At 59.9% G+C, this 83,873-nt stretch carries 80 protein-coding genes, 2 tRNA genes, 2 rRNA genes, 2 pseudogenes and 1 riboswitch (2 of these 87 cut by a window edge); of the genes and pseudogenes, 37 read left to right on the top strand and 49 right to left on the bottom strand.

Annotation, left to right across the window (positions count from 1 at the left end; genetic code table 11):
- The 5 genes from BLV61_RS11790 to BLV61_RS11770 all read left to right on the top strand — a co-directional run.
- Positions 1 to 2,389 (top strand): 23S ribosomal RNA (locus tag BLV61_RS11790) (it extends 503 nt beyond the left edge of the window).
- 155 nt (positions 2,390 to 2,544) lie between these two features.
- Positions 2,545 to 2,660, top strand: a 5S ribosomal RNA gene (rrf, locus tag BLV61_RS11785).
- Positions 2,661 to 2,808: 148 nt separating this feature from the next.
- Positions 2,809 to 3,468 carry a paraquat-inducible protein A gene (locus tag BLV61_RS11780; RefSeq protein ID WP_047533263.1) on the top strand — a complete coding sequence of 220 codons (660 nt, stop codon included), beginning with the start codon at positions 2,809 to 2,811 and terminating at the stop codon, positions 3,466 to 3,468.
- A complete protein-coding gene (locus BLV61_RS11775; RefSeq protein WP_047533260.1) occupies positions 3,455 to 4,078 on the top strand; it encodes a paraquat-inducible protein A in 624 nt (207 codons plus the stop codon). The genes BLV61_RS11780 and BLV61_RS11775 overlap by 14 nt, the downstream gene beginning before the upstream one ends.
- Entirely contained in the window at positions 4,071 to 6,374 is a 2,304-nt protein-coding gene (locus BLV61_RS11770; RefSeq protein WP_090465109.1) for a PqiB family protein, read from the top strand. Before BLV61_RS11775 ends, BLV61_RS11770 begins: the two co-directional genes overlap by 8 nt.
- 85 nt (positions 6,375 to 6,459) lie before the next feature.
- Here the strand turns inward: BLV61_RS11770 and mksF are convergent, their stop codons facing one another.
- The 3 genes from mksF to mksB are packed head-to-tail and all read right to left on the bottom strand — an operon-like array spanning position 6,460 to position 11,283.
- Positions 6,460 to 9,300 (bottom strand): Mks condensin complex protein MksF, encoded by a 2,841-nt coding sequence (gene mksF, locus BLV61_RS11765; RefSeq protein ID WP_090465106.1) that lies wholly within the window; start codon positions 9,298 to 9,300, stop codon positions 6,460 to 6,462.
- Positions 9,297 to 9,998: an Mks condensin complex protein MksE gene (mksE, locus tag BLV61_RS11760; RefSeq protein ID WP_047533252.1), complete on the bottom strand. Its 702-nt coding sequence runs from the start codon at positions 9,996 to 9,998 to the stop codon at positions 9,297 to 9,299. The genes mksF and mksE overlap by 4 nt, the downstream gene beginning before the upstream one ends.
- The gene (mksB, locus tag BLV61_RS11755; RefSeq protein ID WP_047533249.1) at positions 9,988 to 11,283 is read right to left on the bottom strand and encodes an Mks condensin complex protein MksB; all 1,296 of its coding nucleotides are present in this window, start codon (positions 11,281 to 11,283) and stop codon (positions 9,988 to 9,990) included. Before mksB ends, mksE begins: the two co-directional genes overlap by 11 nt.
- A 206-nt stretch (positions 11,284 to 11,489) precedes the next feature.
- On the opposite strand from mksB, the gene BLV61_RS11750 reads away from it, so the two are divergent.
- Both BLV61_RS11750 and rimI read left to right on the top strand, forming a co-directional pair.
- On the top strand, positions 11,490 to 12,236 hold the full coding sequence (locus BLV61_RS11750; RefSeq protein ID WP_090465101.1) for an energy transducer TonB: 747 nt from the start codon (positions 11,490 to 11,492) through the stop codon (positions 12,234 to 12,236).
- Complete coding sequence (rimI, locus tag BLV61_RS11745; protein WP_090465098.1) at positions 12,229 to 12,681, top strand: ribosomal protein S18-alanine N-acetyltransferase; 453 nt, start codon at positions 12,229 to 12,231, stop codon at positions 12,679 to 12,681. The genes BLV61_RS11750 and rimI overlap by 8 nt, the downstream gene beginning before the upstream one ends.
- Positions 12,682 to 12,749: 68 nt before the next feature.
- Here the strand turns inward: rimI and BLV61_RS11740 are convergent, their stop codons facing one another.
- Positions 12,750 to 13,154, bottom strand: a complete 405-nt coding sequence (locus BLV61_RS11740) for a hypothetical protein (protein WP_047533239.1) — start codon at positions 13,152 to 13,154, stop codon at positions 12,750 to 12,752.
- A gap of 169 nt (positions 13,155 to 13,323) precedes the next feature.
- Between BLV61_RS11740 and can the strand changes: the two genes are divergently transcribed.
- On the top strand, positions 13,324 to 13,968 hold the full coding sequence (gene can, locus BLV61_RS11735; RefSeq protein WP_047533236.1) for a carbonate dehydratase: 645 nt from the start codon (positions 13,324 to 13,326) through the stop codon (positions 13,966 to 13,968).
- A gap of 5 nt (positions 13,969 to 13,973) precedes the next feature.
- Here the strand turns inward: can and BLV61_RS11730 are convergent, their stop codons facing one another.
- The 3 genes from BLV61_RS11730 to BLV61_RS11720 all read right to left on the bottom strand — a co-directional run bounded on the left by BLV61_RS11730 (position 13,974) and on the right by BLV61_RS11720 (position 17,346).
- Positions 13,974 to 14,498 carry an SET domain-containing protein-lysine N-methyltransferase gene (locus tag BLV61_RS11730; protein ID WP_090465094.1) on the bottom strand — a complete coding sequence of 175 codons (525 nt, stop codon included), beginning with the start codon at positions 14,496 to 14,498 and terminating at the stop codon, positions 13,974 to 13,976.
- Between the two features lie 150 nt (positions 14,499 to 14,648).
- The gene (locus tag BLV61_RS11725; protein WP_090465087.1) at positions 14,649 to 15,821 is read right to left on the bottom strand and encodes a hypothetical protein; all 1,173 of its coding nucleotides are present in this window, start codon (positions 15,819 to 15,821) and stop codon (positions 14,649 to 14,651) included.
- Positions 15,822 to 15,927: 106 nt separating this feature from the next.
- Positions 15,928 to 17,346, bottom strand: coding sequence for a short-chain fatty acid transporter (locus tag BLV61_RS11720; protein WP_047533227.1), 1,419 nt, complete (start codon positions 17,344 to 17,346; stop codon positions 15,928 to 15,930).
- Between the two features lie 200 nt (positions 17,347 to 17,546).
- On the opposite strand from BLV61_RS11720, the gene BLV61_RS11715 reads away from it, so the two are divergent.
- The 5 genes and pseudogenes from BLV61_RS11715 (at position 17,547) to ddlA (ending at position 22,180) form a co-directional block, all read left to right on the top strand.
- On the top strand, positions 17,547 to 18,860 hold the full coding sequence (locus tag BLV61_RS11715; protein ID WP_047533225.1) for an MFS transporter: 1,314 nt from the start codon (positions 17,547 to 17,549) through the stop codon (positions 18,858 to 18,860).
- Positions 18,861 to 18,989: 129 nt separating this feature from the next.
- Positions 18,990 to 19,718: pseudogene (locus BLV61_RS32055) on the top strand (PAS domain-containing protein); the annotation flags it as partial.
- On the top strand, positions 19,698 to 20,306 hold the full coding sequence (locus BLV61_RS32050) for a methyl-accepting chemotaxis protein (protein WP_404943289.1): 609 nt from the start codon (positions 19,698 to 19,700) through the stop codon (positions 20,304 to 20,306). The pseudogene BLV61_RS32055 and the gene BLV61_RS32050, both read left to right, overlap by 21 nt.
- Positions 20,307 to 20,438: 132 nt before the next feature.
- Positions 20,439 to 21,038, top strand: coding sequence for a flavin reductase family protein (locus BLV61_RS11705; protein WP_047533219.1), 600 nt, complete (start codon positions 20,439 to 20,441; stop codon positions 21,036 to 21,038).
- A gap of 47 nt (positions 21,039 to 21,085) precedes the next feature.
- Positions 21,086 to 22,180, top strand: coding sequence for a D-alanine--D-alanine ligase (gene ddlA, locus BLV61_RS11700; RefSeq protein ID WP_090465084.1), 1,095 nt, complete (start codon positions 21,086 to 21,088; stop codon positions 22,178 to 22,180).
- Positions 22,181 to 22,298: 118 nt separating this feature from the next.
- Here ddlA and ggt read toward each other — a convergent pair whose 3' ends face one another.
- Positions 22,299 to 24,131, bottom strand: a complete 1,833-nt coding sequence (gene ggt / locus BLV61_RS11695) for a gamma-glutamyltransferase (RefSeq protein WP_090465080.1) — start codon at positions 24,129 to 24,131, stop codon at positions 22,299 to 22,301.
- Positions 24,132 to 24,296: 165 nt separating this feature from the next.
- On the opposite strand from ggt, the gene BLV61_RS11690 reads away from it, so the two are divergent.
- Entirely contained in the window at positions 24,297 to 25,406 is a 1,110-nt protein-coding gene (locus BLV61_RS11690) for a DUF2817 domain-containing protein (protein WP_090465076.1), read from the top strand.
- A gap of 174 nt (positions 25,407 to 25,580) precedes the next feature.
- Here the strand turns inward: BLV61_RS11690 and BLV61_RS11685 are convergent.
- Together BLV61_RS11685 and BLV61_RS11680 are read right to left on the bottom strand one after the other, a co-directional pair.
- Positions 25,581 to 25,657, bottom strand: a tRNA-Met gene (locus BLV61_RS11685).
- 116 nt (positions 25,658 to 25,773) lie between these two features.
- Positions 25,774 to 27,831 (bottom strand): methyl-accepting chemotaxis protein, encoded by a 2,058-nt coding sequence (locus BLV61_RS11680; RefSeq protein ID WP_090465073.1) that lies wholly within the window; start codon positions 27,829 to 27,831, stop codon positions 25,774 to 25,776.
- A gap of 332 nt (positions 27,832 to 28,163) precedes the next feature.
- Between BLV61_RS11680 and BLV61_RS11675 the strand changes: the two genes are divergently transcribed.
- Positions 28,164 to 29,381: an MFS transporter gene (locus BLV61_RS11675; protein ID WP_090465070.1), complete on the top strand. Its 1,218-nt coding sequence runs from the start codon at positions 28,164 to 28,166 to the stop codon at positions 29,379 to 29,381.
- Between the two features lie 193 nt (positions 29,382 to 29,574).
- Here the strand turns inward: BLV61_RS11675 and BLV61_RS11670 are convergent, their stop codons facing one another.
- The 8 genes from BLV61_RS11670 to BLV61_RS11635 form a co-directional block, all read right to left on the bottom strand.
- Positions 29,575 to 30,846 carry an OprD family porin gene (locus BLV61_RS11670; protein ID WP_047533200.1) on the bottom strand — a complete coding sequence of 424 codons (1,272 nt, stop codon included), beginning with the start codon at positions 30,844 to 30,846 and terminating at the stop codon, positions 29,575 to 29,577.
- A 74-nt stretch (positions 30,847 to 30,920) separates the two neighbouring features.
- Entirely contained in the window at positions 30,921 to 32,126 is a 1,206-nt protein-coding gene (gene mhpT, locus BLV61_RS11665) for a 3-(3-hydroxy-phenyl)propionate transporter MhpT (RefSeq protein ID WP_090465066.1), read from the bottom strand.
- Between the two features lie 85 nt (positions 32,127 to 32,211).
- Positions 32,212 to 33,222, bottom strand: a complete 1,011-nt coding sequence (gene dmpG, locus BLV61_RS11660) for a 4-hydroxy-2-oxovalerate aldolase (RefSeq protein WP_090461737.1) — start codon at positions 33,220 to 33,222, stop codon at positions 32,212 to 32,214.
- 10 nt (positions 33,223 to 33,232) lie between these two features.
- On the bottom strand, positions 33,233 to 34,168 hold the full coding sequence (locus BLV61_RS11655; protein ID WP_167361793.1) for an acetaldehyde dehydrogenase (acetylating): 936 nt from the start codon (positions 34,166 to 34,168) through the stop codon (positions 33,233 to 33,235).
- 32 nt (positions 34,169 to 34,200) lie between these two features.
- Positions 34,201 to 35,007: a 2-keto-4-pentenoate hydratase gene (mhpD, locus tag BLV61_RS11650; protein WP_090465063.1), complete on the bottom strand. Its 807-nt coding sequence runs from the start codon at positions 35,005 to 35,007 to the stop codon at positions 34,201 to 34,203.
- A gap of 14 nt (positions 35,008 to 35,021) precedes the next feature.
- Positions 35,022 to 35,885, bottom strand: coding sequence for an alpha/beta fold hydrolase (locus BLV61_RS11645; protein ID WP_047533193.1), 864 nt, complete (start codon positions 35,883 to 35,885; stop codon positions 35,022 to 35,024).
- 20 nt (positions 35,886 to 35,905) lie between these two features.
- A complete protein-coding gene (gene mhpB / locus BLV61_RS11640; protein ID WP_047533191.1) occupies positions 35,906 to 36,856 on the bottom strand; it encodes a 3-carboxyethylcatechol 2,3-dioxygenase in 951 nt (316 codons plus the stop codon).
- 1 nt (position 36,857) lies between these two features.
- Positions 36,858 to 38,516: a bifunctional 3-(3-hydroxy-phenyl)propionate/3-hydroxycinnamic acid hydroxylase gene (locus BLV61_RS11635; protein ID WP_047533189.1), complete on the bottom strand. Its 1,659-nt coding sequence runs from the start codon at positions 38,514 to 38,516 to the stop codon at positions 36,858 to 36,860.
- 132 nt (positions 38,517 to 38,648) lie between these two features.
- Here BLV61_RS11635 and BLV61_RS11630 point away from each other — a divergent pair, with 132 nt between their 5' ends.
- Positions 38,649 to 39,425 (top strand): DNA-binding transcriptional regulator, encoded by a 777-nt coding sequence (locus BLV61_RS11630; RefSeq protein ID WP_090465058.1) that lies wholly within the window; start codon positions 38,649 to 38,651, stop codon positions 39,423 to 39,425.
- 130 nt (positions 39,426 to 39,555) lie between these two features.
- On the opposite strand, the gene ychF is transcribed toward BLV61_RS11630, so the two are convergent.
- The 8 genes from ychF to BLV61_RS11590 all read right to left on the bottom strand — a co-directional run bounded on the left by ychF (position 39,556) and on the right by BLV61_RS11590 (position 46,474).
- The gene (ychF, locus tag BLV61_RS11625) at positions 39,556 to 40,656 is read right to left on the bottom strand and encodes a redox-regulated ATPase YchF (protein ID WP_047533184.1); all 1,101 of its coding nucleotides are present in this window, start codon (positions 40,654 to 40,656) and stop codon (positions 39,556 to 39,558) included.
- 22 nt (positions 40,657 to 40,678) lie between these two features.
- Positions 40,679 to 41,263: an aminoacyl-tRNA hydrolase gene (pth, locus tag BLV61_RS11620; protein WP_047533182.1), complete on the bottom strand. Its 585-nt coding sequence runs from the start codon at positions 41,261 to 41,263 to the stop codon at positions 40,679 to 40,681.
- Positions 41,264 to 41,431: 168 nt separating this feature from the next.
- Complete coding sequence (locus BLV61_RS11615) at positions 41,432 to 42,034, bottom strand: 50S ribosomal protein L25/general stress protein Ctc (protein ID WP_047533180.1); 603 nt, start codon at positions 42,032 to 42,034, stop codon at positions 41,432 to 41,434.
- Positions 42,035 to 42,175: 141 nt separating this feature from the next.
- Complete coding sequence (locus BLV61_RS11610) at positions 42,176 to 43,117, bottom strand: ribose-phosphate pyrophosphokinase (protein ID WP_003171603.1); 942 nt, start codon at positions 43,115 to 43,117, stop codon at positions 42,176 to 42,178.
- Between the two features lie 46 nt (positions 43,118 to 43,163).
- Positions 43,164 to 43,238, bottom strand: a tRNA-Gln gene (locus tag BLV61_RS11605).
- Positions 43,239 to 43,274: 36 nt separating this feature from the next.
- A complete protein-coding gene (gene ispE / locus BLV61_RS11600; RefSeq protein ID WP_090465056.1) occupies positions 43,275 to 44,126 on the bottom strand; it encodes a 4-(cytidine 5'-diphospho)-2-C-methyl-D-erythritol kinase in 852 nt (283 codons plus the stop codon).
- 1 nt (position 44,127) lies between these two features.
- Positions 44,128 to 44,745 (bottom strand): lipoprotein insertase outer membrane protein LolB, encoded by a 618-nt coding sequence (lolB, locus tag BLV61_RS11595; protein WP_090465051.1) that lies wholly within the window; start codon positions 44,743 to 44,745, stop codon positions 44,128 to 44,130.
- Between the two features lie 4 nt (positions 44,746 to 44,749).
- The gene (locus BLV61_RS11590; protein ID WP_047533174.1) at positions 44,750 to 46,474 is read right to left on the bottom strand and encodes a tetratricopeptide repeat protein; all 1,725 of its coding nucleotides are present in this window, start codon (positions 46,472 to 46,474) and stop codon (positions 44,750 to 44,752) included.
- 214 nt (positions 46,475 to 46,688) lie between these two features.
- Here BLV61_RS11590 and hemA point away from each other — a divergent pair, with 214 nt between their 5' ends.
- The 6 genes from hemA to BLV61_RS11560 all read left to right on the top strand — a co-directional run bounded on the left by hemA (position 46,689) and on the right by BLV61_RS11560 (position 52,060).
- The gene (gene hemA, locus BLV61_RS11585; protein ID WP_090465049.1) at positions 46,689 to 47,978 is read left to right on the top strand and encodes a glutamyl-tRNA reductase; all 1,290 of its coding nucleotides are present in this window, start codon (positions 46,689 to 46,691) and stop codon (positions 47,976 to 47,978) included.
- Positions 47,975 to 49,057, top strand: coding sequence for a peptide chain release factor 1 (gene prfA, locus BLV61_RS11580; RefSeq protein ID WP_047533169.1), 1,083 nt, complete (start codon positions 47,975 to 47,977; stop codon positions 49,055 to 49,057). Before hemA ends, prfA begins: the two co-directional genes overlap by 4 nt.
- Positions 49,058 to 49,888, top strand: coding sequence for a peptide chain release factor N(5)-glutamine methyltransferase (gene prmC / locus BLV61_RS11575; RefSeq protein WP_047533166.1), 831 nt, complete (start codon positions 49,058 to 49,060; stop codon positions 49,886 to 49,888).
- A complete protein-coding gene (locus BLV61_RS11570; RefSeq protein WP_090465045.1) occupies positions 49,882 to 50,637 on the top strand; it encodes a molybdopterin-synthase adenylyltransferase MoeB in 756 nt (251 codons plus the stop codon). The genes prmC and BLV61_RS11570 overlap by 7 nt, the downstream gene beginning before the upstream one ends.
- Positions 50,630 to 51,421, top strand: coding sequence for a glutamate racemase (murI, locus tag BLV61_RS11565; RefSeq protein ID WP_090465041.1), 792 nt, complete (start codon positions 50,630 to 50,632; stop codon positions 51,419 to 51,421). Before BLV61_RS11570 ends, murI begins: the two co-directional genes overlap by 8 nt.
- Positions 51,422 to 51,541: 120 nt before the next feature.
- On the top strand, positions 51,542 to 52,060 hold the full coding sequence (locus BLV61_RS11560) for an acyloxyacyl hydrolase (RefSeq protein WP_090465038.1): 519 nt from the start codon (positions 51,542 to 51,544) through the stop codon (positions 52,058 to 52,060).
- A 67-nt stretch (positions 52,061 to 52,127) separates the two neighbouring features.
- Here BLV61_RS11560 and BLV61_RS11555 read toward each other — a convergent pair whose 3' ends face one another.
- The 11 genes from BLV61_RS11555 to BLV61_RS11505 form a co-directional block, all read right to left on the bottom strand.
- Positions 52,128 to 52,433, bottom strand: a complete 306-nt coding sequence (locus BLV61_RS11555) for a YkgJ family cysteine cluster protein (protein WP_007981864.1) — start codon at positions 52,431 to 52,433, stop codon at positions 52,128 to 52,130.
- Positions 52,434 to 52,494: 61 nt separating this feature from the next.
- Positions 52,495 to 53,766 carry an SAM-dependent methyltransferase gene (locus BLV61_RS11550; protein ID WP_047533155.1) on the bottom strand — a complete coding sequence of 424 codons (1,272 nt, stop codon included), beginning with the start codon at positions 53,764 to 53,766 and terminating at the stop codon, positions 52,495 to 52,497.
- Positions 53,753 to 54,568 (bottom strand): DUF1365 domain-containing protein, encoded by an 816-nt coding sequence (locus tag BLV61_RS11545; protein ID WP_090465035.1) that lies wholly within the window; start codon positions 54,566 to 54,568, stop codon positions 53,753 to 53,755. Before BLV61_RS11545 ends, BLV61_RS11550 begins: the two co-directional genes overlap by 14 nt.
- On the bottom strand, positions 54,565 to 55,812 hold the full coding sequence (locus tag BLV61_RS11540) for an NAD(P)/FAD-dependent oxidoreductase (RefSeq protein ID WP_090465032.1): 1,248 nt from the start codon (positions 55,810 to 55,812) through the stop codon (positions 54,565 to 54,567). Before BLV61_RS11540 ends, BLV61_RS11545 begins: the two co-directional genes overlap by 4 nt.
- Positions 55,809 to 56,591, bottom strand: a complete 783-nt coding sequence (locus BLV61_RS11535) for an SDR family NAD(P)-dependent oxidoreductase (protein ID WP_090465029.1) — start codon at positions 56,589 to 56,591, stop codon at positions 55,809 to 55,811. Before BLV61_RS11535 ends, BLV61_RS11540 begins: the two co-directional genes overlap by 4 nt.
- Entirely contained in the window at positions 56,588 to 57,010 is a 423-nt protein-coding gene (locus BLV61_RS11530) for a nuclear transport factor 2 family protein (protein ID WP_090465026.1), read from the bottom strand. Before BLV61_RS11530 ends, BLV61_RS11535 begins: the two co-directional genes overlap by 4 nt.
- Entirely contained in the window at positions 57,003 to 58,448 is a 1,446-nt protein-coding gene (gene phrB, locus BLV61_RS11525; RefSeq protein WP_090465024.1) for a deoxyribodipyrimidine photo-lyase, read from the bottom strand. Before phrB ends, BLV61_RS11530 begins: the two co-directional genes overlap by 8 nt.
- Positions 58,449 to 58,461: 13 nt before the next feature.
- On the bottom strand, positions 58,462 to 59,403 hold the full coding sequence (locus BLV61_RS11520; protein ID WP_047533136.1) for a MerR family transcriptional regulator: 942 nt from the start codon (positions 59,401 to 59,403) through the stop codon (positions 58,462 to 58,464).
- Positions 59,403 to 60,362 (bottom strand): YbgA family protein, encoded by a 960-nt coding sequence (locus BLV61_RS11515; protein ID WP_047533131.1) that lies wholly within the window; start codon positions 60,360 to 60,362, stop codon positions 59,403 to 59,405. The genes BLV61_RS11520 and BLV61_RS11515 overlap by 1 nt, the downstream gene beginning before the upstream one ends.
- A 115-nt stretch (positions 60,363 to 60,477) precedes the next feature.
- Positions 60,478 to 60,693, bottom strand: a complete 216-nt coding sequence (locus BLV61_RS11510) for a TIGR02450 family Trp-rich protein (protein WP_047533127.1) — start codon at positions 60,691 to 60,693, stop codon at positions 60,478 to 60,480.
- A complete protein-coding gene (locus BLV61_RS11505) occupies positions 60,690 to 61,676 on the bottom strand; it encodes an NAD(P)/FAD-dependent oxidoreductase (protein WP_047533123.1) in 987 nt (328 codons plus the stop codon). The genes BLV61_RS11510 and BLV61_RS11505 overlap by 4 nt, the downstream gene beginning before the upstream one ends.
- Positions 61,677 to 61,874: 198 nt before the next feature.
- Between BLV61_RS11505 and BLV61_RS11500 the strand changes: the two genes are divergently transcribed.
- Together BLV61_RS11500 and hemH are read left to right on the top strand one after the other, a co-directional pair.
- The gene (locus tag BLV61_RS11500; RefSeq protein ID WP_047533118.1) at positions 61,875 to 62,777 is read left to right on the top strand and encodes a TIGR01777 family oxidoreductase; all 903 of its coding nucleotides are present in this window, start codon (positions 61,875 to 61,877) and stop codon (positions 62,775 to 62,777) included.
- Between the two features lie 13 nt (positions 62,778 to 62,790).
- Positions 62,791 to 63,816 carry a ferrochelatase gene (hemH, locus tag BLV61_RS11495; protein WP_090465021.1) on the top strand — a complete coding sequence of 342 codons (1,026 nt, stop codon included), beginning with the start codon at positions 62,791 to 62,793 and terminating at the stop codon, positions 63,814 to 63,816.
- Positions 63,817 to 63,868: 52 nt separating this feature from the next.
- Here the strand turns inward: hemH and BLV61_RS11490 are convergent, their stop codons facing one another.
- Both BLV61_RS11490 and upp read right to left on the bottom strand, forming a co-directional pair.
- Positions 63,869 to 65,143: a uracil-xanthine permease family protein gene (locus BLV61_RS11490; RefSeq protein ID WP_047533114.1), complete on the bottom strand. Its 1,275-nt coding sequence runs from the start codon at positions 65,141 to 65,143 to the stop codon at positions 63,869 to 63,871.
- 2 nt (positions 65,144 to 65,145) lie between these two features.
- Positions 65,146 to 65,784, bottom strand: coding sequence for a uracil phosphoribosyltransferase (upp, locus tag BLV61_RS11485; protein ID WP_047533111.1), 639 nt, complete (start codon positions 65,782 to 65,784; stop codon positions 65,146 to 65,148).
- A gap of 164 nt (positions 65,785 to 65,948) precedes the next feature.
- On the opposite strand from upp, the gene BLV61_RS11480 reads away from it, so the two are divergent.
- The 4 genes from BLV61_RS11480 to BLV61_RS11465 all read left to right on the top strand — a co-directional run bounded on the left by BLV61_RS11480 (position 65,949) and on the right by BLV61_RS11465 (position 67,918).
- Complete coding sequence (locus BLV61_RS11480; RefSeq protein ID WP_090465018.1) at positions 65,949 to 66,506, top strand: hypoxanthine-guanine phosphoribosyltransferase; 558 nt, start codon at positions 65,949 to 65,951, stop codon at positions 66,504 to 66,506.
- A gap of 4 nt (positions 66,507 to 66,510) precedes the next feature.
- On the top strand, positions 66,511 to 66,984 hold the full coding sequence (locus BLV61_RS11475; protein WP_090465015.1) for a WbuC family cupin fold metalloprotein: 474 nt from the start codon (positions 66,511 to 66,513) through the stop codon (positions 66,982 to 66,984).
- Positions 66,985 to 67,081: 97 nt separating this feature from the next.
- On the top strand, positions 67,082 to 67,567 hold the full coding sequence (locus BLV61_RS11470; RefSeq protein ID WP_090465012.1) for a hypothetical protein: 486 nt from the start codon (positions 67,082 to 67,084) through the stop codon (positions 67,565 to 67,567).
- 63 nt (positions 67,568 to 67,630) lie between these two features.
- Complete coding sequence (locus tag BLV61_RS11465) at positions 67,631 to 67,918, top strand: PA4642 family protein (protein ID WP_090465008.1); 288 nt, start codon at positions 67,631 to 67,633, stop codon at positions 67,916 to 67,918.
- 103 nt (positions 67,919 to 68,021) lie between these two features.
- Here the strand turns inward: BLV61_RS11465 and mqo are convergent, their stop codons facing one another.
- Positions 68,022 to 69,530, bottom strand: coding sequence for a malate dehydrogenase (quinone) (gene mqo / locus BLV61_RS11460; protein ID WP_047533102.1), 1,509 nt, complete (start codon positions 69,528 to 69,530; stop codon positions 68,022 to 68,024).
- 740 nt (positions 69,531 to 70,270) lie between these two features.
- On the bottom strand, positions 70,271 to 70,504 hold the full coding sequence (locus BLV61_RS11455) for a hypothetical protein (protein WP_047533099.1): 234 nt from the start codon (positions 70,502 to 70,504) through the stop codon (positions 70,271 to 70,273).
- Between the two features lie 204 nt (positions 70,505 to 70,708).
- Here BLV61_RS11455 and BLV61_RS11450 point away from each other — a divergent pair, with 204 nt between their 5' ends.
- The gene (locus BLV61_RS11450; RefSeq protein ID WP_047533097.1) at positions 70,709 to 71,293 is read left to right on the top strand and encodes a YajG family lipoprotein; all 585 of its coding nucleotides are present in this window, start codon (positions 70,709 to 70,711) and stop codon (positions 71,291 to 71,293) included.
- Positions 71,294 to 71,416: 123 nt separating this feature from the next.
- Here BLV61_RS11450 and BLV61_RS11445 read toward each other — a convergent pair whose 3' ends face one another.
- Positions 71,417 to 71,623 (bottom strand): hypothetical protein, encoded by a 207-nt coding sequence (locus BLV61_RS11445; RefSeq protein ID WP_047533094.1) that lies wholly within the window; start codon positions 71,621 to 71,623, stop codon positions 71,417 to 71,419.
- Between the two features lie 191 nt (positions 71,624 to 71,814).
- Between BLV61_RS11445 and BLV61_RS11440 the strand changes: the two genes are divergently transcribed.
- Positions 71,815 to 72,099, top strand: coding sequence for a hypothetical protein (locus BLV61_RS11440; protein WP_090465004.1), 285 nt, complete (start codon positions 71,815 to 71,817; stop codon positions 72,097 to 72,099).
- Between the two features lie 80 nt (positions 72,100 to 72,179).
- Here the strand turns inward: BLV61_RS11440 and BLV61_RS11435 are convergent, their stop codons facing one another.
- The gene (locus BLV61_RS11435) at positions 72,180 to 73,343 is read right to left on the bottom strand and encodes a 1-acyl-sn-glycerol-3-phosphate acyltransferase (protein WP_208604207.1); all 1,164 of its coding nucleotides are present in this window, start codon (positions 73,341 to 73,343) and stop codon (positions 72,180 to 72,182) included.
- Between the two features lie 141 nt (positions 73,344 to 73,484).
- On the opposite strand from BLV61_RS11435, the gene BLV61_RS11430 reads away from it, so the two are divergent.
- Genes BLV61_RS11430 through BLV61_RS11420 form a run of 3 tightly spaced genes read left to right on the top strand, consistent with a single transcriptional unit; the run spans position 73,485 to position 74,596 of the window.
- Positions 73,485 to 73,667, top strand: coding sequence for a CPXCG motif-containing cysteine-rich protein (locus tag BLV61_RS11430; protein WP_047533087.1), 183 nt, complete (start codon positions 73,485 to 73,487; stop codon positions 73,665 to 73,667).
- 9 nt (positions 73,668 to 73,676) lie between these two features.
- Positions 73,677 to 73,937, top strand: coding sequence for a putative signal transducing protein (locus BLV61_RS11425; RefSeq protein WP_090464998.1), 261 nt, complete (start codon positions 73,677 to 73,679; stop codon positions 73,935 to 73,937).
- A 35-nt stretch (positions 73,938 to 73,972) separates the two neighbouring features.
- Positions 73,973 to 74,596, top strand: coding sequence for an SOS response-associated peptidase (locus BLV61_RS11420; RefSeq protein WP_047533082.1), 624 nt, complete (start codon positions 73,973 to 73,975; stop codon positions 74,594 to 74,596).
- Between the two features lie 112 nt (positions 74,597 to 74,708).
- On the opposite strand, the gene BLV61_RS32045 is transcribed toward BLV61_RS11420, so the two are convergent.
- Both BLV61_RS32045 and BLV61_RS32040 read right to left on the bottom strand, forming a co-directional pair.
- Positions 74,709 to 75,452, bottom strand: a complete 744-nt coding sequence (locus BLV61_RS32045; protein WP_425272119.1) for a methyl-accepting chemotaxis protein — start codon at positions 75,450 to 75,452, stop codon at positions 74,709 to 74,711.
- Between the two features lie 111 nt (positions 75,453 to 75,563).
- Positions 75,564 to 75,761: pseudogene (locus tag BLV61_RS32040) on the bottom strand (HAMP domain-containing protein); the annotation flags it as partial.
- 1,360 nt (positions 75,762 to 77,121) lie between these two features.
- On the opposite strand from BLV61_RS32040, the gene BLV61_RS11410 reads away from it, so the two are divergent.
- Complete coding sequence (locus BLV61_RS11410; RefSeq protein WP_090464993.1) at positions 77,122 to 77,940, top strand: M48 family metallopeptidase; 819 nt, start codon at positions 77,122 to 77,124, stop codon at positions 77,938 to 77,940.
- 88 nt (positions 77,941 to 78,028) lie between these two features.
- Here the strand turns inward: BLV61_RS11410 and BLV61_RS11405 are convergent, their stop codons facing one another.
- The 3 genes from BLV61_RS11405 to BLV61_RS11395 all read right to left on the bottom strand — a co-directional run bounded on the left by BLV61_RS11405 (position 78,029) and on the right by BLV61_RS11395 (position 80,866).
- Positions 78,029 to 78,613 (bottom strand): TMEM165/GDT1 family protein, encoded by a 585-nt coding sequence (locus BLV61_RS11405; RefSeq protein ID WP_047533074.1) that lies wholly within the window; start codon positions 78,611 to 78,613, stop codon positions 78,029 to 78,031.
- A gap of 99 nt (positions 78,614 to 78,712) precedes the next feature.
- Positions 78,713 to 78,828, bottom strand: a riboswitch (yybP-ykoY riboswitch).
- A gap of 40 nt (positions 78,829 to 78,868) precedes the next feature.
- Positions 78,869 to 79,867 (bottom strand): class I SAM-dependent methyltransferase, encoded by a 999-nt coding sequence (locus tag BLV61_RS11400; protein WP_090464990.1) that lies wholly within the window; start codon positions 79,865 to 79,867, stop codon positions 78,869 to 78,871.
- A 33-nt stretch (positions 79,868 to 79,900) separates the two neighbouring features.
- Positions 79,901 to 80,866 carry a 2-hydroxyacid dehydrogenase gene (locus BLV61_RS11395; RefSeq protein ID WP_090464988.1) on the bottom strand — a complete coding sequence of 322 codons (966 nt, stop codon included), beginning with the start codon at positions 80,864 to 80,866 and terminating at the stop codon, positions 79,901 to 79,903.
- A gap of 90 nt (positions 80,867 to 80,956) precedes the next feature.
- On the opposite strand from BLV61_RS11395, the gene BLV61_RS11390 reads away from it, so the two are divergent.
- The gene (locus BLV61_RS11390; protein ID WP_090464985.1) at positions 80,957 to 81,586 is read left to right on the top strand and encodes a LysE family translocator; all 630 of its coding nucleotides are present in this window, start codon (positions 80,957 to 80,959) and stop codon (positions 81,584 to 81,586) included.
- Between the two features lie 2 nt (positions 81,587 to 81,588).
- On the opposite strand, the gene BLV61_RS11385 is transcribed toward BLV61_RS11390, so the two are convergent.
- Positions 81,589 to 82,359 carry an AraC family transcriptional regulator gene (locus BLV61_RS11385; RefSeq protein ID WP_047539060.1) on the bottom strand — a complete coding sequence of 257 codons (771 nt, stop codon included), beginning with the start codon at positions 82,357 to 82,359 and terminating at the stop codon, positions 81,589 to 81,591.
- 85 nt (positions 82,360 to 82,444) lie between these two features.
- Between BLV61_RS11385 and BLV61_RS11380 the strand changes: the two genes are divergently transcribed.
- On the top strand, positions 82,445 to 83,629 hold the full coding sequence (locus tag BLV61_RS11380; RefSeq protein WP_090464983.1) for an MFS transporter: 1,185 nt from the start codon (positions 82,445 to 82,447) through the stop codon (positions 83,627 to 83,629).
- A gap of 144 nt (positions 83,630 to 83,773) precedes the next feature.
- Positions 83,774 to 83,873 carry the 5' portion of a fatty acid--CoA ligase gene (locus BLV61_RS11375; protein WP_090464980.1) on the top strand. 1,583 nt of this gene lie beyond the right edge of the window, so 100 of the gene's 1,683 nt are visible here — the first part of the coding sequence; the start codon lies at positions 83,774 to 83,776; its stop codon lies beyond the right edge, outside the window.

The following is an 83,873-nucleotide window of genomic DNA, read 5'->3' as shown; positions in this document are numbered from 1 at the left end:
AAACCGTATGCGTACAAGCAGTGGGAGCAGACTTTGTTCTGTGACTGCGTACCTTTTGTATAATGGGTCAGCGACTTATTTTCAGTGGCGAGCTTAACCGAATAGGGGAGGCGTAGCGAAAGCGAGTCTTAATAGGGCGTCTAGTCGCTGGGAATAGACCCGAAACCGGGCGATCTATCCATGGGCAGGTTGAAGGTTAGGTAACACTGACTGGAGGACCGAACCGACTACCGTTGAAAAGTTAGCGGATGACCTGTGGATCGGAGTGAAAGGCTAATCAAGCTCGGAGATAGCTGGTTCTCCTCGAAAGCTATTTAGGTAGCGCCTCATGTATCACTGTAGGGGGTAGAGCACTGTTTCGGCTAGGGGGTCATCCCGACTTACCAAACCGATGCAAACTCCGAATACCTACAAGTGCCGAGCATGGGAGACACACGGCGGGTGCTAACGTCCGTCGTGAAAAGGGAAACAACCCAGACCGTCAGCTAAGGTCCCAAAGTTATGGTTAAGTGGGAAACGATGTGGGAAGGCTTAGACAGCTAGGAGGTTGGCTTAGAAGCAGCCACCCTTTAAAGAAAGCGTAATAGCTCACTAGTCGAGTCGGCCTGCGCGGAAGATGTAACGGGGCTCAAACCATACACCGAAGCTACGGGTATCACTTAGGTGATGCGGTAGAGGAGCGTTCTGTAAGCCTGTGAAGGTGAGTTGAGAAGCTTGCTGGAGGTATCAGAAGTGCGAATGCTGACATGAGTAACGACAATGGGTGTGAAAAACACCCACGCCGAAAGACCAAGGTTTCCTGCGCAACGTTAATCGACGCAGGGTTAGTCGGTCCCTAAGGCGAGGCTGAAAAGCGTAGTCGATGGAAAACAGGTTAATATTCCTGTACTTCTGGTTATTGCGATGGAGGGACGGAGAAGGCTAGGCCAGCTTGGCGTTGGTTGTCCAAGTTTAAGGTGGTAGGCTGGAATCTTAGGTAAATCCGGGATTCTAAGGCCGAGAGCTGATGACGAGTGTTCTTTTAGAACACGAAGTGGTTGATGCCATGCTTCCAAGAAAAGCTTCTAAGCTTCAGGTAACCAGGAACCGTACCCCAAACCGACACAGGTGGTTGGGTAGAGAATACCAAGGCGCTTGAGAGAACTCGGGTGAAGGAACTAGGCAAAATGGCACCGTAACTTCGGGAGAAGGTGCGCCGGTGAGGGTGAAGCACTTGCTGCGTAAGCCCACGCCGGTCGAAGATACCAGGCCGCTGCGACTGTTTATTAAAAACACAGCACTCTGCAAACACGAAAGTGGACGTATAGGGTGTGACGCCTGCCCGGTGCCGGAAGGTTAATTGATGGGGTTAGCTAACGCGAAGCTCTTGATCGAAGCCCCGGTAAACGGCGGCCGTAACTATAACGGTCCTAAGGTAGCGAAATTCCTTGTCGGGTAAGTTCCGACCTGCACGAATGGCGTAACGATGGCGGCGCTGTCTCCACCCGAGACTCAGTGAAATTGAAATCGCTGTGAAGATGCAGTGTATCCGCGGCTAGACGGAAAGACCCCGTGAACCTTTACTATAGCTTTGCACTGGACTTTGAATTTGCTTGTGTAGGATAGGTGGGAGGCTTTGAAGCGTGGACGCCAGTTCGCGTGGAGCCATCCTTGAAATACCACCCTGGCAACTTTGAGGTTCTAACTCAGGTCCGTTATCCGGATCGAGGACAGTGTATGGTGGGTAGTTTGACTGGGGCGGTCTCCTCCTAAAGAGTAACGGAGGAGTACGAAGGTGCGCTCAGACCGGTCGGAAATCGGTCGTAGAGTATAAAGGCAAAAGCGCGCTTGACTGCGAGACAGACACGTCGAGCAGGTACGAAAGTAGGTCTTAGTGATCCGGTGGTTCTGTATGGAAGGGCCATCGCTCAACGGATAAAAGGTACTCCGGGGATAACAGGCTGATACCGCCCAAGAGTTCATATCGACGGCGGTGTTTGGCACCTCGATGTCGGCTCATCACATCCTGGGGCTGAAGCCGGTCCCAAGGGTATGGCTGTTCGCCATTTAAAGTGGTACGCGAGCTGGGTTTAGAACGTCGTGAGACAGTTCGGTCCCTATCTGCCGTGGACGTTTGAGATTTGAGAGGGGCTGCTCCTAGTACGAGAGGACCGGAGTGGACGAACCTCTGGTGTTCCGGTTGTCACGCCAGTGGCATTGCCGGGTAGCTATGTTCGGAATAGATAACCGCTGAAAGCATCTAAGCGGGAAACTAGCCTCAAGATGAGATCTCACTGGGACCTTGAGTCCCCTGAAGGGCCGTCGAAGACTACGACGTTGATAGGTTGGGTGTGTAAGCGCTGTGAGGCGTTGAGCTAACCAATACTAATTGCCCGTGAGGCTTGACCATATAACACCCAAGCAATTTGCTGACCTGAAAAGGCACCAGATTGCGGTGTGTGAAGACGCAATGAACCGAAAGTTCGCAACGATTCACAAAAGCCGCACAAACTATCGCATACCCAATTTGCTGAAGCGTCGAAAGACGGTTCGGTACCCGAATTTCTTGACGACCATAGAGCATTGGAACCACCTGATCCCATCCCGAACTCAGCAGTGAAACGATGCATCGCCGATGGTAGTGTGGGGTTTCCCCATGTGAGAGTAGGTCATCGTCAAGATTAAATTCCGAAACCCCTATCTGCGTATGCAGGTAGGGGTTTTGTTTTTGGCGCAAGAAAAGCACGATTAATCACCGCAGAAATTTGAACAGTTATTTTTGATTCAGGGCACTAGAATAGGTCCAACTTTTTCGGAGCCAGAGCCCTTATGCCAGATCCGGTTGACGCCTCCGGGCTGTCAGATTTACCACTGGGCGATTTGGTGGCGTGTCATGAATGCGACTTGCTGATGCGCAAGCCCAAGCTTGCCCATGGCGAGAAAGCCCTGTGCCCGCGATGCGGGTACGAGCTATACGCCTATCGACACAACGTGGTGCACCGCAGCCTGGCTTTGGTCATCGCGGCGCTTTTGTTATACGTCCCCGCGAACTTTTTACCCATCATGCAGCTCAATCTACTCGGGCAGTCATCGCAAGATACTGTCTGGAGCGGTGTTTTGGGCTTGTTCAATTCGGGTATGCAAGGCGTTGCCGTGATTGTGTTCCTGTGCAGCATGGGTATACCGCTGCTCAAGCTGCTGTGCCAGCTGACGGTATTACTGAGCATTCATTTTGATGTCGGCCGCAGTTACGGTTTGCTGCTTTACCGTATTTATCACCATTTGAGAGATTGGGGGATGCTCGAGGTTTACCTCATGGGTGTACTCGTCGCCATCGTAAAACTGGCAGATATGGCAGCAATGACGATAGGTATCGGGCTGGCCTGCTTCGTTGCTTTGCTGTTGGTTCAAGTCTGGCTGGAGGTTGTAATGTCGCCTCACCAGATCTGGCAGGCTTTATCAGGAGAGGATGCCCATGCGGGCGATTGATGCAGGCATTCTGATTTGCGCCGAATGCCATGAGTTGAACAAGCAGGAAGCTGATGCCGATGAGCAGGTGTGTACTCGCTGTGGTGCCATAGTGCATGCCCGCCGTCCGAATAGCCTGATGCGCACTTGGGCGTTGCTGATTACTGCTGCCATTCTCTATATACCCGCCAATGTGCTGCCGATCATGACCGTGAGTTCGCTGGGCAAGGGTGACCCCAGCACTATCATGTCCGGCGTGATCCAATTGGTTCAGCACGGCATGATCCCTATTGCCGCCGTGGTTTTTATCGCCAGTATCCTGGTACCCACGTTCAAACTGGTGGGCATTGCACTGCTGCTGTATTCCGTACAGCGTCGTCAGCCACTTTCAGCCCGCCAACGTATATGGATGTACCGCTTCATCGAGTTCATCGGCCGCTGGTCGATGCTCGATATTTTTGTGATCGCCATTCTGGTGGCGGTCGTGAACTTCGGGCGACTGGCCAGCGTCGAAGCCGATCTTGGTGCCATAGCCTTTGCCAGTGTGGTCATCCTGACCATGCTGGCTGCAGTAACTTTCGATCCCCGACTGATTTGGGATAACACGGAGTCGGACGACGACCATGACTGATTTGCCAACAGCGAAAACCCGACCGGCCTCGAACTGGTCAGCCATTTGGGTACTCCCCCTGATCGCCCTGATCATCGGTAGCTGGCTTGGCTGGCGTGCTTATTCCGAGACTGGCATCGAGGTCCAGGTGCGCTTTGAAAGCGGCGAAGGCATTCAGGCCAACAAGACTGAAGTCGTCTACAAAGGCATGCCGGTCGGCAAGGTGAAAACGCTCAAACTCGATGATGAAGGAGCCTCCAAGGGCGTAATTGCCACCGTCGAAATGAATAAGGACGTGGAGCAATACCTGCGGACCAGCACGCGATTCTGGTTAGTCAAGCCGAGCGTAACCCTGGCCGGGATCACTGGCCTGGAGACCCTGGTTTCGGGCAATTACGTCGCGATCAGTCCCGGGGAAGGTGAGCCCGCGCGCAAATTCAAGGCCCTGGCCCAAGAGCCGCCGCTATCCGACGCCCAGCCCGGGCTGCACCTGACGATCAAGGCAGATCGCCTGGGCTCGTTGAACCGCGGTAGCCCGGTGTTCTACAAACAAATAAAGGTCGGCCAGATCAAAAGTTACGTGCTGTCCGAAGATCAGAGCACTGTTGAGCTCAAGGTCTTCATTGAGCCGACCTACGCCAAATTGGTGCGTAAACACACGCGTTTCTGGAACGCCAGCGGCATCAGCATCGATGCCAATCTGTCGGGCGTGAAGGTGCGCAGCGAGTCTCTCGCCAGCATTGTCGCGGGTGGCATTGCGTTCGCCACTCCGGAAAATCGCAGGGACAGCCCGCCCACGGATCCGAGTCTGCCATTCCGTCTCTATGAGGACTTCGATGCCGCTGCGGCCGGTATCAAGGTCAAGGTCAAACTCAGTGACTTCGAAGGTCTGCAGGCCGGTCGTACGCCGGTCATGTACAAGGGCATTCAGGTTGGCACACTCAAGGCGCTCAAGGTTGACGCTGATTTGGCGGCTGCGAGCGCCGAACTGACGCTGGATCCTTTGGCTGAAGACTACCTCGTCGATGGCACTCAGTTCTGGGTGGTCAAACCGTCGATCTCGCTCGCCGGCATCACGGGGCTTGAGGCGCTGGTCAAAGGCAACTACATCGCCGTGCGTCCCGGGGATAAAGGCGCAGCGCCGCAACGCGAGTTCGTCGCGAGGCCCAAGGCGCCGCCGCTGGATTTGCGTTCGCCGGGTCTGCACCTGGTGTTGTTCACCGAGAACCTTGGTTCGCTGGAAGTCGGCAGCCCTGTTCTGTACAAGCAGGTCAAGGTCGGCTCGGTACAGAGCTATCAGTTTTCACGCAAGAAAAACCAACTGGTGATCGGTGTCCACATCGAGAAGGAATACGAAAACCTGGTCAACGCGTCGACCCGATTCTGGAATGCCAGCGGCATTACCCTGACGGGTGGGCTGACCGGAGGTATTCAAGTCAAAAGTGAGTCGTTGCAAAGCTTGATGGCGGGCGGCATTGCCTTTGAAACGCCGCAGGCCAAGGCGCCTTTGCAAAAGCGGATTCCTCGTTTCCGGTTGTTTGCCAGTCATGATGAGGCTACGCAAAAAGGCGAGGTGATCACGATCAGGGTCGATCGCGCCGATGGCTTGCGCGCCGGTACACCGATTCGTTTCAAAGGGCTGGATGTCGGCAAGATTGAAGGCGTCGACCTCACGGATGACCTGCAATCGGTGCTTATCACCGCGCGACTCACTGAAGTGCCTGAGCGCATCGCCCGCGTCGGTAGCCAATTCTGGGTGGTCAAGCCCGAGCTGGGCTTGATCAAGACCTCTAACCTGGAGACCTTGGTCACCGGGCAATACATCGAGGTCCAGCCAGCATCAAAGAACCTTGGTCCGCAGAAAAACTTCACAGCCCTGGCCAGCCCCCCCGAGAGCGCCAAGGTCGAAGCCGGGTTAAGCCTGGTATTGAGCGCTGCGCGGCGTGGTTCACTGAAAGCCGGTGTGCCGGTGACGTACCGTGAAATCACGGTCGGCAAAGTGACCGGGTATGAACTGGGTCAGACCGCAGACCGCGTGTTGATCCACATTCTGATCGAGCCGAAATACGCGCCATTGGTTCGCAGCGGCACTCGCTTCTGGAACACCAGTGGTTTTGGTCTTGATGTCGGGCTGTTCAAGGGGGCGACTCTTCGTACCGAATCGCTGGAGACCATGATTCAGGGGGGGGTTGCATTTGCCACTCCGGATGGCGAACGCATGGGTACTCCGGCGCGGGCGGAGCAGACGTTCCCGCTGTTCGACAAGTTCGAAGAGGAATGGCTGACCTGGGCGCCGAAGATCTCTCTCGGTAAGTAGTCTGGATCTGCCTTAACCCTGTACCCAAATGAAAAGGCCGCGATCCTGAGGATCGCGGCCTTTTTTGTTGTCATCAATTCAAGCGTCAGACCGCGTCCAGCTCCGGCTCGTCCGCTTCAGCATTGATGCTCGCCTTTACCTGATCATGACGACGGATGTACTTCCAGTCCGCCTCGTCGATGTAGATGCCAGCGGGGCCGCTGCCGCCTTCCAGGTCGATAGCGACACTGGCGCAGACCTGTGGCTTCACACTTGCCAGGATCGGTACGAAGCCCAGTTGCAGGCTGGTTTCCAGCAACGCTGCCTGGTTCTTCTCGTCGATGTCCGCCGCCTCGTCGAGGTAGTACGGCAAGCGCACACGGCCGGCCAGGTCGCGGTCCATCAAGTGCAGCAACAAGTACATGTTGGTCAGCGCCTTGATGGTCATCGTGGTGCCGTTGGACGCGGCGCCGTCGATGTCGGTGTGGATCACCGGTTGACCGTTGACCTTGGTGATCTCGAACGCCAGTTCGAACAAGTCCTTGAGGCCGAGCTGGTTGTGGTTCGCCGCCACCAGGCGTGCCAGGTATTCCTTGGCCTCTTCGTTCTTGTTGTCCTGTTCCGCGCTCTGGCTCAGATCGAACACCGACAGGGTTTCGCCTTCTTCGTACTGACCGGCGCTGTGGATGATCTGGTCGATGTGCTTGAGCGCTTCCTTGTTCGGCGCGAGCACGATGCGGAAGCTCTGCAGGTTCGACACCTGACGTTTGTTGATCTCGCGGTTGAACAACGCCAACTGGTGCTCGAGGCTGTCGTAGTCGCTGCGGATGTTGCGCAGGGTGCGGGCGATGTCGGTAACAGCGGCGCGACGTGCCTTGCCCAGGGTCAGGGCTTCGTCGGTGCGGTGCGCGTAAGCGTTGATCAACAATTGCAGGCGCCGCTCCATATCGTCTTCGCTGTCGAACTTGGCCACGCCCTTGAGACGCACCTGCGCGTACAGCGCTTCGATCTGGCCGTCGGCGCGAAGCAGACCTTGCCAACTGTCCTGATAATCGTTGAGCAGCGGCAACAGGTTATCCATGGAATCGTCGACCGGGTCCATGAACGGCGTGCCGAAAGGCAGGTCCGCCGGCAGCAACTGACGGCGGCGCAGGGCGTCATCGAGCGTGCGTTGCTTGGCTTCCATGTCGGCGATCTGCCGGCCGACCAGTTGCAGCTTGGCCGACAGTTGCTGCACGCGTTCGGTAAAGGCATCGCTGGAGCGCTTCAATTCGTCCTGCGCGGCTTCCATTTGAGCCAGCTGCTCAAGCTTGTCGCCTTCTTCGGCGCTCAGGGTTTGCGCGCGACGGAAGTCTTCCAGGGCCTTCTGCGCATCCAGCACTTGCTGGTACAGCGCTTCGGTCTGGGTCTTGCTCGCGGCGCGGTCAGCGGCCACGGCTTGCTGGGTTTTCAGTTGCTTGAGTTCTTTGTCCAGGCGCTCTTTCTGGTCGCGCAGTGCCGCACGGTCAGCCAGGGCCTGCAACGCCGGTGGTTCGATGTGGGAGATGTCGATGGACAGCCCCGGCACTTCGAAACGCTCGCCTTTGAAGCCGTCGAGGATCAGTTCTACGGATTTGACCCAGTCGCCGTTGTCGTCGAGCGCAATGCCGTGCTCGCCCAGCGGCAGGCTGAACAAGGCACTATTGAACAGACGCATCAAGCGTTCGACGTCCTGTTGTGAGAACTCTTCGCGCAAGCGGGCGTAGCTGTTGTTGTCGGCGTGATCGAGTTGCTGCTTGACCGACTTCAGGCGTTTTTCCAGATCCCGCAAACGCTCTTCCAGATCCTCGGCGCTGAATTGTCGCGACTGCGCCAGCGCACCGGCCAGTTCATCGTGGGCGTCCTTGGCCGCGAGCAATTGCTGCTCCAGCACCTTGACGTCATCGACCAGGGCAAAGCGATGCTTGAGCACCGACAGCTCGCCGAGCCAGCGCTGGATGCCGGTAATTTCCCGCTCCAGACGCATCAGTTCCTGAGTGCCGCCGCGTTGATCGTTTTGCAGTTCGTCCTGCTCGCGACGGTAGTGTTCGGCCTGGATCGTCAGCTCTTCCTTGCGTGCGCCAGCGTAGTCTGACCAAGTGCCGAGCAAAGAGTCGAGCAAAGGCGAAATCCGGTGCAGTTTGCCACGCAGGATGTCGCGCTGTTTCACGCCGTTGGCCAAGGCTTCGACCAATGGGCCGGCGGCGACCAGCGAGTTGTAGTCCTGCTCCATGCGTCGTACATCGCGGAAGGCTTCTTCGCACGCCGCAATGTAATCCACGCTACCGGAACGCAGGCTGTGTTCGAAGGCATCCAGGAACAATTGCTTGAGCTTGGCCGCTGTGATTTCACGCATGTGTAGCAAGTTGATGAACAGGGCGCGGAAGGTCTTCAGGCTCTGCTCGCTGGTGGAGCGCAGCGGGATCAGCGTCAGGTCCAGCGGGATCGAGGTGTGGCCACCGACCAGCAAGCGACGCAATTCATCCGGCTTGAGCTCGTAGGCTTTCAGGCCCTCGCGTTCAAGGTTGGTGAACAGTTCCTTCTGACGCAGGCAGGTATCGTTTTTCTGATAATGGGCCAGGTCCAGTTTGCCGGCATAGGCAAAGAACTGGTGACCGAAACCGCCGCCCGGACCACGACCGACCACGCCGATCACGTGCGGACCGTGGGGCAGGTTCACTTCGACCAGGATGTAACTGGTGTCCGAGGCAAAATAGAAGCGCCGGGATTGTTCCAGGCTGTACTTGCCGAAACTCATGTCCGACATGCGCGCCAGGATCGGGAACTGCAAGGCGTTGATCGAGGCGGATTTGCCCAGGTTGTTCGCGCCGTAGACCGACAGCGGTTCTTCCAGCGGGAACAGCCCGAGGCTGTAGCCGGCGGTGTTCAGTAGGGCAAAGCGGCGGATGCCGTAGCGTTCCTTGCTCATGCGTCGAGCTCCTGTTCTTCGGCGATGGCACGGGCCAGTGCGTCTTCTTCGCTTTCACCATCGAATTCGCTCAAATCGAGCGGGTCGTCGGTCTGCAGTAGCTTTTCATCGCTGTCTTCGTCGATCAGCACCGGTGCCGGCAGTGGCAGCACGCTGTGCAGGCTGGCCGCCAGATCACGGTCCTGTTGAACCGACAGGCACACATCGAGGAAGCGGTGCATCGGCGGCAGGAAGCGGTAGACGCCGTTTTCTTCACTGGCGAAGCCGAGCTGGGTCATGCGGCGCATGATTTTTTCTTCCAGTTCGTCCTGGGTCTGCACTTCAGCCTGGATGAACAGGTCGCGATACTTCTCGAGCAACGACGGCAGTTCATCACGGCCGAGGCTGCCGCCGTCGAGCACGGCGATCGGGTCGCGGCCCTGGTCGGCCAGGTGCTCGACGAGGATGAAGGTGAACAGTGCCAGGCGCTGGGCCGTCTTGTTCACCGCCGCCGCAGCGAGGTCCGGCACGAAGTAGTAGAAACCACGGGTGTCGCAGATCAGTTCAAAGCCCAGCGCCTTGAACAGCGTGCGGTACTGGTCCTGAAAATTCGACAACTGCGCGTACAGCTCTGGATCGCGACGGCTGACGTGGTAGCCCTTGAACAGCTCGCGAAAGATCGGCGCCAGCTGAGACAGTTCGGATAGATCAAGTTGCATGGGGAGTACTGGCATGGAGGGTGCTCGCAGAATTCTCGGAGGCATCAGGACCGGCCGAGAGCAGGGCGAAGGAGCGCAGGCTGACCTGGTGCTCGTGTGTGAAGTAATCGCGGCGTTCCAGACGTTCGCGCTTGAAGCGTTTTTCCCGCGACAGGCGCGAGAACCAATACAGCAGCTCGTCGGTGGCGCCGTCCGGTTCCTGCTCCAGCAGCCAGGTCATCAGGTCCGGCATCGGCAGGGCGTCTTCGCACCGGTCGAGCATCTCCCGGACCGTGCGTGGCGCACGCGGGGCATCGCCGCCCTTGTGCGTCTTGTGTGCCTTGGGGAAACGCGCCGGTTTCGGCTCGAAACGGGCCAGGGCGTAAACATAGGCCTCGACCTGACTGGCACTGCCGAGGAATGTGCTTTGCGGCCGGGTGAACATCGGCATCGCGGCTTGTGGCACGGCGTCGATACCCTTGCGGCGAATCATCGACAGGGCCAGCGCCGCTCCACGGGTCACGGCGTTGTGACGGCGGGCTTCTTCACGCAGCGGCAGCAGCAGTTCGCGGGCGTGACGCAGGGTCAGTTGCGCACTGGTCTGCATTTCGAGGATTCGCGCGTGGGTGCGCAGCAGCATGTCGTCATCAACCAGATGGCCGAGGCGTTGCTGCTCGGTGAGCATGCGCAGCAGCACGTTTTCGACCTTGCGCACACCCTGTTCGAAGGCGCCGTCGGCGTTGACCAACTGAATCATCGGCTCGACGTATTCGTCCCAGGTCGCCAGGACTTCAGCGTAACGCTGGCGCAGCGGGATCTGCCGGTCGCTGGTCTTGGCCCGCTCGGCAACGGCCACCAGGGCCTGTTCGTCGTTGGCGAGCTTTTTCAATACATCGCGTACGCGCATGTCCAGCAGACGCAGTTGGCGCGCCAGATCATTGCCGTCGCGGATGTCGAAGGCGTCCTGGATGTAGCCGGCCAGGCGTTCGAGATGACGCAAATAGGCTTCGATCTCCAGACACAGGCCCAGACGGTGTTCACGGCGCAGGTAAGCGAGGAAGTCGTGGATCTGCGCGTTGAGCTCGAACCGGTTCGGGCTTTTCGCCACGGGAACCAGAATGTCGAGGCGAATCCACACGTCCAGCAGACTGGTGATGTCCTGCGGCGTACTGTCGAGTTGCTGGGCGGCCAGCTGTGAACGCAGTTCGTTGAGGCTCAGTGTGCCTTGGTCGAAGTGCTCGCACAGTGGCTCCAGAAGTGCCCAGTGTTCAGCGAGGGCGCGTAAGACGCGCTTGGGTTCGATCATCGGAATGGCCGGCTGGTTGGCGATTAAAAGCCGAGATTGTACTGCATCGGGACCGATGCTATTCACTCTCGGGACGGACTGTCGCTTTTCTAACGATCAACTGCGGGCGATCTTGAGCGAAGGGCGGTAGAATCACCGCACTTTAGTTATCCACAAGTGGCCGACCTTTGCTTATCGAGTCTCGCCGCCGCGCCTATTTGAACGCCATGCAGGTGGTCAATTGGCTGCCGCGCACCGAATTGCCCTTTGCTGCGCCGTCGCGGCCCCAACTGCTGGAGCTGCCCGAGCCGTTGCCCGTCGCCCCGGCAGTGCCGGCACCTGCGGCCCAGGCGCCTGTGGAACCGCAGGTCAAACCGGCCGAGCGGGTGAAAATCGAAGTACCACGGCCATCGTTGGCAAGCACGCGCACCGGGGCCAAACCGGTGGAAGAAGTCGTAGACGCGCCGGTCGTCACCAGGGTCGCCCCCGTACCGCCACCTCGTTTTGCCCTGCAGTTGCTGCGGGCAGGGCGTTGCCTGCTGCTGGTGGAGTTACCCACAGGCGAGGCGTTCCAGGCCCGCGATCCCGCTTATCTGTTGCTCAAGGACATGTTGCGCGCTGCCGGCCTGCCGGACAGTCCGCAGATCATCGGCGAGCCGGTGCGCTGGCCGCTGCTGGCCCGAGGCACCATGGATCAGGGCCCGGAAGCGGCCCGTGACTTCGTGCAGGGCTTTATCTCGGCCCGGCTGGAAGACGCGCCGTGCGTCTGTCTATGGCTGATCGGCCTGCCTGCCGTGCGTTTTGCCGGGGAGGCCAATGCCGAATCCTTCAATCGCGAACTCCAGGTCGAAGGCTTGGGCTCGGTCTGGGCCTTGCCTGGCCTGGAATTATTAATGGAAGAGCCACAGCGTAAGGCTGATGTCTGGCAAGCCATGCGTCGGCTGATGGCGCGCTGGAAAGAATCGAATGAGTGACGCTGTATCGTTCCGCCCGATGACCGAGGCGGACCTGGAAGCTGTACTGAAAATCGAATACGCGGCCTACAGCCATCCCTGGACCCGCGGGATTTTTCTCGATGGCCTGGGCAAGTACCAGATCTGGGTGATGTTCGAAGGGCAGCAGCAGGTGGGCCACGGTGTGGTGCAGATCATTCTCGATGAGGCGCACCTGCTGAACATCACCGTCAAACCCGAAAACCAGGGCCGTGGCCTGGGTTTGACGCTGCTGGAGCATTTGATGTCGATTGCCTACAAGGCCAATGCCCGGGAATGTTTCCTGGAGGTGCGCGACAGCAACACGGCGGCGTTCAAGTTGTATGAGCGGTATGGCTTCAACGAGATCGGACGTCGGCGGGATTACTACCCGGCGGTAGGCGGACGTGAAGATGCGGTGGTCATGGCCTGTACGCTGGTAGATTGAACATCTTTGTTACAACTTAAATGCCGATTGCTGGGCAGGAGCCGCCGCAGGCTCCTGTCCAGGATCGATCAACGCTTGTGGTCCAGCGGATCGCGCCGGGCCATTTCCTCTTCATCCAGCCCATTGCCCCCACCGATGTCGTCCTCATCGACAATGCTCAAGTCCCAATCAGCCTGATCCCCTTTACCCGCTTCATGGGCATCCCGGGCGCCGTCTTCGCGGATCAGGGTTTCCGGACTCAAGTCATCATCCGTGGGCTCGTGGTCAGCGGTCGATGCACCGGTCATGCCGGCTTCGCGCACGCGCCGACGGGACATCAGTTGCGCTCGCTCGCTGTCCGGCAACTCGTCGCCGATCCTGGCATCGGGTTCTTCGTCGTCGAAATCCAGCTCATGCATCGATCCCATGCGATCTTCGTTATCATCAATAGGTTCTGGTTGCACCGCATCATACGGACGTCGTGGATCAGTCATGGCAATTCCTCATACTGTGGGCCTTACTTAGGGTGGACCCACTGGGTTACCGAGAATTCCACCGGCATGGAGCGCCATTTACGAGCTTGCGGTGGCATGTGCATAAAGCGCGTGACCTCGACGGGCGGTTGTCTGTCAAAGCAGCGCATCATTCTCGAGGCTTCATTGCATGAACGAACTACAAGATCTGATCGACAACAACGAGCGCTGGGCTGACGCGATCACCAAAGAAGATCCTGACTTCTTCGCCAAGCTGGCTCGCCAACAGACTCCCGAGTACCTGTGGATCGGCTGTTCCGATGCCCGGGTGCCGGCCAACGAGATCGTCGGCATGCTGCCGGGCGATTTGTTCGTACACCGCAACGTGGCCAATGTGGTGTTGCACACCGACCTCAACTGCCTGTCGGTGATTCAATACGCGGTTGACGTACTCAAGGTCAAACACATTCTGGTCACCGGCCACTATGGTTGCGGTGGTGTTCGAGCCTCGATGCAGGATCGCCAGTTCGGCCTGATCGACGGCTGGCTGCGTTCAATTCGCGATCTTTACTACGAGAAGCGCGAAGAGCTCGCCAAACTGGCCACCGAAGAGGAGCAGGTCGACCGTCTCTGCGAACTCAACGTGATTCAGCAAGTGGCCAACGTCGCCCATACCAGCATCGTGCAAAACGCCTGGCACCGTGGACAGAGCCTGTCGATCCACGGTTGCATCTACGGCATCAAGGACGGTCGCTGGAAAAGCCTGAACACTACGATCAGTGGCTTCGAGCAATTGCCGCCGCAGTACCGCCTGCGTCCGGTCGAAGCGCAGTAACGCATTCAGTCGAACAGATGCCGACGCCAGCGCTGTAAAAAGGCCTGGCCGTCGGCGTTTGGCGATTCATTGTAGCCGGTGATCCAGCCGCGACATTTGTACGAACCGCATTGACAGGCGAACTGACGCAACAGTTTGTCTTCGGTGGCGGCGTAGTCGATCGTCAGCCAGTCACCTTTCTGTATGTCCTTCAGCGCCCACAGCCATAGCTCGCTCATGTCGAGAAAGACATTTGGGTCGCAAGCGTGTTGCAGCAATCCACAGAAGCGTGGGTCGAAGACATGCACGCCGGGAGCGAGTTGCCGGGTATATCGGCAACGATAGGGCAGTAGTTGTCCCGATATCCGGCAAATTCGGCTGATACGGGGAAACTCGCGCAAGGCAGCTATGGCAATCGCTGTGCCTTGGTCGTTGGCGATGATCTCGAAGTCTGCCCGGGAGGGGAATCCCAGGCGAGTCGGCAGCTGCGCATAGGGATAGACACCGGCGGGCGGCGCGGCGAGAGAATTGCGAGGGGCATTGGCTTTCATAACGATCCTTGTTGGCTGGATGCTGCGACTTCCTTCATCTGACGATCCTGTCAGCGCTGCAACATGGTTTCGCCTAAGCCTCTCGCAGATGAGTCGGCGGGTCTACTGTCATAACTGACAGCGAGACCGGCCGTTCATCGGTTCTTTGATCTAAAACGCTGGAGCGGGAAGTGCGGTTTCCGGTGCAGGTGCCTTGAGTTGTTTGAGCTGGGCCTGGATCGTTGCCGACGCGCATTTGCCTGCGGCTTGTTGAGGCGTCAGATTGCGGATCGAGGTGTAGAACAGCTCGCAGGTTTTATCTTTCTGGGCCACTTGCCAGGTTTGCGTGCAACTTCTGAGCTCAATATCAGCATTGCTGTCAGTCTCGCGGCCCATGGCGGCCTGCCAGCACGCGGCGCTCAGGTCCTGTCCCATGACTTTCAGTCCCGCTGCATCGGCTTTGGCCTTGGCATCGGTGCCGGTGTAGTTTGCCGGGTCGGCGGCGTACCAAATGTAGCTCGGGTGGTTGGCACCCAGAACGGGTACTTTCAGCCCTTCGTTCGGGCTGATATTCACCAGGCCCAGTACGTTCACCGTCGGTCCGTACTGCTGTTTGATCCAGTCACGCACCGGTGAACCAAACGCAACCATCGGCACGGCCTCGCCGCTGGCATTTCGGCTGAGGTTCTTGACCATGGTGGTCTGGTAGTCCTTGAAATAATCGTAGACACCTTCCAGGTCCTTGCCGGCGTTGGACGGCGCGGCAATCGGAGCGATGTCGATGATCGTCTGGTAGCTCGGCGTCTGCTCGGCCGGGACGCCATTGATCGTCAGTAATGAGGCCCAGCGATCCGTCGTGGCTGACTTGAGGTAATCCTGGGCCTGGGTCAATGAATAGTCGGGCGGGAAATGCAGCAGTTGGACGCTTCTGCGGTGTTCCAGGGCCATGCCCAGCGGCAGGAAAAAATACCAGTTATAGGCCCACTTGCCGTCGGCATTCAGTTTGCTGGCGCCGGTGTAAGCCAGATCGCCGGCGTCGAGTAGCGCCGTCAAGGGTTTTTGATAGTCGGCGGGTACGCCGCTGATGACAGTGAAGAGCTGACCATTATCGGTTTTGACCAGAACCTTCGCGGTGCCGTAGCCATCGCGCTGCACGCTTTGGGTCAGGTAATGCTCGACCGTTTGCTCGAGTGTCCAGTTGCGAAAGCAAATCACGTTGCAGTTGTTGGGATAAGCAAAAAGACGCGTGAGGCGTTCGGTACTGCCCAGGTTCAGGGTCACATCGGCGTGGGCGGCGGCGCTCAGGGTGAGTGCCGCGAGAGACAGTCCTGCGAGTTTGATCATGCTCAGATCCTTTTTAGCCTATGGGTCCGTTGGCGGGTACAGCATGCGGCTCATGACACCTCTCAAATGTGGGAGCTGCACCGCCTCCCACAAAAGTTCCAGCGGTCTACGGCATTACCGGCGGCGTATACGCCAGCGTCGTTCCCAGCGCCCAGAGCAACAGCAACACCAACGGCGTGTGCACCAGCAGTTGCACGAACGAAAATCCGATCAGGTCCCGCGCCTTCAGCCCGAGCACGCCCAGCAGCGGCAGCATGTAGAACGGGTTGATCAGGTTGGGCAGGGCTTCGGCGGCGTTGTAGATCTGCACGGCCCAACCCAGGTGGTAGTTCAGATCCGTGGCGACTTGCATCACATACGGCGCCTCGATGATCCACTTGCCGCCACCGGACGGAATGAAGAAGCCGAGGATCGCCGAGTACACGCCCATCAGCAGCGCATAGGTATCGTGGGACGCGATGCTGACGAAGAAGGTCGAGATGTGATGGGCCAGGGTCTGGGCATCAGCGCCTTTGACCGTGGTCATCAACGCGGCGATCGAGCCGTACAGGGGGAACTGGATCAGCACGCCGGTGGTGGTCGGTACCGCACGGGCCACGGCGTCGAGGAAGCTGCGCGGGCGCCAGTGCAGCAGCGCACCGAGCATGATGAACAGGAAGTTGTAAGTGTTAAGGCCGGAGATCGCACTGATCGCCGGTTTGGTCGAAAACTCATGGAACAGCCATCCGGCGGCCAGCAGCACCAAAAGTATGATGAGCAGCGGGCTGTGCTCCAGCCATTCGCCGGGACGGGTGCGTGGTTGCAGGGGCGGTAGATTGAAACTCGGGTCGACCCCGCAGGCTTTGGCGTCACGTGCCGAGTTAGGGCCGGGGGCGGTCGCGTAGGCGATGATGATCGAGACGACGACCAGCGCCAGCAACATCACACCCGACTGCCAGAGAAAGATGGTCTGGGTGAAGGGAATGACCCCGGTGATCGACAGAATCGACGGCGGCAGACTGGCCGGGTTGGCCTGCAATTGCGCCGCGGACGATGACAAGCCCAAGGCCCACACCGCGCCAAGGCCCAGGTACGCTGCGGCACCGGCGGCGCGATAGTCCATCTTCAGGTCGGTACGGCGGGCGAGGGCGCGCACCAGCAAGCCGCCGAACACCAGCGACAGGCCCCAGTTCAGCAGCGATGCAACCATGGAGATCAGCGCCACCCAGGCCACGGCGGATCGGCCGTTTTTCGGGATTTTCGCCAGACGGTCGATCAGCTTGACTGCCGGTGGCGAGCTGGCGACCACATACCCGCCGATCACCACGAAAGCCATTTGCATGGTGAACGGGATCAGGCTCCAGAAACCGTCGCCGAATGCCATGGCCGCGTCGGTGGGTTTGGCGCCCATGGCCATGGTGGCGAGGGCGACGATAATCACGGCCAGCGCGGCAAACACCCAGGAATCGGGGAACCAGCGTTCGGCAAAACTTGAGCAGCGCAGGGCAAAGCGGGCGGAGCGGCTATCTTCGATATCAGCGGCCACGGGAGTACCTCGAATTATTATGTTTATTGTGGTCTTCGGGGCGGTAGCGGCCCGTTCGGACAGACATCGACATTAATTCACCCGAAAGTTTTGTGCGGGGCTGTTTTGCGACTATGCGACTTTAGTCTAGCGGGTTGTCCGCTGGCGCGTTTGCGTAGACCATGGGCGCCTTGGTTTTTGCCTGCACCAGAGTTCTTTTCATGACTGCCAACACCGATTCACCCCCGACGCCCTTCAATCGCTCGGACTACAAAACCTTGGGGCTTGCCGCCCTCGGCGGCGCGCTGGAAATCTACGATTTCATCATCTTCGTATTTTTCGCGCTGACCCTGAGCCAGTTGTTCTTCCCGCCGGAAATGCCTGAATGGCTGCGCTTGCTGCAAAGCTTCGGCATCTTCGTCACCGGCTATCTGGCACGTCCTCTGGGCGGGATCCTGATGGCACATTTCGCCGACCGTTTGGGCCGCAAAAGAGTCTTCAGCCTGAGCATCCTGATGATGGCGTTGCCCTGTCTGCTGATCGGAATCATGCCGACCTACGCGCAAATCGGCTATTTCGCCCCGCTGTTGCTGTTGCTCCTGAGAGTGTTTCAAGGGGCGGCCGTGGGCGGTGAAGTGCCGAGCGCCTGGGTGTTCGTCGCCGAGCATGCGCCTGCGGGCCATCGGGGCTATGCCCTGGGTTTTTTGCAGGCAGGACTGACCTTCGGTTATCTGCTCGGTGCCTTGACGGCCACCTTCCTGGCGCAGGCCTTCACCCCGGGCGAAATCCTCGATTACGCCTGGCGTTACCCGTTTCTGCTGGGCGGCGTGTTTGGTGTGATTGGCGTCTGGCTGCGCCGCTGGCTCAGTGAAACGCCGGTGTTCATGGCCATGCAGGGGCGGCGCGAGCAAACCGTGGAGCTGCCGCTGCGCAGTGTCCTGCGTGAACATCGCCTGGCCATGCTGCCGGCAATGATCCTCACCTGTGTGTTGACGTCGGCGGTGGTGGTGTTCGTGGTCATCACGCCAACCATGATGCAGAAAACCTTCGGCATGACCGCCAGTCACACCTTCGCCCTGAGCGCATTGGGCATTGTTTTTTTGAACATTGGCTGCGTGCTCGCCGGGTTACTGGTCGATCGCATCGGCGCCTGGCGCACGGTGATGTTGTATAGCCTGCTGCTGCCGTTGGGTATCGGCGTGCTTTACACCTGTCTGATCAGCGGCGGCGACTGGGTCGGTCTGGCCTACGCGGTGGCGGGGCTCGGTTGCGGAGTGGTCGGTGCGGTGCCCTCGGTGATGGTCAGCCTGTTCCCGGCGCGGATTCGTGTGTCGGGCATCTCGTTCACCTACAACATTGCCTACGCGGCCTGGGCCAGTATCACACCGCTGCTGTTGATCGGTCTGATGCCGTGGAGTCCGTGGATCTGTGTGATTTTCTGCGCTGTGATGGGGGCGGTGGGCGTAAGCAGCGCGGCATACTTCGGTACGCGGATGCCGAAAATCGCAAGTTGTTCGACCGTTGGCGCTGCGTGAATCAACAACACGATGGGGGTGCCTGAACTATTTTTGTAGGACAAAGCTGAAACACTCTTCAGAAAAGATCCGCAAGGCCGATGGTTAGGCTGTAAATCGCTTTCTACCCCAGTCCATCGGTGCATCCCCATGTTCAATAAACGCTTGAAGCAGGAGCTATCGGCTCTTCGCGAAGAACTCTCCAGCCTTCAGCAAGTGAAGGAAAGCCTGGAAAGCGAGATGCTTGTGTTGACCCTCGATACAGATGGGCGGGTCCAATCGGTCAATCAGAATTTCCTCAGCGAAATGCACTACAAGAGCGACGAGCTGATTGGCCGGCGCATCGAAGAAATCGTTCCCGAGCATGTGAGAAACGACGAATTCCAGTTGCGTTTCAAGGCTGCGATGAGCCGTGGCGAGCACTTTGCCGGCGCGGTGCGCCTGTTGCGGGGCACCGGCCAGGAAGCATGGTTGCGTTCGATCCTGCAGCCAGTGCGCTCGGCCAATGGCCAGATCAAGCATTTTTCGATTTTCTCCAGCGACCTGACCCGCACCATCGAGACCTCCCGTGAACACGAAAACCTGATCGGCGCGCTGATGCGTTCGACGGCGGTGATCGAGTTCGATCTCAATGGCAATGTGTTGACCGCCAACGACCGCTTTCTCAGCGGCATGGGTTACAGCCTGGCGCAGATCAAGGGCAAGCATCACCGCATGTTTTGCCTGCCGGAAGAGGCCAACAGTGCCGAGTATCAGGACTTCTGGCGTCGACTGAACGCGGGTGAGTATGTGGTTGATCGCTTCAAGCGCGTCGATAGCCATGGTCGTACGGTATGGCTGGAGGCCTCTTACAATCCGGTGGTCGATGCCAATAACAAACTTTACAAAGTGGTGAAGTTCGCCACGGTGGTCACCGATCAGGTCAATCAGGAGCAAGCCGTCGCCGAAGCAGCGAACATCGCCTACAGCACCTCGCAGCAAACCGATCAGAGCGCCCAGCGGGGCAGTACCGTGGTCAATCAGGCGGTGGAAGTGATGCGTGATCTGGCCAAGCACATGCAAACCGCAGGTGATGGCATTGAGGCGCTCAATGAGCAGTCGCTGGTGATCGGCACCATCGTCAAAACCATCAGCGGCATCGCCGAACAAACCAACCTGCTGGCGCTCAACGCGGCCATCGAAGCGGCACGTGCCGGTGAGCAGGGCCGAGGGTTTGCCGTGGTGGCGGATGAGGTCCGGCAACTGGCTTCGCGGACCAGCCAGGCCACCGACGAAATTGTTGTGGTGGTGCGGCAGAACCAGGATATGGCGCGCAACGCCGTGGCCCTGGTCACCGACGGCAAGCTGCAGGCCGAGCACGGGCTGACGCTGGCGGCGGAAGCTGGCACGGTGATTGTCGAGATCCAGGACGGTGCGCAGAAAGTGGTGAATGCCGTGGGGCAGTTTGCCAATCAGTTGGCGACCTGATCCGTTAAAAGATCGCTGCCTTGGGTTCACATCCGGTGTCGACGCGGAGCAGGCTCTGATCCTTACACCTGATCAAGCCAGCTCTCGCCAGATGTCGTTACAATCGGCTCTTTCCCCCAGGAGCAGACATCCATGAGCGTTTCTCACCGTCGTCCGGTCCCGTTGTCCAAAGCCTACCGTCTGCTCAATCATGGGCCCACCGTTCTGGTTAGCGCGGCCCATGACGGTCAGCGCAATATCATGGCGGCGGCCTGGGCCATGCCGCTGGATTTCGAACCGCCGAAAATCGCTGTGGTGCTGGACAAGTCCACCTGGACCCGACAGCTGCTGGAAGCCTCCGGGACCTTCGTACTGAACGTTCCCTGCGCAGCCCAGGCCGATATCGTCCAGACCGTTGGCTCGACGTCTGGCCTGGAGCTGACGCGGGAGCAAGGGCGCGACAAATTCCAGATCTATGACTTGCCGACGTTCGACGCCGAACTGATCGACGCGCCGATGCTCGAAGGCTGCGTTGCCTGGCTCGAATGCCGGCTGCTGCCGGAGCCCGACAATCATCAGCAGTACGATCTGTTTCTGGCGCAGGTGATTGCCGCTCAGGCCGACGAGCGCGTGTTCAGTGACGGACGTTGGCACTTTGAGGGCCAGGACGCGTTGCGCACCCTGCACCACGTCGCCGGTGGGCACTTTCTGACCATCGGCAACCCGGTGGATGGCAAAACCTTACAGCCCTGAGTTGGCTGCTACCCTAGCCATAAAGAGATTCACGAAGAGGTCAGGCAATGAGCAAGTTGCGGGTAGGGATTGTTTTCGGGGGCCGGTCGGCAGAGCACGAAGTGTCGTTGCAGTCGGCGAAAAACATCGTCGATGCGCTGGATCGTTCGCGCTTCGAACCGGTGTTGATCGGTATCGATAAACAAGGCCACTGGCACCTCAATGACCCGTCGAATTTCCTGCTGAATCAGGAAAACCCGGCGCTGATCGCCCTCAATCAGTCCAATCGCGAATTGGCCGTCGTGCCGGGCAAGGTCAGCCAGCAATTGGTCGAAACCTCCAGTCAGGAATTGTTGGGCCATGTCGATGTGATCTTCCCGATTGTCCACGGGACCCTCGGTGAAGACGGCTGCCTGCAGGGGCTATTGCGCATGGCGGACCTGCCGTTTGTCGGCTCCGATGTGCTCGGTTCGGCGGTGTGCATGGACAAGGACATCAGCAAACGTCTGCTGCGCGATGCCGGGCTGGCGGTCACGCCCTTCGTGACCCTGACCCGAGCTACCGTGGTGCGCAACGGATTCGCCGAGGTGGCGGACAAGCTCGGTTTGCCGTTGTTCGTCAAGCCGGCAAACCAGGGCTCTTCCGTGGGAGTGAGCAAAGTCAACGACGAAGCCGAATACACCGCGGCCGTCGAGCTGGCATTGGGTTTCGATGCAAAAGTGCTGGTCGAGTCTGCCGTCAGTGGCCGCGAGATCGAATGCGCGGTGCTCGGTAACGAAGACGCCATCGCCAGCGGTTGTGGCGAAATCGTGGTGCACAGCGGGTTTTATTCCTACGACAGCAAGTACATCGATGACAAGGCCGCTGAAGTGGTGGTGCCGGCCAGCATCAGTCACGAGGCCAGCGAACGTATTCGTGCCATGGCCGTCGAAGCGTTCCACGTCCTGGGCTGTTCCGGGCTGGCGCGGGTCGATGTGTTTCTGACCGACAGCGGTGAAGTGCTGATCAACGAAATCAATTCGCTGCCCGGATTCACCCGCATCAGCATGTACCCGAAACTGTGGCAGGCCGCTGGCATGACCTACAGTGAACTGGTCACGCGGTTGATCGAACTGGCGCTGGAGAAACACCGGAGTCGGCAGGCGCTGAAAATCAGTCGATAAGCCGGCGTGACGGCGGTGATCAAGGCTTCGCCTGTCATTCCGGGTGTGGCCAGCCTGATCTCAAGTTGCAAACAAGGGCCCAGCTCTCGGTAGGCCCTTTCTCATCTGTGCGCAAGGCTCAATCCCCCAGCGCTTCTCCCTCACGCCGTGGGTCGGCTCCACCGGTCAGCGATACTTTGCCCTGTGCATCCCTGGCCCGAACAATCGCCTGGGTGCCGCTGGTCATGTCGATTTCATTCACCTCGTGCCCTTTGGCTTTCAACGCCTGAATCAACGCCGGGCTGAACTGCCCGCGTTCCAGCTCGGTGGGGCCATTGCGGCTGCCGAAGTTGGGCAGGTTGATGGCTTGCTGCGCATCGAGGTTCCAGTCGAGCAGGCCGATGGTGGACTTGGCGACGTATTCGATGATTTGCGAACCACCGGGTGAGCCGATGGTGGCGAGGAATTCACCGCTCTGGCGGTCGAAGATCAAGGTCGGGGCCATGGACGAACGTGGGCGCTTGCCGGGTTCGACACGGTTGGCGACTTTTTGTCCGTTCTCTTCGGGGATGAACGAGAAGTCTGTCATCTCATTGTTGAGCAGGAATCCTTGAACCATCAGGTGCGAACCAAAGGCAGACTCGATGGTGGTGGTCATGGACACAGCGCCGCCTTCGTCGTCGACGGCGACCACCTGAGAGGTGGAGATGCGCAACGGCGACCGGTCCGGCGCGTAGGCAACCTGAATGCCTGGAGGCGTGCCCGGTTCAGCCGTGCCCATGCTGCGCTCACCGATCAGGGCGGCGCGGCTGGCCAGATAACCCGGGTCTACCAGGCCCTTGACCGGAACCGGCACGAAGTCCGTATCCGCCACGTACTGCGCGCGATCGGCATAGGTCAGGCGCTCGGCTTCGGAAATCAGGTGCACGGCTTGCGGGTCGGGTTCAATCCCCGCCGGCGCGTTGGTTTTTAGCGGTTTCAACGGCGCCAGGGCGTAGTGTTTGTCGCGTGCCTCCAAGGCTTGCAGCGTACCGAGGATCTGCGCCACGGCGATGCCGCCCGACGACGGTGGCGGCATGCCGCAGACCTGCCAGCGCTGATAGTCGGTGCACAGTGGCGCACGCTCCTTGGCGGTATAGTCCTTGAGGTCGTTCAGTGACAGGCTGCCGGGGTTGGCGTGGCCCTGAACCTTTCTCACGATCTCCTGCGCGACGACACCCCGGTACAGCGCATCCGGCCCTTCGTTGGCGATGCGTTGCAGTACGGCGGCCAATGCCGGGTTTTTCAGGCGGGTGCCAATGGCTTTCGGGCTGCCATCGGCATTCAGGAAGTAGGCCACCATGTCGGGCGAACTGCGCAGCGACGAATCCGACGCGATCAACTGGTGCAGGCGTGGCGAAATGGCGAAACCTTGCTCCGCCAGTTTGATCGCCGGTTCGAACAGCTGCGCCCAAGGCAGGCGGCCATGTTTTTTGTGGGCCAGTTCAAGAGCGCGCAACACGCCTGGCGTCCCCACGGAGCGACCGCCAATCTGCGCCCGGGTGAAAGGCATGGGAGTACCATCGGCTTGTAGGAAAAGCCTTTCCGTGGCGCCGGCCGGTGCCGTTTCTCGTCCGTCATAAGTGCGCACGTTTTTGCCGTCCCACAGCATGATCAAAGCGCCACCGCCAATGCCGGAAGATTGCGGCTCGACCAGCGTCAATACCGCTTGCATCGCAATCGCTGCATCGATGGCCGAACCGCCAAGACGCAGCATCTCCCGCCCGGCCTCGGCCGCCAGCGGGTTGGCGGCCGCTGCCATGTGCCTGGAGGCGTGCCGGGCTTGCAGGTCGGTGCGATAACCGGACGCGCTTTCCGGCGCGACGGGCAGCGTCGAGACTGATGGCGCGTTGCAGGCGGTCAGGGCTAAAGCCGCAGTGATCAGCGACAACGCTGACAGGCGCATGCGCCTCAAGTGGAAGGCTGAGAACACGCGGGGCACTCCGTCCGTGGGATAAAGGGTTGGTGGACTTTATCGGCCACCACCCGGTAACGCAAACGTGTCCCACGGCCAGGACGCTTTTATCCTTCATCATTGGATGGATTTTCTGTAGGGTCGATGCCACCACGCAGGCCAGAAGATCAACAAGAGGCAGACATGCAGACCGAGTTCCCGTCCCAGCCAAGCTACCGCTCCCAGCGTGAACAATTCCTCGCGGCGGCCACCACGGCCGGGGCGACGCTGACCGAGTATCCACACCCGCTCACAGGCCCCTTCGGCGAGGCCTTGAGCACCGATGTGGCGGTCCTCGGCGATCCCGGCGCCAAGCGTCTGCTGATCGCGCTCAGCGGCACCCATGGGGTCGAGGGCTTCTATGGCTCGGGGTGTCAGATCAAGTGGCTGCAGGAGCTCGGCAAGCGTTCGCTGCCGGCCGATGTCGCCGTGGTGATGATCCATCTGATCAACCCCTGGGGGACGGCGTGGCTGCGTCGGGTCAACGAAGACAACATCGACCTGAACCGCAATCACCTGAACTTCGAACGACCGCTGCCGGATAACCAGGCGTATGAGGGGTTGCACGAAATCTACGCCTGCACCCAGTTGCAAGGTCCCGAGCGTGAGCGCACGGACGCCTTGCTGGATGCGCAGATTCGCGAACACGGCTGGCCGGCGGTCATGTCGATTGTCGAAGGCGGGCAGCATGCGCATCCCGATGGGTTGTTCTATGGCGGGCTCGCGCCGAGCTGGTCGAATCGCACGTTGCACCAGATCATCCAGAAGCATGTCGCCCATGCCGATGTCGCCATGTGTTTCGACTTGCACACCGGTGCCGGCGAATACGGTCATCCGATGCTGCTGACGATTACCGAAGCAGCCTATCCGGCGCTGGCCGATGCGCAGGCGCTTTATGGTCCGTGGCTCTACACCCTGCACACCGGTGCCGACACCCTGAGTGAAACCGGTGTGGCGGCCACCGCGACTGGCTACACCTCGCAGGCATTGATCAATGCCCTGCCGCAGGTGCGGTCGATGCCATTCGTCATTGAGTGCGGAACGTATCCGGGGCCGCAGGTGCATCGTCATCTGCGGGACGATCACTGGCTTCATCTGCACGGCAATCCCGCCGACGCGGTGGGGCGGCAGATCAAATTGAATCTGCTGGAACAGTTCTATCCGGCCGACAACGACTGGCAGGCGATGGTGTGGCTGCGCACCTGGCAGATATGGGAGCGGGCGTTGTCGGCGTTGGCGACGGTTCGAGTCTGAGGCCGCTGTTTTATGTAGGAGCGAGCCTGCTCGCGATGAATCCAAAGACGCTGCGGGGTATCAGGCTCGCCGCGTCATCGTTGACGACCATCGCAAGCAAGCTCGCTCCTACGGCAGGCATAAAAAGCAGGCATAAAAAAACGGCTTACCTTGCGGTAAGCCGTTTTTAGTACTTGGTGGCTACACAGGGACTTGAACCCCGGACCCCAGCATTATGAATGCTATGCTCTAACCAACTGAGCTATGTAGCCAAGTGGCGCGCATTATTCACCGGTAACGGGGATGCGTCAAGCATAAATCTAAAATATTTCTCTACGCTTTCAACCGCTTATCCTCCTGACCCGAAAAAACGGGTCAGGGGAGGGCATCATTTGAGCTGAAATCTGCCGGTATTGGCGCTCAAAGCCTTGCTGCCCTGGCTCAAGGTGTCTGCCGCAAGGTTCACGGCCCGAGCGCCTTCGAGCAAGCGGACCGCCGCCTGATCGACTTGCTGGATGTTGCCGCTGACTTCATCGGCGGTGCTCGCTTGCTCATCGACCGCCGTGGCGATCTGCGCCAGGGTGTCGGTGACCCCCTGAACGGCGCTGGCAATTTCCCCCAATCGTTCGCCGAGGCGGGTGACGGCTTGCGCATCGGTCTGAGCCTGCCCGCAGGCCGCTTCCATCAGGCTGACGGCTTCGTTCACGGTGCTACGCAGGCTGTCGACGGTGCCGGCGATTTGCGCAGTCGAAGACTGGGTGCGTTGCGACAGGCTGCGCACTTCATCGGCCACCACGGCAAAACCGCGACCCTGTTCGCCGGCGCGAGCCGCTTCGATGGCGGCATTGAGCGCCAGCAGGTTGGTCTGTTCGGCGACGCCGCGAATGGTATCGACCACCAGTTGAATCTGTTGCCCCTGCTCACTGACCCGCCCCAGCGCCGCCGCCGTGTCATTCAGGCGTTGATTGAGTTGTTGGATGCTGGCCGTCGTGCGTTGGCTGTCACGGCTGCTGTCGGCGGCGATACGCTGAGTTTGCTGGGCGCTGCCGGACGCTCGTTCGCAGCTGTCGGAAACCCCTTGGGAGGTCGCGGCCAGTTGTGTCGCCGCCGCCGCAATCTGGCTGATTTGCAGTTGCTGGGTTTCGACCTCGCCCAAGGCGTCGGCGGAGTGATGGTTGAGGGTTTGCACGGCGTTGCTCAGTTGCAGGGTTTCGTGATCGACCCCCAGCAGGCTGGCGCGCAATTGCACCACTGCAACGTTGAGGGCGGTGCTGATGGCTGCCAGTTCGTCGCGGCCGTGCACTGGCACCTGCAAGCTCAGGTTGCCATCGCGCAAGGCCTCGGCCAGCAAGGTGATACCGCTGGCGCTGCGGCGGATCGACGCCTGCAAACAGATGAACAGGTACAGCGCTGCCAGCAGCAGGCAGCCCAGTATGCTCGCCGCCACAATGAACTGGCGTATGGCCGAACCCTGGTAGTCATCCAGGCGATGATCCAGTGAAACCAACGATTGCTGGCGCAGTGCGGCGAGGTCGGAAAGCAGCGCATCGAGGCTGCGTTCGAACTCTTCGGGCTTGAGGGTGATGCTGCCACCGAACACACCGTCGTCCAGGACTTTCAGGCCGGCGTCGAGATGCTTGAGGCTGTCATGGTATTGCCCGGCCCAGGCTTGCAGGGCGCTGGGCAGCCGCGCTTCAAGTAAACCTGCCGTCTTGACCAGTTGTTCCCGGGCATCGCCAATGCGGCTGCGCAAGTCGCGCAGTTGCAGGCGACTTTGCAGCGTGAATTGCCCGGACACCACCGAGGCCTGACCGACACTGGCCAGGCGGCCGACGCGTTCGATCAGGTCGGGCGCGTGCTGGGTGGAGATCTGCGTCAGCAGGTAGGTTTCCAGCCAGGGGGCCAGCGTCAGGCGATTATCCATGGCGATCTGTTCGCGCAAGGCTTGCAGGGCGCTCAGGGCGTTGGTGAAGCGATCATAGCCATCCGGCCACCATCCGACGCTGCTCAGGCTCTTCGAGTCCAGGCCGTTGAGGGCATTTTGCAGCGCTTGAAAACGGGTCAGGGTTTCGCCTTCCGCGCCCTCCTTTTGCAGGGCGCTGTTCAGTGCTGAGGTGGCTTGGGCGACAGCAGGCTGGACCGCGTCGAATGCGGCCATGGCGCTGAGGGTTGCCGGCGTTGGCTGGCGATTGGTTTCGGTGGCGCGCCAGCGAGCGGCACGGTCACGCTGGGCCTCCAGCAGGTTATCGAGCGCATCGAGGGCGAGTAACTGGCGAACCCCGGCCCGTTCGCCGGAGATCAGGTTCAGTTTGTCTCGGTAGTCCAGACCAATCATCCATAGACTGCCGGCCAGCGGCAGGATAAACAGCAGAAACAACAGCTGAAATTTGCGTGCGAAGCCAAAGCGCCCCAGCAGCCTGATCCCCGGTGATAAAAAAGCCTGCATGCCCCATGACTCCTTCGGACACCACGCGCCATCGGCGTGTATCGAGGTCTTTGCGACCGCGACCTGTGTCCCCGTAAACGGCCTCGAAAGTTCACCTTTGCCAGCTGTGTAAGCCAACTCTGTGGTGAAACTTCCCATTCTCGGTCCCCTTTGTAAGGGGCCGCGTTGAAGCGCAAGAGCGAGGCAAGATTCAGACCATGGCGTTGGGCTATCACCGTCTTTCCGATGAATATAAAAGTCGTTAGCAGGCTAAGGGGATGGCGCTGTCGCACCGAAAAATGGCACATTGACGCACCTGCCTGTGCGCACTTACTTGTTGTCCGGAAATTCTCATGGCTATCAGCAATGTTCAGTCCGCCGCTGCATCGGCGCCTGCTCCTTCACAAAGCAGTCCTCTGGTCATGCGAATCATCGGCGCAGTCGCGCTGGCGCACCTGATCAATGATCTGATCCAGTCGGTATTGCCGTCGATTTATCCAATGCTCAAGGCCAATTACGGCCTGACGTTCACCCAGGTCGGCTTGATCACCCTGACGTTTCAACTGACCGCTTCGCTATTGCAGCCTTGGGTCGGTTATCACACCGATCGCCATCCCAAGCCATGGCTATTGCCCGCCGGCACTGTCTGCACCCTGGTCGGGATTCTGATGATGTCGGTGGTCGGCAGCTTTCCGTTGATTCTGCTGGCGGCGGGGCTGATCGGTATCGGCTCCTCGACCTTTCACCCGGAGGCTTCGCGCGTGGCGCGACTGGCCTCGGGCGGGCGGTTCGGGCTGGCGCAATCGACCTTTCAGGTCGGCGGCAACGCAGGCTCGGCCTTCGGTCCCTTGCTGGCGGCAGCGATCATCATTCCCTATGGCCAGGGGCACGTGGCCTGGTTCGGTCTGTTCGCCGTGTTTGCGCTGTTCGTGCTCTACCGGATCAGCCGCTGGTACGCCAATCACTTGAGTCTGTTCAAGCTCAAACAGGGTCAGGCCGCGACGCATGGCTTGTCCAGGGGCAGGGTAATCAGTGCGTTGGTGGTGCTGGGTCTGCTGGTGTTCTCCAAGTATTTCTACATGGCCAGTTTCACCAGTTACTTCACCTTTTACCTGATCGAAAAGTTCGATCTGTCGGTGGCCAGTTCGCAACTGCACCTGTTCCTGTTTCTCGGTGCGGTCGCGGCGGGGACCTTCTTCGGTGGACCGATCGGCGACAAGATCGGGCGCAAGGCGGTGATCTGGGTTTCGATCCTGGGTGTCGCGCCGTTCACCCTGGTTTTGCCGCACGTCGATCTGTTCTGGACCAGCATTCTCAGCGTGGTCATCGGTTTCATTCTGGCTTCGGCGTTCTCGGCCATCGTGGTGTACGCCCAGGAACTGGTCCCGGGTAATGTGGGGATGATTGCCGGGGTGTTCTTCGGTCTGATGTTCGGGTTTGGTGGTATTGGTGCGGCATTACTGGGCCATCTGGCGGATATTCGCGGTATCGAATACGTGTATTGGCTGTGTTCGTTCCTGCCGCTATTGGGTGGCCTGGCGATTTTTTTGCCGCGAACCAAAAAGGCCTGATACAACCTGATCCGCCGGGCAAACAGGTCGGTATTTCATGTCCAGTCGTGAAGCAGGTTTACACCTGTTTCATCCTGACGCCCGATGCGGTGCATCGGGCGTCGTGCATTTCAAGGGCTGTTGCTTTGCGCTCGACAGGCCGCTCTCGCCAGGGTGGCAACGTTCAACACACGTCTATTCGCTGGACGGGAGCTCACCATAGCTTCCATGTGTAATCGACGTTTACCCGTAGCTCATTGTCATCCCTGTGACTGGCCCGCGCGGCGAAATCATTGCGGTACCACGCGTTGCGCACGCGCAGAGCCAGGCCTTTGAGGGGTGTGCCCTGCAGCACGTAGTTGACCTCGATATCCTTCTCACTCTCTTTCAGATTGGAGCCTCCCAGCTTGGGCAGCTCGATATTGTCGCCACTCACATAGCGCAGCATGCCGTTGAGCCCGGGCAGGCCAATGGCTATGAAGTTGTAGTCATAGCGCACCTGCCAGCTGCGTTCCTTGGGGTTAAGAAACTCGGAGCTCAGCGTGCCTTCGGTGATGACTAACGGCTCGGTGCCGAACAGGTAGGGCATTGCGGTCTTGCCGGTCAGTTGCATGTAGCCGGCACCGAATTTGTGGGCACCCAAGGCATAGGTCAGCATCAGTGCCGCATTGCGGTTGTCCACGGGGCCCGCCTTGGCCGCGCCGTCCTCGCCAGTGACGAACAGGCGGAAGTCGCTTTTCAGGCTGCCGGGACCGATCGGACGATTGTCGACGAAGCCGAAGAAGTCCTTGCGGTAAAGGTCAGCCAGTTCGGCGTGGTAGTACTTCAGCGTCAGTTGCGGCGACCAGGCATAGTCGCCGCCGAGGAAGGTAAAACGGTCGGATTCGGCAGCGCCATTGAAGCGGCCGTTAGGCGAGGCTACCGACATTTTCTGGTAGTTGGTGGAATCGCGCAGGTTGATGCGATCGAGCCAGCCGGCATGCAGGGTCAGGTTGTCGATTTCCTGGGACTTGAGGTACGTGCCGCGGAAGGTCTGCGGCAGCAAGCGGGTAGGGCTGGCAAAGGCGATAGGCAGAAACGTGCTGATGGTACCCAGTTGCAACTCGCTCTTCGACGCCCGGGCCTTGGCAGTCAGGCCCAGCTCCGAATATTCGCTGGCCGGCTCGCGGGTGGTGGGGTCGTACGGCAGCAGGCCGGTCCCGGTACGGTCAGGCGACGAGTCCAGGCGCACCCCCAGCAATCCCTGGGCGTCCAGGCCGAAGCCGACAGGCCCTTCGGTATAACCCGACCGCATATTGAGAATGAAGCCCTGCGCCCACTCGCGAGCAGCCGCCTGAGGCGTGGCGTTGATGTAATTGCGATCGAAGTAATAGTTGCGCATCACCAGATCGGCATGGCTGTCGTCGACAAAACCGGCGGCGCAAGCCTGGCCAATGGACAAAACGCAGGTGCAGGCGCTGAAGGCCCGAAGAAAATTCCTGAGCATGGCAGTGTTCACTTTTATTGTTGTAGGGATAACGCCCCGCGCCTTCGAGGCGCGGGGGGAAGAGAGCGGATGAGTCAGTCAGCGGGGGAGCGGTTGCGGCGTACTGACAGGTAAAACACCGCCAGCGCCGCCATGACGATGCCCGGTGCCGAGGCCATCATCACGCCGGTAGTGCCAGTGCCCAGTGCCAGCATTTTGCCGGCCACCAGCGGGCCGCTCATCGCGCCCAGCCGGCCGATGGCGACGGCGCTGCCGACACCCGTGGCGCGAATTGACGGACGATAGAAATGCGGTGCCAAGGCATACAGCACACATTGCCCGCCCGTGGCGAAGAAACCGGCGACGAAGCCGGCCACCAGCATGCTTTGCAATTGACTGACCATGCCCAGGGCGGTCAGGGACGCGAGAATGCCGAGGTAAATCAACGCCGACAATGCCCAGGCCGGCAGACGATCCATGACCCAGCCCAGCAACAACGTGCCTGCCGCCGCGCCAAATTGCAGCGCCAGCATCACCCAGCTTGCTTGAACCCCACTGAAGCCCTGGCCGATCAATAGGCTCGGCAGCCAGTTGATCAGGATGTAAACCACCATGAGCGTAAAGAAATAGCTGACCCAGATCATCACGGTCGGCAATGCCGCGCCGTTGCGGAACAGGCCGCTGACCACGCCGACCGGAGCGGCGTCGCGGACGTTGCGAAACGCCGCTGATTCCGGCAGATAAAGTCCCAGCAGTGGCACGATCAGCAACGGCACGACGCCGCCGACGTAGAACACCACTTGCCAGCCACCGGCCAGTTGGGCAATGCCAATGCTTGCAGCCAGCGCTGCGCCCAGGGGCACGCCGCAATACATCAGGCTCACGGCCGTGCCACGCAGGCGCGGGCCAGCCACTTCACTGCTCAGCGCGATCAGGTTAGGCAATGCGGCGCCCAGGCCGACGCCCGTGAGGCAGCGGGCAACCAGCAGGCTGTTGAAGTCCCAGGCCATGGTCGTGACCAGCGAGAACAGTCCGAACAGGGCGACCGACGCCATCAGCACACGTTTACGGCCAATGCGATCGGCCAGCAAACCGCCGAGAAATGCACCGGGCAGCAGGCCGAAAATGCCCGCGCTGAAGACCCAGCCCATGTGTAATTTATCCAGTTGGAAAGCCGCCGCCATACCTTGGGCGGCGATCCCCGAGGCCTGCAGGTCCAGGCCTTCCATCAGGGCAACGAGGAAACACAGACCGATGGTCCGTGCCATGTATAACGGTGTCAGGGCGTTAAGCGATGTCATGGGAAATACCCGTTTTATTGTTGTAATGGGCAAAGCAAGCCCTTCCGGCCGCTGCGTGGGCGGCCAGTCGGGGTTGAAGCAGGGTTCAGCGCTTGAGCAGATCCAGCGCCACGTCGACGATCATGTCCTCCTGGCCTCCGACCATCCGGCGCTTGCCCAGCTCGACGAGGATGTCGAGGGTCTTGAGGCCGTACTTCGCCGCAGCGATTTCGGCGTGGCGCAGGAAGCTCGAATAGACCCCGGCATAACCCAGGGCCAGGGTTTCGCGGTCGACCCGCACCGGCCGATCCTGCAACGGGCGCACGATGTCGTCCGCCGCGTCCATCAGCGTGTACAGGTCGGTGCCGTGGTTCCAGCCCAGGCGCTCGGCGGCGGCGATGAACACTTCCAGCGGCGCATTGCCGGCACCAGCGCCCATGCCGGCAAGACTGGCGTCGATGCGGTCGCAACCTTCCTCGACGGCCGTGATCGAGTTGGCCACGCCGAGCGACAGGTTGTGGTGGGCGTGCATGCCGGTTTCGGTTTCCGGTTTGAGCACGGCTTTAAAGGCACGGAAGCGATCACGGATGTCCTGCATGTTCATCGCGCCACCGGAGTCGGCCATGTACACGCAGGTCGCGCCGTAGCTTTCCATCAACTTCGCCTGGGCGGCGAGCTGTTCGGCCGGGATCATGTGGCTCATCATCAGGAAACCGACGGTGTCCATGCCCAGCTCGCGGGCGTATTCGATGTGCTGTTTCGACACGTCGGCTTCGGTGCAATGGGTGGCGATGCGCACCACCCGGGCGCCGGCGTTGTAGGCCGCCTTCAGGTCATGCACCGTGCCGATGCCGGGCAGCAGCAACGTCGTGATTTTCGCGTGACGGATCACATCGGCCGCCGCTTCGATCCATTCCAGATCGGTGTGCGCGGCGAAGCCATAGTTGAAGCTCGACCCTTGCAGGCCATCGCCGTGGGCGACTTCGATCGAGTCGACTTTCGCCTTGTCCAGGGCGCGCGCAATGTCCTGCACGTTTTGCAGGGAATACTGATGACGCACCGCATGGCTGCCGTCGCGCAGGGTCACGTCGGAGATGTAGATTTTCTTACCGTTCATGTCGCTCTCCTCAGGCCTGTTGCATCGACTGCGCCATGCGCTCGGCGGTGGCCAAGGCAGCGGAGGTCATGATGTCGAGATTACCGGCGTAGGCCGGCAGGTAATGGGCGGCGCCTTCGACTTCGAGGAACACCGAGGTCTTCAGGCCGGAGAATGTTCCGAGGCCGGGGATGTTCAACGGTGCGTCGTCGGGAATCACGTCGAACTGCACTTTTTGCTTGAGGCGATAACCCGGCACGTAGGCCTGCACGGCGGCCGCCATTTCGACGATGGACGCTTCGACCAGTGCCTGATCCGCCGCTTCGGACAACACGAACACCGTGTCGCGCATGATCAGCGGCGGCTCGGCCGGGTTCATCACGATGATCGCCTTGCCCTTGGCCGCGCCGCCGATGACTTCGATGGCCTTGGAGGTGGTTTCGGTGAATTCGTCGATGTTGGCGCGGGTACCGGGACCGGCGGATTTGCTGGCGATCGAGGCGACGATTTCGGCGTAATGCACCTTGGCCACCCGCGACACCGCCGCGACCATCGGGATGGTCGCCTGGCCGCCGCAGGTGACCATGTTGACGTTGAGCTGATCCAGATTCTGCTCCAGATTGACCACCGGCACGCAGTACGGGCCGATGGCGGCGGGCGTCAGGTCAATCAGGCGAATGCCGGGATTGATCGAGCGCAGGAACGCATCGTTCTTCACGTGGGCGCCGGCCGAGGTCGCATCGAAGACGAAGTCGATGTCCTTGAACACGTCCATGCGGGTCAGGCCTTCGACGCCTTCGTGGGTGGTGGCCACGCCCATGCGCTGGGCGCGGGCCAAACCGTCGGAGGCCGGGTCGATGCCGACCATCACCGCCATTTCCAGGTGCTTGGCGTTACGCAGGATCTTGATCATCAGGTCGGTGCCGATGTTGCCGGAGCCGATGATGGCGACTTTGAGTTTGTTCATTATTGTTGCCTCATGTGCACGCAAGTCGCCGATCACTCGGCGCGACTGTCTACCGAGAAATTCACACCGACCCGGCCGATGCCTTCGATCTCGGCCTCGAAGCGATCACCGGCGGCTACTGCGACCATCGGCCCCAGCGCACCGGTGAGAATGATGTCGCCCGCCCGTAGCGGATCGCCCAGGCGAGCCATGGTGCAGGCCAGCCAGACGGCCGCATTGAGCGGATGGCCCAGGCATTCGGCACCGCTGCCGCTGGACACGTCTTCACCATTGCGGGTCATGCGCATGCTGGCCTGGCGCAGGTCGAGCCCATCGATACGTCGAGCCGGCCCACCCAGGACGAAGCAGCCGCTGGAGGCGTTGTCAGCCACGGTATCGACGAAGCGGATGTTCCAGCCCTGGACCCGACTGCCGACGATTTCCAGCGCCGGGACGACCCAGCCTGTGGCCGCCATCACGTCGGCAAAGGTGGTGTCGGCGCGGGGCAGATCGCGTTCGAGGATCAGGGCGATTTCAGCCTCGATCTTTGGTTGCAGCACGCGGCCCACTGGCACGGTTTCATTGTCGCCGTAGCACATGTCAGCGAAGAGCGTACCGAAGTCTGGCTGGCCCACGCCCAGCTGGGCCTGGACCTTGGGATTGGTCAGGCCGATCTTGCGGCCAACCACGCGGCGCCCGTTGGCCACGCCGTGGTCGACGTTGAGGCGCTGGATGGCATACGCGGCTTCGGCGTTGTCTTCACCGATCTGCTCGCGCAGCGGCCCGATGGCTTCGCCATGGGCTTCGGCCTGGCGCAGATCAGCGGCGAGTTGTTGCAGTGTGTCTTGAGTCAGATTCATTTCAGCCTCGATGATCAGTGGGTCAGGAAGTCCAGGACCATACGGTTGAACTTCTCGGCGTGTTCCCACTGCGCCCAGTGGCCGCAACGGTTGAATACATGCAACTGCGCCTTGGGCAGGCCGGCCAGCAGGCGCAAGCCAGTGTCCATGGGCACGAAGCGGTCCTCGCGGCCCCAGACAAGCAGAGTGTCGGCGCTGATTTCGTGCAGGCGGTGGCTGAAATCCGGAAATTGCTTGGGGTTGATCGTGCTGCTCTTGACGAAGTTTTCCAGGTGATCGCGGCGCGACAGAATGTTGTCCAGGCGGGTCTGGAACAGTTCGTCGGTCAGGCCGCTGGCATCGAAAACGAAGACGTTCATCATCTTCTTCAAGTTCTCGATGGTCGGATCGCGGTACAGCGCGCCGATCAGTTTGATGCCTTCGGTGGGCTGGGGAACGAAGGCGCTCGGGCCGCCGGTGCCGCCGCCCATCAGGATCAGTTTGCCGATCCGCTCAGGGTATTCCAGGGCGAAGGCCACGGTGCTGTGGGCGCCCATCGAGTTGCCGATGATGTGCACGCGGTCCAGGTCCAGCACATCGAGCAGGCCCTTGAGCGCTTGTGCATTGAGGTTCGAGCGCGAGCCTTCACTGATGATCGTGTCGCTTTTGCTCCAGCCCGGGCAGTCCATCAGGATCACGCGGAAACCGGCATTCACCAGCGGCTCGATATTGCGATTGAAGTTGGCCCAGCCGCTGGCGCCCGGCCCGGAGCCGTGCAACATGACCACGGTTTCGGCACCTTCGCCAAGGTCGTTGTAGTGCAGTTGCAGGTCCAGGTCGCCTTCCTTGATACGGGCAAAGCGGCTGGTGGAAGCTTCACTGAATGCAGTGGCTGTCATGGCAGTGTTCCTTGAATTCATTAGTGATTGTTCAGCGGCTGTGCGCCAAGGGCACCGAAGCCTGCAATCCACTCGGGAATCGGGCGGTAGTAGCGGCCTTCGGTCTGATAGGGGCCGAAAGCACTGAGGGCGCAGAAGGCGGCGACCCAGGTTTTCACTTCGTGGGTAGACTTGCCGGCCAGCGCCGACAATTCGTCATTGCTCAGGCTGTCGAGGTCGCTCATGCGGCCCTGTTCGAGGGTGTCGAGAAACTGCTGATCCCACGTCGGGTTCAGGGGGTGCAGGCTGTGCGGGTCTTCGACGAAGTCTCGGGCGGCTTGAATGACCCGGTTCTGGCGTGCCTGTCGTTCATCGGCGGGTAGCTGACGCCCGCTGCCCATCAGACGGTCAGCCATACGCGCATCGACCTTGGCCAGTTCCGGTACCGGTGGCTGATGGGACAGGCCGCCGGAGGCCAGAAACAGCACGCGCTTATTCAACGACTTCGCCCATTGGCCAATCGCCTCACCCAGCATTCGGGCGCGATTGAAGCCAGGCAGGGGCACGGCCACGGAGTTGATGAACACAGGAATCACCGGACAGCCCTGCAAGCCGCCGAGCAACAGTTCCAGCGGCTGCGCGAAGGCATGGTCGACCTGCATGCGATAAGACACCGCGGCGTCGACACCGGCATCCAGCACAGCCTTGGCGCAAGATTCAGCCAGCGCTTTAGGCACGTCCAGGGGGCCGGCGGCGGTGTCGAAATCACCGATGGCGTCGGCCGCCATGCCGATGCAAAAGGCCGGCATCACGTCGTAGAAAAAGCCGTTGTAATGGTCCGGCCCGAACAACACCACCAGCTGCGGGTCGAAGCGGGCGATGCGTTCGCGAGCATCGCTGATCACGGCATCGACTTCGGCCAACACGTGCGGTTCAGGATCGACGTAGCCCACCAATGGCGTGTGAGACAAACAATGCAGATAGGCACTCATCTCAAGCGACCTTGCTGACAACAGCGTTCGCAGCGGTTTGTGGCAGGACTTTGAGCGCCCGGGCCAATTCATCGCAGGCCTGGCCAACGGTTTGGGGGATGGCCACTCCGGCGACGAAGCGGTCGGGACGCACCAGGGCGATGGACGAATTGCCGCGAGCGAACCATTCTCTCAACCGGCCGCTGCTGTCACCCACGCGGATCACGTCGTCGCCGGCATCGCTCGGTGCTCTGAGCTGGACGTCCGGCAACACTTGAATAAAGCGCGTGCCCAGGTTTTTCCATTGCGTAATTTGCGCTGCCGTCAGGCCCCAGGTCGGATCGCAGCCCCAGGCGATAATCGCAAAGTTTTCGCCGATCACTTCATCCAGCAACACCGTGGTGCCGGCGTCAGTCAGCACCTGCGGTTGAATGAACATCTTGCCTGTTGGCGAGCCCTTTTCACTCGGCACGATCAAGGCGCCCCGGGTGTATTGCGGCATTGGTTTGAAGCGCATTTCCAGGAAGTAGCGTTTGACCGGCGGCACGTAATTGAGCAGCCAGGACACACCATCGCGCAGGGTGCCTTGCCAGCGTTTCGGCGGCGCCAGCACATGACCGGCGAGCACCGAAAGGTCGATCATCGCCTTGGCATGGTCGCGGCGTTCCTGTTCGTAGCTGTCGAGCAGGCTGTCGGCGGCCAGGCCCTTGATCACCAGCGACAGTTTCCACGCCAGGTTGGACGCGTCGCGCATGCCGCTGTTGTAACCCTGGCCTTGCCATACCGGCATGATGTGCGCGGCATCGCCGGCCAGCAGCACCCGGCCCTGACGGAACCGACCGGCCAGACGAGCGTTATGGGTATAGACGCGGCTGCGGATCAGTTCGATGTTGTCCGGGTTCGGCAGCACCTTGCCCAGCAGCTTGCGCATGTTTTCCGGTTTGCTCAGCTCGGCTTCGGTTTCACCGGGCATGACCATGAACTCGAAACGACGCACGCCATGGGGCAGGGCGGCGGAAACGTAAGGGCGCACCGGGTCGCAGCACAGATAAACGTGGGGTGTGCTCAACGGGTCATTGGCAATGTCGACGACGATCCATTGATTCGGCGCGGTCTTGCCTTCGAAGCTGATGTCCAGGCTGCGCCGCACCAGGCTGTTGCCGCCGTCGCAACCGATCAGGTAGCGGGCATTCAGGCGTTCGTTGCGGCCGTTCTGATCCGTGAGGTTGAGCACCACCGCGCTGTCGCTTTGCTCAAAACTGCTGAGCTCACGGCTGAACAGTACCTTGACGTTGTTGAAACGCTGCAGGCCTTCGAACAGCACCCGGTCGGCCAAGGGTTGAATGAACGCGTTGCGCCGAGACCAGCCGAACTCGTCGGTTTTAGGTTGAATATCGGCAAAGCAGCGACCCTTGGGCGTCAGGAAACGCATGGCGTGCCAGGGCGTGGTATGCGGCAGCACCTTGTCGGCCAGACTGACGGACTGGAAAGAACGCAGGCTTTCATCGTCCAGGCCGATGGCACGGGGGTAGTCGATCAGGCTGTCGAGCTTTTCCACCAATGTGACGTTCACGCCACATTGCCCCAGGTAATTGGCAATCATCAGGCCGACAGGGCCGGCGCCGACGATGGCAACGTCGGTGCTCAGCTCCACCGTGGAAGGAGTGGGTGCAAGACTCATGGGTATCTCCGTACAGCGCTTTTGGATTTCTTGTTGGGCGCAGTATGGAAATCAGGTAGCTGGTGGACAACGAAAACCCTTGCTAGTGTGCACCAGGTGCACAGCCTTGATTGATAGAAAAATGGAGCCTCCATGAGCGAAACAGAATACAAGGCCGTTCGTGGGCTAATGCGCGGTTTGGCCCTGATCAATGGCTTGAATCGTTTCGATGGCGGGGCTACTACGGCGCAGTTGGCCGAGCAAAGCGGGCTACATCGCACCACGGTTCGTCGATTGCTGGAGACCTTGCAAACCGAGGGTTACGTGCGACGCAGTGATTCAGATGACAGCTATCGCCTGACGTTGAAAGTCCGCGAGCTGAGCGAGGGATTTCGCGACGAGCAATGGATCTCTTCGATTGCCGCACCGCTGCTTGGCGAGCTGCTGCAACAAGTTGTCTGGCCAACCGACCTGTGCACGCTGGACGGCGACGCCATGGTGATTCGCGAGACCACTCATCGATTCAGTCGCCTGTCATTTCACCGCTCCATGGTCGGTCGGCGCTTACCGTTGCTCATGACGGCCACTGGGCGTGCGTACTTTGCGTTCTGCCCCCCGGCTGAGCGCGAAGAGCTGATTGAGTTGATGATCAGCCGCGAAGATGAGCAGTCGGCGCTGGCGGCGGATCGTGGCTTTGTCGACCGGTTGGTGGAGCACACTCTCGGCAAGGGCTATGGCGAAAACAATTCCCACTGGGGCCAGGAACGCAAAATTGCTGCCATCGCGATTCCGGTTGAGCACGAGGAGCGGGTGATGGGTTGCCTGAATCTGGTTTATATCGCCAAGGCGATGTCGGTTGAGGAAGCCGCCCGCCGGTATCTGCCGGCGATGCAAGGCGTGGTGCAAAAAATCAGGGCTCAATTGGCGTAGTGTGGGTGGCACTCTGCGTGCTCTGCGGTGCTGCTCGATTCAGCCCTTACAAGACGCAAAAATCCCCGTATCAGCGAGTGATTACGGGGATTTTTCGTCTATCGAGTTCCGTGGATATCCACGGCACCCATTACACGTTGAAGCGGAAGTGCATCACGTCGCCGTCCTTGACGATGTAGTCCTTGCCTTCCAGGCGCCATTTACCAGCTTCCTTGGCACCGGCCTCACCCTTGTACTGGATGAAGTCGTTGTAGGCGATGACTTCGGCACGGATGAAGCCTTTTTCGAAGTCGGTGTGGATCACGCCAGCCGCTTGCGGAGCGGTGGCACCGACGCGGACGGTCCAGGCGCGGACTTCTTCGACACCGGCGGTGAAGTAGGTCTGCAGGTGCAGCATCTCGTAGCCAGCGCGGATCACGCGGTTCAGGCCTGGCTCTTCGAGGCCCAGGGCTTCGAGGAACATGTCTTTCTCTTCACCGTCTTCAAGTTCGGCGATTTCTGCTTCGATCTTGTTGCAGACCGGTACAACCATGGCGCCTTCTTCTTCGGCAATGGCTTTCACCACGTCCAGGTGCGGGTTGTTTTCGAAACCGTCTTCAGCAACGTTGGCGATGTACATGACCGGTTTGGTGGTCAGCAGGTGGAAACCCTTGATGACCGCCTTTTCGTCGGTGCTCATGTTCTTCATCAGGCTGCGCGCAGGCTTGCCCAGGGTGAAGTGAGCGATCAATTGCTCCAGCAGGCCTTTCTGGACCACAGCGTCCTTGTCACCACCCTTGGCGTTGCGCGCGACTTTCTGCAGTTGCTTCTCGCAGCTGTCGAGGTCGGCGAAGATCAGTTCCAGGTCGATGATCTCGATGTCGCGTTTCGGGTCGACGCTGTTGGAGACGTGAATCACGTTCTCGTCTTCGAAGCAGCGGACCACGTGGGCGATGGCATCGGTTTCGCGGATGTTGGCCAGGAATTTGTTGCCCAGGCCTTCACCTTTCGACGCACCAGCCACCAGGCCGGCGATGTCGACGAATTCCATGGTGGTCGGCAGGATGCGCTTCGGATTGACGATCGCGGCCAGGGCTTCCAGGCGCGGGTCAGGCATCGGCACGATACCGCTGTTGGGCTCGATGGTGCAGAAGGGGAAGTTCTCGGCCGCGATACCGGATTTGGTCAGGGCGTTGAACAGGGTGGACTTGCCGACGTTAGGCAGGCCGACGATGCCGCAATTGAATCCCATGGTGTTTCCCCTCGGATAAGAGTCAGGCCTTCTGGCTGTGCAGGTTTTTCATCGCGCGGTTCCATTCACCGGCGAGGATATCCGGCAGCACGCCGAGGGCAAAGTCGATGCTGGCATCGAGTTTTTCCTGTTCGGCGCGTGGCGCACGACCCAGGACGAAATTTGAAACCATACTGGCAACGCCCGGGTGGCCAATGCCAAGCCGCAAGCGGTGAAAGGTATTCTGATTGCCCAGTTGCGCGATGATGTCGCGCAACCCGTTGTGACCGCCATGGCCGCCGCCCTGTTTGAGCTTGGCGACGCCCGGAGGCAGGTCGAGTTCGTCGTGCGCCACCAGGATCTCTTCGGGCTTGATGCGGAAGAATCCGGCGAGTGCCGCTACGGCCTGGCCGCTACGGTTCATGTAGGTGGTGGGAATCAGCAGACGAACATCCTGACCCTGGTGCGTATAGCGCCCGGTCAGGCCGAAATATTTGCGATCGGCCACAAGGTTTACGCCTTGTGCGTTCGCGATGCGCTCAACAAAAAGGGCCCCTGCGTTATGCCGGGTCTGTTCGTATTCTGCGCCTGGATTTCCCAAGCCAACGATCAGTTTAATGGCAGTCACGATAGGGGCCCTTCCTAGGAGTGGTGGATAACATCGCCGCAAGTGGAGAGCGCGGCGAAAGTGGACGAAAGTTGCTCATTTACCATTATGTAAACTCCGCGTTCTCGCCCGCTTTCTCGCTACGTTCCAGTCCGCGATGTTTCCGTCACTCCGGCGAACAGAGTGAAATTACTCTGCTGCGCCTTCTTCGGTAGCTTCTGGAGCAACACGTGGAGCGTGAACGTTGGCAACAGCCAGGTCGTTACCGTGAGCCAGAGCAACGAACTCAACGCCTTTAGGAGCGCTGATGTCGGACAGGTGAATGATCGAGCCGACTTCGGCGTTAGCCAGGTCAACTTCGATGAATTCAGGCAGGTCTTTTGGCAGGCAGGACACTTCGATTTCAGCAACAACGTGCGAAATCTCGCCGCCTTTCTTCACCGGGGCAGCTTCGTTGATGAAGTGCACTGGAACGACAGCAGTCAGCTTCTGGCCGGCCACTACGCGTACGAAGTCAGCGTGCATCACGTGGCCTTTGGCCGGGTGACGCTGCAGAGCCTTGATGATTACGTTTTGCTTGGTGCCACCAACGTTCAGCTCGATGATGTGGCTGTAAGCCGCTTCGTTTTCGAGCAGTTTGGCAACTTCTTTAGCCAGCATGCTGATGGATTCAGGGGCTTTTTCGCCACCGTAAACTACAGCTGGAACCAGGCTTGCGAGACGACGCAGGCGGCGGCTCGCACCTTTCCCCAGGTCGGAACGCACTTCAGCATTCAGAGTAAAATCGTTCATGTTGTATCTCCAAAATAACCACATTCGCCCCAGCGTTTGCGACCAGCGCTAAAGGCGATATGGGCAAAAAAGCCCCGCCCCGACAGGAATGCCGGGGCGGGGCGCTTTTCGTCAACGAGATGTTCGAGAAGGGCAGGGCCCTTAGCGGAACATCGCGCTGATCGATTCTTCATTGCTGATGCGGCGTACCGCCTCGGCAACTACCGGTGCGATATCCAGTTGACGGATACGCGCACAGGCTTGTGCTGCAGCGGACAGCGGAATGGTGTTGGTCACCACCAGCTCGTCCAGCACGGAATTTTCAATGTTTTCGATCGCCCGACCCGACAGCACAGGGTGCGTGCAGTAGGCGAAAACCTTGGCAGCGCCATGCTCTTTCAGGGCCTTGGCCGCGTGGCACAGGGTGCCGGCGGTATCGACCATGTCATCGACCAGAATACAGGTACGCCCTTCGACATCACCGATGATATGCATCACTTCAGAGTGATTGGCTTTCTCACGGCGTTTGTCGATGATCCCGAGATCCACGCCCAGGGATTTGGCAACGGCACGTGCACGCACGACGCCACCAATGTCCGGGGACACGATCATCAGGTTTTCGAAGCGCTGATCTTCAATGTCATCCACCAGAACCGGGGAGCCGTAGATGTTATCTACCGGAATATCGAAGAAACCCTGGATTTGGTCAGCATGCAGATCAACCGTGAGAACACGGTCGATGCCGACTACGGTAAGCATGTCAGCGACGACTTTCGCGCTGATAGCCACACGTGCGGAACGCGGACGGCGATCCTGACGGGCATAACCAAAGTAAGGAATAACAGCAGTGATACGAGTAGCCGAGGAGCGGCGGAAGGCATCAGCCATCACTACCAGTTCCATCAGGTTATCGTTGGTCGGAGCGCAAGTCGGCTGAATAATGAAGACGTCTTTACCGCGGACGTTTTCATTGATCTCGGCTGTAATTTCGCCGTCGGAAAATTTACCGACAGAGATGTCGCCGAGAGGGATATGCAGCTGACGTACGACACGCCGAGCCAGATCGGGGTTAGCGTTCCCCGTAAAGACCATCATCTTGGACACGCGCAGTACCTGAAGGCTGAGGGTAACCTGGATGAGTATAGGAAAATGGCAGGGGCGGCTGGATTCGAACCAACGCATGGCAGGATCAAAACCTGCTGCCTTACCGCTTGGCGACGCCCCTGTATCTGTTGCAACGATTACCCAGTAATCGATTCCTTTAGAGCAGACTTTGCAGCTTGCGATGCAACATCGAAACGTTGCTTCCTTTTGCTACAAACCCTGTAAGGGTCTCTGTAAGAAGGGCCGAGACTTTATCAGCTTCAGCTTTGCTTGGGAAGCCCCCAAACACACAACTTCCAGTTCCGGTGAGTTTTGCTTCGGTAAAATTACCTAACAAATTCAATGCGTTACGTACCTCTGGATAACGCCTTGCTACTACCGGCAAGCAGTCATTTCGACTGTTTCCCTTGGGAACGGGGCGCACTTTAATGGGCGGCGAGTTACGTGTCAACAACGGATCGGAAAAAATTTCTGCCGTACTTACAGATACTTGCGGCACCAGCACCAGATACCACGGTTCTTCCGGGTCTACCGGGGTCAGTTTCTCCCCCACGCCTTCGGCGAAAGCCGCGTGGCCGCGCACGAAAACCGGGACATCGGCGCCCAGTGTCAGGCCCAGTGCGGCCAGCCGATCTTCATCCCAGTCCAATTGCCAGAGATGATTGAGGCCAAGCAAGGTCGTCGCGGCATTCGAACTGCCGCCACCGATTCCACCGCCCATGGGCAAAACTTTGTCGATCCAGATATCAATGCCGAGCCTACAACCGGATTGCTCCTGAAGTTTTTTCGCGGCTTTGACGATCAGGTTGCTGTCATGGGGAACACCTTCGAACGCGGTGTGCAAATGAATGACGCCGTCATCGCGCACGGCGAAGGTGATTTCATCGCCATAGTCGAGAAACTGAAACAGCGTCTGCAACTCGTGGTAGCCGTCTTCGCGGCGACCGAGAATGTGCAACATCAGGTTGAGCTTGGCCGGGGAGGGCAGAGTCAGGCGACTGGCAGGCATGTCATTGCCCCAGCTTGCGTGGTTGCCAGGCCTTGATCACCAGCGTGACATCGAGGTCGGTGCCGTGCAGCTTGATGCGCTCGGGCAGCCAGTAGCCGTTTTGCTCGGTGTAGGTGGTGTACTCGACCTGCCAGCCATCTTGTTCAAGACTCGCCAAGCGGCTGTCGCCATCCAGGGTCAGGCGGCTCTTGCTGTCCGGAGCCGGAAGCCCGCGGACCCACCAGGCCAGATTGGACACCGGCAACTTCCAGCCCAGCTGTTCTTCAAGCAGGACTTCCGGGCTTGGCGCTTCATAGCGACCCTGGTTGGCAACTTCCAGAGAAACCTTGCCCGGCCGCCCGGTCAGGCGTGCCGCCCCGCGACCCAGGGGGCCGGAAAGGCGGATGTCGTAATAGTCCTGGCGCTGCAGCCAGAACAGCGTGCCGCTACCCGAATCTTTTGGCGCGCGAATGCCGATCTTGCCGTCGATCTGCCAGCCATCCAGGGCGGCAAGCTGCTGTTTGTGCTCGCGCCATTGGGCGGGGTTACCGTGGCCCTCGACGGATTCGCGGGCACCGAAGCCCGCGCAACCGGCGAGCAGGGCGATGAAACTGAAAACGATGATGTGGCGCAAAAACATAATCTTAAAGAGTCTCTGATCCGGTCAGGCGCTTGATGGTACCGCGCAGCGTTGGGCTGTCAGGCTGTTCCTTGAGGAACTTGCCCCATATTTGCCTGGCTTCGCGCTGTTTGCCATTGGCCCACAGGACTTCACCCAGGTGTGCGGCGACTTCCTGATCTGGGAAGCGTTGCAATGCCTGGCGCAGCAGGCGTTCGGCTTCGTCGAGGTTGCCCATGCGGAAATTCACCCAGCCGAGGCTGTCGAGCACCGCCGGGTCTTCCGGATTGATCTGGTGAGCCTGTTCGATCAGGGCCTTGGCTTCGGCGTAACGTGTCGTGCGGTCGGACAGGGTGTAGCCCAGGGCGTTGAGCGCCATGGCATTGGCCGGGTCGTGCTTGATGATCAGTCGCAGGTCTTTTTCCATCTGCGCCAGGTCATTGCGTTTTTCCGCCAGCATGGCACGGGTGTAAAGCAGGTTCAGGTCGTCGGGGTATTGCTGCAGGGCTTTTTCCAGCACATTCCAGGCTTTGTCGCCCTGTTTGTTGGCGGACAGGGTTTCCGCCTCGATCAGGTACAGCTGGATCGCGTAGTCCGGTTGCTCGTCGCGTTCCGTCGCCAGGCGGGATTGGGCTTCGGCGGTCCTGCCGTTGTTCATCAGAATATCGGCCTGACGCAATTGTGCCGGCAGGTAATCGTTGCCCGGACCCACCTGGGCGTACTCGATCAACGCGCCCTGCGGGTCATTGCGTTCTTCGGCGATCCGGCCGAGGTTCAGGTGTGCCGAATCGACATGGCTTTCCCGGGCGATCAAGTCTTCCAGATAGCCCTTGGCCTCGTTCCAGGCCTTGGCTTCCAGGCAAACCAGCGCCAGGGAGTAACGCAATTCGTCGTCTTCGGGATATTGCTGGACCAGGCTCGAGAACTCGGCTTTGGCGTCGTCCATCCGGTCCTGTTCAACCAGCATGCGCGCATAAGTCAGGCGCAGGCGTTTGTCGTCCGGATATTTCTTGATGCTTTTTTGTAGCAGCGGCAAGGCCTCGTCACCGCGATCGAGGGTTTGCAGCAGGCGTGCGCGCAGCAGAATCGGGGCAATTTCGCCATCGTCGGGCGGATTGTCTTCGAGCAGGGTCAGCGCACCTTTGGCGTCGCCGTCCTGTTGCATCAGCAAGGCCTTGCCGAAAATCAGCTGACTATTGTGCGGATGGCGCTGCAATAAACGGTCGAAACTCTTCATCAAACCGTTACGCGTATCCTGGTCGGTGTCGGACGCGGACAAGGCCAGGAAGTCGAAGTGGGTGTCGCCCTTGCCTTGCAGGACTTTCTCCATATAGACCATGGAGTCGTCGTAGCGCCCGGCGCGGGCCAGTTGTACGGCAGCGGCCCGTTGCGCCTCGAGGTCGTCCGGGGCGTTCCTGGCCCAGATCAGTGCGGTGTCCAGGGCGGCCTGATCGGCGCCCAGGTACTCGGCGATGCGGAATGCCCGCTCGGAAATGCCCGGATCCTGGGTATTGATGGCCTGGGTCACATAGTTGTCCAGGGCAATGTCGAAACGATTGCGCTGGCCAGCCAGTTCGGCGCTCAGCAGGCTGAAGACCGTGTCTTCGCTGAATGAGCTGTAAACCTTGGGCTTTTCAGGTGCCGGAGTGCTGTCTTCGGCCGGCGACGTACTGTCCGACGATACGGGTGCCAAGGCCTGGCAGCCGCTGAGGAAGACAAAAGCGAGGAGCAACGCGGAGGATCTATTCATATAGGAAGAGGACGACTAACCTGCGGTCGGATCATCATGACACAAGCCTTGGGTCAAACATAACCGGCCTGCCATTTTCGCATGCGCACGCCTGTAAACGAGAATGTCTCGCAGTACGGACAGATGCCCGCCATGGCAATAGATATCGAATAGTTGTTCTGATTCCGTCGAAGTAGGACAATTGCCGGCTTCACGTCACCATCAGCGACTTTGAATGGCCTTCCTTGCACTCGGTATTAACCATAAGACTGCTTCAGTAGACGTCCGCGAGCGCGTGGCCTTTACCCCTGAGCAGCTGGTGGAGGCCTTGCAGCAGCTCTGCCGACTCACCGACAGCCGCGAAGCTGCGATCCTCTCCACCTGCAATCGCAGTGAGCTCTATATAGAACAGGATCACCTGTCGGCGGATATCGTCCTGCGCTGGCTGGCCGAATACCATCATTTGAGCCTCGAGGAACTGCGCGCGAGCGCCTATGTGCACGAAGATGATGCGGCAGTTCGTCACATGATGCGGGTGGCCTCCGGGCTCGATTCGCTGGTGTTGGGCGAACCGCAGATTCTCGGCCAGATGAAATCGGCCTACGCCGTGGCTCGGGAGGCCGGCACCATCGGCCCGTTGCTCGGACGCCTGTTCCAGGCCACGTTCAATGCCGCCAAACAGGTGCGCACCGACACCGCCATCGGTGAAAACCCGGTGTCCGTGGCGTTCGCCGCGGTCAGCCTGGCGAAACAGATTTTCAGCGACTTGCAACGCAGTCAGGCCTTGCTGATCGGCGCTGGCGAGACCATCACCCTGGTCGCCCGCCATCTGCATGACCTCGGCGTAAAGCGAATCGTGGTCGCCAATCGCACGCTGGAGCGGGCGAGCCTGCTGGCCGAGCAGTTCGGTGCCCATGCGGTGTTGCTGTCGGACATCCCCGCGGAACTGGTGCGCAGCGACATCGTCATCAGTTCCACCGCCAGCCAATTGCCGATCCTCGGCAAGGGCGCCGTGGAAAGTGCCCTGAAACTGCGCAAGCACAAACCCATTTTCATGGTGGATATCGCCGTTCCGCGGGATATCGAACCAGAAGTCGGCGAGTTGGACGACGTTTACCTGTATAGCGTCGACGATCTGCATGAGGTGGTCGCCGAGAACCTCAAGAGCCGGCAAGGCGCTGCGCAAGCGGCTGAAGAGATGGTGTCGGTCGGTGCCGAAGATTTCATGGTCCGCCTGCGCGAATTGGCGGCGGTGGACGTGCTCAAGGCCTATCGTCAACAAAGCGAACGCTTGCGCGACGAAGAATTGCAAAAAGCCCAGCGTCTGCTGGCCAACGGTGCCAGTGCCGAAGATGTGCTGCTGCAACTGGCCCGTGGCCTGACCAACAAATTGATGCACGCACCCAGCGTGCAGTTGAAAAAGCTCTCTGCCGAAGGTCGCCTCGATGCGCTGGCGATGGCCCAGGAACTCTTTGCCCTCGGTGAGGGCTCATCGGAAAGCTTTTCGGATAAGAAACCGCAATGAAAGCGTCACTGCTCAATAAGCTGGACATCCTCCAGGACCGTTTCGAGGAATTGACCGCCTTGCTTGGCGATGGCGAGGTCATTTCCGATCAGAACAAATTCCGCACCTATTCCAAGGAATACGCGGAAGTCGAGCCGATCGTCGAGACCTATAAACAGTTGCTCAAAGTGCAGGGCGACCTGGAAGGCGCACAGGCATTACTCAAGGACAGCGACCCGGACATGCGCGAAATGGCCGTGGAAGAAGTCCGCGAAGCCAAGGAGCGCCTGGTCGAACTGGAAGCCAGCCTGCAACGCATGCTGCTGCCCAAGGACCCGAATGACGGGCGTAACGTGTTTCTGGAAATCCGGGCGGGTACGGGCGGTGACGAGGCGGCGATTTTCTCCGGCGACCTGTTCCGCATGTATTCGCGTTACGCCGAGCGTCGCGGCTGGCGGGTGGAAATCCTCTCCGAGAACGAGGGTGAGCACGGCGGCTATAAAGAAGTCATTGCGCGCGTGGAAGGCGACAACGTCTACGGCAAGCTGAAATTCGAGTCCGGTGCGCACCGCGTGCAGCGGGTTCCGGCCACCGAATCCCAAGGGCGCATCCATACCTCGGCCTGCACAGTGGCCGTATTGCCCGAGCCGGATGAGCAGGAAGCGATCGAGATCAACCCGGCGGACCTGCGGATCGACACTTATCGTTCCTCCGGTGCCGGCGGTCAGCACGTCAACAAGACCGACTCGGCGATCCGTATCACCCACTTGCCGTCGGGCATCGTGGTCGAGTGCCAGGAAGAACGTTCCCAGCACAAGAACCGTGCGCGGGCGATGTCCTGGCTGTCGGCCAAGCTCAACGATCAGCAGACCAGTGCCGCCGCCAATGCCATTGCCAGCGAACGTAAATTGCTGGTGGGCTCGGGTGATCGCTCCGAACGCATTCGCACCTACAACTTCGCCCAGGGCCGGGTCACCGATCACCGGGTCAACCTGACGCTGTATTCCCTCGACGAAATCCTCGCCGGCGGCGTCGATGCGGTGATCGAGCCGTTGCTGGCCGAGTATCAGGCCGATCAACTGGCGGCGATAGGTGAGTAAATGACGATCATCGCCAGTTTGTTGCGCGCTGCCGATCTGCCCGATTCGCCCACGGCGCGTTTGGATGCCGAATTGTTGCTGGCGGCGGCGTTGGGCAAGTCCCGCAGTTTTCTGCACACCTGGCCGGAGCGCATCGTTCCGAGCGAAGCGGTGCTGACGTTCACTGAATACCTTCAGCGCCGCCGCAGCGGTGAGCCGGTGGCCTACATTCTGGGTCAGCAGGGTTTCTGGAAGCTCGACCTGGAAGTGGCGCCGCACACGCTGATCCCGCGTCCGGACACCGAGCTGTTGGTGGAAGCCGCGCTCGAACTGTTGCCGGCCACACCGTGCACAGTCCTCGACCTTGGCACCGGCAGCGGTGCCATTGCCCTGGCCCTGGCCAGTGAGCGTCCGGTGTGGAAGGTCACTGCCGTCGATCGCGTGCCGGAGGCCGTGGCTCTGGCCGAACGCAATCGCCAGCGTCTGAACCTGAACAACGCCACAGTGTTGAGCAGTCATTGGTTCAGCGCTCTGGAAGGTCAGCGTTTTCAGTTGATCATCAGCAATCCGCCCTACATCGCGGCAGCCGATCCGCACCTGGTGGAAGGCGATGTGCGCTTCGAGCCGGCCAGTGCCCTGGTGGCCGGTGTCGACGGGCTCGACGATCTGCGTTTGATCGTCGCCCAGGCGCCGGAGCATCTGGACGCCGGTGGCTGGCTGATGCTTGAACACGGTTACGACCAGGCCGAGGCGGTGCGTGATTTGCTGCTGACCCGTGGCTTTGAAGAGGTCCACAGCCGCACCGATCTGGGCGGTCATCAACGCATCAGTCTGGGGCGCCTGCCATGCTGAATGATCAGGAATTGCTGCGCTACAGCCGGCAAATTCTGTTGCACCACATCGATATCGACGGCCAGTTGCGCTTGAAAGAAAGCCGCGTGCTGATTGTCGGCCTCGGTGGGTTGGGTGCGCCGGTGGCGTTGTATCTGGCCGCGGCGGGTGTCGGCGAGTTGCATCTGGCGGACTTCGATACAGTCGACCTGACCAACCTGCAGCGCCAGATCATTCATGACACCGACAGTGTCGGCATGAGCAAGGTCGATTCTGCGATCCAGCGTCTGACGGCACTCAATCCCGAGGTTCAACTGGTCGCCCACCGCACGGCGCTGGATGAAGATTCCCTGGCGGCTGCGGTGGCGGGTGTGGACCTGGTTCTCGACTGTTCGGACAATTTCTCCACCCGTGAAGCGGTCAATGCCGCTTGCGTAGCCGCCGCAAAGCCTCTGGTCAGTGGCGCGGCGATTCGCCTTGAAGGGCAGTTGTCGGTGTTCGACCCGCGTCGTCCTGAAAGTCCGTGCTACCACTGTTTATACGGACACGGCAGCGAGGCCGAACTGACCTGCAGCGAGGCCGGGGTGGTCGGTCCGCTGGTGGGCCTGGTCGGCAGCCTGCAAGCCCTTGAAGCGCTGAAGCTGCTGGCGGGTTTCGGCGAGCCGCTGGTGGGGCGCCTGTTGTTGATCGACGCCTTGGGCTCACGCTTTCGTGAATTGCGAGTCAAGCGGGACCCGGGTTGCAGCGTTTGTGGGCCAAAGCATGCGTGAAGCGCCGATTGGCGTGTTCGACTCTGGCGTCGGTGGGCTGTCGGTGCTGGCCGAGATCCAGCGTTTGTTGCCCAACGAGTCACTGCTGTACGTCGCCGATTGCGGCAATATTCCCTACGGCGAGAAAACCCCGGAATTCATCCGGCAGCGTTGTAGCGTCATGGCCGGTTTCTTTCAACGGCAGGGCGCCAAGGCCCTGGTGCTGGCCTGCAACACTGCCACCGTAGCGGGCGTTGCCGACCTGCGACGCGATTATCCGCAATGGCCTATCGTCGGCATGGAGCCGGCGGTCAAGCCGGCCGCTGCCGCGACCCGCAGTGGCGTGGTTGGCGTGCTGGCCACGACGGGTACATTGCAGAGTGCCAAGTTCGCGGCATTGCTCGATCGTTTCGCCACGGATGTGCGCGTGATCACCCAGCCTTGTCCAGGGCTGGTGGAGCTGATTGAAAAGGGTGATCTGCACAGTCCCGCACTGCGTCAGTTGTTGGCCGGTTACGTCGAGCCCCTGCTTGCCGAAGGTGCTGACACCATCATCCTGGGCTGCACCCATTACCCTTTCCTCAAGCCGATGCTCAAGCAGATGATCCCCGATGACATCAGCTTGATTGACACCGGCGCGGCTGTTGCGCGCCAACTTCAGCGTCTGCTGGCCGAGCGCAATTTGCTCGCTCGAGGCCCTGCTCGTGCGGCGCAATTCTGGACCAGTGCCGATCCCCTACACTTCGCAAATATTTTGCCGATACTGTGGAATACCGCTGGCGTTGTGCAAAGCTTCAACGAGTAAGAAGGTTGTGGGGCAAGCGAATAATTGGGGTGAACTTCTGATAAATCGCCGACTTCTATAGCTGTGCGTGTCGAGCAACAAAAAAAACCAAACGTAATCGTTCGGAAAAGGAAGTTTCTAATGAAGCGACTATTCTGCTTGGCCGCGATTGCGGCCGCACTGATGGGGCACAGTTTTACCGCACAAGCGGCAGGTGTGGAATTCGGGATCGGCCAGACCAGCGACTCGACCATGACTTATCGATTGGGGATGCAGTTCGATTGGGACAAGAGTTGGTGGCAGAGCGATGTCGGCCGCCTGACCGGTTACTGGAGTGGCGCCTACACCTACTGGGAAGGCGACAAGAGTGCCAGTAACAACAGTCTTTCGTTCTCGCCAGTGTTCGTTTACGAGTTTGCCGGCCAGAGCGTCAAACCGTACGTGGAACTGGGGGTAGGCGTGGCGTTGTTCTCCAACACCCAGGTCGAAGACAATCACCTGGGCAGCGCCTTCCAGTTTGAGGACCGCTTGGGTTTTGGTCTGCGTTTTGCCGGCGGGCATGAAGTCGGTATTCGGGCCACGCATTATTCCAACGCAGGGATGACCAACCCGAACGACGGCACAGAGAGTTACGCGTTGCACTATACGATGCCGTTGTAACGATCACGGCCTGGACAATTTGTCGTGGCCCTCTGTGGGAGCCAACTGGCCCCCACAGAGCGCACATTCAGCGATACGCCGTGGAAATGCCCTGGCGCTCATCGATGCATTCAGGCGCTCCCATCTCGAATTCCCGGCAGATCAGCGGGCGCTTTTCGTAGATGGTGCACATCATCGTGTTGCGATCCAGCGCGGCGCACCAGCCGTCGTCCAGGCGCAGCATGACTTCCCCACCCCAGTCATCGGTATCGATAAACCGCTCGGGCACACCTGTGTCGGTGATCAGCATGACTTCGAGCTGGCAGCAGCAGGCTGCACAGGTCGAGCACGTGACGGCCGGTTCGGCGATTTGCGTGTGAGGTATGGTTTTCATGGCGCGCAGTGTAAGTCAGTCGCCCGCCGCTGTGTGAACACTCAGACGGGACGCCTAGTCATCAAGCATCGAAGCGACCCAACAGTGGCGCCGTGATTGCCGAAGGCTTGGCCAGCAGCAGTTGCGCGGTACCAATGGTGCGCTCCATAAAGCCGCCTTCGCAGTAGCACAGGTAAAACTCCCACAGTCGCAGGAAATAGTCGTCGTAACCCAGCTCACTCAAGCGACCCTGGGCGCGGCGAAAATTCTCACGCCACATGCGTAGGGTCCGGGCGTAATGCAGGCCGAAGTCCTCCATGTGCAGCAGGTTCATGTCGGTGTCGCGACTCACGATCTCCAGCATCTTCTGGACACAGGGCAAGGCGCCGCCGGGGAAGATGTAGCGTTGAATGAAATCGACGCTGTTCTTGGCCTGTTCATAGCGCTGCTCGCGGATGGTGATGGCTTGCAACAGCATCAGACCGTTGCTCTTGAGCAGCTGAGCGCACTGCTTGAAGTAGGTCGGCAGGAAGCGATGGCCGACAGCCTCGATCATCTCGATCGACACCAGTTTGTCGTATTGGCCGGTGAGGTCGCGGTAGTCCTTGAGCAGCAACGTGACCTGATCTTGCAGTCCGAGGGCATCGATACGTTGTGCGGTGAAGGCATATTGCTCTTTGGACAAGGTGGTGGTGGTGACTTTGCAGCCGTAGTGTTGGGCCGCGTACAGCGCCATGCTGCCCCAGCCGGTGCCGATCTCCAGCAAGTGATCCGTTGGTTTGAGGGCAAGCTTCTGGCAAATCCGCTGCAGTTTGTTCAACTGCGCCTGTTCAAGGCTGTCTTCATCGGTCAAAAACTGCGCCGCCGAATACATCATTGTCGGGTCGAGAAACTGCTCAAACAGGTCATTACCCAGGTCGTAATGGGCGGCGATGTTTTTCTGCGAGCCCTTGCGTGTGTTTCGATTAAGCCAGTGCAGGCCCTGAATCAGCGGCCGACCAAGTTTCGCCAGGCCACCTTCGAGGCCATCGAGCACTTCAAGATTGCTGACGAACACCCGCACCACCGAGGTCAGGTCCGGCGAACTCCAGTAGCCATGGATAAACGCTTCGCCCGCGCCAATCGAACCGTTGCTCGCCACCATTCCCCAGGCCGCGGCATCGAGGATATGGATCTCCCCCAGCAATTCATGGCTGGAACTGCCGAACACATGGCGTACGCCGTCTTCGATCAGCACCAACTGTCCGTGTTTGAGTTGCGTCAATTGCCGAAGCACGCCGCGACGCAGCAGCGATCCGGTCAGGCCCTGGGTGTTTAACAAGTTAGCTTTGGCCGAGAAGCTAGAGGCTTTCATGGTGGCGATCCTTGGGCAGGGTGGTGGCGATCTGAACGTTGCCGTCGGCCTTCTGATGAGCAAACAACGGTACGCGCTTGAGCAACAGGCGCAGGGCTTGCCAATAGATGGCCAGGGCAGTTTTCGCGGTCATCCATGGAAAGCGCCGCAAGTAACGGTGCAGGCTGGCGCGATCGAGGGGTTCGCGTTCGAGCGTGAGCGTGGCGTCGAACAGTTTTTCTTCGCCCTGCCAGTCGGCCAAGTGCACGCCAATGCGTTTGGCCACCGGACTGAAGCTCATGCGGTACTGGATATCGCGCGGCAGGAAGGGCGATACGTGAAAAGCCTTGGGCACGGCAAAGTGTTGATGGAAATCCGACAGGTCCTGCGGTGCCCTGGCAGGCAACACGTAGTGATAGCGCTCGCGCCAAGGCGTGTTACTGACTTCGCAGACGATTGCCGCCAGTTGCCCATCGGCTTCATGGCAATAGAAAAAACTCACCGGATTGAACGACAAGCCCCAACTGCGCGGTTGGGTCAGCAGGCAGATCGAGCCTTGCGGCACATGGCCAATGGCTTCGCTGACCAGTTGGCGTACGGCGTCGATCAGGCGCATGCCGTTCCCGGTGTACGCCTTGAGGTAATCGCGTTCACGAAATGAAAACGGCGCAAAGCGGCTGACCCCCGCCAATCCTGACAGGCCGAGCACCGCATCCTGTTCATCGAGGTCCAGGTACAGCAGGCCGATCCGATAGCGGAAGGCGTGGTGCCGAGGGGCAAAGCGCCGATGGGCGATCCAGCCGCTGTAAAGGGCGCTGTTCACAGGTGTTCTCCAAAGGCGCGGGCCACATGCAGGGCGCTGACCACGCCGTCTTCATGGAAACCGTTGGCCCAGTACGCGCCGCAGTACCAGGTGTGCTGCTGCCCGTCCAATTCTCCCCGGCGCGCCTGTGCCGCCACCGCCGCCAGGCTGTATTGCGGGTGGGCGTAGGTGTATTTGGCGAGCACTTTGAACGGGTTGATGGCGGCGCTCTGGTTGAGGCTGACGCAGAACGTCGTGTCGCTCTGGATGCCTTGCAGGATATTCATGTCATAGGTGACGGCGGCAGGTGTATGGCCAGGGCCGCCGAGACGAAAGTTCCAGCTGGCCCAGGCGAGTTTTCGCTGTGGAAGCAGGCGCGAGTCCGTGTGCAACACCACCTCATTGTCGGCGTAGGGCAGGGCGCCGAGGATCGATTGTTCGGCTTCGCTGGGCGCTGCCAGCAGGTGCAAGGCCTGATCGCTGTGGCAGGCGAACACCACCTTGTCAAAGCGCTCGCTCCCGGCGTGACTGTGGATAACGACACCATCCGCATCGCGTTCGACCCGTGTCACTGGGCAGTTGAGGCGGATTTTCTCGCGGAAACTGGCGGTCAATGGCGCGATGTAGGCGCTTGAACCGCCTTCGATGACCTGCCATTGCGGGCGATTGCTCACGGACAGCAAGCCGTGATTCTTGAAAAACCTGACGAACGATTGCAGCGGGAAGGCCAGCATGTCAGCCATGGGCATCGACCAGATCGCCGAGCCCATCGGCACGATGTAGTGCAGGATGAAACGCTCGCCGTAGCCGCCGGCTTTCAAGTAGTCGTCCAGCGTGGTATCGGGCTTGATCCGCTGTTCTTCCAGGTCACGCAGGGCTTGTTTGTTGAAGCGCAGGATGTCCCGCAGCATGCCCCAGAACCCCGGCGACAGCAGGTTGCGGCGCTGGGCGAACAGGCTGTTGAGGTTGTTGCCGTTGTATTCCAGGCCGCTGTCGGGGTCAGTGACCGAGAAGCTCATTTCGGTGGGCTTGAAGCCCACGCCGATCTGGCCCAGCAGACGAATGAAATTCGGATAGGTCCAGTCATTGAAGACGATGAAACCGGTGTCCACGGCATAGCGGTGGCCATCGACGGTCACGTCCACCGTGTGGGTGTGGCCGCCGATCCAGTCGCTGGCCTCGAACAGGGTGATCTCGTGACTGCGATTGAGTAGATACGCACAGGTCAGCCCCGAGATACCGCTGCCGATAATGGCAATGTTCACGGCTCGTCCTTGATCGGTGGATGGCTGCGAACCATGCGTTTGCCGATCGCCAACTTCACTCGGCCGGGCAACTTCGACAAGGGCCAGAGGGCGGCCATGAACAACCCTGGAAACGCGATTTCCAGCGGTCGATCCTTGAGTTTGGCGAAGATGTGCCGCGCGGCTTTATCCGCCGGCCAGCTGAGGGGCATGGGAAAATCGTTTTTTGCGGTCAGGGGGGTGTCGACGAATCCGGGGCTGACCACGGTGACTGCGATGCCTTCCGGTGCCAGATCGATACGCAGCGATTCGAACAAATAACGCATCCCGGCCTTTGAGGCGCCGTAGGCTTCGGCCCGGGGCAACGGCAGGTAGGTCACGGAACTGGCCACGCCCACCAGGTGCGGCGCAGTGCCTGCCCGCAATAGTGGCAGCGCGGCTTCGATGCAATAGCTGCTGGCAAGCAGGTTGGTGCGCACCACATGTTCGATGATCGAGGCATCGAACTGCCGGGCATCCACGTACTCGCAGGTGCCGGCGTTGAGGATCACCGTATCCAGCGAGCCCCAGTCCTTGGCAATCTGTTCGCCGATTTCACGCACGGTCTGGCTGTTGGTCAGGTCTCCCGCCACCACCAGCACTTGTCCCGGATAACGTTGGGACAAGACTTTCAACGGTGCCACCGAGCGTGAGCTGACCGCCAGGTGGGCGCCGGTCTTGAGGATTTCTTCGGCCAACGCGGCGCCAATACCGCTGCTGGCGCCGGTCAGCCAGTATCTTCGTGGAGGTGTAATGCTCATCCCATTCTCCTTTTCAGCCAGGCAATCGCCCGGCCCAATACCGGTAGATGTTCATAAAGCAGTGCCCCGGCATCGAAGTAATCCCGGTGGCAATAAACCTTGTCGCGCCAGCGCAGGTGCGAACAACCGTCGACCCGGATCAGCCGGCCGCCCGCCAGGCGCGGATGGCGGTAACTCATGACCCAGCGTAAATAGCCTTCGCCTTCAGCGATCTGGTCGAAACCATGAAAGTCGAAGCGCAGCTCGTTGACGTTGGCGTAAAGCTCGGCGAAGTAGCCGCGCAGTTGCCCGAGACCCTGCACTTCGTGCAGCGGATCGGTGAAGCGCACGTCGTCGGTGTACAACTCGCCGAGGCGTTGCAGATTGTCTTTATCCAATTGCGCAAACCGCTGGGCGAACTGGCGCAGGAAGCTACTCATCCTGACCTCCGGCGTTCTGGCGCGACGGCAGGTTCTTGAATGCCGCCAGTGCGCGAGCACGGGACGCGCTCAGGTCGACGATCGGGGACGGATAATCCGCCACGCCGAACAAGCCGCCGAGTTTCGCCGGGTTGTGCACTTCCTTTTTGTTCAGCCCGGCCAGTTCCGGCAACCAGTGCTTGATGAACACGCCTTCGGCGTCGAATTTTTCCGACTGGCTCAGCGGGTTGAAAATCCGGAAGTAGGGCGCCGAATCGGTGCCGGTCGATGAACTCCATTGCCAGCCGCCGTTGTTCGCGGCCAGGTCACCATCGATCAGGTGACGCATGAAAAAGCGTTCGCCCTCGCGCCAGTCGATCAACAGGTTCTTGGTCAGGAACATCGCCACCACCATGCGCAGGCGGTTGTGCATCCATCCGGTTTCCAGCAATTGGCGCATGGCCGCGTCGATGATGGGTACGCCGGTACGCGCTTCTTGCCAGGCCGCCAGTTCTTCTGGAGCGTCGCGCCAGGCCAGGGCTTCGGTTTCCGGGCGGAAGGCGCGGTGACGGGAGACCCGTGGGTAGCCCACCAGAATGTGTTTGTAGAACTCGCGCCACAGCAGCTCATTGATCCAGGTGACAGCGCCGACCTTGCCGCTTTCGAATTCGCCCTGATTGCTTTGCAGCGCCGCGTGCAAGCACTGGCGAGGGGAAATCACCCCGGCGGCGAGGTACGCCGAGAGTTGGCTGGTGCCGGGTTTTGCCGGGAAGTCACGCTCGCTCTGGTAGTAGTCGATCTGGGCATCGGCGAAGGTGTCGAGGCGGCGGCGGGCTTCGATTTCACCGGCCGGCCACAGTGCGCGCAGGCGTTCGCCGGGTGTATCGAAACCCTGGATCTGTGCCGGGATCGCGTCGCTGATGATGTTCAGCGGCGCTTGGGCCATTGGTGCGCTGACCAGGCGGGGCAATGATTGATGCAGGCGTTCGTAGCACACCTTGCGGAATTGGCTGAAGACCTGGAAGTAGCTGCCCGTCTTGGTCAGTACGCTGCCTGGCTTGAACAGCAGTTGATCCAGGTAACGGCGGGCGTCGATGCCTTGGGCCTTGAGCCGATCGGCCACCGCGGCATCGCGGCGGGTTTCATGCAGGCCGTACTCTTCGTTGAAGTGCACGGCGTCGACGTTCAACTGCCGGCACAGGTCCAGCAGCACCTGGGGTGCATCGTCCCAGCGCGGGGCGTTGCGGATCAGCAGTGGAATGTTCAGTTCGCCCAAAGCCTGGCTCAGCGTCTTCAGGTTACGTAACCAGAAGTCGACTTTGCACGGCGCGTCATCGTGTTCCAGCCATTGCTCCGGGCTCGGCAGATACACCGCCACGCAGGGGCCAGCGGCAGCGGCGGCCGAAAGTGCGGTGTTGTCGTTCACGCGCAAGTCACTGCGCAACCAGATCAATTGCATGGGAGTGCCCGCATTAAATAAGCCCGCGCTGAACCAGTACTTGATGAGCTGCCAAAGGATCTTCAGCCACGTACAGATCAGCGATCTCTGATGTTTTTACGGACAACTCGGCGTGGTGGATGCATACCGTTGGTCCGGCGATTATTTTTGGGCAACTGACGCCATTGAAAAGTTTCGGCAACTGCGAAGGGTTTATGGCTTTGCTGGAATACAGCAGGACGCCACGGGGTTGCAGATGATCGACCGCCAGCGCCAGTTCGCCGGCGGGTAGGGGCCAGTCGAACACTTCCACCGGGCAATCGGCACTGCTGATCAGCCACGCGGTCAGCCACAGGTGAGGTTCCAGGGGCAGGTCAGAGTGGTTGATCAACATCAACGGCGCGGTGTGTAGCTGACGATTGTTATGGTAGATGCGCGCGCCGAATTTGCTGCGCAGCCAGGAATAAACAAACACTCGCTCCATTTGCGCACCGAACTGGCCTTGCCAGCGTTGCTCCAGCTCGGTGAGCAATGGCATCAGCAGTTGCTCGCACAAGGTCCGCGGTGGATACAGGGCCATGACCTGGTTGACGGTGTCATCCAGTGTGCGCTCGGACAACGTCGCAACGGCTTGCAACAAGGTCTGGCGAAGACGCTGCCAATCGTTCTCCGCGGACTCGCTGAAGTCTTGCGGGGTGTCGAGCAATTGCTTGACCTGGCTGACGGCTACGCCGCGATTGAGCCAGGTGAGGATGGTCAGGATGCGTTGCACATGTTCGGTCGAGAACAGTCGATGCCCCTTGGGCGTGCGTTGCGGCACGATCAGGCCATAGCGTCGCTCCCAGGCGCGCAAGGTGATGGCGTTGACCCCGGTTTGCCGGGCCACTTCGCGGATCGGCAGCCAGCCCTCATCCAGGGCTTTCTTGAAATCGGCGCCAAGGTCTTCGCTGGCGCTACTGTCGAGTGGGGCTTTCATCAGATGGCGTTTCGCAGGCTGAGGTTTTCCGGGTGCGGTTGCAGGTAAACCTGCTGCGCGATGTACGGGTCCGGGTGCTGGCGAAAGTAGTGCTTGAGCAGCGTCAGCGGCACCACCAATGGCACGATGCCGTGGCGGTACTGGCCAATGACGTGTTGCACTTCCTGTTTATCCTCAGCGCTGATTGCCTGTTTCAAGTAACCGCTGATGTGATGCAGAACGTTGGTGTGGGTGCGGCGGGTCGCGCATTTTTTCAGGGCCGCCATCAACTCGCTGAAATAGCGCGGGCCAAGCACCTTCGGGTCGGTGCGGCCCATGCTGCCCAGCAGATTGCCCAGGGTTTTGTATTGCACCGGGTTGTGGGCCATCAGCAGGTATTTGTAGCGCGAGTGGAAGTCTGTGAGACCGCGTCGAGTCAGGCCTTCTTTCAGCAATTGCTGCCATTCGCTGTAGGCGAATACACGGGTGAGAAAGTTTTCGCGCAGCACCGGGTCGTTGAGTCGGCCGTCTTCTTCCACCGGCAAATCCGGATGCAAAGCGCAAAATGCCTGGGCATAGATGCCTTGGCCGCCACCGTCCTGCGGTGCGCCATTGGCGCGGTAGACCTTGACCCGCTCCAGTCCGCAGGACGGCGATTTCTGCATAAAAATGTAGCCACAGATATCGCTCAGCTCTGCTGCCATCGTCCGGCCGTAATCGGCCAGCGGTCGGGTGACATTGATCTCGCGGTTGATCGTGCCGACGGCTTCGGGTTGATTCGGATCACCCACCAGCCGGATCGGCTCCCGGGGAATGCCCAGGCCAATCGCGACTTCCGGGCAGACCGGCACGAAATCGAAGTAGTCGGTGAGGACACGGCTGCACAGTCGCGATTCCTTGTGCCCGCCGTTGTAGCGCACTTCTGCGCCCATCAGGCAGGCGCTGATGGCGATTTTTGGTTTGGCAGGAGATGGGAGCATTGGAGCACCTCAAAATCAAAACCTATACAGACGTCACGATCTGTACAACATAGGTTCATCATAGATTCAAAGGTGTACAAGTCAAACAATTTGCACAAGTTTTTCCGAGGAGTGCCTACAGCCAGCCGAACTTCCAGTGATCCTTATCGCAAAGGGCCTGCCACTTGAGCTGTTCGCTGCGTTTGGTCAACACCGCTTGCAACTCGACCTCCAGCACCTCCCCTTCGTCGTTGCGGATCAGCTCGGTCACCAGAAAGTGTTTCTCGCGGTTTTGCGGATGGGCTGCTGTCCATTTCGACAGCAGCAACTTGTTTGGGTTGATGCGGTTCACTGGAGGTGCTCATGCAAGCGGCGGGCGGCTTCCTGACCGCTGAGCCAGGCGCCTTCCACGCGTCCGGACAGGCACCAGTCGCCACACGCATACAGGCCCAGGTCGGCATCGGCCAGGGTGCCCCATTCATGGCTGCTCGCGGGACGGGCATAGAGCCAGCGGTGGGCGAGGCTGAAGCTCGGGGCGGGCATGGCACTGTGCAGCAGCTCGGCGAAGGCGCCGTGCAGTTGTTCGATCACGGCTTCTTTCGGCAGGTCGATGTGTTGGCGACTCCAGGCGCTGGTGGCATGCAACACCCAGGTATCGAGGGTGTTGTCGCGGCCCGGTTTACTGCGGTTGCGTGCCAGCCAGTCCAGCGGACTGTCCTGCACGAAACAGCCTTCCATGGGGGTGTCCAGAGGGGTTTCGAACGCCAGTGCGACCGCCCAGGTAGGGTCCATTTTGACCCCGGCGGCGGCACCGGCAAGCTTCGGCGCGGAGGCCAGCAACGCGGTTGCCTGAGGCGCCGGCGTGGCGATCACCACATGGCTGAAGGGGCCATGGGTGAAGCCTTCGGCGTCTTGCAGGTGCCAGTGTTCTTCGCCGCGATAGACCTCGGTGATGCGACAGGCGAAATGCACTTCCAGGTCGCCGAGCAAAGCGCGGGTTATGGCGCTCATGCGCGGCGTACCGACCCAACGGGTCTGTTCGTCCGGGGACAGGTTGAGCTGGCCGCCATGAAAGGTGTACAGCTGCGGCGTCCATTCGGCGACCCAGCCGTTGGCTTGCCAGCGCTGCACTTCGGTGACGAAGCGGCGATCGCGAGCGGTGAAATATTGTGCGCCCATGTCCAGGGCGCCCGCGTCGCTACGCTTGCTCGACATGCGTCCGCCACTGCCGCGGCTTTTATCGAAAAGTTGAACGACATGCCCTGCATCCGTCAGGGCTTGTGCGGCGGATAATCCGGCAATGCCGGTGCCGATGATCGCGATAGGTACAGTCATAAGGGCCTCGTTTACCTTTCTGTACAGACTACGCCGGGGTTTAAACCTGTACAATATTGTTTTTTGGTATAACTTTTAGCGTTCTCGTTCTGACAGCTTGGCCTATTGTTAAACACAGAGCCTGCCCGATACCAAAAGATCCCTTGCTTATAAAAATAGACTAGTGATCAGGGTAAAACGCCACGTGAGGAAGATGTCATGCACATATTGCTGACCGGCGGTACTGGTTTGATAGGACGTCAGCTCTGCCGACACTGGTCGAGTCAGGGGCATCGCCTGACAGTCTGGAGCCGGACGCCTGAAAAAGTCGCGAAAATCTGTGGCGATCAAGTGCGTGGAATCGCGCGGCTCGAAGACCTGGGCGCCGCCCCCGTCGATGCTGTGGTGAACCTCGCCGGCGCACCGATCGCGGACCGTCCATGGACTCACAAACGCAAAGCCTTGTTGTGGAGCAGCCGTATCACCCTGACTGAAACCTTGCTGACCTGGCTTGAAGGCCGTGAGCACAAGCCACAGGTATTGATTTCCGGGTCGGCGGTCGGTTGGTACGGTGATGGTGGCGAGCGCGAGCTGACCGAGGAATCGCCACCGGTCAACGAAGATTTCGCCAGTCAGTTGTGCATCGCCTGGGAGGAAACCGCGCAGCGCGCCGAGGCTTTGGGGATTCGTGTGATCCTGATACGCACCGGGCTGGTGTTGTCGGCCGAAGGCGGCTTTTTGTCGCGGCTGTTGTTGCCATTCAAATCAGGGTTGGGCGGCCCGATTGGCAATGGTCGCCAGTGGATGCCATGGATCCATATCAACGACCAAATCGCCCTGATTGATTTTCTTCTGCATCGCAATGAAGCCAGCGGTCCATATAATGCCTGCGCACCGAAGCCGGTGCGCAATCGCGAATTTGCCAAAACGTTGGGCAGCGTCCTCCACCGCCCGGCGTTCATGCCGTTGCCGGCCTTTGTATTGAAGATCGGCCTGGGCGAGTTGTCATTGTTACTGCTGGGCGGTCAGCGAGCCACTCCGGTTCGTTTGCTACAGGCGGGTTTCACTTTCCAGTTCACTGATTTGCGCGCGGCCCTGGACGATCTGTCCGGCCGCCTCTGAAATAGGATGTTGCATGACGGATCACGCATTGCTTCTGGTCAACCTGGGCTCGCCAGCCTCCACCTCGGTGGCGGATGTACGCAGCTACCTCAATCAGTTTTTGATGGACCCGTATGTGATCGACCTGCCATGGCCGGTTCGGCGCTTGTTGGTGTCGCTGATCCTGATCAAGCGCCCCGAGCAATCGGCCCATGCCTATGCCTCGATCTGGTGGGAGGAGGGCTCGCCACTGGTGGTGTTCAGCCGTCGCCTGCAACAGGCCGTGACTGCCCACTGGAAGCATGGCCCGGTGGAGCTGGCGATGCGTTATGGCGAACCGTCCATTGAGTCGTCGCTGCTGCGTCTGGTGGCGGCGGGAATCAAGCGAATCACCCTGGCGCCGCTTTATCCACAGTTCGCCGACAGCACCACCACCACTGTGATTGAAGAAGCCAGGCGGGTGGTGCGCGAGAAGAAACTCGACGTGCAACTGTCGGTGCTCCAGCCGTTTTACGATCAGCCGGAATACCTCGACGCCCTGGTGGCCAGCGCCAAACCTTATCTGCAACAGGACTACGATCACCTGTTGTTGAGCTTTCACGGATTGCCTGAGCGCCACCTGACCAAGCTCGATCCGACCGGCCAGCATTGCTTCAAGAATGACGATTGCTGCAGGAATGCTTCGCCGGCCTCCCTGACGACCTGTTACCGCGCCCAATGCCTGCGCAGCGCGGCTGAATTTGCCAAGCGCATGGGCTTGCCGGACGGCAAGTGGTCGGTGTCATTTCAATCGCGACTGGGCCGTGCGAAATGGATTGAACCCTACACCGAAGCGCGCCTCGACGAACTGGCCAAGAGTGGCGTGAAAAAGGTGCTGGTGATGTGCCCGGCGTTCGTCGCTGACTGCATCGAGACACTGGAGGAGATCGGTGATCGCGGACGGGAGCAATTCCTCGAAGCGGGCGGCGAGGAGTTGGTGCTGGTGCCGTGCCTCAACGATGACCCGCAGTGGGCGCGGGCGTTGAGTACGTTGTGCGAGCGAGCGCCGTTGGCGCTGTAGGAATACAACCTGTGGCGAGGGAGCGAGCGCCCTCGCCACAGGGGATCATCTGTTACAGCAGCGGCTCATCCGCCTTCTTGTGCTTCCAGCTGTCATTGCCCGGCAGAATCAGGTTCAGCGCAATCGCCACCACCGCGCACAGCGCGATGCCTTTGAGGCCGAAGTCATCGGGGCCAGTGCCGGTGCCGACCAGTACGCCGCCAATCCCGAACACCAGGGTCACCGACACGATCACCAGGTTGCGTGCTTCGCCCAGGTCGATCTTGTGGCGAATCAGCGTGTTCATGCCCACGGCCGCGATCGAGCCGAACAACAGGCAGAGAATCCCGCCCATCACCGGCACCGGAATGCTTTGCAGCAGTGCGCCGAACTTGCCGATGAACGCCAGGCTGATGGCGAAGATTGCCGCCCAGGTCATGATTTTCGGGTTGTAGTTCTTGGTCAGCATCACGGCGCCGGTGACTTCGGCGTAGGTGGTGTTCGGCGGACCGCCGAACAGGCCGGCAGCAGTGGTGGCAATGCCATCGCCGAGCAGGGTGCGGTGCAGGCCGGGTTTTTTCAGGTAATCGCGACCGGTCACGCTACCCACGGCAATCACACCGCCAATGTGCTCGATGGCCGGAGCCAGGGCCACCGGAACGATGAACAGGATCGCCTGCCAGTTGAATTCCGGCGCAGTGAAGTGCGGGATGGCGAACCAGGGTGCGGCGGCAATTTTCGCGGTATCGACCACGCCAAAGTAGAACGCCATGGCAAACCCCACCAGCACGCCGGAAATGATCGGCACCAGGCGGAAAATGCCTTTGCCGAACACCGCGACGATCAGCGTGGTCAGCAACGCTGGCATCGAGATCATCATCGCCGTCTGGTAATGAATCAGCTCAGTGCCGTCACCGGCCTTGCCCATCGCCATGTTGGCGGCAATCGGCGCCATGGCCAGGCCAATGGAGATGATCACCGGGCCGATGACCACGGGCGGCAGCAAACGGTCGATGAAACCGGTGCCTTTGATCTTCACGGCCAGGCCGAGGAAGGTGTAGACGAAACCGGCTGCCATCACGCCGCCCATGGTCGCGGCCAGGCCGAACTGGCCTTTGGCGAGGATGATCGGGGTGATGAAGGCAAAGCTCGAGGCCAGGAACACCGGCACCTGACGCCCGGTGACGATCTGGAACAGAATCGTCCCCAGGCCGGCGGTAAACAGCGCCACGTTCGGGTCCAGGCCGGTGATCAGCGGCATCAGCACCAAGGCGCCGAAGGCCACGAACAGCATCTGTGCGCCGGACAGTACCGTGCGCCAGAGCGGATCGTTGAACTCATCCTGCATGGTCAAGCGTCCTTCTGCTTGGTGCCGAAGATCTTGTCACCGGCATCGCCCAGGCCCGGGATGATATAACCGTGCTCGTTCAATTTTTCATCGATGGAAGCGGTGTAGATGGTCACGTCCGGGTGAGCTTTCTCGACCACGGCGATGCCTTCCGGCGCGGCCACCAGCACCATGGCGCGGATGTCCTTGCAGCCCGCTTTCTTCAGCAGGTCGATGGTGGCGACCATCGAGCCGCCGGTGGCGAGCATCGGGTCGATGATCATCGCGAGCCGTTCGTCGATTTCAGGTACGAGTTTTTCCAGATAGGTGTGGGCTTCGAGGGTTTCCTCGTTGCGGGCCACGCCCACGGCGCTGACTTTGGCGCCCGGGATCAGGCTCAGCACGCCTTCGAGCATGCCGATGCCGGCGCGCAGGATCGGTACTACAGTGATTTTCTTGCCGGCGATTTTCTCGACCGACACAGTGCCGCACCAACCTTCGATATCGTAGGTTTCCAGCGGCAGGTCTTTGGTGGCTTCATAGGTCAGCAGGGCGCCGACTTCCTGAGCGAGCTCACGGAAATTCTTGGTGCTGATGTCTGCGCGGCGCATCAGGCCAAGTTTATGACGGATCAGCGGATGGCGGATCTCGAGGATGGGCATGGGAAAGGCTCCGGCGGCGGGCAAAAAAACCGGCCTAGATTAATCTATCCGAGGGTGTTGTCCTATAGACATTCAGTACGTTAGTCCACAAACGCTTGATCTGGCCTCGCTTGATGCGTACCTTTGCCCGCTTTTCCCGAATCCGTCACCCCCTGGAGAGCACCATGTCCGCTGATCTCGAGCATATCCGTCAAATCATGCGAGAGGCTGACTGCCTGTACACCGAAGCTGAAGTCGAGGCGGCCATCGCTCGCGTCGGTGCGCACATCAACGAACAACTGGCGGACAGCAATCCGGTGGTGTTCTGTGTGATGAACGGCGGGCTGATTTTCGCCGGCAAACTGCTGACCCATCTGCATTTCCCGCTGGAAGCCTCCTACCTGCACGCCACCCGCTATCGCAACGAAACCAGCGGCGGCGACCTGTTCTGGAAGGCCAAGCCGGAAGTGTCGTTCATCGACCGCGACGTGCTGATCATCGATGACATCCTCGACGAAGGTCACACCCTGGGCGCGATCATCGACTTCTGCAAACACGCCGGCGCGCGCAAAGTGCACACCGCCGTGCTGATCGACAAGGACCATGACCGCAAGGCGCGTCCGGATCTCAAGGCCGATTTCGTGGGGCTGCCATGCATCGACCGTTACATCTTCGGCTACGGCATGGACTACAAAGGCTACTGGCGCAACGCCAACGGGATTTTTGCCGTTAAAGGTATGTAAGACCATGACCAACGCGAGCTTTCTTGATCAAACGCTGTTCGCTGAACTGGCCGAGAAAGCCGCGGCTAATCCTCGCGGGCGTCAACATCACAATTTCCACCAGATGGAAGAGGCTTGTCACCGCATGGCGGTGGGTTTGCAGCCCGCCACCTATATCCCGCCTCACCGGCACCTGGGGGGAAACAAGGCTGAAACCTTGCTGGTGCTCAAGGGGAAGCTGGGCTTGTTGATCTTCGACGAATCCGGTGCAGTGCTGAGCAGGTCGGTCCTGCAGGCCGGTGGTGATTGCGTTGGCGTGGACCTGCCAGCTGGCGTGTTCCATGGTCTGGTGGCGCTGGAGGCCGACAGCCTGATGTTCGAATGCAAGGCCGGTCCTTACCGTCCGGTGGGTGAGGGCGAGCAGGCCCACTGGGCACCGCGTGAAGGTGAACCGGGTGTCGCGGAGTATCACGCCTGGATGCGCGCGCAGTTCGACTGAACCATGACCTGCAGGAGCGAGCCTGCAAGAGATGTGTTCACCCCTCCAGTCCTGTTAGCTCATGCTAGAGTGCTCAGCCCCGATTCCGGAGCCTGTCATGAGCCGTTCGATCCGCTGCTGCGCCGCCCTGTTGCTGACCCTCAGCCTTCCCCTGGCCGCTGCCCCGGCGCCGATGCATGCGCAGTTCCTGCCACCGGATGACCTGACCCTGCGCGATGCCGCGCCTGAGCAGCAGCAACTGATGCAGGTCACCGACTATTCAGTGGTGGTTGGTGCGCAACGCCAGTCCAACCAGCAACCGATTCCGGTCACCTCGCCGCTGTCGATCCGCCTCAAGGGCAAATCCTTGAACAAGGGCGCCACGATCAATCAGGTGCTGGTCAACTTCGACGGCGAAAGCAAAAGCCTGAAAAAACCGGCCTACGACGACAAGAGCAAGACCCTGACGCTCTATTACCCCCTGGCTCATTACCGGGTGGTGATGGACTTGCTGCGCAATGACACGGTGTATTGCCAGTTCCTCAGTTATGCCAATGGCCATATCTGGGCCGATCTTCACACTGGCAGTGTTCGTCCGCGTTGAGTGCCGGGCCCGCGCAGGGGTAAACTGCCCGCCCCGTGAAATGTCTGCGAGCTGGAGTCGGCAATGCGTAAAGATAAGAAACAAGTGATTGGTGACGAGATCGGCGATGAGCAGATCAAGTTGTTCCTCGATTTCGAACCGGTCGACGCCACTTCGCCTTCGTTGCACAAACTGGTCAAGGCTTATCGTGGCCTGCGTATCGATGATTTCGAGCGTTTTCTGACGTTCTTCGTCGAGGCCGGTCTGGACCTGAACGGCAAGGACGAGCACGGCAATGATTTTGTCGCCCTGATCAAGGATCAGCGCAACGCAGCGGATTACATCGAGCTGATCGAGAAAGCGCGCGGCTGATTTGTAGCGAGGGAGCAAGCTCCGTCGCCACAACGATAGGTTGACCGCCCATAAAAAAACGCCCCGCTCTCAATGAGAACGGGGCGTTTTTTGTGTGGCTCAATCAAGCGTAGCTTTCGGTTTCGCTGCTTGCTTCAACCAGTTCCAGCGCGACGTTGTTCTGCGCGTTGATCTTGCGATACAGCGCCGCGTCGGTTTCCAGGACTTTCTCACGGGCCGGGAAGATTTCTGCCAGTTTGGCAGCCCATTCGCCCTTGGCTTTGCCCGGGAAGCATTTTTCGATCAGCTCGATCATGATCGAAACGGTCACCGAGGCACCCGGCGAAGCGCCGAGCAGCGCGGCCAGGGAACCGTCCTTGGCGGCGACCAGTTCGGTGCCGAATTGCAGGACGCCACCTTTCTTCGGGTCTTTCTTGATGATCTGTACCCGTTGGCCAGCCACTTCCAGGCGCCAGTCTTCGGCTTTCGCCTCCGGGTAGAAGCGGCGCAGGGATTCCAGACGCTGTTCCATCGATTGCATCACTTCGCTGACCAGGTACTTGGTCAGGTCCATGTTGTTTTTCGCCACGGCGAGCATCGGGCCGATGTTGCCGGCGCGAACCGACATCGGCAGGTCCATGAAGGAACCGTGCTTGAGGAACTTGGTGGTGAAACCGGCATAAGGTCCGAACAGCAGGGACTTCTTGCCATCGACGACCCGGGTGTCCAGGTGCGGTACGGACATCGGTGGCGAACCCACGGCAGCCTGGCTGTAGACCTTGGCCTGGTGATGCTTGACCACTTCCGGGTTGTCGCAACGCAGCCATTGGCCACTGATCGGGAAGCCGCCGAAGCCTTTGCTCTCTTCGATGCCCGAAGCTTGCAGCAGTGGCAACGCCGCGCCGCCAGCACCGAGGAAAACGAATTTGGCATCGACATCACGGGAGCTGCCGCTGTTGACGTCCTTGATGCTGACGGTCCAGCCGCCGTTATTGCGCTTCAGGCCGGTCACACGCTTGCAGTACTTGACCTGGGCATCGGGTGCGCTGGTCAGGTGCTTGAGCAACTGGTTGGTCAGGGCGCCGAAGTTGACGTCGGTGCCATTGATCACGCGGGTGGCGGCGAGGGTTTCGCCAGGGTCGCGGCCAGGCATCATCAATGGCATCCACTCTGCCATTTTAGCCTTGTCTTCGGTGTACTCCATGCTGGAGAAGGCGTGGTGCTTGCTCAGCACCTTGAAGCGTTCCTTGAGGAACGACACGCCACTTTCACCCTGCACGAAGCTCAGGTGTGGAACCGGGCTGATGAATGATTTGCATGAGCCGAACGTGCCTTTCTTGGTCAGGTACGACCAGAATTGCTTCGACACCTCGAACTGGGTGTTGATGTGCACGGCCTTCTTGATGTCGACGGTGCCATCGGCAGCCTGCGGCGTGTAGTTCAACTCGCACAGGCCAGCGTGACCGGTGCCGGCGTTGTTCCAAGGGTTTGAACTTTCCGCAGCACCGGAATCCATCAGCTCGACGACTTCCAGCTTGATCGCGGGGTCGAGCTCTTTGAGCAGTACCGCGAGGGTGGCACTCATGATGCCGGCCCCAACCAGTACTACGTCGACTGCTTCGTTATGCGCCATTTAACGCGTCTCCAAAATCTGCAGCACCAAATTGACGGCATGGCTGCCAGGCGTTCCGGGGCGTGTCAGTGATGCCCCAGGTACTCATGGCCAGGATTGCCATGTCCGAATCTTCGCAATTTTTCGCAACTTCGACGGACGCTACCTGCCGGGCCTATGAGCCATATGAACTCATTTCAGCGCGCGGGAGGCAATTCGACTTATGGTCGATACATCCGTTTGTGCAACCAAATCCGTAGCGGACAGGCTTCAGGCTCCGGTGTTCGAGGAGTACTCGATCCTGTGTCGTTGGGCTGTTGTAGACGCTAATGGTGCATGTTCAGACGCAAAACTATTCATTTGCTCGCCACACTCTTGTGAAGTTGTGAAAACCCGTTTTTTTCACGCTCTTTTGAAGACGTGAACCTCAAAAAAGGGCTGTCCCAGCCTGGCACCGTGCCCGGATGGCTTGCCGCCAGGGAAACCATGGCAGGCAAAACGGGCAAACAGCTCAGTGACCGAGCGTAATGACAGCTCTACAGATTCGCGGTAAGTGGAGGTTTTGCCGAAGAAAACAGCAAGCGCGCCAGCTTCACTCGATCTGTGTGGGCGGCTCTCTGTGGGCGGTGCGGGGGTGCCAATACCTGGGCATTGACGATGCTGCGAGGCCCGATCAGGAGACGTCCTTATAATCGGGGGGAGATTGTATCTAAGAAATGCAGGGAAATGGTCGTGTTTAATGACTTTTATTAGGCGTCTGGTCAGGTCGTTAGCAGATGTTGCACCCGCGAACGGGATTGATGCTGACTGATGCGGGCGCCAGCGGGCAGAGGTCGGTGCAACCAGTTGAGGCGAATTTCTTCGATTTCGACCCAGCCATCGCCCATCGGTTGAAGGCTGCATTGCTTGAATGCCTGGCAATGGCCCTTGCTGTCGAGCAGGGCAAAGCTGCGGTGGCGCGGACGTGGGGTGAACAGCGAAACGAGAAAACGCATGGCGGATTACCTTTTGGGTGGTTACCGACAAAGTTGACAGCCAGTCGTGACACGCAAGTGAATGGCGGATGAAAAATGTGTGACAGGAACCGCGTGGGCGAGGGTGTGTCAGAGATTTCAGTAATCGTTGCATGACCCTAGTTAGCCGCAGTGGCGCACCGCTATACTGCCGGCCTGTTTGTGCCTGATTCTGGAGAGAAGAGCATGTTGCAACGCCTGTTGTTCGGTTTGATCACTGTGACCAGCTTGACGCTGGTCGGCTGCGCCCACAGTCCGCAACAACTGAGCCCGGAACCCAAGCTCACCGCTCAACTGGCGCCGGTAGGCCACGGTCAGCCGGTGGTGGTGCGTGTGGTGGACGGCCGTCCGTCGCCGACCCTGGGCACCCGTGGTGGCCTTTACCCGGAAACCAGCGCGATTACCGTGCAAGGCCAGCAGATCCTGCCGAAGTTGCAGGCTCAAGCCGAAGCCGCCGTGCGCCTGCTGGGCTTCACCCCGACAACCAACGCGATGAATGCGCCACAACTGACCGTGACCCTGACCGAGCTGAAGTATCAGTCGCCCAAAGAAGGCATGTATGTGACCGAGGCAACCATCGGCGCGACCTTCCGCTCCGATGTACAGAATGCCAATCGTCGCTACAGTGGTCGTTATGGTTCATCCCTGGACCAGCGTTTCGGCATGGCGCCGAACCAGGAAACCAACACCAAGCTGGTCAGCGACGTGTTGAGCGATGCCTTGACCCGACTGTTCAAGGATCCGACCGTGGGGCAGATTCTCGGCGAGTAATGCGAGCCCCTGTAGGAGCGAGCCCGCTCGCGATGGACTTGAGGACGCCGCGGGGCATCAGATACCCCGCGTAATCGTTAACGACCATCGCGAGCAGGCTCGCTCCTACAGGGGGGCTTGGTATCAAGCCGCTTGCGAATAAAAGTCCAGCACACTCACACCCGTCAGCAAATCCGCTTCGGGCAAGTCCGCATGTTGATGGCCGCCCAGCGCGCAATACACCAGCCAATGGCGGTCCTGAACGTTGAAAGCGAGGCTGCCGACGAGGGCTTGTTGTTCGTCGCTGTGATTGATGAGGTAGAGGCGATCCTGGTTTTCTGCGTGCAACATGACACGGTCCCTGTCGGTTTCGAGGGGCGACAGACTGACCGATACAGATGACGGTGCCGTGACGCAGGACAACCGTTGGTCAAATGCTTGTTATTTGTCGGAAAGAGCGGGCAGACGCCCAGGCTTTCGGTAGAATTCGCGCGCGGTCGTCGGTTCGGCGTCTGCCACATCTGTTTCCCCCGAGGCCCATGATGTCGCTGCATTTGATGACGCTGTTTACCGCCCATCCCGCCAAATTGATCAATCTGCTGGCCTTGCTCTTTGCTTGCCCCGGCGGATGGCTGCTGCACGCGACCCGCCGCCGCGAGCAGCGCGCGATGGCCAGCCTCGAGGCGCAGAGCCAGAGCCGTCGCATCGATGAGCCCATGTTGTTTCTTGATGGCGCGACCGTGCGCATGAACCGGTTTTTCTACAGCTTCGGTTTTGCCTGCCTGGGGTTGGCGTTGCTGGTGTCGTGGATCAGCACGCGGGTCTGAAGTTGACCTGAACCCTGTGTGGGTTGATCAGAAAAAACAAACGGCGCCCAAAGGCGCCGTTGTCGTATCCGCGAACTGCTTTACAGCGGCAATCCTGCCTTCACACGGTACTGATTGCGTACCGGCGTCGCATATTGCACCACCAGGAAGGGGCGGTGCTCCTCGGGGCAGGCGTCCAGGCGCTGTTGCCATTGCTCCTGGGCCTTGGCCAGTTCGTCGGCCGGGAACATCTTGGCGGCGCTCGGTACCTGCAATTGCGGGTCGGCGTCCTTCCATTGCGCATAGGCGAGGTAGTGCACCGGGAACAGGCGATAGCCGCCGAGGATTTGCTTGTCCATTTCGACGGCCAGTTGCTTGGTGTCTTCGAACAGCTCGGTGATCGGTGCGGCAAAGTTCACATGGACCCGACCCTTGTAGCCGGTAATGCCCTTGGCGATGCTGACGTCGTCCTCGCCCGGCACTTTGGTGTAGCTGCCGGTGGTGGCGCGGATATAAAGCTCACGGGCCTTGGCCAGGTCGCACGGGTCGTATTCGTAGCTGATCGACACCGGAGTGAGGTTCAGCGAGCGAATGACTTCGCCAAATGGCTCGTCCTTGCGGCTCATGTGGAACATCTTGAGGATGGCCGACTCGGTACGGTCGTCGCCGTCCTTGGCCCGGCCTTCGGCCTGGGCGATCCAGATCGAGGCGCAATCGTTGCGGATTGAATGATTGATGTACGCGGAGAGCAGTTGGTACGCCGCCATCTTCTCGCGGCGACCGCTGATCGAGCGGTGCACGATGAAGCTCTTGTTCAGGCGCATCAGGTCGCTGACGAAGGGCTTTTGCAGCAGGTTGTCGCCAATGGCGATGCGTGGCGTCGGCAGGCCGGCGTGGTACACGGCGTAGTTGACGAAAGCCGGGTCCATCACGATGTCGCGGTGGTTGGCGATGAACACGTAGGCGCTGCCGGACTTGAACTGCTCGACGCCGGTGTACGTCACACCGTCCGTGGCCCTCTCGATGGTGTGGTCGACATACACCTCGACTTTGTCCTGCAACGAGGCGACCGAATTGACGCCGGCGAACTCACGACGCAGCCGATGAGCTATAAGAGGTTTGAGCGCCCAGCCTAAAGCGCCAGCGAAACGCGGGAAGCGGAAGTGGGTGAGGATATCTAGAAACGCCTTGTCGCCGAGCAACCGTGCCAGCACCGCTGGGACTTCGCTGTCGTCGTAAGGTCGGATGGCATCGAATTCGCCCATCATGCTCTCTTGTTGGAAACGGCTAGGGTAAGTAAAGGTTTTGATCGAAAACCGACGGGGCACGGTCTGAAAAGTAGTCAGACAAAAATAGCCCTGCAAATAGACCGGCGATTATACGCACAAGTCACCTGGGAGACCGCGATGCTGGAAACCGAGCATTATCAATGTCCGTATTGTGGTGAAGTTTGCGAGGCGGTTCTGGACTTGTCTGGCGGTGATCAGCAGTACATTGAGGACTGTCCCGTGTGTTGTCGGCCGATTGTGTTCACGCTGCAAACCGATGGTCAGGAATGGATGCTCGACGTGCATGGCGAAAACGAGTGAGAGCCCTTTATGCAGCGCATCTACGAACCGGAAAACCTGATGGAAGGCGAGTTGCTGCAAAGCATGCTGGCCAGTGAGGGCATCGAGGCGCATCTGGTCGGTCGGGATCTGGTGGGCGGCACCGGCGAACTGCCGATCTTCGGCCTGCTGGGATTGGCGGTGGAGAACGATCAGGCGCAATACGCCCGGGAGCTGATCACCGCGTACAATGCCGCGCTGCCGCTGTCCGGCGATGAACCGGAAAGTTTTCCAGGCACGCTGGTCTGTTAGGCTGGCGTTCGTTTGATCAAGAGTCGTGTTGCCCCATGTGTGGACGTTATGCCCTGTTTCGCTGGAATCCCGCCTTCGCGGCCCTGCCCGGTTTTCCCGCCGATCAGCAGGCGCAGTGGAACATTTCCCCCAATGATTCGGTGTTGATGCTGCGTGCCGGTGCGGACGGTCAGCGCGAGTTGGCCCGTGCCCGTTGGGGCCTGACGCCGCCCTGGCTGACCGATCTGTCGCGCACTCCGGCCCACGCCCGCGCCGAAACCGTTGCCGAACAACCGATGTTTCGCCAGGCCTTGCGCGAACGCCGCTGCCTGTTGCCGGCCAACGGTTTCTACGAATGGCGCGGCACCACGCGCAAGCGCCCGTACTGGTTGACGCCAGGGGAGGGCTCATCGTTGTTTTTCGCGGCCATCTGGGAGGCGTATCCGGTGCAGGAACAGGTGTGGTTGAGTACGGCCGTGATTACCCAGCCGGCCGCCAGTCAGCGCCGACCGTTGATTCTCGATGCGGCGGCGCAGGACATCTGGCTCGATCCCGAAACGCCGTTGCATGCCTTGCAGGCATTGCTGGCCAGCGAGCCCGCAGCCTTGCGCGAACGGGTACTGGCGAACATGGTCAATGATCCGAAGCTCAATGGGCCGGAGTGTTTGACGCCGGGTTGAGTTCTTTGGCGACTGGACCGGCCCCATCGCTGGCAAGCCAGCTCCCACAGTGGATTTGTGAACACCACAGGTCTGTGTGGGAGCTGGCTTGCCAGCGATGAGGGGCCTCGAATCAAACCCTGAACTGATTGATCAACCGCCGCTGCTGTTCGGCCAGCTTGGTCAGATCCGCACTGGCCGCGCTCGATTCATCCGCGCCGCCGGCCACTTCATTGGCCACTTGGCCGATGTTGATCACGTTCCGGTTGATGTCGTCGGCCACCGCACTTTGCTCCTCGGCGGCGCTGGCGATCTGGGTGTTCATGTCATTGATTACCGACACCGCTTTGGTGATGGTTTCCAGCGCCTCCGCCGCTTTTGCCGCGTGTTGCACGCTTTCGTCCGTGCGATTCTGGCTATCTTCCATGACCCGCACCACATCCCGCGTGCCTTGTTGCAACTGCTGGATCATGGTCTGGATTTCTTCCGTGGCTTTCTGGGTCTTCTGCGCCAGATTGCGCACTTCGTCAGCCACCACCGCGAAACCGCGCCCCTGTTCACCGGCCCGTGCCGCCTCAATGGCGGCGTTCAAGGCCAGCAGGTTGGTCTGCTCGGCGATCCCGCGAATGGCGGTGAGGATTGCGTTGATGTTCTCGCTGTCCTTGGCCAGTGTCTGTACGGCACCGACCGCGCGCCCGATTTCCAGCGCAAGTGCGCCGATGGAGGTCGAGGTGTCGCGGACAATTTGCATGCCCTGGCTGGCAGCCTGATCCGCGTGGCTGGCGGCTTGCGCAGCCTGGGTCGCATTGCGCGCCACGTCTTGGGCGGTGGCGGTCATTTCGTGCACCGCCGTGGCAACCTGGTCGATCTCGGCCATCTGCTTGTGCACCCCGGTGTTGGTGCGAATGGCGATGTCGGCGGTGTGTTCCGACGAGTCGCTGACGCTCTGCACCGACGCCACCACCTGTGTGATCATCGCCTGCAACTTGGCCAGGAAGGTGTTGAAGCCTTTGGCGATCGAACCCAGTTCGTCGGCACGGTCGCTGCTCAGGCGGCGGGTCAGGTCGCCTTCGCCCTGGGCGATGTCATCGAGCATGGCGACCATTTGCTTGAGTGGGCGAGCAATGCCGTGGCCCACCAGCCAGATCACCAGCAAACCGATACCGGCAATCAACAGGCCGACCATGGCCATGCCGAAGGTGTCGGATTTGCGTTGGGTATTGAGGTCAGCCTGAAGCTTTTGCAGATCGGCCATCACCGCGTCCAGCGGTAGTTGCAGCATCAGGGTCCAGCGCGCGTCGGTCTGGCCGATGCCGAAGGGCAGGTACAGCTCGATCCGGCCCTGGTTTTTGTCGACGGTATAGGTGACTTCGCCGCGCTTGAGATTGGCCATGTTGGCGATCTGCTTGCTGTCGAGGATGTCGCTGACCTTTTCGCCGAACTTGGTCGAGTCCTTGGTATAGGCGACGATTCGGCCGTTGCCGCCGATCAGGGCCATTTCACCGGCACCGCTGTAGAGCTTCTGGTTGGCGCCCAGGAGCATCTCCTGAATGAAGTTCACCGACAGGTCAGCGCCGACGATGCCCTGGAACGCACCGTTGAGCATGATCGGTTCGATAAAGGAGGCGAGCATGACGATCTTGTCGCCGACCTTGTAGGGCGCCGGATCAATCACGCAGGATTTTTTGGTTTCCTTCGAGCACAGGTAGTACTCGCTGGCGCGCACGCCGGTGGACAGGGTTTTCTGGTCGTCGACATCCACCAGTTTGTCGAGGCCGAGGCTGCCGTCCTCGTTGCGGAACCACCACGGCAGGAAGCGCCCGTTGACGGGGTCGATGCCGACGACTTTGGTCCCCATGTAGGCCGCATCGTTATGATCCAGTGCGTCCTTTTCCCAGCCGATGTAGGTGCCGAGGATTTTCGGGTTCCTGGCGACGTTTTCCTTGATCAGACCGATCAACTGCTCACGGCTGAGGCTCAGTGAAGGCTGGCCATCAGCACCCGGCGTACCGATGAGTGCATTGACCCGCACCAGTCCGCCGGCGATCAGCAGTGGCGCTTCGAGTTCGCGCTGAATCTGGCTGACCTGAGTCTGCGCCAGTGAGGTCAGGCGTTGTTCGATCACCTGCTCGAATTGCGCCTGGGTCCGCTCCTGGACCATGTCTTGCGTCCGTGCCCCGGAAAACAGTGCATAAACAACCAGTGCTGCCACGACACTTAGAACAATGGCACCGGCAAGGGCTGCCACGGAAAACTGGATTGACTTGAATTTCATGGGGGCTCCGCACGCGAGAAGACGACTGCGGAGGTGTATCGGCAGGAGGTGGAGCGGGCATTAGCAGCTGTTACCGAAATGACTGTTTTGGCGTGTTCGAGGTCGTAATTGGATAAGGGTGAAACCTTATTGGCCGTGGCGTGCGCAGGTTTGTGAATTTTTTCCTGCAGTGGTGAGCGCTTTGCACGAAATCGGCGTCTTATATCCATTGTATCTGGCGTCGATACATTTGCGCGCATAGGATACAGGCATGTTTTTACGGAGCTTTTTGATGAACAAGACATTGGTGTTGTGTGGGCTGAGCGCGAGTCTGCTGCTTGCCGGCTGTCAGTCGGTCAACACGACCAGCGGTGGGGCCGTAGGTGTTGAACGCAAGCAATACATGTTCAGCATGTTGTCCACCGATGAGGTTAATCAGATGTACGCCCAGTCTTATCAAAAGACGGTAGGCGAGGCGAGCACTCAGGGTGTGCTGGACAAGACCAGTAGCGATGCCAAGCGGATTCAGGCGATCTCCGATCGACTGATTGCCCAGGCTCCGGTGTTTCGTCCGGATTCGGCCCAGTGGAAGTGGGAAGTCAATCTGATCAAGAGCGATGAGCTCAACGCCAACTGCGGGCCGGGTGGCAAGATCATTTTCTACACGGGCCTGATGGACAGCCTGAAACTGACCGACGACGAAATCGCCGCCATCCTCGGCCATGAAATCGCCCACGCCCTGCGCGAGCACGGTCGCGAGGCGATGTCCAAGGCCTATGGCATCGAAATGGCCAAGCAGGGCGCCGGTGCCTTGCTCGGATTGAGCCAGGACAGCCTGGCACTGGCTGACACCGTGGCCAACTACGGCATGACCTTGCCCAACAGCCGCGCCAATGAAAACGAGGCGGACTTGATTGGTCTCGAACTGGCCGCGCGCGCCGGTTACAACCCGAATGCCGCGATCACCCTGTGGAACAAGATGAGCAAGGCTTCGGAAGGTGCCCCACCGGAATTCATGAGCACCCACCCGGCTTCGTCGAGTCGTATTGCGTCCTTGCAGGCGGCCATCCCGAAAGTCATGCCGCTTTACGAGCAGGCCAAGAAGTCCTGATCGGATTCAACAAAAGCTGCATGTTTTCAGCTTTTGTGGCGAGGGAGCAAGCTCCCTCGCCACAGTTCCTGGGTACCGATCTAACGCGTCAAACCCAGCCGCTGCTCTGCATCGCCTTGTACACCGCCACGATGGCGAGGATGAAAAAGGCCGAAGCCGCCAGCCGACGAATCAGCGTCAGTGGCAATTTTTCAGCGGCAAAGTTACCCGCCAGAACCACGGGTACGTTGGCAATCAACATGCCCAGCGTGGTGCCGATAATCACCAGCCACAGCTCCGGATATTGCGCGGCGAGCATCACCGTTGCGATCTGAGTCTTGTCGCCGATTTCGGCGAGGAAGAACGCAATCAACGTGGTCAGGAACGGTCCGAACTTGCGTGCGGTGCTGGCTTCGTCGTCATCCATCTTGTCCGGCACGAGGGTCCACAGCGCAGTGGCGGTGAAGCTCGCCGCGAGGATCCAGTGCAGCATCGTATTCGAGAAGAAACTTCCCACCCAGGCGCCTACCGCGCCGGCTGCCGCGTGGTTGGCCAAGGTCGCGGCGATGATCCCGGCGATGATTGGCCAGGGTTTGCGGAAGCGAGCGGCGAGAATGAGCGCGAGCAGTTGCGTCTTGTCGCCGATTTCGGCCAAGGCAACGATTGCGGTAGGTACGAGTAGTGAATCCAGCATCAGGGGTTTTCCTAAGGGGCGGGTCGACACGGCTATGACACGTACAGCCTTCCCGCCCCGGGTAAGGTGTTCGTGTCATAGGTCTTGTCAAACCCCGGCGATCCATCTGGTGTGGACGCTTGGGTCGCATACGCCATGGTCTGAGGACCAAGTATGTTGACGTATGCCGGACGAGCGTGGCGCTCGTGGGAGACTACTCCCCTAGGACGGAGCGGATTCTGCCTAGGCAAAATCCTTTCGGCAAGCAGAAATTTCTTAACCGCGCTTGGCCCGGTAGATTCTGAAGCCCTGTCCCTCGGCCTTGATCGCGCACACGCCCAGATGCTCTTCGATCAGTGGCTGATACTTCAGGAAGCTATTCGCCACCAAGCGCAGTTCGCCGCCGTTTTTCAGATGTTTTGCGGCTTTTCGCAGCAAGTTCTCGGTGGCGAAGTAGTCGGTATGGACGCCGACGTGGAATGGCGGGTTACTCAGAATCGCACTCAAACCCATAGGCGCGGCGTCGATGCCGTCACCGGTAATGACGTCTGCTTCCAGACCGTTGGCAGCCAGGGTCAAGCGACTGCTGGCGGCGGCGAACGCATCCACGTCCAGCAAAGTGACCTGGTTGTGCGGGTAGCGACGTTTGACCGCCGCCCCCAGCACACCGGCGCCGCAGCCGAAATCCAGCAAATGGCCGCTCGGCAGTTTGTCCAGATGCTCCAGCAACAGCGCGCTGCCGCGATCCAGGCGACCGTGGCTGAACACGCCCGGCAGGCTGATGACCTTGAGTGGGCCTTCCGCCAGCGGCAATTCGTATTCCTGGGCCAGGCTTTCCAGCGGTTTGGCTGCCGGTACATTGACCACGGTGACTTGCCAGAGCTGGCAATGGCGCGCGCTGTCGAGTTTGCGTGGCTTGCCGAACGGGTTTAGTTGCTTGGCCGCCCCCTCGATACCGCTTTTTTTCTCGCCGACCAGATACACCTCACGACCTTCCAGGCGCGAAGCCACGGCGTTGAGGATGTAATCGGTCAGGTCCTTGGACTTGGGCAGGAACACCACCGCGCTGTCGAACTCGCGCTGCGGGACATTCACGCCAAAATGGCTGCGCTCGGCAAAGCGCGCATCCAGGGCCGCCTGGTCGCCGGCGTGCCAGCACCAGCCGTGAGCGGCCGGCAGGCGACCGAGCAAGTCGTCGGCGGGCAAACCGGCCAGCAGCACCGAACCCTGGAATAAGTCGGCCTGACGAAGCAGTACTTCACTGCGCGGATCCATAACTGCTCCTGTGGAAAAAAGTGCCGCAGTTTATCAACTGACGACCCGCAGCGCCTTACCGCTGAAGTACGCCAGAGCGTTTTCCGTGACTTGACTCACGATTCGTTGCCGCGCTTCGCGACTGCCCCAGGCGTTATGCGGGGTGACGATCAGTCGCGGGATGTCGTGGGCCAGCAGTGGATTGCCATGGGTTGGCGGTTCGACGCTCAGTACATCGGTGGCGGCGCCGCCCAAGTGGCCGTTACGCAACGCATCGGCCAGCGCTTGCTCGTCGATCAGGCCGCCTCGGGCCGTGTTGACGACGAAAGCGCCGGGTTTCATCGAGGCCAGCTCGCGGGCGCCGATGAAATGACGGGTGTGTTCGTTGAGCGGGCAGTGCAGGGTCAGCGCGTCGATCTGCGGCAGCAGTTCTTCCAGCGGCAAGCGATCAGGGCGGGCAGGGCGGCCTGGAATCTGACCCAACAGCACGCGCATGCCAAAGGCTTCGGCCAGGCGCGCGACCGCGCCGCCGAGTTCGCCGTGACCGAGCAAACCGAGGGTTTTGCCCTCCAGTTCGACAATCGGGTAGTCCAGCAGGCAGAACTGTTTGGCCTGTTGCCAGCGACCTTCGCCGACAGCTTTCTGATAGTCCGCCAGGCGTGTTGCCAGATTGAGCAGCAACATGAGGGTGTGCTGGGCCACTGAAGGCGTGCCGTAGCCCTGGCAGTTACAGACGGTAATCCCGTGGGCGCGGGCGGCAGCGAGATCGACGTTGTTGGTACCGGTCGCCGTGATGAGGATCAGCTTCAGCTCGGGGCTGGCGGCCATGGCGGCGGCGTCGATCTGGATTTTATTGGTGATGGCGACAGTGGCGCCCTTGAGATGCTCGATCACCTGATCCGGCAGGGTCTGGGGGTATAGCTGCAACTCGCTGAAACAATCGCGTAACGGGCTGAGGTCGAGGTCGCCCAGATCCAGGGACGGGTGGTCGAGGAAAACGGCGCGGCGAATGTTCGTCATCAACTGTACCTTTTGTGCAATGAACTGAAGGCGTAATCTGCGAGCCTACCAGATGAAACAACCAGTTACGCTTGTCCAAAAGGAGCCTTCATGTACTGGACAGAGTTCTTGACCGTTGCCCTGATTCACCTGCTGGCCGTGGCCAGCCCCGGCCCGGACTTTGCCGTGGTGGTGCGTGAGAGTGTGACCCACGGTCGTCGTGCCGGCACCTGGACGGCGCTCGGTGTCGGCACCGCGATTTTCTTGCACGTCGGCTATTCGCTGCTGGGCATCGGCCTGATCGTGTCGCAGTCGATCGTGCTGTTCAATGCCTTGAAGTGGGCCGCTGCCGCTTACTTGCTCTACATCGGCTTCAAGGCCCTGCGGGCGCAACCGGCCAAACCGGTGGCGGATGATCTGCACAAGGAAGCGGGCGAACGCACGGCCCGTGGCGCGTTCACTTCGGGTTTCGTGACCAATGGCCTCAATCCGAAAGCCACGCTGTTTTTCCTGTCGCTGTTCACCGTCGTGATCAATCCTCACACACCGCTGATGGTGCAAGCCGGCTACGGCATTTACCTGGCCGCCGCGACCGCGACCTGGTTCTGCCTGGTGGCGATGCTGTTCAGCCAGCAACGTGTGCGCGCCGGTTTTGCTCGCATGGGGCACTGGTTCGACCGCACCATGGGCGCCGTACTGATTGCAATCGGTGTGAAGCTCGCGTTTACCGAGATGCACTGATCCTACGTGGCGCCGAGTTCGCTCAGCTTGTTCAGGGTGTTCAGGTATTGCCGGGGATTTTCTCCCAGCAAACGACGGAACATCGCGCTGAACGCGCGGGCGCTGCCGTAACCCAGGTCCTGCGCCACGCTCTGCACGCTTTCCCCGGCGAGCAGGCGGGGCAGGGCTTCCATCAAGCGCAGCTGCTGGCGCCAGTCATTGAAATTCATCTTGAGCTGTTGCTGAAACAGTCGTGCCAGAGTGCGTGAACTGGCGCCGACCTGCTGTGCCCAGTCCTCCAGCGTGTTGAGGTGATCAGGTTTTTGCAGCAGTGCCAGACAGATACTCTGCAAGCGCCGGTCCTCGGGCATGGGTATGTGCAGCGCAAGGTTTTCCAGGCTGGCCAGCTCTTGCAGCATCAGTTGCTGAATCAAAGGATTTTCAGCGTACTGCGGGCCTTGCACTGCCCGCACGATCAGCTCGCGCAGCAGCGGCGTGACCGCCAGCACACAGCACTGCTGCAGGTTCGCCGGCGACAGTTCGGCGTCGATGAAGAGCGAGCGCATGCGCACCTCCCCGGACATGAAAATCTCATGTTCCACCCTTGGCGGAATCCACACGGCGCGGGTCGGTGGAATGATCCACGCACCCTGCGCCGTCACCACTCGCATCATCCCGCACACGGCATACAGTAACTGCGCTTCGCGATGTTGATGAAGTTCCTGGTGTGCGCCATCCACGTAATCTCGGGGATAGGCACTGACCGGCCCGTGCTGGAAATGGCTGATTAACATGTCAGATCCGATGACTTTGTTGTCAGGAATGCGCTTTTTCGCCAACTTAGCATAGGTCGCTCACTCCAACGTAAAGCGTGCCGCGATGAACCAGTCCAGAAACGTAATCCGCTACATCAATGCCGCCCATGTGATCGACCACATGTTCATGCTCATATTTCCCGCCGCGGTGCTCGGCATGACGCAGGCGTTTGCCCTCGATTTCGCGGCGCTGATCGGCTTGTCCCTGGGCGGATTCATCGCCTTTGGCGCTTGTTCCTTGCCGGCCGGTTGGCTGGGGGATCACTGGAGTCGACGGCGAATGATGCTGGTTTTTTTCTTCGGCATTGGCGCTTCAGCGATTTTTACCGGGTTGAGCCACAACGCACCAATGTTGGTGCTGGGTCTGACGCTGATCGGGATTTTTGCAGCGATCTACCATCCGGTGGGCACCGCGATGCTGGTGGCCTACGCACAAAACCGTGGCCGGGAGATCGGCATCAATGGCATGTGGGGCAACCTGGGCGTGGCGTTTTCAGCGCTGATCACGGGGTTGCTGGTGGCGCATTTCGGCTGGCGTGCGGCGTTCATTCTGCCGGGTGTGGTGGCGATGGTGCTGGGCGTCGGGTTCGCCTTGCAGGTGCATGAGGAGCCTGTCCCCCAGCGTCCCCACACGCCGCTCAAAGGTGCGGGCGGTCAGCGAATCTCCATGGCAGTGGTGTTCGGCGTGCTGGCATTGGCCACGGCGACCGGCGGCGTGGTGTTCAACGCGACGACGATGACTTATCCGAAATTGTTCCAGGAGCGGTTGCACGAGTTGTTCGCGTCGCCGCAAACCTTGGGTGTCGTGGTCAGCCTGGCTTACGCCTTTGGCGCCGTGGCTCAGTTGAGCATTGGCCGGGTATTGCATCGAGTCAGTCTCAAGTGGCCGTTCGTGGTGCTGACGATGTGCCAGGCGCCGCTGCTCTACGCACTCGCCTATGGTGAAGGCTGGGGCGTGATTGCGTTGGGGGCGGCGTTCATGTTCGTGGTGTTCGGCCAAGTCACGGTCAACGATGCGATGGTTGCCAATTTCGTTGCGCCTCAATGGCAGTCACGAGTCTTTGCGTTGCGTTACTGCCTGTCTTTCGGCGCCAGCGCCACCGCCATTCCTCTGATCGCCTACGTCGAACCGCTCCAGGGATTGGTCGGGCTCTATCTGATTTTGGCGGCGATCGCGGCATTGACCTTCATGGCGGCCCTGGTCTTCCCGCGGACGCCCTCGGAGGCTTTGGCGGGACAAACGGCCTGAGCGCTGTGCATACCGACAAATGCTGGCGCAACGCTAGCATTTGTGCGGCTCTGCAAATCATTCCTTTGGCTGATTTGGCTGGCGATCAAGGGCACTAAAGTGCTTGCTTTCAGCCACGACCGTGCAGTCAGAAAAGGGATTCTTATGTTGCAGACTCGCGTTATCCCCCCAGCCGAAGGCGCTTACCAGTATCCGCTGCTGATCAAACGGCTGCTGATGTCCGGGGCGCGCTATGAGAAAACGC

It is taken from the genome of Pseudomonas mohnii (genome assembly GCF_900105115.1).
GTDB classification, from domain to species: domain Bacteria; phylum Pseudomonadota; class Gammaproteobacteria; order Pseudomonadales; family Pseudomonadaceae; genus Aquipseudomonas; species Aquipseudomonas mohnii.
Note: the sequence above shows the minus strand (reverse complement) of the source record. Positions and strands in the feature narration are given on the sequence as shown.

Bases quoted from the DNA above. Each gene is read 5' to 3' on its own strand.
- BLV61_RS11475 (WP_090465015.1), top strand. From the start codon at position 66,511: ATGACCAACGCGAGCTTTCTTGATCAAACGCTGTTCGCTGAACTGGCC.
- BLV61_RS11630 (WP_090465058.1), top strand. From the start codon at position 38,649: ATGAGCGAAACAGAATACAAGGCCGTTCGTGGGCTAATGCGCGGTTTG.
- BLV61_RS11670 (WP_047533200.1), bottom strand. From the start codon at position 30,846: ATGCTCAGGAATTTTCTTCGGGCCTTCAGCGCCTGCACCTGCGTTTTG.
- mhpD (WP_090465063.1), bottom strand. From the start codon at position 35,007: ATGAATCTGACTCAAGACACACTGCAACAACTCGCCGCTGATCTGCGC.
- BLV61_RS11680 (WP_090465073.1), bottom strand. From the start codon at position 27,831: ATGCAGGCTTTTTTATCACCGGGGATCAGGCTGCTGGGGCGCTTTGGC.
- BLV61_RS11655 (WP_167361793.1), bottom strand. From the start codon at position 34,168: ATGAACAAACTCAAAGTCGCCATCATCGGCTCCGGCAACATCGGCACC.
- BLV61_RS11445 (WP_047533094.1), bottom strand. From the start codon at position 71,623: ATGTTGCACGCAGAAAACCAGGATCGCCTCTACCTCATCAATCACAGC.
- BLV61_RS11435 (WP_208604207.1), bottom strand. From the start codon at position 73,343: ATGGGCGAATTCGATGCCATCCGACCTTACGACGACAGCGAAGTCCCA.
- BLV61_RS11770 (WP_090465109.1), top strand. From the start codon at position 4,071: ATGACTGATTTGCCAACAGCGAAAACCCGACCGGCCTCGAACTGGTCA.
- BLV61_RS11405 (WP_047533074.1), bottom strand. From the start codon at position 78,613: ATGCTGGATTCACTACTCGTACCTACCGCAATCGTTGCCTTGGCCGAA.
- BLV61_RS11440 (WP_090465004.1), top strand. From the start codon at position 71,815: ATGTCGCTGCATTTGATGACGCTGTTTACCGCCCATCCCGCCAAATTG.
- BLV61_RS11500 (WP_047533118.1), top strand. From the start codon at position 61,875: ATGCACATATTGCTGACCGGCGGTACTGGTTTGATAGGACGTCAGCTC.
- BLV61_RS11530 (WP_090465026.1), bottom strand. From the start codon at position 57,010: ATGAGTAGCTTCCTGCGCCAGTTCGCCCAGCGGTTTGCGCAATTGGAT.
- BLV61_RS11635 (WP_047533189.1), bottom strand. From the start codon at position 38,516: ATGAGTCTTGCACCCACTCCTTCCACGGTGGAGCTGAGCACCGACGTT.
- mhpT (WP_090465066.1), bottom strand. From the start codon at position 32,126: ATGACATCGCTTAACGCCCTGACACCGTTATACATGGCACGGACCATC.
- can (WP_047533236.1), top strand. From the start codon at position 13,324: ATGAACGAACTACAAGATCTGATCGACAACAACGAGCGCTGGGCTGAC.
- BLV61_RS11615 (WP_047533180.1), bottom strand. From the start codon at position 42,034: ATGAACGATTTTACTCTGAATGCTGAAGTGCGTTCCGACCTGGGGAAA.
- BLV61_RS32045 (WP_425272119.1), bottom strand. From the start codon at position 75,452: ATGGCCGAGATCGACCAGGTTGCCACGGCGGTGCACGAAATGACCGCC.
- BLV61_RS11390 (WP_090464985.1), top strand. From the start codon at position 80,957: ATGTACTGGACAGAGTTCTTGACCGTTGCCCTGATTCACCTGCTGGCC.
- BLV61_RS11675 (WP_090465070.1), top strand. From the start codon at position 28,164: ATGGCTATCAGCAATGTTCAGTCCGCCGCTGCATCGGCGCCTGCTCCT.
- ddlA (WP_090465084.1), top strand. From the start codon at position 21,086: ATGAGCAAGTTGCGGGTAGGGATTGTTTTCGGGGGCCGGTCGGCAGAG.
- BLV61_RS11380 (WP_090464983.1), top strand. From the start codon at position 82,445: ATGAACCAGTCCAGAAACGTAATCCGCTACATCAATGCCGCCCATGTG.
- BLV61_RS11715 (WP_047533225.1), top strand. From the start codon at position 17,547: ATGACTGCCAACACCGATTCACCCCCGACGCCCTTCAATCGCTCGGAC.
- upp (WP_047533111.1), bottom strand. From the start codon at position 65,784: ATGCCCATCCTCGAGATCCGCCATCCGCTGATCCGTCATAAACTTGGC.
- BLV61_RS11775 (WP_047533260.1), top strand. From the start codon at position 3,455: ATGCGGGCGATTGATGCAGGCATTCTGATTTGCGCCGAATGCCATGAG.
- BLV61_RS11385 (WP_047539060.1), bottom strand. From the start codon at position 82,359: ATGTTAATCAGCCATTTCCAGCACGGGCCGGTCAGTGCCTATCCCCGA.
- BLV61_RS11420 (WP_047533082.1), top strand. From the start codon at position 73,973: ATGTGTGGACGTTATGCCCTGTTTCGCTGGAATCCCGCCTTCGCGGCC.
- BLV61_RS11465 (WP_090465008.1), top strand. From the start codon at position 67,631: ATGCGTAAAGATAAGAAACAAGTGATTGGTGACGAGATCGGCGATGAG.
- BLV61_RS11455 (WP_047533099.1), bottom strand. From the start codon at position 70,504: ATGCGTTTTCTCGTTTCGCTGTTCACCCCACGTCCGCGCCACCGCAGC.
- BLV61_RS11410 (WP_090464993.1), top strand. From the start codon at position 77,122: ATGAACAAGACATTGGTGTTGTGTGGGCTGAGCGCGAGTCTGCTGCTT.
- BLV61_RS11505 (WP_047533123.1), bottom strand. From the start codon at position 61,676: ATGACTGTACCTATCGCGATCATCGGCACCGGCATTGCCGGATTATCC.
- lolB (WP_090465051.1), bottom strand. From the start codon at position 44,745: ATGTTTTTGCGCCACATCATCGTTTTCAGTTTCATCGCCCTGCTCGCC.
- BLV61_RS11480 (WP_090465018.1), top strand. From the start codon at position 65,949: ATGTCCGCTGATCTCGAGCATATCCGTCAAATCATGCGAGAGGCTGAC.
- BLV61_RS11560 (WP_090465038.1), top strand. From the start codon at position 51,542: ATGAAGCGACTATTCTGCTTGGCCGCGATTGCGGCCGCACTGATGGGG.
- BLV61_RS11690 (WP_090465076.1), top strand. From the start codon at position 24,297: ATGCAGACCGAGTTCCCGTCCCAGCCAAGCTACCGCTCCCAGCGTGAA.
- BLV61_RS11780 (WP_047533263.1), top strand. From the start codon at position 2,809: ATGCCAGATCCGGTTGACGCCTCCGGGCTGTCAGATTTACCACTGGGC.
- BLV61_RS11730 (WP_090465094.1), bottom strand. From the start codon at position 14,498: ATGAAAGCCAATGCCCCTCGCAATTCTCTCGCCGCGCCGCCCGCCGGT.
- BLV61_RS11470 (WP_090465012.1), top strand. From the start codon at position 67,082: ATGAGCCGTTCGATCCGCTGCTGCGCCGCCCTGTTGCTGACCCTCAGC.
- murI (WP_090465041.1), top strand. From the start codon at position 50,630: ATGCGTGAAGCGCCGATTGGCGTGTTCGACTCTGGCGTCGGTGGGCTG.
- BLV61_RS11750 (WP_090465101.1), top strand. From the start codon at position 11,490: ATGCAGGTGGTCAATTGGCTGCCGCGCACCGAATTGCCCTTTGCTGCG.
- mksE (WP_047533252.1), bottom strand. From the start codon at position 9,998: ATGCAACTTGATCTATCCGAACTGTCTCAGCTGGCGCCGATCTTTCGC.
- BLV61_RS11535 (WP_090465029.1), bottom strand. From the start codon at position 56,591: ATGAGCATTACACCTCCACGAAGATACTGGCTGACCGGCGCCAGCAGC.
- mksF (WP_090465106.1), bottom strand. From the start codon at position 9,300: ATGAGCAAGGAACGCTACGGCATCCGCCGCTTTGCCCTACTGAACACC.
- BLV61_RS11515 (WP_047533131.1), bottom strand. From the start codon at position 60,362: ATGCTCCCATCTCCTGCCAAACCAAAAATCGCCATCAGCGCCTGCCTG.
- ispE (WP_090465056.1), bottom strand. From the start codon at position 44,126: ATGCCTGCCAGTCGCCTGACTCTGCCCTCCCCGGCCAAGCTCAACCTG.
- BLV61_RS11705 (WP_047533219.1), top strand. From the start codon at position 20,439: ATGAGCGTTTCTCACCGTCGTCCGGTCCCGTTGTCCAAAGCCTACCGT.
- mhpB (WP_047533191.1), bottom strand. From the start codon at position 36,856: ATGAGTGCCTATCTGCATTGTTTGTCTCACACGCCATTGGTGGGCTAC.
- BLV61_RS11555 (WP_007981864.1), bottom strand. From the start codon at position 52,433: ATGAAAACCATACCTCACACGCAAATCGCCGAACCGGCCGTCACGTGC.
- BLV61_RS11395 (WP_090464988.1), bottom strand. From the start codon at position 80,866: ATGACGAACATTCGCCGCGCCGTTTTCCTCGACCACCCGTCCCTGGAT.
- BLV61_RS11450 (WP_047533097.1), top strand. From the start codon at position 70,709: ATGTTGCAACGCCTGTTGTTCGGTTTGATCACTGTGACCAGCTTGACG.
- BLV61_RS11490 (WP_047533114.1), bottom strand. From the start codon at position 65,143: ATGCAGGATGAGTTCAACGATCCGCTCTGGCGCACGGTACTGTCCGGC.
- BLV61_RS11430 (WP_047533087.1), top strand. From the start codon at position 73,485: ATGCTGGAAACCGAGCATTATCAATGTCCGTATTGTGGTGAAGTTTGC.
- dmpG (WP_090461737.1), bottom strand. From the start codon at position 33,222: ATGAACGGTAAGAAAATCTACATCTCCGACGTGACCCTGCGCGACGGC.
- BLV61_RS11425 (WP_090464998.1), top strand. From the start codon at position 73,677: ATGCAGCGCATCTACGAACCGGAAAACCTGATGGAAGGCGAGTTGCTG.
- BLV61_RS11645 (WP_047533193.1), bottom strand. From the start codon at position 35,885: ATGACAGCCACTGCATTCAGTGAAGCTTCCACCAGCCGCTTTGCCCGT.
- mksB (WP_047533249.1), bottom strand. From the start codon at position 11,283: ATGATCGAACCCAAGCGCGTCTTACGCGCCCTCGCTGAACACTGGGCA.
- hemA (WP_090465049.1), top strand. From the start codon at position 46,689: ATGGCCTTCCTTGCACTCGGTATTAACCATAAGACTGCTTCAGTAGAC.
- BLV61_RS11725 (WP_090465087.1), bottom strand. From the start codon at position 15,821: ATGATCAAACTCGCAGGACTGTCTCTCGCGGCACTCACCCTGAGCGCC.
- prmC (WP_047533166.1), top strand. From the start codon at position 49,058: ATGACGATCATCGCCAGTTTGTTGCGCGCTGCCGATCTGCCCGATTCG.
- BLV61_RS11740 (WP_047533239.1), bottom strand. From the start codon at position 13,154: ATGACTGATCCACGACGTCCGTATGATGCGGTGCAACCAGAACCTATT.
- mqo (WP_047533102.1), bottom strand. From the start codon at position 69,530: ATGGCGCATAACGAAGCAGTCGACGTAGTACTGGTTGGGGCCGGCATC.
- rimI (WP_090465098.1), top strand. From the start codon at position 12,229: ATGAGTGACGCTGTATCGTTCCGCCCGATGACCGAGGCGGACCTGGAA.
- BLV61_RS11400 (WP_090464990.1), bottom strand. From the start codon at position 79,867: ATGGATCCGCGCAGTGAAGTACTGCTTCGTCAGGCCGACTTATTCCAG.
- BLV61_RS11520 (WP_047533136.1), bottom strand. From the start codon at position 59,403: ATGAAAGCCCCACTCGACAGTAGCGCCAGCGAAGACCTTGGCGCCGAT.
- phrB (WP_090465024.1), bottom strand. From the start codon at position 58,448: ATGCAATTGATCTGGTTGCGCAGTGACTTGCGCGTGAACGACAACACC.
- BLV61_RS11550 (WP_047533155.1), bottom strand. From the start codon at position 53,766: ATGAAAGCCTCTAGCTTCTCGGCCAAAGCTAACTTGTTAAACACCCAG.
- hemH (WP_090465021.1), top strand. From the start codon at position 62,791: ATGACGGATCACGCATTGCTTCTGGTCAACCTGGGCTCGCCAGCCTCC.
- BLV61_RS11570 (WP_090465045.1), top strand. From the start codon at position 49,882: ATGCTGAATGATCAGGAATTGCTGCGCTACAGCCGGCAAATTCTGTTG.
- ychF (WP_047533184.1), bottom strand. From the start codon at position 40,656: ATGGGATTCAATTGCGGCATCGTCGGCCTGCCTAACGTCGGCAAGTCC.
- BLV61_RS11590 (WP_047533174.1), bottom strand. From the start codon at position 46,474: ATGAATAGATCCTCCGCGTTGCTCCTCGCTTTTGTCTTCCTCAGCGGC.
- prfA (WP_047533169.1), top strand. From the start codon at position 47,975: ATGAAAGCGTCACTGCTCAATAAGCTGGACATCCTCCAGGACCGTTTC.